Genomic DNA, 112,072 nt, shown 5'->3' on the forward strand with positions numbered 1-112,072 from the left:
TCCCGAACTCAGCAGTGAAACGATGCATCGCCGATGGTAGTGTGGGGTTTCCCCATGTGAGAGTAGGTCATCGTCAAGATTAAATTCCGAAACCCCTATCTGCGTATGCAGGTAGGGGTTTTGTTTTTGTCGTAGAAAAAGCACGATCAATCAAGCACAAATTGGCGCAGTTATTTTTGTCCCGGGACACTAGAATAGGTCCAACTTTTTCAGAGTCAGAGCGCTTATGCCGGATTCGGTTGACGCCAAAGAGCTGTCAGAAATACCACTGGAAAATCTGGTTGCCTGCCATGAGTGCGACTTGCTCATGCGTAAACCCGAACTCGCCCATGGCGAAAAAGCCATGTGCCCGCGCTGTGGCTACGAGCTTTATGCCAATCGGTACAACGTCGTACAGCGCAGTCTCGCCCTTGTCATAGCCGCCTTGTTGTTGTTTATTCCGGCGAACTTTTTACCCATCATGCAGCTCAATCTACTCGGGCAGTCTTCGCAAGACACTGTCTGGAGCGGCGTTGTCGCCCTTTTTGACACGGGTATGCAAAGCGTTTCAGTGATTGTATTCCTGTGCAGCATGGGGATCCCGCTGCTCAAGCTGCTGTGCCAACTGACCGTATTGTTGAGTATCCGTTTTGATGTCGGACGCAGCTACGGCTTGCTGCTCTATCGCATTTATCACCATATACGCGAATGGGGGATGCTCGAGGTTTACTTCATGGGCGTACTGGTGGCGATCGTAAAACTGGCAGATATGGCAGCCATCACCGTAGGCCTCGGCTTGGTGTGCTTCATTGGTTTGTTGCTGATTCAAGTCTGGCTGGAGGTCGTAATGTCTCCACACCAGATCTGGCAGGCGTTATCAGGAGAGGATGCCCATGCGGGCGATTGATGCGGGCATTCTGATTTGCAAGGAATGTCATGAATTGAACAGGCAGGAAGCTGATACCGATGAGCAAGCCTGTACGCGCTGCGGGGCGCTGGTACACGCCCGCAGCCCGAATAGCCTGGTGCGCACCTGGGCATTGCTGATTACCGCCGCCATTCTTTACATACCGGCCAATTTGCTGCCGATCATGACCGTGAACTCCTTGGGCAAAGGTGCGCCGAGCACGATCATGGCAGGTGTGATCGAACTGATGCACTACGGAATGTTCCCCATTGCGGCCGTGGTGTTTATCGCCAGTATCGTGGTGCCCACGTTCAAACTGGTGGGTATCGCTCTGCTGCTGTTTTCCGTGCAGCGCCGTCAGCCCCTTTCGGCTCGCCAGCGCATCTGGATGTACCGTTTCATTGAATTCATCGGCCGCTGGTCGATGCTCGATATCTTTGTGATTGCCATCCTCGTGGCTGTCGTGAATTTTGGGCGGCTTGCCAGCATCGAAGCCAATCTTGGCGCCATCGCTTTCGCCACGGTGGTGATTCTGACGATGCTTGCCGCGGTAACTTTTGATCCCCGACTGATTTGGGATAACACGGAGTCGGACGACGACCATGACTGATTTGCCTGTAGCGAAAACCCGACCGGCTTCGAACTGGTCTGCCATTTGGGTGTTGCCCCTGATCGCCTTGATCATCGGCGGCTGGCTCGGCTGGCGTGCCTATAACGAGACCGGTATCGAGATTCAGGTGCGTTTTGAGAGCGGCGAAGGCATTCAGGCCAACAAGACCGAAGTTGTCTATAAAGGCATGTCGGTCGGTAAGGTCAAAAGTCTCAAGCTTGATGACGAAGGCAGTTCCAAAGGCGTGATCGCCAGCATCGAAATGAACAAGGACGTAGAGCCATACCTGCGAACCAGCACGCGTTTCTGGCTGGTCAAGCCGAGCGTGACGCTGGCAGGGATTACCGGTCTCGAGACGCTGGTTTCAGGTAACTATGTCGCCATCAGCCCGGGGGAAGGCGAGCCGGTCCGCAAGTTCAAGGCCCTGGCCCAGGAACCGCCGCTCTCCGATGCCCAGCCCGGTCTGCACTTGACTATCAAGGCCGACCGCCTGGGCTCGCTGAACCGTGGCAGTCCGGTGTTTTACAAACAGATCAAAGTGGGCCAGATCAAAAGCTATGTATTGTCCGAGGACCAGAACACTGTCGAGCTCAAGGTCTTCATTGAGCCGACTTACGCCAAACTGGTGCGCAAACACACACGTTTCTGGAATGCCAGCGGCATCAGCATCGACGCCAATCTGTCGGGTGTGAAGGTCCGCAGTGAGTCCCTGGCCAGCATCGTCGCCGGTGGTATTGCGTTCGCCACACCCGAAAACCGCAAGGACAGTCCGCCTACCGATCCGAGCCTGCCGTTCAGACTCTATGAAGACTTTGACGCCGCCGCCGCCGGTATCCGGGTGAAGGTCAAGCTCAGTGATTTCGACGGCTTGCAGGCCGGTCGCACACCGGTGATGTACAAGGGTATTCAGGTGGGCAGCCTGAAAACGCTGAAGGTCGATGCGGATCTGTCTGGCGCAACCGCCGAGTTGACGATGGACCCATTGGCCGAGGATTACCTGGTCGAAGGTACCCAGTTCTGGGTGGTCAAGCCGTCGATTTCCCTGGCGGGGATTACCGGTCTCGAGGCGTTGGTCAAAGGTAACTACATCGCTGTGCGGCCTGGCGACAAGGGTTCGGCGCCACAGCGGGAGTTTGTAGCCCGGGCCAAGGCACCGCCGCTGGATCTGCGTGCACCGGGCCTGCACCTTGTTTTGTTCACGGAAAACCTCGGTTCGCTGGAAGTCGGCAGCCCGGTTCTCTACAAGCAGGTCAAAGTCGGCTCCGTACAGAGCTATCAGTTCTCCCGCAAAAAGAAACAACTGATCATTGGCGTACACATCGAGAAGGAATATGAAGGCCTGGTCAACGCCTCGACGCGCTTCTGGAACGCCAGTGGCATCACCCTCACGGGCGGACTGACCGGCGGGGTCCAGGTTAAAAGCGAGTCATTGCAGAGCTTGATGGCCGGCGGCATCGCCTTCGAGACCCCGCAGGACAACGCCCCGTTGCAGAAGCGTATTCCACGTTTCCGTCTGTTCGCGAACCATGAAGACGCTACGCAGAAGGGCGAAGTCATCACGCTCAAGCTCGATCGCGCTGATGGCCTGCGTACCGGCACTCCGATTCGTTTCAAGGGGCTGGATGTCGGGAAGGTGGAGGATGTCGATCTCAGCGAGGACCTGCAATCGGTGCTGTTGACCGCGCGGATTACCGAAGTGCCAGAGCGCATTGCCCGGGTCGGCAGTCAGTTCTGGGTGGTCAAGCCTGAACTGGGCCTGATCAAGACGTCCAACCTCGAAACCCTGGTGACCGGGCAATACATCGAGGTACAACCGGCGCCGAAGAACCTGGGACCGCAGAAGAACTTTGTCGTTTTGGCCGCCGCGCCCGAAACTGCCAAGCAGGAAGCGGGATTGAGTGTGGTGCTGAGCGCGGCACGTCGTGGTTCGCTGAAGGCCGGGGTGCCGGTGACGTATCGCGAAATCACCGTGGGCAAGGTGACCAGTTATGAACTGGGCCAGACCGCTGATCGCGTGCTGATCCATATCCTGATCGAGCCGAAGTACGCGCCATTGGTACGCAGCGGTACACGATTCTGGAACACCAGCGGTTTCGACTTCGATGTCGGCCTGTTCAAAGGTGCAACGGTGCGTACTGAATCACTGGAGACGATGATTCAGGGCGGTGTCGCCTTTGCCACGCCGGATGGCGAGCGCATGGGTAGCCCGGCGCGACCGGAGCAGACGTTCGCGCTGTTCGACAAGTTCGAAGAGGAGTGGCTGGGCTGGGCGCCGAAGATTTCACTCGGTAAGTAGTTTTCTGGCGTCTGTGATGACGCCTTCGCGGGCAAGCCCGCTCCCACAGGGGGACTGGGTTGTTCCTGAAGATATGCGATCAAATGTAGGAGCGGGCTTGCCCGTGAAGAGGCCCTGAAGTTCACTGCAAAGCTAAATCACACACCTATGAAAAAAGGCCGCGATCCATTGGACCGCGGCCTTTTTATTGCCTTCGATTCAAGCCTCAGACCGCATCCAGCTCCGGTTCATCCGCTTGTTCGTTGATCGTCGCCCTTACCTGATCGTGACGACGGATGTACTTCCAGTCCGCCTCATCGATGTAGATGCCAGCCGGACCGCTGCCACCTTCCAGGTCGATGGCGACACTGGCGCAGACCTGCGGCTTCACGCTCGCCAGGATCGGTACGAAGCCCAGTTGCAGGCTGGTTTCCAGCAATGCGGCCTGGTTCTTCTCATCGATGTCCGCCGCCTCGTCGAGGTAGTACGGCAGGCGCACGCGACCTGCCTGGTCACGGTCCATCAAGTGCAGCAACAAGTACATGTTGGTCAGCGCCTTGATGGTCATGGTGGTGCCGTTGGACGCCGCGCCGTCGATGTCGGTGTGGATCACCGGTTGGCCGTTGACCTTGGTGATCTCGAACGCCAGTTCGAACAAGTCCTTGAGGCCGAGCTGGTTGTGGTTGGCCGCCACCAGCCGCGCCAGGTATTCCTTGGCCTCTTCGTTCTTGTTGTCCTGCTCGGCACTTTGGCTCAGATCGAAGACCGACAGGGTTTCGCCTTCTTCGTATTGACCGGCGCTGTGAATGATCTGGTCGATGTGCTTGAGCGCTTCCTTGTTCGGTGCGAGCACGATGCGGAAGCTTTGCAGGTTGGAGACCTGGCGTTTGTTGATCTCGCGGTTGAACAGTGCCAGTTGGTGTTCGAGGCTGTCATAGTCGCTGCGGATGTTGCGCAGGGTCCGGGCGATGTCCGTCACGGCGGCACGGCGAGCCTTGCCCAGGGTCAGGGCTTCGTCGGTACGGTGCGCATAGGCGTTGATCAGCAGTTGCAGGCGACGCTCCATATCGTCTTCGCTGTCGAACTTGGCCACGCCCTTGAGGCGTACCTGGGCGTACAGCGCTTCGATCTGGCCGTCGGCCCGCAGCAGGCCTTGCCAGCTGTCCTGATAGTCGTTGAGCAATGGCAGCAGGTTGTCCATGGAATCGTCGATCGGGTCCATGAACGGTGTGCCGAACGGCAGGTCCGCCGGCAACAACTGGCGCCGGCGCAGGGCGTCGTCGAGGGTGCGTTGCTTGGCTTCCATGTCGCCGATCTGGCGGCCGACCAGTTGCAGCTTGGCCGACAGTTGCTGGACGCGCTCGGTAAAGGCATCGCTGGAACGCTTCAATTCGTCCTGTGCGGCTTCCATCTGTGCCATCTGTTCCAGCTTGTCGCCTTCCTCGGCGCTCAGGGTTTGCGCGCGACGGAAATCTTCCAGGGCTTTCTGCGCATCCAGCACTTGCTGGTACAGCACTTCGGTCTGGGTCTTGCTCGCGGCGCGGTCGGCCGCCACGGCCTGCTGGGTCTTCAGTTGCTTGAGTTCTTTGTCCAGGCGCTCCTTCTGGTCGCGCAGGGCTGCGCGGTCAGCCAAGGCCTGCAGCGCCGGTGGTTCGATGTGCGAGATGTCGATGGACAGGCCCGGCACTTCGAAGCGTTCGCCTTTGAAACCGTCGAGGATCAGCTCCACGGATTTGACCCACTCGCCGTCGTCGTCGAGGGTGATGCCGTGTTCACCCAGCGGCAGGCTGAACAGTGCGCTGTTGAACAGACGCATCAGGCGTTCGACGTCTTGCTGCGAGAATTCTTCACGCAGACGGGCGTAGCTGTTGTTGTCGGCGTGATCGAGCTGTTGCTTGACCGACTTCAGGCGTTTTTCCAGGTCGCGCAGGCGCTCGTCCAGGTCTTCGGCGCTGAACTGGCGGGACTGTGCCAGCGCACCGGCCAGTTCATCGTGAGCGTCCTTGGCGGCCAGCAGCTGCTGCTCCAGCACCTTGACGTCATCGACCAGGGCAAAGCGATGCTTGAGCACCGACAATTCGCCGAGCCAGCGCTGGATGCCGGTGATTTCCCGTTCCAGACGCATCAGTTCCTGGGTGCCACCGCGCTGGTCGTTTTGCAGGGCATCCTGCTCGTTGCGGTAGTGCTCGGCCTGAATGGTCAGCTCTTCCTTGCGCGCACTGGCGTAGTCCGACCAGGTGCCCAGCAGCGAATCGAGCAGGGGCGAGATCCGGTGCAGCTTGCCACGCAGGATGTCGCGTTGCTTCACGCCGTTGGCCAGGGCTTCGACCAGCGGGCCGGCGGCGACCAGCGAGTTGTAGTCCTGCTCCATGCGTCGTACATCGCGGAACGCTTCTTCGCACGCGGCGATGTAGTCGACGCTGCCGGAACGCAGGCTGTGTTCGAAGGCATCGAGGAACAGCTGCTTGAGCTTGGCCGCGGTGATTTCGCGCATGTGCAGCAGGTTGATGAACAGGGCGCGGAAGGTCTTCAGGCTTTGCTCACTGGTGGAGCGTAGCGGGATCAACGTCAGGTCCAGAGGGATCGAAGTGTGACCGCCAACCAGTAGGCGGCGCAGTTCGTCCGGCTTGAGTTCGTAGGCTTTCAGGCCTTCGCGCTCAAGGTTGGTGAACAGTTCTTTCTGACGCAGGCAGGTGTCGTTTTTCTGGTAGTGGGCCAGGTCCAGTTTGCCGGCATAGGCAAAGAACTGGTGACCGAAGCCGCCGCCCGGGCCGCGGCCGACCACACCGATCACGTGGGGGCCGTGGGGCAGGTTCACCTCCACCAGGATGTAGCTGGTGTCCGAGGCGAAGTAGAAGCGCCGGGACTGCTCCAGGCTGTACTTGCCGAAGCTCATGTCCGACATGCGCGCCAGGATCGGGAACTGCAGGGCGTTGATCGAGGCGGATTTACCCAGGTTGTTGGCGCCGTATACCGATAGCGGCTCTTCCAGCGGGAACAGGCCGAGGCTGTAGCCGGCGGTGTTCAAAAGGGCAAAGCGGCGGATGCCGTAACGTTCCTTGCTCATGCGTCGAGCTCCTGTTCTTCGGCGATGGCGCGGGCCAGTGCGTCTTCTTCGCTTTCGTCTTCAAAACCCGCGAGGTCGAGCGGGTCATCGGTCTGCAACAACTTTTCGTCGCTGTCTTCGTCGATCAGGACCGGCACCGGCAACGGCAGGACACTGTGCAGGCTGGCGGCCAGGTCGCGGTCCTGCTGTACCGACAGGCACACATCGAGGAAACGGTGCATCGGCGGCAGGAAACGGTAGACGCCGTTCTCTTCGCTGGCGAAACCGAGCTGAGTCATGCGGCGCATGATCTTTTCTTCGAGCTCGTCCTGGGTCTGCACTTCGGCCTGGATGAACAGGTCGCGGTACTTTTCCAGCAGCGACGGCAATTCATCGCGACCGAGGCTGCCGCCGTCGAGCACGGCGATCGGGTCGCGGCCCTGATCGGCCAGGTGTTCGACGAGGATAAAGGTGAACAGCGCCAGACGCTGGGCGGTCTTGTTCACCGCCGCCGCCGCGAGGTCCGGCACGAAGTAGTAGAAGCCACGGGTGTCGCAGACCAGTTCAAAGCCCAGGGCCTTGAACAGCGTGCGGTACTGGTCCTGGAAGTTCGACAACTGTGCGTACAGCTCCGGATCGCGGCGGCTGACGTGATAACCCTTGAACAGCTCGCGAAAGATCGGCGCCAGCTGGGACAGTTCGGATAGATCAAGATGCATAGGGAGTGCTCGCAGAATCCTCGGCGGCGGTGTCGCTGACCGAGAGCAGGGCGAAGGAGCGCAGGCTGACCTGGTGCTCGTGAGTATGGTATTCGCGACGTTCCAGACGCTCGCGCTTGAAGCGTTTTTCCCGCGACAGGCGCGAGAACCAGTACAGCAATTCGTCGGTGGCGCCGTCCGGTTCCTGCTCCAGCAGCCAGGTCATCAGGTCCGGCATCGGCAGGGCGTCTTCGCAGCGCTCGAGCATTTCCCGAACGGTGCGTGGCGCCCGTGGCGCTTCGCCTTTCTGGGTCTTGTGAGCCTTGGGGAAGCGCGCCGGTTTCGGTTCGAAGCGGGCCAGGGCATAAACGTAGGCTTCGACCTGGCTGGCACTGCCGAGGAAGGTGCTCTGTGGGCGAGTGAACATCGGCATCGCCGCTTGTGGCACGGCGTCGATGCCTTTGCGGCGGATCATCGACAGGGCCAATGCGGCGCCACGGGTCACGGCGTTGTGCCGGCGCGCTTCTTCGCGCAGCGGCAGCAGCAGCTCGCGGGCGTGACGCAGGGTCAGCTGGGCGCTGGTCTGCATTTCGAGGATGCGCGCGTGGGTGCGCAGCAACATGTCGTCGTCGACCAGATGGCCGAGGCGCTGCTGTTCGCTGAGCATCTTCAGCAGGACGGTTTCGACCTTGCGCACGCCTTGTTCGAAGGCGCCGTCGGCGTTCACCAGATCAATCATTGGCTCGACGTATTCGTCCCAGGTCGCCAGCACTTCAGCATAACGCTGGCGCAACGGAATCTGCCGGTCGCTGGTTTTCGCCCGTTCGGCGACGGCCACCAGTGCCTGTTCGTCGTTATCGAGTTTTTTCAGCACGTCACGCACGCGCATGTCGAGCAGGCGCAATTGGCGGGCGAGGTCGTTGCCGTCGCGGATATCGAATGCGTCCTGGATATAACCGGCCAGACGCTCGAGGTGGCGCAGGTAGGCTTCGATCTCCAGGCACAGCCCCAGACGGTGTTCACGGCGCAGATAGGCGAGGAAGTCGTGAATCTGCGCATTGAGCTCGAAACGGTTCGGGCTTTTGGCCACGGGAACCAGGATGTCGAGGCGAATCCACACATCCAGCAGGCTGGTGATGTCCTGCGGCGTACTGTCGAGTTGCTGGGCGGCCAGTTGCGTGCGCAGTTCGTTCAGGCTCAGTGTGCCTTGGTCGAAGTGCTCGCACAGTGGCTCCAGAAGTGCCCAGTGTTCAGCGAGGGCGCGCAAGACGCGCTTGGGTTCGATCATCGGAATGGCCGGCTGGTTGGCGATTAAAAGCCGCGATTGTACTGCATCGGGGGCAATGCGATTCACTCTCGGGACGGACTGTCGCCTTCTTTTCGGTAAGGTGCATCGATCAACTGCGGGCGATCTTCAGCGAACGGCGGTAGAATCAGCGCACTTTAGTTATCCACAAGTGGCCGACCTTTGCTTATCGAGTCCCGTCGTCGCGCTTATCTGGCCGCCATGCAGGTGGTCAACTGGCTGCCGCGCACCGAATTGCCCTTTGCCGCGCCGTCGCGGCCCGAGCTGCTGGAGATTCCCGAGCCGGTTGTGGTCGCGCCTGTCGTGCCCGCTGTTGTGGCCGATACGCCCGTGGCGCCTGTGGCCAAGCCGGCCGAGCGGGTGAAGATCGAGGTGCCACGGCCATCGCTGGCCAGCACCCGCACCGGCGCGAAACCGGTGGAAGAGGCCGAAGAGACGCCAGCCGTGGTCAAGGCACCCATCGTGCCGCCCCCGCGTTTCGCCCTGCAATTATTGCGGGCCGGGCGTTGCCTGCTGCTGGTGGAGTTACCCACAGGTGAATCCTTCCAGACTCGCGATCCTGCCTACCTGCTGCTCAAGGACATGCTGCGCGCCGCCGGTCTGCCGGACAGCCCGCAGATCGTCGGTGAGCCGGTGCGTTGGCCGCTGTTGGTGCGTGGCACGATGGATCAGGGCCCGGAAGCGGCCCGCGACTTCGTGCAAGGTTTTCTCTCGGTGCGCATGGAAGAAACGCCCTGCGCCTGCTTGTGGCTGATCGGCTTGCCTGCGGTGCGATTTGCTGGCGAAGCGGATGCCGAGGCGTTCAATCGCGAATTGCAGATCGAAGGCCTGGGCTCGGCCTGGGCGGTGCCGGGCCTGGAATTATTAATGGAAGAGCCACAGCGTAAGGCTGATGTCTGGCAAGCCATGCGTCGGCTGATGGCGCGCTGGAAAGAATCGAATGAGTGACGCTGTATCGTTTCGCCCGATGACCGAGGCGGACCTGGAAGCTGTACTGAAAATCGAATATGCGGCCTATAGCCATCCCTGGACCCGCGGGATTTTCCTCGATGGCCTGGGCAAGTATCAGATCTGGCTGATGTTCGAAGGTCAGCAACAGGTCGGCCACGGTGTGGTGCAGATCATCCTCGACGAGGCGCACCTGCTCAACATTACGGTCAAGCCGGAAAACCAGGGGCGTGGCCTGGGGCTGACATTGCTTGAGCATTTGATGTCGATCGCCTACAAGGCAGACGCCCGGGAGTGTTTCCTGGAAGTGCGCGACAGCAATACCGCGGCGTTCAAGCTGTATGAGCGATATGGTTTCAACGAGATCGGCCGGCGTCGGGATTACTACCCGGCGGTGGGCGGGCGCGAAGATGCGGTGGTCATGGCCTGCACTTTGGTGGATTGAGCCTCAAAAGCTTCGCGAGCAAGCCCGCTCCCACATTTGGAATGCATTCCCGCTGTGGGAGCGGGCTTGCTCGCGAAGGCGGCTGAACAGGCACTAAAAGATTATCGCTTGCCGTCCATCGGATCGCGCTGAGCCAGTTCAGCCTCATCCAGGCCATTGCCACCGCCGATCTCGTCCTCGTCGACGATGCTCAGGTCCCAATCCGCACGGCTATCATTGCCCGCCTCGTGGGCATCCCGGGCGCCGTCCTCGCGGATCAGGGTTTCCGGGCTCAGATCGTCATCGGTAGGTTGATGGTCACCGGTCGAGGCAGCAGCGGTCAGGCCCGCTTCACGTCCGCGCTGGCGCGACAGCAGTCGCTCGCGCTCCTTTTCCGGCAGTTCGTCACCGATTCTGGTGCTGGGTTCTTCAGCGTCGAAATCCAGCTCACGCACCGAGCCCATGCGGTCTTCGTTGTCATCGACGGGTTCCGGTTGCACCGCATCGTACGGACGTCGTGAATCATTCATGGCAATTCCTCATACTGTAGTCCCTACTACGGTTGACCCCCGTGGCTACCGAGAATTCCACCGGCATGGAGCCCCGTGTTCCGGATCAGGAGAGCATCTGCATTTTCGCGCGTGACCCCGACGGACGGTTGTCAGTCAAAGCTGCGCATCATTCTTGAGGCTTCAAAGCATGAACGAATTACAAGATCTGATTGATAACAACGAGCGTTGGGCCGCTGCGATCAAGGAGGAAGATCCTGACTTCTTCGCCAAGCTGGCTCGCCAACAGACCCCAGAGTTCCTGTGGATCGGTTGTTCCGACGCCCGGGTGCCGGCCAACGAGATCGTCGGCATGCTGCCGGGCGATCTGTTCGTACACCGTAATGTGGCCAACGTCGTGCTGCACACCGACCTCAACTGCCTGTCGGTGATTCAGTACGCGGTCGATGTGCTCAAGGTCAAACACATCCTTGTCACCGGCCATTATGGCTGCGGCGGTGTGCGCGCTTCGATGCAGGATCGCCAGTTCGGCCTGATCGACGGCTGGCTGCGTTCGATTCGCGATCTCTACTACGAGAAGCGCGAAGAGCTGGCCAAACTGGCCACCGAAGAGGAACAGGTCGACCGCCTCTGCGAACTCAACGTGATTCAGCAAGTGGCCAACGTCGCCCATACCAGCATTGTGCAAAATGCCTGGCACCGCGGGCAGAGCCTGTCGGTCCACGGTTGCATCTACGGCATCAAGGACGGTCGCTGGAAAAGCCTGAACACCACCATCAGCGGCTTCGAGCAACTGCCGCCGCAGTACCGCCTGCGTCCGGTCGACCCTCAGTAATACCCGTCAATAATGACGTTGCCGACGCCAGCGTTGCAGAAACGCCTGGCCGTCGGCGTTTGGCGACTCGTCGTAGCCGGTAATCCAGCCACGGCACTCGTATGAGCCGCACTGGCAGGCAAATTGGCGTTGCAGTTTGTCTTCGGTGGCGGCGAAGTCCATGGTCAGCCAGTCCCCCTTGCTGATGTCCTTCAGCGCCCATAACCACAACTCGCTCAAGTCCAGAAAGACATTGGGGTCGCAGGAGTGTCGCAACAGTCCGCAGAAGCGCGGGTCGTAGACGTGTATGCCCGGGGCGAGCTGGCGGGTATGCCGGCAGCGGTAGGGCAGCAAATGCCCCGACGCCCGGCAGATACGGGTGATTCGCGGGAATTCGCGCCGTGCGGCAATACCCGTGGCTTCGCCCTTGGCGTTTTCAATGATTTCGAAGTCGGCCAGGGAAGGAAATCCCAGGCGAACGGGCAGCTCCGAAAAGGGGTAAACACCTTGCGGCGGTTGTGGGCGCTTTCGTTGAGGGGCGTGAGCTTTCATAACAATCCCTGTCTGCTGGGTGCTGCGACTTCCTTGCACCGACGGTCCTGTCAGCACAGCAGCACATGGGTTCAGCCCAAGCCTCTCGCAGATACCACGGGCGGTCTACTGTCATAAGTGACAGATTTTTTCGCCGTTCATCGGGTTACAGCGGCGGAGCAGGTTTCGCCGTGGCGGGTGCCGGGGCCTTGAGCTGCTTGAGCTGGGACACGATCGAAGCTGTCGCGCATTTGCCCACAGCCTGTTGGGGCGACAGGTTGCGGATCGAGGTGTAGAACAGCTCGCAGGTTTTTTCTTTCTGGGCCACTTGCCAGGTTTGCCTGCAGGTATTGAGCTCAACGTCCGGATTGCTGTCCGGTTGGCGGCCCATGGCGGCCTGCCAGCACGCAGCACTCAAATCCTGACCCATGACTTTCAGGCCTGCCGCATCGGCCTTGGCCTGGGCGTCACTGCCGGTGTAGCTTGCCGGATCGGCGGCATACCAAATGTAGCTCGGATGGTTGGAGCCCAGCACGGGGACTTTCACGCCGTTGTCCGGGGTGATCTGGACCAGGCCCAACACGTTCACCGTCTGCCCGTATTGCTCTTTGATCCAGTTACGCACCGGTGCGCCGAAGGCGACCATCGGCAGGGCTGCGCCGCTGGCGTTCAGGCTGACTTCCTTGACCATGGTGGTCTGGTAATCCTTGAAGTAGCCGTAGACGCCTTCGAGGTCTTTGCCCGCGTTGGACGGCGCGGCAATCGGGGCGATGTCGATGATTGTCTGGTAGCCCGGCGTCTGCCCGGCCGGGATGCCGTTGGCAGTCAGCAGCGTGGCCCAGCGATCCGTAGTGGCGGACCTCAGGTAATCCTGGGCCTGGGTCAGCGAATAGTCTGGCGGGAAGTGCAGCAGTTCGACGCTTTTGCGGTTTTCCAGGGCCATGCCCAACGGCAGGAACAGGTACCAGCTATACGCCCACTTGCCATCGGCATTCAGTTTGCTGGCGCCGTTGTAGGCCAGGTCACCGGCGTCGAGCAGCGCGGCCAGAGGCTTTTCATAGCCGTTGGGTACGCCGCTGATTTCGGCATAAAGCTGATTGTTATCGGTCTTGATCAGAACCTTCGCCCCGGTGTAGCCATCACGCTGCACGCTTTGGGTCAGGTAATGCTCGACGGTCTGTTCAAGTGTCCAGTTGCGAAAGCAGATCACGTTGCAGTTGTTGGGATAGGCGAAGAGACGGGTAACGCGTTCGGTACTGCCCAGTTTCAGGGCGACATCGGCGTGGGCAGCGGCGCTCAGGGTGAGGGCCGCGAGAGTCAGTCCTGCAAGTTTTAGCATGCTCAGATCCTTTTCAGCGTGGTTTCCCGTTGGCGTGGGTGCTACATACTGAAACCGCAGGCGGCGGTTGGTCTAGAGGGGGGAGGTAAAAAGCTGTCAGGCAACGTGCACTCTCAATGTGGGAGAAACCACAGTGGGAGCGGGTTTGCTCGCGATGGCGTCGGCACATTCAGTATCAATATGTCAGTGACATTGTCATCGCGAGCAAGCTCGCTCCCACAGGGTTCTATGTCATCACCACCATTTGGGTCACGGCATCACCGGCGGCGTATACGTCAGCGTCGTGCCCAGTGCCCACAGCAAAAACAGCACCAGTGGCGTGTGCACCAGCAACTGCACGAACGAGAAACCGATCAGGTCCCGCGCCTTCAACCCCAGTACGCCCAGCAACGGCAGCATGTAGAACGGATTGATCAGGTTCGGCAAGGCTTCGGCAGCGTTGTAGATCTGTACGGCCCAGCCCAGGTGATAGTTCAGGTCATTGGCCACCTGCATCACGTACGGCGCTTCGATGATCCACTTGCCGCCGCCGGACGGAATGAAGAAGCCGAGGATCGCCGAGTACACACCCATCAGCAGGGCATAGGTGTCGTGGGAGGCAATACTGACGAAAAAGGTCGAGATGTGGTGCGCCAGGGTCTGCGCATCGGCACCCTTGACCGTGGTCATCAGTGCGGCGATCGAGCCGTACAGCGGGAACTGGATCAACACACCGGTGGTGGTCGGTACCGCACGGGACACGGCATCCAGAAAGCTGCGCGGACGCCAGTGCAGCAGCGCACCCAGCATGATGAACAGGAAGTTGTAGGTGTTCAGCCCGGAAATCGCGCTGATGGCCGGTTTGGTCGAGAACTCATGGAACAGCCATCCGGCTGCCAGCAGCACCAGCAGAATCGTCAGCAGCGGGCTGTGTTCCAGCCATTCGCCGGGGCGGGTGCGTGGTTGCAGCGGTGGCAGGTTGAAGCTTGGGTCGATCCCGCAGGCGTTGGCGTCTCGCGCGGAGTTCGGGCCGGGGGCGGTGGCGTAGGCAACGATCAGTGAAACGATGATCAGAGCCAGCAACATCACACCGGACTGCCAAAGAAAGATCGTCTGGGTGAAAGGGATCACCCCGGTGATCGACAGGATCGACGGCGGCAGGCTGGCCGGGTTGGCCTGCAATTGCGCAGCGGACGATGACAGGCCCAGGGCCCAAACCGCGCCGAGGCCCAGGTAGACAGCGGCACCAGCGGCGCGGTAGTCCATCTTCAGATCGGTTCTGCGGGCCAGAGCGCGCACCAGCAAACCGCCGAACACCAGCGACAGACCCCAGTTCAGCAGCGACGCAACCATGGAAATCAGCGCCACCCAGGCCACGGCGGAGCGGCCGTTTTTCGGGATTTTCGCCAGGCGGTCGATCAGCTTCACCGCCGGTGGCGAACTGGCGACCACGTAACCACCGATTACCACGAACGCCATCTGCATGGTGAACGGGATCAGGCTCCAGAAGCCGTCACCGAACGCCACCGCGGCATCGGTGGGCTTGGCACCCATCGCCATGGTGGCCAGGGCCACGATAATCACCGCCAGGGCAGCAAACACCCAGGAGTCGGGAAACCAGCGTTCGGCAAAACTTGAACAGCGCAGGGCAAAGCGGGCGGAGCGGCTATCTTCGATATCAGCGGCCACGGGGGGTACCTCGGATTTATTATGTTTGTAGTGGTCTTCGGGGCAGTAACCGCCCGTCTGGACAGGCGCCAACATTAATTCAAGCCGAGGACTTTTGTGGGGCTGTTTCGTGGCTATGGGACTTTGGTCTAACGGGTTGTCCGCCGGTGCATTTGCGTAGACCATGGGCGCCTTGGTTTTTGCCTGTGCCAGAGTTCTTTTCATGACTAACACCGATTCGCGCCCGACGCCGTTCAGCCGCTCGGACTACAAGACCCTGGGGCTCGCCGCTCTCGGCGGGGCGCTGGAAATCTACGACTTCATCATCTTCGTGTTTTTCGCCCTGACCCTCAGCCAGTTGTTCTTCCCGCCGGAAATGCCCGAGTGGCTTCGATTGCTGCAAAGCTTCGGGATCTTCGTCACCGGTTACCTGGCGCGACCGCTGGGGGGCATCCTGATGGCGCACTTCGCCGACCGACTGGGGCGAAAGAAAGTCTTCAGCCTGAGCATCCTGATGATGGCGTTGCCCTGCCTGCTGATCGGGATCATGCCGACCTACGCGCAAATTGGCTATTTCGCACCCTTGCTGCTGTTGGCCCTGCGCATCCTCCAAGGCGCGGCGGTGGGCGGTGAGGTACCCAGTGCCTGGGTATTCGTCGCCGAGCACGCGCCCATCGCCCATCGCGGCTATGCCCTGGGTTTCCTTCAAGCGGGGCTGACCTTCGGTTACCTGATCGGTGCTTTGACCGCAACCTTCCTGGCGCAGGCGTTCACTGCGGCGGAAATCCTCGATTACGCCTGGCGTTATCCCTTCCTGTTGGGCGGCGTGTTTGGGGTGATTGGCGTGTGGCTGCGTCGCTGGCTCAGCGAAACTCCAGTGTTCACGGCCATGCAGGCGCAGCGCGAGGCAGCCGGCGAATTGCCGCTGCGTACGGTCTTGCGCGAGCATCGCCTGGCCATTTTGCCGGCGATGATTCTCACCTGTGTGCTGACCTCGGCCGTGGTGGTGTTCGTGGTCATCACCCCGACCATGATGCAGAAAACCTTTGGCATGACCGCCAGCCATACCTTCGCCTTGAGCGCACTGGGCATCGTGTTCCTGAACATCGGCTGCGTGCTCGCCGGGCTGCTGGTCGATCGCATCGGCGCCTGGCGCACGGTGATGCTCTATAGCCTGCTGCTGCCGCTGGGCATCGGCGTGCTGTATGCCTGCCTGATCATGGGCGGCGACTGGATCGGCCTGGCCTACGCGGTGGCCGGGCTGTCCTGCGGGGTAGTTGGCGCGGTGCCATCGGTGATGGTCAGCCTGTTCCCGGCGCGGATTCGCGTTTCGGGGATCTCGTTCACCTACAACATTGCCTATGCCGCATGGGCGAGTGTCACACCGCTGTTGTTGATCGGTCTGATGCCATGGAGTCCATGGATCTGCGTGATGTTCAGTGCGGTGATGGGGGTGGTGGGCATGGGCAGTGCGGCGTACTTCGGTGCGCGGATGCCGAGAATCGCAGGCTGTCCTGTGGCTGGCGCGCATTGATCGGGCATGTCGTATCTATTTTTTGTAGGACAAGCCTGAAGCACGCTTAAGAAAATGTTTCCAAGGCCGATGGTTAGGCTGCATATCGCTTTCTACCCCTGTCCATCGGTGCTTTCCCATGTTCAATAAACGCTTGAAGCAGGAGCTGTCGGCTCTTCGTGAAGAACTCTCCAGCCTCCAGCAAGTGAAGGAAAGTCTGGAAAGCGAAATGCTGGTGCTGACCCTCGACAGCAACGGGCGGGTTCAGTCGGTCAACCAGAACTTCCTTGGCGAAATGCATTACAAGAGCGGCGACCTGATTGGCCGACACATCGACGATCTGGTCCCGGATCACGTGAAATCCGATGAATTCCAGCTGCGCTTCAAGAACGCGTTGACCCGTGGCGAGCACTTCGCCGGCGCAGTGCGTCTGTTGCGCGGTACCGGCCAGGAAGCGTGGTTACGTTCGATCCTGCAACCGGTGCGCTCGGCGGACGGTCGGATCAGGTATTTTTCGATCTTCTCCAGCGACCTGACCCGCACCATCGAGGCCTCCCGCGAACACGAGAACCTGATCGGCGCGCTGGTGCGCTCCACGGCGGTGATCGAATTCGACCTCAACGGCAACGTGCTGACCGCCAACGACCGCTTCCTCAGCGGTATGGGTTACAGCCTGGCGCAGATCAAGGGCAAGCATCACCGCACCTTCTGCCTGCCGGAAGAATACAACAGTGACGCATACCATAACTTCTGGCGTCGCCTGAACGCGGGCGAGTACGTGGCCGACCGTTTCAAACGTGTCGACAGCCATGGTCGTACGGTCTGGCTTGAGGCGTCCTACAACCCGGTGGCCGATGCCAACAATAATCTCTACAAGGTGGTGAAGTTCGCCACGGTGATTACCGATCAGGTCAATCAGGAACAAGCCGTCGCGGAGGCGGCCAACATCGCCTACAGCACCTCGCAGCAAACCGACCAAAGCGCCCAGCGCGGCAACGCCGTGGTGACCCAGGCCGTGGACGTGATGCGCGACCTGGCCAGGCATATGCAAACCGCCGGCGATGGCATCGAAGCGCTGAACGAGCAGTCGCTGGTGATCGGTACCATTGTCAAAACCATCAGCGGCATTGCCGAGCAGACTAACTTGCTGGCGCTCAACGCGGCCATCGAAGCGGCCCGTGCGGGCGAGCAGGGGCGGGGGTTCGCCGTGGTGGCTGATGAGGTCCGGCAACTGGCTTCGCGCACCAGCCAGGCCACCGACGAAATCGTCCTCGTGGTGCGGCAGAACCAGGACATGGCGCGCAACGCCGTAGCGCTGATGACCGACGGCAAGCTTCAGGCCGAGCAGGGCCTGGCACTGGCGGCGGAAGCGGGTACGGTGATTGTCGAGATCCAGGACGGCGCGCAGAAAGTGGTCAACGCGGTGGGGCAGTTTGCCAATCAACTCACCAACTGACCTGAGATCAGCTCTTGGTGGGAGTGGGCTTACTCCGGGCGGCGTTCCGACGAAAGCGGTGTGTCATTCAACCCAGCGGTGACTGAATTGACGCCTTCGCGAGCAAGCCCGCTCCCACAGGGTTACGTGGGCGCTACAATCGGCTCTTTATCCAGGAGCAGACTTCCATGAGCGTTCCCCACCGCCGTCCGGTTCCCTTGTCCAAGGCCTATCGTCTGCTCAATCATGGCCCGACCGTGCTGGTCAGCGCAGCCCACGGTGGCCAGCGCAATATCATGGCGGCAGCCTGGGCCATGCCGCTGGATTTCGAACCACCGAAAATTGCCGTGGTGCTGGACAAGTCCACCTGGACTCGCCAGTTGCTGGAAGTCTCGGGCACATTTGTGCTGAACGTTCCGTGCGCTGCACAGGCCGACATTGTGCAGACCGTCGGTTCGACCTCCGGCCTGGAGTTGACCCAGGGCCAGGGGCGCGACAAGTTTGAGACCTACGATTTACAGACGTTCACCGGTCAGTCGGTTGATGCGCCGATGCTCGAAGGCTGCGTGGCCTGGCTGGAATGTCGCCTGTTGCCGGAGCCGAACAACCGTCAGCAGTACGATCTGTTCCTGGCTGAAGTGATTGCCGCCCAGGCTGACGAGCGCGTGTTCAGCGAAGGCCGCTGGCACTTCGAAGGGCAAGACGCCTTGCGCACCTTGCACCACGTGGCGGGCGGGCACTTCTTGACCATTGGTGACCCGGTGGACGGCAAGACCTTGCAGCCGTAAGGTTTCGACTATTCAAGTTGTAAGCACATTCACCAAGAGGCCAGGCGATGAGAAAACTGCGTGTAGGGATAGTCTTTGGCGGGCGCTCGGCAGAGCACGAAGTGTCGCTGCAGTCGGCGAAGAATATTGTCGACGCCCTCGATCGCTCTCGCTTCGAACCAGTGCTGATCGGCATCGACAAACAAGGTCACTGGCACCTCAACGACCCTTCCAACTTTTTGCTGAATCAGGAAAACCCGGCGTTGATCGCCCTCAATCAATCCAACCGCGAACTGGCCGTGGTGCCGGGTAAGGCCAGTCAGCAACTGGTGGAAACTTCCAGCCAGGAAATGCTCGGCCACGTCGATGTGATCTTCCCGATTGTCCACGGCACCCTCGGTGAGGATGGTTGCCTGCAAGGCTTGCTACGCATGGCCGATTTGCCGTTTGTCGGCTCCGATGTGCTGGGCTCGGCCGTGTGCATGGACAAGGACATCAGCAAGCGCCTGCTGCGCGATGCCGGCCTGGCCGTGACACCGTTCGTGACATTGACCCGCGCCACGGCGGCCCGCACCGGGTTTGCCGAAGTGCGGGGCAAGTTGGGTTTGCCGCTGTTCGTCAAACCGGCGAATCAGGGCTCTTCCGTGGGCGTGAGCAAGGTCACCGACGAGGCTGAGTACAGCGCAGCGGTGGAGCTGGCCTTGAGTTTCGATACCAAGGTGTTGATCGAATCCGCCGTCAGCGGCCGCGAGATTGAATGCGCAGTGCTCGGCAATGAAGACGCCATCGCCAGTGGCTGCGGCGAGATCGTGGTGCGCAGCGGGTTCTATTCCTACGACAGCAAGTACATCGACGACACGGCTGCTGAAGTGGTGGTGCCGGCCAATATCAGCGTCGAGGCCAGCGAGCGCATTCGCGCCCTGGCCGTCGAAGCGTTCCAGATACTGGGCTGCTCCGGCCTGGCTCGCGTCGACGTGTTCCTGACCGACAGCGGCGAAGTGCTGATCAACGAAATCAACTCGCTGCCCGGCTTCACCCGTATCAGCATGTACCCGAAACTGTGGCAGGCCACCGGCATGACCTACAGCGAGCTGGTGACGCGACTGATCGAGCTGGCGCTGGAAAAGCACCAGGTTCGGCAGGGGTTGAAGATCAGTCGATAAGGGGAGTTCTGCATCGTCCGTATTATCGGTAGGTATGCTTGCAAGAGCCGACCCTGATCAAGCGTGTTTGACCGGTTTGATCAGGCTCTGGGCGGGTATCCCGAACAGCTCGTGCAGTTTCCAGATCATTGGAAGCGTCAACGCTCGCTTGCCATTGAGTACTTCATAAACACGATTTGTGCGGCCGATGGCGGGTGCAAGATCGGCGGCGGACAATCCGGACTGCTCCATTCTGAACTTGATCGCATCGATAGGATTGGGTAAGTCGACCGGGAAGTGCTTCGACTCATACGATTCGATCAGCGTAATCATGATGTCAAAGTAATCTCCCTCGGGAGTGCCAATCTCTGGTTCATTCTCAAACAGAGCCGACACGCTCTTGAGGGCGGCGCGGTAATCCTCTTCTGTGTGAATCGGGCGAATGTTCATGGGTTACTCCATTTCGACGTTATCAGCGTCGACCGTGTCGTACTGCTTGTGAGTGCCGACAAATTTTATGTACACGGCGCCAAAGCGATAAGCTACGGCGACTATCAGCCTGAAGTCGTTACCCTTGATGTTGAACACGACTCTGCGGCTTTTGAGAATACTGGCTGTAGCGAAGTGCAGTTTTATGTCGGCAGGCGTTTTCCAGGCTGCATTTCTTACCTCGTCAATCCAGGCCAACAAGGGTTGTTCTGCGCTCGGGTATCTCTCCCAAAATTGCTTCAGCTGATTGATGGCGATGATTCTCATGGCATGATCCTAGTCCCAACGTGGGACTGATGCAAGTCTGTGGAGGCGCAGAAACTCTAACCAGGACGCAATTGTTTGCGGGTAGGAAAAAGCAGCGGGAGAGAGGCGAGCTGGACTCTTTACCAATAAAAAGGGCCTACCCACCGGTAAGCCCTTTCTCATCCCCGCGTACGACTCAATCCCCCAGCGCTTGCCCTTCACGCCGCGGATCGGCTCCGCCTGTCAGCGACGCTTTGCCTTGGGCGTCCTTGACCCGAACAATCGCCTGGGTCCCGCTGGTCATGTCGATCTCGCTCACGCTGTGCCCTTTGTCTTTCAGCGCCTGAATCAGCGTCGGGCTGAACTGCCCCTGTTCCAGTTCGGTCGGGCCGTTGCGGCTGCCGAAGTTGGGCAGGTTGATGGCGGCTTGGGCATCGAGGTTCCAGTCGAGCAGGCCGATGGTGGATTTGGCCACGTATTCGATGATTTGCGAGCCGCCGGGGGAACCGACGGTGGCGAGGAATTCGCCGCTCTGGCGGTCGAAGATCAGGGTCGGGGCCATGGACGAGCGCGGGCGTTTGCCGGGCTCGACGCGGTTGGCGACTTTCTGTCCGTTCTCCTCGGGGATGAACGAGAAGTCGGTCATCTCGTTGTTGAGCATAAAACCCTGAACCATGATGTGCGAGCCGAACGCCGACTCGATGGTGGTGGTCATCGACACGGCGCCGCCCGCGTCATCGACGGCCACCACTTGCGAGGTGGAAATCCGCAGCGGCGAACGGTCCGGCGCATAGGCCACGCGGATACCCGGCGGAGTGCCGTGTTTGGCCGTGCCCATGCTGCGTTCACCAATCAGGGCGGCGCGGCTGGCGAGGTAGGCCGGGTCGACCAGGCCCTTGACCGGCACGGGGACGAAGTCTGTATCGGCTAAGTATTGAGCGCGGTCGGCGTAGGCCAGGCGTTCGGCCTCAGAGATCAGGTGCACGGCTTGCGGGTCGGGTTCGATGCCGGCCGGGGCCGTGGTCTTGACCGGTTGCAGCGGTGCCAGCGCCAGGCGTTTATCGCGGGTCTCCAGGGCTTGCAGCGTGCCGAGGATCTGCGCCACGGCGATCCCGCCCGACGACGGCGGCGGCATGCCGCAGACCTGCCAGCGCTTGTAGTCGGTGCACAGCGGCGCGCGCTCCTTGGCCTGGTAGTTGGCGAGGTCGGTCAGGGACAGGCTACCGGGGTTGGCGTGCCCCTGCACCTTGGCCGCGATTTCCTCGGCAATCGGGCCTTTGTACAGGGCATCCGGGCCTTCATGGGCAATGCGCTTGAACACGGCGGCCAGTGCCGGGTTCTTCAAGTTTGTGCCGACGGCTTTTGGGCTGCCATCGGCATTGCGAAAGTAAGCCATCATTTCCGGCGAGCGAGGCATGGACGAATCCGCGGCGATCAACCGGTGCAGGCGTGGCGAAATGGCGAAGCCTTGCTCGGCGAGCTGGATGGCCGGTTCAAACAGCTGCGCCCAGGGCAGGCGTCCGTGTTTTTGATGGGCCAGTTCCAGGGCGCGCAGCACGCCGGGTGTGCCCACCGAACGACCGCCAATCTGCGCCTGGGTGAACCCCATCGGTTGTCCGTTGGCTTGCAGGAAAAGCTTTTCGGTGGCGCCGGCCGGGGCGGTTTCACGTCCGTCGTAGGTGCGCACGGCCTTGCCATCCCAGAGGACGATCAATGCGCCGCCGCCGATGCCCGAAGACTGTGGCTCGACTAGCGTCAACACGGCTTGCATCGCAATCACCGCGTCGATGGCCGAGCCGCCCCGGCGCAGCATCTCCCGCCCGGCTTCGGCCGCCAGCGGATTGGCCGCCGCTGCCATGTATTTGTCGGCATGTTGAGTTTTCAGGTCGGTGCGGAACCCGGAAGCGCTTTCCGGAGCGAGCGGCAGCGTCGGCACCGAAGCGTTGTGGCACGCGGCCAGGGTCAAGGCACTGGCGAGCAGAACCAGGGTTGGCAGGCGATAGCGGCGCAATGGAAAGGTTGAGAACACGTGGGGTACTCCGTCCGTTGGATCTACGATCAGTGGACTTTATCGACCGACCGGGAGGGACGCAAACCGGGTCCCATGGCGCTGAAGTTTTTGTCCTTCATCAATAGCGGGATTTTCTGTAGGGTCGTTGCCAACAGGCAGGCCGGAAAATCAACAAGAGGCAGACATGCAAACCGAGTTCCCCACCCAGTCCAGCTATAGCACCCAGCGTGAACAGTTCCTGGCCGCCGCGACCACTGCAGGCGCAACGCTGACGGAGTATCCACACCCGCTCAAGGGGCCGTTTGGTGAGTCCCTTAGCACGGATGTGGCGGTATTGGGTGATCCGGGCGCCAAGCGCCTGTTGATCGCGCTGAGCGGCACCCACGGAGTCGAAGGCTTCTACGGCTCGGGCTGTCAGATCAAATGGTTGCAGGAGTTGGGCAAGCGCTCCCTGCCAGCGGATGTCGCCGTGGTCATGATCCATGCCATCAACCCTTGGGGCATGGCGTGGTTGCGCCGGGTCAACGAAGACAACATCGACCTGAACCGCAATCACCTGGATTTCCAGCGACCGCTGCCGGACAACCAGGCCTATGACGCTCTGCATGAAATCTATGCCTGCCCACAGTTGCAAGGTCCGGAGCGTGATCGTGCCGATGCCTTGCTCGACGAACAGATTCGCCTGCACGGCTGGCCGGCAGTCATGTCGATTGTCGAGGGCGGTCAGCATGCTCACCCCGACGGTCTGTTTTTCGGCGGGCTGGCGCCGAGCTGGTCGAACCGCACGTTGCACAAGATCGTGCAAATGCACGTAGCCCATGCCGAGGTCGCCATGTGTTTCGACTTGCACACGGGCGCTGGCGAATACGGTCATCCGATGTTGTTGACCATCACCGAGTCCGCCTATCCGGCGCTGGCGGATGCGCAGGCGATTTATGGCCCGTGGCTCTACAGCCTGCAGACCGGTGCCGATACCCTGAGCGAAACCGGCGTGGCGGCAACGGCCACCGGCTATACCTCGCAGGCATTGATCGATGCGCTGCCGCAGGTACGGCTGATGCCGTTTGTCATTGAGTGTGGGACTTACCCGGGGCCGGACGTTCACCGGCATCTGCGCGATGATCACTGGCTGCATCTGCACGGCAATCCGAGTGACGCAGCAGGACGCGAGATCAAGCTGAATCTGCTGGAGCAGTTCTATCCGGCCGACAGTGACTGGCAGGCGATGGTCTGGTTGCGCACGTGGCAGATCTGGGAACGGGCGTTGTCGGCATTGCCGACCATTGGCGTCTGATCGATGCGCGCATGCGGTTGAGGATTTCCTGCAACCGCAGCGTATTTTTTTCAAGGCATAAAAAAACGGCTTACCTTGCGGTAAGCCGTTTTTAGTACTTGGTGGCTACACAGGGACTTGAACCCCGGACCCCAGCATTATGAATGCTATGCTCTAACCAACTGAGCTATGTAGCCAAGTGGCGCGCATTATTCACCGGTAACGGGGATGCGTCAAGCATAAATCTAAAATATTTCTCTGCGCTTTCAACCGTTTATCAAAATCTATCCTCTGAGCAGCGGTGAAGGGCAGCGCTGGAACCAGCGGCTGGCCTGTTCGTAGGCGTGGGCCAGTTGCAGGACAGCGAAGTCGGCCTGGTGTCTGCCGATGATTTGCAGGCCCATGGGCAGGCCGCTGGCGTTGAAGCCAACCTGTACGTTGGCTACCGGGCAACCGGACAAGGTGCCGGGAATCACCACCTCCATCCAGCGGTGATAGGTGTCCATGGTCACGCCTTCGATGGTGGTGGGCCACGGTTGGGTTTTATCGAAGGGGAACACCTGGGCGCTGGGCAGCAGCAGGTAGTCGTATTTTTCGAACAACCTGGAGATCGCCCGATACCAGTCGCTGCGCGTCACTGAAGCGGCAAACACGTCGGTGGCCGAGAGTTTCAGGCCGTTTTCCACTTCCCAGCAGGCTTCCGGTTTCAACAGCGCACGTTTTTGCGGGTCGGCATAGGTCGCGCCCAACGAGCCGGCGACCATCCAGTGGCGCAATGTCCGCCAACTGCTCCACAGTTTCTCTGGCGCGAATTCGCACTGAACGGGTTCGATGTGGCAACCCAGGCTTTCGAAATCGGCAAAGGCCTTTTCGCACAGCGAGAGGATGCCTTTTTCCATCGGCAGGTAGCCGTTGAAGTCGCCGAGCCAGCCCAGACGCGTGCCTTTGAAGTCCCGATCCAGCGGTGCCACAAAGGCGCTGCCAGACTCGGCAATCGACAGCGGCGCCCGCGCATCGGCCCCGGCCTGTACCGATAGCAGCAACGCCGCATCGCGCACGCTGCGAGCCATGGGGCCTTCGTAGCCGAGTTGGTCGATAAACAGATCGGCACTGTCATCGAAGGGCACGCGGCCCTGGGACGGACGGAACCCGAAGATATTGTTGAAGGCGGCCGGGTTGCGCAGCGAGCCCATCATGTCGCTGCCGTCGGCCACCGGCACCAGGTGCATCGCCAGCGCCGCCGCCGCACCGCCGCTGCTGCCGCCAGCGGTCTTGCTCGGGTCGTAGGCGCAACCGGTCGCGCCGAACAGCGGGTTATAGCTTTGCGAACCGAGGCCGAATTCCGGGGTGTTGCTCTTGCCGATGATGATCGCGCCCGCCGCTTTGATTCGCTCGACCATGATGCCGTCGCGCTCGGGGATGAAGTCCTTGTACAGCGGCGAACCCAGCGTGGTGCGGATGCCACGGGTCAGGGACAAGTCCTTGATGGCGTGGGGCAGGCCGTGCATCCAGCCACAGTATTGACCTTTCGCCAGTTCGGCGTCGCGGATATCGGCCTGGGCCAGCAGGTCTTGCGGCGCTTGCAGGCTCACCAGTGCATTGACCTGCGGGTTGAAGCGTTCGATATGGGCAAGATAAGTCTGCATCACTTCCCGGCAGGAAACCTGACGCAGGCGGATGCGTTCGGCGAGCTCGTGGGCCTGCAACAGGACCAGTTCGCTGATGTTATTAGAGTTCATTGCAAGCGGCCTTTCAGACGGCTGGAAAAACGCCCCGCCATCGCGTCGGGGCGGTAGAGATCAACGCATCAGGTTGGTCCAGAGACGGTCGGCCAGGCGGATCGCGCCTTCGCCGCAGGTCTTGCTGAACACCACCTGGGTGCCTTCGGGAATGTGCAGTTCCGGGGCGTCTTTGAGGCCCGCGTCGAGGAACGGCTCCACACCCTTGATCGGGCTCTGGTGCTTGAGGAAGTTCTGGGTCATCGCCGCGTTTTCAGGCTGGCTGAGGAACGCGATGAAGGCTTTGGCGTTTGCCGGGTTCTTGCTGCCGGTCGGGATGACCATGTTGTCGACCCAGGCCAGCACACCTTCTTTCGGGTACAGGTATTTCAGGCTCGGTTTCATCTCCCGGGCGCGCATCGACGAGCCGCCCCAGAAGGTCGACATGTCGATTTCACCGGAGGCGAGGTTTTCGCGGATCGAACCGGCCTTGGAACTGTAGGTTTTGACGAAGGGTTTCTGCGCCTTGAGCAGGGTCAGAATCTGCTGCATCTGCTTCGGGTCTTCGCTGCACAGTGGAATGTTCAGATACAGGCTGGCCATGTCCACCACGTCGCTGACCGAGTCGAACATGTTGATTCGTCCTTGCAGCTCGGCCGGTGGCTCGTAAAGCACCTTGAGGCTGTCGGTGGGGCCCTTGTAGCGCTCGGTGTTGAGCACCACGCTGGTGGTGCCCCAGATGAACGGCACGGAATAGGCACCTTCCGGGTCCCAGGTGGGTTTTTTCAGGTTGTCGACGACGCTGGCGTAGTAGGGCTGGTTGACCGGGTCGAAGCGCTCCAGCAGTTTTTCCTTGATCAGGATCGGCACGAACTGGTGCGAGGGGATCGCCACGTCATAACCGGCACCGCCCTGTTTCAATTTGGCCAGCAGGGTTTCGTTGGAATCGTAGGAGTCGACTGTGACTTCGATGCCGGTCTGCTTCTGGAACTTGGCGAGAATCTCCGGCGAAAAGTAGCCGCTCCAGCTCACCACGTTGAGTTTTTCCGCGGCCTGAACGCTGCCGACCATGGTCAGCGGTAAAGTCAGGAACAACGAAGTGCCGATGCTTTTAATCCACTTGCTCATGCTATTTCCCCACAGTACGTAGAAGGTTCAGGTTTTCTTTTTACCCAGCAGATAAGAGAGCGTGACGAACAGCACCGAGACGCCCAGGATCAGGGTCGAGACAGCGTTGACGTCCGGTGTCACACCCATGCGCAACAGGCCGAAGATGAAGATCGGCAAGGTGGTGGTGCCGGCCTGGGAGACCATCATCGAGATCACGAAGTTATCCAGCGACACGATGAAGGCCAGCATCAGCCCGGAGAAAATCCCCGGCATCAGCAGCGGCAGGGTGACCTTGCGGAAGGTCCGCCACGGGCCGGCATAGAGGTCGGCCGAGGCTTGTTCCAGGGACAGGTCCATGTCGTTCAGGCGTGCCCGTATCGGCAGAAAGGCAAACGGAATACAGAACACCGTGTGCGCGATAATCAGATTGCCGTAGCCCAGGGACAGACCGATGGTGGAGAACAGCGCGAGGGTGGCGACGCCGACCACGATTTCCGGCAGCACCAGGGGCAACATGATTGCGCCCATGGACAGTTGCAGACCCTTGAACTTCGCACCCCGTGAAGTGCCGAGGGCGGCGAGGGTGGCGATGGCCGTGGCGACCATGCTGGCGCAGACCGCGATCAACAGGCTGTTGCCAGCCGCCTGGCGCAGGGCCTGGTTGGCGAAGGCCGCGCGATACCAGTCGAAGCTGAAACCGGTCCACACCGTGGCCGACTGGTTGGCGTTGAACGAAAACACCACCAGCACCACGATCGGCGCATAGAGGTACAGGTAGAACAGGAAACTGAATCCGCCGAAGCCGGGGAAGTCCTGCACCCCCAGCGTGTTGCGTTTGAACAGGCCGATCATCACGCACCTCCTTTGGCGATGCGCTGGCGTTCGGCACGCAAGGCATAAACCGTCAGTACCAACATCACCGCCGCCATCAGCACCAGCGACAGAGCCGCACCGAAAGGCCAGTTACGCGCATCGCTGAACTGGCGGAAGATCAGGTTGCCGAGCATCATTCGCGTGCCGCCACCGAGCAGTTCCGGAGCGATCATCGCGCCCAGGCAAGGCACGAAAGTGAGGATGGCGCCGGCGAGAATTCCCGGTTTGGCAATCGGCAACACCACCTTGCGCAAGGTTCGAACGCGTCCGGCGTAGAGGTCTTGAGCGGCTTCGAGCAGGCGGATGTCCATTTTTTCCAGGGTGGCGTAGATCGGCAGCACGACGAAGGGCGCATAGGTATAAACCAGCCCCAGCAGCACCGCGCCGTCGGTGTAGAGCAGTTGCAGCGGCTGGTCGATGACCCCGAGGCCCATCAGGCTGTTGTTGATCACCCCGGTGTTGCGCAGCAGCAGAATCCAGGCGTAGGTGCGGATCAACAGGTTGGCCCAGAACGGCACGGTGATCAGGAAGATCAGCAAGCCACGGCGATGGGCCGGTTGCATGGCCAGCCATACCGCCACCGGAAAACCGATCAACAGGGTGATGAGCGTGGTCAGCCCGGCGATGCCGATGGAGCGCAGGGCAATGATCAGGTAGGAGTCGGTGAAGGCCAGGCTGTCGTCCAGTTGCCGCTCGAACAGCAGGGAGGTGTAGGCGTCACTGCTGAATACTTTGTTCACCCCGCCATAGGGGTTGGCCTCCATCAGCGAGTAACCGATGACGATCAGGATCGGCACGATCAGAAACAGGCCGATGGCGATCAGCGCGGGACTGACACCGAGAAAGCTCTGGAAGGCCCGCCGACGTTCCAGTGTGTTGGCAATCGGTAAAGCGTGCATGGCAATTCCTCGTGCTCAATCGTGCAGGACGCTGGCGCTGCCCTGGTCGAACAACAGACCGGCCTGACTGCCGACGGCGAAGCGTTTGCTCTGGTCGACGCAGTTGGGGGTGCGCACGGTGAGGCGTGAACCGTCGGTCAGGCTGACCTGGTATTGCAGGTCGGTGCCGAGGTAGATCTGCGCTTCGATCCGGCACGGCAGAGCGTTCTCAGTGGTGGCTGGCACCAGATGCAAACGCTCGGGGCGCACGGACAATGCGACGTTGGCACCGACTCGCACATCGCTGCATGGCTGTGCAGGCAATGGATGACCGGCCGGACCGGCGAACCAGGCGAGGCCGTCTGCAACGCGGGTGACCGTACCTTCGATGAAGTTGGTTTCACCGATGAAGTCCGCCACGAAGCGATTGCGCGGGCGTTCGTAGATGTCTTCCGGACGACCGACCTGCTGCACCTCGCCTTCGGACAACACGGCGATGCGGTCGGACATGGTCAGGGCTTCTTCCTGGTCGTGGGTGACGAAGATGAAGGTGATGCCGGTGCGCGCCTGAATGGTTTTCAACTCTTCGCGCATGGCCTGGCGCAGCTTGAGGTCCAACGCCGAAAGCGGTTCGTCGAGCAGCAAGACCTTGGGATGCGGCGCCAATGCACGAGCGAGGGCGACACGCTGTTGCTGACCGCCAGACAGTTGCGCCGGCTTGCGGTTGGCAAAGCGCTCCATCTGCACCAGGGCGAGCATCTCGCGCACCCGTTCGGCCATTTGCGTTTTGTTCAGGACTTTGCCCATCGGGTGGGACTCAAGGCCGAAGGCCAGGTTCTCGGCGATGGTCATGTGCGGGAACAGTGCGTAATGCTGGAACACCGTGTTGACCGGGCGCTGGAAGGGCGGGCGGTCGGCGATGTTTTCGCCGTAGAGCAGAATTTCGCCTTCGGTAGGGAATTCGAACCCGGCGATCATCCGCAGGAGCGTGGTTTTGCCGCAGCCCGAAGGGCCGAGAAGGGTGAAGAACTCGTTGTCGCGAATGTCCAGGTCGATGCTTTTGAGCGCCACCGGGCCAGTCTTTGGATCACCGTAGACTTTGCGCACTGAGCGGATGGACACCGCCAGCGTTTGCAGCGAATGCAGGGCATTCATGCGTTACCTCCGATTCCCCCATCGCCTGCGCACGTGCTGAAAACAGCTGTGTCGTCGGGCCATGGATATTATTTTTCTGGGCAGGATCGAGATTGCGTTCGGGTGTTGTAACCAGCTGTTTTGTTGTTCTGCTGTGGATCGATTATCAGCGAGGGGTTGCGGGGGCGAAACTTCAATTTTAACATAGGGGCTGTTAAAAAATTTAACAGCAGAAGGCGCCCGGAAACCATGCCTGACCACCGTTTGCCGCCGCTCAACGCGGTGCGTGCCTTTGATGCCGCGGCCCGGTTGGGCAGCTATGTCGAAGCCTCCAAGGCCCTGCACGTGACCCAGCCGGCCATCGGCCGCCATGTGAAGTTGCTGGAAGACTGGCTGGGCATCCAACTGTTCGAGCGCACCTCACGCGGGGTCAACCTGACGACGGCGGGGGAGAAGTACCACCGCAAGATCACCGCCGCCTTGCAGCTGATCATCGAAGCGGGAAAAGAGGCGCAGCCAAAACACGCCGAACGCTGGCTGCGCATCATGGTGGTGCCGGGGTTTGCCAAGCGCTGGCTGATGCCGCGCATCGAGGCCATGCGTCATCTGCGTCCGGGCTTGAAGTTCGCCATCGAACCCAACTCCACCTTCACCGAAGTGGATGGCAAAAGCGCTGACCTGGGCATTGTCTACGGGTTGGACGGCCAATATGCGCACTCGCGCACCAGCCTGATTTGTCCTCGGGTGTTTCCGATCTGTTCCCCCGACTATCTGGCCAGCGTCGAGCCCATCGACAGCCCCGCGGACCTGGTGAAACACAACCTGATCCATGTGGATGACGGCGAGTGGTGGAACCTGTGGTTCGCCGCCAACGACCTCGACATGCACCTCAATTCGGACATGCTCTACGTCAACAATGACCACGCATTGTCGGTGGCCGAGAGCGGGCAGGGTATTGCGCTGGCCAACGAAGTGCTGGTGCGCGACGAACTCCATAGCGGCAAGCTGGTGCGGGTGGTGGATGCGCAAGTGAAGCTGGAAAGCTATCGGGTGCTGACGCCGTCCGCCGAGCTCTCGGCGGACGCGGCGTGGTTTATCGACTGGCTCAAGAGCGAACTGGAGCAGGACTTCCCGGAGGCGGTGATCCGCGCCTGAGAAGTCCTGGCCGATTCAACTCAAGCGGAAGCGCCCAGTGTTGTCGCTTAAGGCTTTGCTGCCGTGGCTCAGGGTGTCCGCGGCCTGGTTCACCGCGCGGGCCCCTTCGAGCAAGCGCACCGCCGCTTGATCTACCTGCTGGATATTGCCGCTGACCTCGTCGGCGGTACTGGCCTGTTCCTCCACCGCCGTGGCGATTTGCGCCAGGGTATCGGTGACGCTCTGCACCGCACTGGCGATTTCCCCGAGCCGTTCACCGAGGCCGGTGACCGCTTGCGCATCGCTCTCTGCCTGACTGCACGCGGCTTGCATCAGGCTGACGGCCTCATTCACGGTGTTGCGCAGGCTGTCGACCGTACCGGCGATCTGTGCGGTCGACGACTGGGTGCGTTGGGACAGGCTGCGCACTTCATCGGCCACCACCGCGAAGCCACGCCCTTGCTCGCCCGCCCGAGCCGCCTCGATGGCGGCGTTGAGTGCCAGCAGGTTGGTCTGCTCGGCGACACCGCGAATGGTGTCGACCACCAGTTGAATCTGCTGTCCTTGTTCACTGACCCGGCCCAGCGCCGCAGCGGTCTCGTTCAGACGTTGATTGAGCTGCTGGATACTCGCGGTGGTGCGCTGGCTGTCACGGCTGCTGTCGGCGGCAATGCGCCGGGTGTGCTGGGCGCTGCCGGACGCTTGTTCGCAACTGTGGGCCACCCCTTGTGAGGTGGCGGCCAGTTGCGTCGCGGCAGCGGCAATTTGACTGATCTGCAGCTGCTGGGCTTCGACTTCGCCCAGGGCGTCGCTGGAATGATGGTTGAGGGCTTGTACCGCGTTGCTCAGTTGCAGGGTTTCGTGATCCACCCCTTGCAGGCTGGTGCGCAGTTGCACCACGGCGACGTTCAGCGCGGTGCTGATGACCGCCAGTTCGTCCCGGCCTTGAACCGGCACTTGCAGGCTCAGATTGCCATCGCGCAGGGCCTCGGCCAGTACCGTGATGCCGCTGGCGCTGCGGCGGATCGAGGCTTGCAAACAGATGAACAGATACAGCGCGGCCAACAGCAGGCAGCCCAACACGGCGGCCACAACAACGAACTGGCGGATCGCCGAGTCGTGGTAGTAATCCAGTCGTTGATCCAGCGACACCAGCGACTGCTGACGCAACGAGGCGAGGTCGGCGAGCAGGGCGTCGAGACTGCGTTCGAAGTCCTCCGGCTTGAGGTTGATGCTGCCACCGAACACGCCGTCATCCAGCACCTTCAGGCCCGCATCGAGGCGCTTGAGGCTGTCGTGGTATTGCCCGGCCCAGGTTTGCAGGGCACTGGGCAAGCGCGCTTCGAGCAGGCCAGCGGTTTTCACCAGCTGCTCTCGCGCATCGCCGATGCGGCTGCGCAGGTCGCGCAGTTGCAGGCGGCTTTGCAGGGTGAACTGTCCGGACACCACCGAGGCCTGGCCCACAGCAGCCAGACGACCGACCCGTTCGATCAGGTCCGGCGCATGCTGGGTGGAGATCTGCGTCAGCAAGTAGGTTTCCAGCCACGGTGCCAGCGTCAGGCGATTATCCATGGCGATCTGCTCGCGCAAGGCTTGCAGGGCGCTCAAGGCGTTGGTAAAGCGATCGTAGCCATCGGGCCACCAGCCGACATTGCTCAGGCTTTTTGAGTCGAGGCCATCGAGGGCGGTTTGCAGGGCCTGATAACGCGACAGGGTTTCGCCCTCGGCGCTTTCTTTTTGCAGGGCATTGCCCAATTTGGTAGTGGCCTGGCTGACGGCGGGCTGAACCCCATCGAAGGCGGCCATCGCGGCGAGGGTGGCCGGCGTTGGCTGGCGATTGGTTTCCGTGGCGCGCCACCTGGCGGCGCGATCACGCTGGGCGGCGAGCAGGTCATCCAGCGCATCGAGGGCAAGCAGTTGCCGCACCCCGGCGCGTTCGCCGGAGATCAGGCTGAGTTTGTCGCGATAGTCCTGGCCGATCATCCACAGGCTGCCGGCCAGCGGCAGGATAAACAGCAGAAACAACAGCTGGAATTTACGTGCGAAGCCAAAACGCCCCAGCAGCCCGATCCCCGGTGATAAAAAAGCCTGCATGCCCCATGACTCCTCTGGACACCACGCACTATTGGCGTGCGACGGAGGTTGTCGCCCCCCCGACTCGTGCCCTCTAAAAAGGCCTCGAAAGTTCACCCTTGTCCGCTCTGTAGGCCGACTCTGTAGCGAAACTTCCCATTGTCGGTCTCCTTTGTAAGGAAGCCGCGTTCAAGCAGACAAGGAAGGCAAGATTCAGACCATGGCTTTGCGCCATCAAGGTTGTGGTGATGAAAAACGAGGTCGTTAGCAGGCTAAGGGGATGGCGTTGCCGCACCGAAAAATGGCACATTGGCGCACCTGCACGTTCGTACCTCCTGTTGTCTGGAAATTCCCATGGCTATCAGCAACGCCCAGACCGGCTCAGTGCCGGCGTCCGCTACGCCCCAAAGCAGTCCCCTGGTGATGCGCATCATCGGCGCGGTAGCGCTGGCGCATTTGATCAACGACCTGATCCAGTCGGTGCTGCCGTCGATCTATCCGATGCTCAAGGCCAACTATGGGCTGACCTTCACCCAGGTCGGCCTGATCACCCTGACGTTTCAGCTGACGGCCTCGTTGCTGCAGCCGTGGGTCGGCTACTACACCGATCGCCATCCCAAACCGTGGTTGTTGCCGGCGGGTACGGTCTGCACCTTGATCGGGATTCTGATGATGTCGGTGGTCGGCAGCTTCCCGCTAATCCTGTTGGCGGCGGGGCTGATCGGCATCGGTTCATCGACCTTCCACCCGGAAGCGTCCCGCGTGGCGCGCCTGGCTTCGGGCGGACGCTTCGGGCTGGCGCAATCGACCTTCCAGGTCGGCGGTAACGCGGGCTCGGCGTTCGGCCCGTTGCTGGCGGCGGCGATCATCATTCCCTACGGTCAAGGGCAGGTGGCCTGGTTCGGCCTGTTCGCGGTGTTTGCGCTGTTCGTGCTTTACCGGATCAGCCGCTGGTACGCCAACCATTTGAACCTGTTCAAGCTCAAGCAGGGCCAGGCGGCGACTCACGGCTTGTCCAAGGGCCGAGTGACCAGTGCGCTGGTGGTGCTCGGGTTGCTGGTGTTCTCCAAGTATTTCTACATGTCGAGCCTCACCAGCTACTTCACCTTTTATCTGATCGAGAAGTTCGACCTGTCGGTGGCCAGCTCGCAGCTGCATCTGTTCCTGTTTCTCGGCGCGGTCGCGGCGGGAACGTTCTTTGGCGGGCCGATCGGTGACAGGATCGGGCGCAAGGCGGTGATCTGGTTCTCGATCCTCGGCGTTGCGCCGTTCACCTTGCTGCTGCCCCATGTCGACCTGTTCTGGACCAGCATCCTCAGCGTCGTCATCGGCTTCATCCTCGCCTCGGCGTTCTCGGCCATCGTGGTGTACGCCCAGGAACTGGTGCCGGGCAATGTCGGGATGATCGCCGGGATATTCTTCGGCCTGATGTTCGGCTTCGGCGGGATTGGCGCGGCGTTGCTGGGCCATCTGGCGGATATTCACGGCATCGAATACGTGTACTACCTGTGTTCGTTCCTGCCGCTGTTCGGGGTGTTGGCAATCTTCCTGCCGCGTACGAAGAAGTCCTGATCCAGCACAAATCCCCCCCTGTGGGAGCGGGCTTGCTCGCGAAGAGGGAGTGTCAGTCGGTATAACTCTAACTGACACACCGCCTTCGCGAGCAAGCCCGCTCCCACAATGGTTCGGTGGTGTTGCCGGCAATATTCCAGGCACAAAAAAGCCGCGTATCAAACGCGGCTTTTTCTTGGGCGTATGGCTTACACGTTGAAGCGGAAGTGCATCACGTCGCCGTCTTTAACGATGTAATCCTTGCCTTCCAGGCGCCATTTACCGGCTTCCTTGGTACCGGCTTCGCCCTTGTACTGGATGAAGTCGTTGTAGGCGATCACTTCGGCGCGGATGAAGCCTTTTTCGAAGTCGGTGTGGATCACGCCAGCGGCTTGTGGTGCGGTGGCACCGACGCGGACGGTCCAGGCGCGGACTTCTTCGACACCGGCGGTGAAGTAGGTCTGCAGGTGCAGCATTTCGTAGCCGGCGCGGATCACGCGGTTCAGGCCAGGCTCTTCGAGGCCCAGGGCTTCGAGGAACATGTCTTTTTCTTCGCCGTCATCGAGCTCGGCGATTTCCGCTTCGATTTTGTTGCACACCGGAACAACCACGGCGCCTTCTTCTTCGGCGATGGCGCGTACAACGTCCAGGTGCGGGTTGTTCTCGAAACCGTCTTCAGCGACGTTGGCGATGTACATGACCGGCTTGGTGGTCAGCAGGTGGAAGCCCTTGATCACCGCTTTCTCGTCGGTGCCCATGTTCTTCATCAGGCTGCGCGCCGGCTTGCCTTCGGTGAAGTGAGCGATCAGTTGCTCCAGCAGGCCTTTCTGGACCACTGCGTCCTTGTCACCGCCCTTGGCGTTGCGCGCGACTTTCTGCAGTTGCTTCTCGCAGCTGTCGAGGTCGGCGAAGATCAGTTCCAGGTCGATGATTTCGATGTCGCGTTTCGGGTCGACGCTGTTGGAGACGTGAATCACGTTCTCGTCTTCGAAGCAGCGGACCACGTGGGCGATGGCATCGGTTTCACGGATGTTGGCCAGGAACTTGTTGCCCAGGCCTTCACCTTTCGACGCGCCGGCAACCAGGCCCGCGATGTCGACGAATTCCATGGTGGTCGGCAGGATGCGCTTTGGATTGACGATGGCTGCCAGGGCATCCAGACGCGGATCCGGCATCGGCACGATACCGCTGTTAGGCTCGATGGTGCAGAAGGGGAAGTTCTCGGCCGCGATCCCGGATTTGGTCAGGGCGTTGAACAGGGTGGACTTGCCGACGTTAGGCAGGCCGACGATGCCGCAATTGAATCCCATGGTGTTTCCCCTCGGATAAGAGTCAGGCCTTCTGGCTGTGCAGGTTTTTCATCGCGCGGTTCCATTCCCCGGCGAGGATATCCGGCAGCACGCCGAGGGCAAAGTCGATGCTGGCATCGAGTTTTTCCTGTTCGGCGCGTGGCGCACGACCCAGGACGAAATTTGAAACCATACTGGCGACGCCCGGATGACCGATGCCAAGCCGCAGGCGGTGGAAAGTGTTCTGATTGCCCAGTTGCGCAATGATGTCGCGCAGCCCGTTGTGACCGCCATGGCCGCCGCCCACTTTGAGTTTGGCGACGCCTGGAGGCAGGTCGAGTTCGTCGTGTGCCACGAGGATTTCTTCAGGCTTGATGCGGAAGAAACCTGCAAGGGCCGCCACGGCCTGGCCGCTGCGGTTCATGTACGTGGTGGGAATCAGCAGACGAACATCCTGACCCTGATGCGAATAGCGCCCGGTCAGGCCGAAATACTTGCGGTCCGCCACAAGGTTCACGCCTTGTGCGTTCGCGATGCGCTCAACAAAAAGGGCCCCTGCGTTATGCCGGGTCTGTTCGTATTCAGCGCCTGGATTTCCCAGGCCAACGATCAGTTTGATGGCAGTCACGATAGGGGCCCTTCCTTGGAGTGGTGGATAACATCGCCGCAATCAGGGATAGCGGCGAAAGTGGACGAAAATTGCTCATTTACCATGATGTAAACTCCGCGTTCTCGCCCGCTTTCTCGCTATGCTCTAGTCCGCGATGTTTCCGGTCACTCCGGCGTACAGAGTAAAATTACTCTGCAGCGCCTTCTGCAGCTTCTGGAGCAACACGTGGAGCGTGGACGTTGGCAACAGCCTTGTCATCACCGTGTGCCAGGGCCACGAACTCAACGCCTTTAGGAGCCTTGAGGTCCGACAGGTGAATGATCGAACCGATTTCAGCGTTAGCCAGGTCGACTTCGATGAACTCAGGCAGATCTTTCGGCAGGCAGGAAACTTCGATCTCGGCAACAACGTGCGAGATTTCGCCGCCTTTCTTGGTCGGTGCTTCTTCGTTGATGAAGTGCACTGGAACGATAGCGGTCAGTTTCTGGCCGGCTACTACGCGTACGAAGTCAGCGTGCATCACGTGGCCTTTGGCCGGGTGACGCTGCAGGGCTTTGATCACGACGTTCTGCTTGGTGCCACCAACGTTCAGCTCGATGATGTGGCTGTAAGCCGCTTCGTTTTCGAGCAGTTTGGCAACTTCTTTGGCCAGCATGCTGATGGATTCAGGGGCTTTGTCGCCACCGTAAACTACAGCTGGAACCAGGCTTGCGAGACGACGCAGGCGGCGGCTCGCACCTTTCCCCAGGTCGGAACGCACTTCAGCATTCAGAGTAAAATCGTTCATGTTGTATCTCCAAAATAACCACACTCGCCCCAGCGTTTGCGACCAGCGCTAAAGGCGATATGGGCAAAAAAGCCCCGCCCCGACAGGAATGCCGGGGCGGGGCGCTTTTCGTCAACGAGACATTTCGAGAAGGGCAGGGCCCTTAGCGGAACATCGCGCTGATCGATTCTTCATTGCTGATGCGGCGGACCGCCTCGGCAACTACCGGTGCGATATCCAGTTGGCGGATACGCGCACAGGCTTGTGCTGCAGCGGACAGAGGAATGGTGTTAGTCACCACCAACTCGTCCAGCACGGAATTTTCGATGTTTTCGATCGCCCGACCCGACAGCACAGGGTGCGTGCAGTAGGCGAAAACCTTGGCAGCGCCATGCTCTTTCAAGGCCTTGGCCGCGTGGCACAGGGTGCCGGCGGTATCGACCATGTCATCGACCAGAATACAGGTACGCCCTTCGACATCACCGATGATATGCATCACTTCAGAGTGATTGGCTTTCTCACGGCGTTTGTCGATGATCCCGAGATCCACGCCCAGGGATTTGGCAACGGCACGTGCACGCACGACGCCGCCAATGTCCGGGGACACGATCATCAGGTTTTCGAAGCGCTGATCTTCGATGTCATCCACCAGAACCGGGGAGCCGTAGATGTTATCTACCGGAATATCGAAGAAACCCTGGATTTGGTCAGCATGCAGATCAACCGTGAGAACACGGTCGATGCCGACTACGGTAAGCATGTCAGCCACGACTTTCGCGCTGATAGCCACACGTGCGGAACGCGGACGGCGATCCTGACGGGCATAACCAAAGTAAGGAATAACAGCAGTGATACGAGTAGCCGAGGAGCGGCGGAAGGCATCAGCCATCACTACCAGTTCCATCAGGTTATCGTTGGTCGGAGCGCAAGTCGGCTGAATAATGAAGACGTCTTTACCGCGAACGTTTTCATTGATCTCGGCTGTAATTTCGCCGTCGGAGAATTTACCGACAGAGATGTCACCGAGAGGGATATGCAGCTGACGTACGACACGCCGAGCCAGATCGGGGTTAGCGTTCCCCGTAAAGACCATCATCTTGGACACGCGCAGTACCTGAAGGCTGAGGGTAACCTGGATGAGTATAGGAAAATGGCAGGGGCGGCTGGATTCGAACCAACGCATGGCAGGATCAAAACCTGCTGCCTTACCGCTTGGCGACGCCCCTGTATCTGTTGCAACGATTACCCAGTAATCGGTTCCTTTAGAGCAGACTTTGCAGCTTGCGATGCAACATCGAAACGTTGCTTCCTTTTGCTACAAATCCTGTAAGGGTCTCTGTCAGAAGGGCCGAGACTTTATCAGCTTCAGCTTTGCTTGGGAAGCCCCCAAACACACAACTTCCAGTTCCGGTGAGTTTTGCTTCGGTAAATTTACCTAACAAATTCAAAGCGTTACGTACCTCTGGATAACGCCTTGTTACCACCGGCAAGCAGTCATTTCGACTGTTTCCCTTGGGAACGGGGCGCACTTTAATGGGAGGAGTGTTACGTGTCAACAACGGATCTGAAAAAATTTCTGCCGTACTAACAGAGACTTGCGGCACCAGCACCAGATACCACGGTTCTTCCGGGTCCACAGGGGTCAGTTTCTCCCCCACGCCCTCGGCGAAAGCCGCGTGGCCACGTACGAAAACCGGGACGTCGGCGCCCAGCGTCAACCCCAGCCCGGCCAGGCGATCTTCATCCCAGCCCAATTGCCACAGATGATTCAAGCCCAGCAATGTTGTTGCGGCATTCGAGCTGCCGCCACCGATGCCGCCGCCCATGGGCAGGATCTTGTCGATCCAGATATCGACGCCCAGCGAGCAAGCGGATTGCTCCTGCAGTTTTCTGGCGGCCTTGACGATCAGGTTGCTGTCGTGGGGAACACCTTCGAACTCAGTGTGCAGATGAATGACACCGTCATCGCGCAGGGCGTAGGTGATTTCGTCGCCGTAATCGAGAAACTGAAACATCGTCTGCAGTTCGTGGTAGCCGTCTTCGCGGCGACCCAGGATGTGCAGCATCAAATTGAGTTTGGCTGGCGAGGGCAGCGTCAGGCGATTGGCCGGCATGTCACGACCCCAGTTTGCGCGGTTGCCAGATCTTGATCACCAGCGTGACATCAAGGTCGGTGCCGCTGAGCTTGATGCGCTCGGGTAGCCAGAAACCGTTTTGCTGGGTGTAGGCGGTGTAGTCGACCTTCCAGCCATCCTGTTCAAGGCTCGCCAGGCGGCTGTCGCCGTCCAGGGTCAGGCGACTTTTGCTGTCGGGAGCCGGGAGCCCGCGCACCCACCAGGCCAGGTTGGACACCGGCAGCTTCCAGCCTAGCTGTTCTTCGAGCAGCACTTCCGGATTCGGCGCGTCGTAACGTCCCTGGTTGGCGACTTCCAGCGACACCTTGCCCGGGCGTCCGGTCAGGCGAGCCGCGCCGCGGCCCAGTGGTCCCGACAGGCGAATGTCGTAGTAATCCTGGCGCTGCAACCAGAACAGCGTGCCGCTGCCCGAGTCTTTCGGGGCACGGATGCCGATCTTGCCGTCGATCTGCCAGCCATCGAGGCCGGTCAGTTGCTGTTTGTGCTCGCGCCATTGGGCGGCGTTGCCATGGCCCTCGACCGACTCACGGGGACCCAGGCCGGCACAACCGGCGAGCAGGGCGATAAAGCTGAAAGCGATGAAATGGCGCAAAAACATAATTTTAAAGAGTCTCTGATCCGGTCAGGCGTTTGATGGTGCCGCGCAGGGTCGGGCTGTCAGGCTGTTCCTTGAGGAACTTGCCCCAGACTTGTTTCGCTTCACGCTGTTTGCCGTTGGCCCACAGGACTTCACCCAGGTGAGCGGCGACTTCCTGATCGGGGAAACGATCCAGGGCCTGGCGCAGCAGGCGCTCGGCTTCGTCGAGATTGCCCAGGCGGTAATTCACCCAGCCAAGGCTGTCGAGTACCGCCGGGTCTTCCGGACTGATCTGGTGCGCCTGTTCGATCAGGGCCTTGGCTTCGGCGTAACGCGTGGTGCGGTCGGACAGGGTGTAGCCCAGGGCATTCAACGCCATGGCATTGTCCGGGTCGCGCTTGATGATCGTACGCAGGTCTTTTTCCATCTGCGCCAGGTCATTGCGTTTTTCCGCCTGCATGGCGCGGGTGTAGAGCAGGTTCAGGTCGTCCGGGTATTTCTGCAAGGCCTGTTGCAGAGCATTCCAGGCCTTGTCGCCCTGATTGTTGGCGGACAGGGTTTCGACTTCGATCAGGTACAACTGGATGGCGTAATCCGGCTGCTCATCGCGTTCTGCCGCCAGCTTGCGTTGCGCTTCGGCGGTCTTGCCGTTGTTGATCAGGATGTCGGCCTGACGCAATTGCGCTGGCAGGAAGTCGTTGCCCGGGCCAACCTTGGCGTATTCGATCAGCGCGCCTTGCGGGTCGTTTTGTTCTTCGGCGATGCGGCCGAGGTTCAGGTGCGCCGAGTCGACATGGCTTTCCCGGGCGATCAGGTCTTCAAGATGACCCTTGGCCTCATTCCAGTCCTTGGCTTCCAGGCACACCAGCGCCAGGGAGTAACGCAGTTCGTCATCTTCCGGGTATTGCTGGACCAGGCTCGAGAACTCGGCCTTGGCGTCGTCCATGCGGTCCTGTTCAACCAGCATCCTCGCGTAAGTCAGGCGCAGGCGCTTGTCGTCCGGGTATTTCTTGATGCTTTTCTGCAGCAGCGGCAGGGCTTCGTCACCGCGATTCAAGGTTTGCAGCAGGCGTGCGCGCAGCAGGATCGGCGCAATTTCGCCGTCCTCCGGCGGATTGTCTTCCAGCAGCTTCAGCGCGCCCTTGGCGTCGCCATCCTGTTGCATCAGCAAGGCCTTGCCGAAAATCAGCTGGCCGTTGTCCGGATGACGCTGCAACAAACGATCGAAGCTTTTCATCAAGCCGTTGCGGGTGTCCTGGTCGGTGTCGGCCGCGGACAGCGCAAGGAAGTCGAAATGGGTGTCGCCTTTGCCTTGCAGGACTTTCTCCATATAGACCATGGAGTCGTCATAACGCCCGGCGCGTGCCAGTTGCACGGCGGCGGCGCGTTGCGCTTCGAGGTCGTCGGGGGCGTTCCTGGCCCAGATCAGCGCAGTATCCAGGGCTGCCTGGTCGGCGCCCAGATATTCGGCGATACGAAATGCCCGCTCGGAGATGCCCGGATCCTGAGTGTTGATGGCCTGGGTCACATAGTTGTCCAGGGCAATGTCAAAACGATTGCGCTGGCCGGCCAGTTCGGCGCTCAACAGGCTGAAGATGGTTTCCTCGCTGAATGGGCTGTAGACCTTGGGCTTTTCAGGGGCCGGGGTGCTGTCTTCAACCGGCGGCGCACCGTCCGACGAAACGGGTGCCAAGGCCTGGCAGCCGCTGAGGAAGACAAGAGCGAGGAGCAACGCGGAGGATCTATTCATATAGGAAGAGGACGACTAACCTGCGGTCGGATCATCATGACACAAGCTTTCGAGCAAACATAACCGGCCCGGCAATTTACCTGCCAGCCCGATCCGCATCGCCCTGATGCTTATGTAAACGAGAACTGCTCGCAACCCGCGATGGCGCCTGATGGGGCGATAGATATCGAGTAGTTGTTCTGATTCCGTCGAAGTAGGACAATTGTCGGCTTCACGTCACAATCAGCGACTTTGAATGGCCTTCCTTGCACTCGGTATTAACCACAAGACTGCTTCAGTAGACGTCCGCGAGCGCGTGGCTTTTACCCCTGAGCAGCTGGTTGAGGCCTTGCAGCAGCTCTGCCGACTCACCGACAGCCGCGAAGCTGCGATCCTCTCCACCTGCAATCGCAGTGAACTCTATATAGAACAGGATCACCTGTCGGCAGACGTCGTGCTGCGCTGGCTGGCCGAATATCATCATTTGAGCTACGACGAGCTGCGCGAAAGCGCCTATGTGCATGAAGATGATGCGGCAGTTCGTCACATGATGCGGGTCGCTTCCGGGCTCGACTCGCTGGTGTTGGGCGAACCGCAGATTCTCGGCCAGATGAAGTCGGCCTATGCCGTGGCCCGCGAAGCCGGGACCATCGGGCCGCTGCTCGGGAGGTTGTTCCAGGCCACGTTCAATGCGGCCAAGCAGGTGCGCACCGACACGGCCATCGGCGAGAACCCGGTGTCGGTAGCGTTTGCCGCGGTAAGCCTGGCCAAGCAGATTTTCAGCGACCTGCAACGCAGCCAGGCCTTGTTGATCGGCGCCGGCGAGACCATCACCCTGGTCGCCCGCCATCTGCATGACCTGGGTGTAAAGCGCATTGTGGTCGCCAACCGTACCCTGGAGCGCGCAAGCATTCTGGCCGAACAGTTCGGTGCCCATGCGGTGTTGTTGTCGGATATTCCGGCAGAACTGGTGCGCAGCGATATCGTCATCAGTTCCACCGCCAGTCAGTTGCCGATTCTGGGCAAGGGTGCGGTGGAAAGCGCCTTGAAACTGCGCAAGCACAAACCGATCTTCATGGTGGATATCGCTGTTCCTCGCGACATCGAGCCAGAAGTCGGCGAACTGGACGACGTTTACCTCTATAGCGTCGACGACCTCCACGAAGTGGTTGCAGAGAACCTCAAGAGCCGCCAGGGCGCAGCCCAGGCCGCCGAAGAGATGGTCTCGATCGGTGCCGAAGACTTCATGATCCGCCTGCGCGAATTGGCGGCGGTGGACGTGCTCAAGGCCTATCGTCAACAGAGCGAACGCCTGCGCGATGAAGAATTGCAAAAGGCCCAGCGCATGCTGGCCAACGGCACCAGTGCCGAAGAGGTGCTGGTGCAACTGGCCCGCGGGCTGACCAACAAACTGTTGCACGCACCGAGCGTGCAGTTGAAAAAGCTCTCTGCCGAAGGTCGCCTGGATGCGCTGGCGATGGCCCAGGAACTCTTTGCCCTCGGTGAGGGCTCATCGGATAGCTTTTCGGATAAAAAACCGCAATGAAAGCGTCACTGCTCAATAAGCTGGATATCCTCCAGGACCGTTTCGAGGAATTGACCGCCCTGTTGGGCGATGGCGAGGTCATTTCCGATCAGAACAAGTTCCGCACCTATTCCAAGGAGTACGCGGAAGTTGAACCGATCGTGGGCGCCTATAAAGAACTGCTGAAAGTGCAGGACGACCTCGAAGGCGCCCAGGCACTGCTCAAGGACAGCGACCCGGACATGCGGGAAATGGCCGTGGAAGAAGTCCGCGAGGCCAAGGAACGCCTGGTCACGCTCGAAGCCGACCTGCAGCGCATGCTGCTACCCAAGGACCCGAACGACGGCCGCAACGTGTTCCTCGAGATCCGTGCCGGTACTGGTGGTGACGAAGCGGCGATTTTCTCCGGCGACCTGTTCCGCATGTATTCGCGTTACGCCGAGCGTCGTGGCTGGCGGGTGGAGATCCTTTCGGAGAACGAGGGTGAACACGGCGGCTATAAAGAGGTGATTGCCCGGGTCGAGGGCGACAACGTCTACGGCAAGCTGAAGTTCGAATCCGGCGCGCACCGCGTGCAGCGGGTTCCGGCGACCGAATCCCAAGGCCGCATTCACACGTCGGCCTGCACCGTGGCGGTATTGCCCGAACCGGACGAACAGGAAGCCATCGAGATCAACCCGGCCGATCTGCGCATCGATACCTATCGCTCCTCCGGCGCCGGTGGCCAGCACGTCAACAAGACCGACTCGGCGATCCGTATCACGCACTTGCCATCCGGTATTGTGGTCGAGTGCCAGGAAGAACGTTCACAGCACAAGAACCGCGCCCGGGCGATGTCCTGGTTGTCGGCCAAGCTGAACGATCAGCAGACCTCCGCCGCGGCCAACGCCATCGCCAGCGAGCGCAAGTTGCTGGTCGGTTCCGGCGACCGCTCAGAGCGTATCCGCACCTATAATTTTGCCCAGGGCCGAGTCACCGATCATCGGGTCAACCTGACCTTGTATTCCCTCGACGAGATCCTCGCCGGCGGCGTCGAGGCGGTGATCGAGCCGTTGCTGGCCGAGTACCAGGCCGATCAACTGGCAGCGATAGGTGAGTAAATGACGATCATTGCCAGTTTGTTGCGCGCCGCCGATTTACCCGACTCGCCGACGGCGCGTCTGGATGCCGAACTGCTGCTGGCGGCGGCCTTGGGCAAGTCCCGCAGTTTCCTGCATACCTGGCCGGAGCGCATCGTGCCGAGCGAAGCGGCGCTGACGTTCGCCGAGTATTTGCAGCGTCGCCGCAGCGGCGAGCCGGTGGCCTATATCCTCGGCCAGCAGGGTTTCTGGAAGCTGGACCTGGAAGTGGCACCGCACACGCTGATCCCGCGCCCCGACACCGAACTGCTGGTGGAAGCCGCGCTGGAACTGTTGCCGGCCACACCGGCCAAGGTACTCGACCTTGGCACGGGCAGCGGCGCAATTGCCCTGGCCCTGGCCAGCGAGCGTCCGGCCTGGAGCGTCACTGCCGTGGATCGTGTTCTGGAAGCCGTGGCCCTGGCCGAACGCAATCGCCAGCGCCTGCACCTGGACAACGCCACCGTGCTGAGCAGCCATTGGTTCAGCGCCCTGGAAGGTCAGCGTTTTCAACTGATCATCAGCAATCCGCCCTACATCGCAGCGGCCGATCCGCATCTGGTCGAGGGCGACGTGCGCTTTGAACCGGCCAGCGCCCTGGTGGCGGGTGTCGACGGGCTCGACGATCTGCGCTTGATCGTTGCCCAGGCACCGGACCATCTGGACGCCGGCGGTTGGCTGATGCTCGAACACGGCTATGATCAGGCCGAGGCGGTTCGCGATTTGCTGCTGACCCGGGGTTTTGAAGAAGTCCACAGCCGCACCGATCTGGGCGGTCATCAACGCATCAGTCTGGGGCGCCTGCCGTGCTGAATGATCAGGAATTGCTGCGCTACAGCCGGCAGATTCTTCTGCAACACATCGATATCGACGGCCAGTTGCGGCTCAAGGAAAGCCGCGTATTGATCGTCGGTCTTGGTGGCCTTGGCGCGCCAGTGGCGCTGTATCTGGCGGCCGCCGGCGTTGGTGAGTTGCACCTGGCGGACTTCGATACGGTCGACCTGACCAACCTGCAACGCCAGATCATTCACGACACCGACAGCGTCGGCATGACCAAGGTCGATTCGGCAATCAAGCGCCTGACGGCGATCAACCCCGAGATTCAACTGATCGCCCATCGTGCGGCGCTGGACGAAGACTCCCTGGCCGCCGTAGTGGCCAGAGTGGATCTGGTCCTCGATTGTTCTGACAATTTTTCCACCCGTGAAGCGGTCAACGCCGCTTGCGTGGCGGCCGGCAAACCGCTGGTCAGCGGCGCGGCGATTCGCCTCGAAGGGCAGCTGTCGGTGTTCGATCCGCGTCGACCGGAGAGTCCGTGCTACCACTGTTTATACGGGCACGGCAGCGAAGCCGAATTGACCTGTAGCGAGGCCGGCGTGGTCGGTCCGCTGGTGGGGCTGGTCGGCAGTCTGCAAGCGCTTGAAGCGTTGAAGTTGCTGGCCGGATTCGGCGAGCCGCTGGTGGGGCGCCTGTTGTTGATCGATGCCTTGGGCGCGCGCTTCCGTGAACTGCGGGTCAAGCGCGATCCGGGCTGCAGCGTCTGTGGGCCGAAACATGCGTGAAGCGCCGATCGGCGTGTTCGACTCCGGTGTCGGTGGGCTCTCGGTACTGGCCGAGATCCAGCGTTTGCTGCCCAATGAGTCTCTGTTGTACGTCGCCGACTGCGGAAATGTTCCCTACGGCGAAAAATCCCCGGCATTTATCCAGCAACGTTGCAGCGTGATGGCCGACTTCTTTCGGCAGCAGGGCGCCAAGGCTTTGGTGCTGGCGTGCAACACGGCGACGGTTGCCGGGGTCGCCGACCTGCGTCGCGACTATCCGGAATGGCCCATCGTTGGCATGGAGCCGGCAGTCAAGCCGGCCGCCGCCGCAACCCGTTCCGGCGTGGTGGGGGTGCTGGCCACCACAGGCACTTTGCAGAGCGCCAAGTTCGCCGCGTTGCTCGACCGCTTCGCCACGGATGTGAAAGTGATCACCCAGCCCTGTCCAGGGCTTGTGGAGCTGATTGAAAACGGCGACCTGCGCAGCCCCGAGTTGCGCCAGCTGTTGGCCGGGTATGTCGAGCCACTGCTGGCTGCCGGCGCGGACACTCTGATTCTCGGCTGCACCCATTACCCCTTTCTCAAGCCGATGCTGCGGCAGATGATCCCCGAGGACATCAGCCTGATCGACACCGGCGCCGCCGTCGCGCGACAACTTCAGCGTCTGCTGGCCGAAGGCGAGCTGCTCGCCCAGGGACCTTCCCGTGAGGCACAGTTCTGGACCAGCGCCGATCCGCTTCATTTCAGAAATATCTTGCCGATACTGTGGAATACCTCTGGTGTTGTGCGAAGCTTCAACAGGTAGATGGCTGTCCGGGGGGATACGAAGAGTCGGGGTAAACTTCTGATAAATCGCTGACTTCTATAGTTTTGCAGGGCTTGGTAACAAAAAAACCATACGAAATCGTTCGGAAAAGGAAGTTTCAAGTGAAGCGACTATTCTGCTTGGCCGCGATTGCGACCGCACTTTTGGGGCACACTTTTACCGCGCAGGCGGCAGGTGTGGAATTTGCCGTGGGGCAAACCGGCGAGTCGACCATGACCTATCGATTGGGGGTGCAATTCGATTGGGACCAGAGCTGGTGGCAGAGCGACGTTGGTCGTCTGACCGGTTACTGGGACGGCGCCTATACCTATTGGGAGGGTGACGAGAAATCCAGTAACCACAGCCTGTCGTTCTCACCCGTGCTTGTTTATGAATTTGCCGGCCAGAACGTCAAACCCTACATTGAGTTTGGGATTGGCGTGGCGGCGTTTGCCAGCACCGAAGTCGAAAGCAACGATCTGGGCAGCGCCTTCCAGTTCGAAGACCGCTTTGGTTTCGGTTTGCGCTTTGCCGGCGGACATGAAGTCGGGGTTCGTGCGACGCACTATTCCAACGCCGGGATCACCACTCCGAACGATGGTGTAGAAAGTTACGCATTGCATTACACGATGCCGTTGTAAGACAGCAACGCTGTGCTAAATGTGGGAGCGGGCTTGCTCGCGAAAGCAGTGGATCAGTCGACACTGTAATCGACTGACCTGACGCTTTCGCGAGCAAGCCCGCTCCCACATTGGTATTGGGACAACTTCAAACTAGCGATACGCCGTCGAAATCCCCTGGCGTTCTTCGATGCACTCCGGAGCGCCCATCTCGAACTCCCGGCAGATCAGCGGGCGTTTTTCGTAGATCGTGCACATCATCGTGTTGCGATCCAGCGCGGCACACCAACCGTCATCCAGGCGCAACATCACTTCCCCGCCCCAGTCATCGGTATCGATGAACCGTTCAGGCACGCCCGTATCTGTGATCAGCATGACTTCGAGCTGGCAGCAGCAGGCTGCGCAGGTCGAGCAGGTGACCGCGGGTTCCGCGATTTGCGTATGGGGGATGGTTTTCATGGCGCGCAGTGTAAGGCAGTCACCGGGTACTGTGTGAAAGGTCTGACGGACGCTCAAATATCGGAGCGTCCGAGACACCGCCGCCATTGATGACGACTTTCAGGGTTGATCCTTGATCGGCGGCTGGCTGCGCACCATGCGTTTGCCGATCTCCAGTTTTACTTGGTCCGGCCGTTTGGAGAGTGGCCAGAGGGCGGTCATGAACGCTGCGGGGAAAGCGATTTCCAACGGGCGGTCCTTGAGTTTTTCGAAGATGTGCCGCGCGGCTTTCTCCACCGGCCAGCTCAAGGCCATGGGCGAGTCGTTTTTTGCCGTCAGCGGCGCCTCGACAAACCCGGGGCTGATTACCGTGAGTTCTATGCCTTCCGGGGCCAGGTCGATGCGCAGGGATTCGAACAGATAACGTAGCCCGGCCTTCGAAGTGCCGTAGGCTTCTGCCTTGGGCAGCGGCAGGTAGGTCACCGTACTGGCCATGGCCACCATATGCGGTGCGGTGCCGGCACGCAGCAATGGCAGGGCGGCGTCGATGCAATAGCTGCTGGCCAACAGGTTAGTGCGCACCACATGCTCGACAATCGACGCATCGAACTGTTTGGCATCCACGTACTCGCAGGTGCCGGCGTTCAGTATCACGGTGTCCAGCGAGCCCCAGTCCTCGGCAATCTGCTCGCTGATCTCGCGTACGGTCTGGCTGTTGGTCAGGTCTCCGGGGACCACCAGCACTTGCCCCGGATAACGTAGCGACAAGTCATTCAGGGGGGGCACGGTGCGCGAACTGACGGCCAGGTGCGCACCGGTTTTCAGGATTTCTTCGGCCAGGGCGGCACCGATGCCGCTGCTTGCACCGGTCAGCCAGTATCGTCGTGCGAGTGTGCGACTCATCCCAATCTCCTTTTCAACCAGGCAATTGCCCGGCCCAATACGGGTAAATGTTCATAAAGCAGAGCCCCGGCATCGAAGTAATCCCGGTGGCGGTAATTCATGACCCAACGGCGGCGTATTGCCGCGAGGGCAGGTTTTTGAATGCCGTCAACGCACGCGTACGGGAAGTACCCAGGTCGACGATCGGGGAGGGGTAATCCACAACACCGAAAAGGCCGTCGAGATTGGCGGGGTTGTGCACGTCTTTTTTATTCAGAGCGGCCAGTTCCGGCAGCCATTGCTTGATGAACACGCCTTCGGGGTCGAATTTTTCCGACTGGCTCAACGGGTTGAAAATCCGGAAATAAGGCGCCGAGTCGGTGCCGGTGGAAGAACTCCACTGCCAGCCACCATTGTTCGCCGCCAGGTCGCCATCGATCAGGTGACGCATGAAAAAGCGTTCGCCTTCGCGCCAGTCGATCAGCAGGTTTTTGGTCAGGAACATCGCCACCACCATGCGCAGGCGGTTGTGCATCCAACCGGTTGCCAGCAGTTGGCGCATGGCGGCGTCGATGATCGGCAAGCCGGTGCGTGCCTGTTGCCAGGCGGCCAGTTCTTCGGGGGCGTTGCGCCAGGCCAGCGCTTCGGTTTCCGGACGAAACGCGCGGTGCCGGGAAACCCGTGGGTAGCCCACCAGGATGTGTTTGTAGAACTCGCGCCATAGCAGTTCGTTGATCCAGGTGACGGCGCCGGTCTTGCCGCTTTCGAATTCACCTTGATTGCTGTTCAAGGCCGCGTGCAGGCATTGGCGCGCAGAAATCACCCCGGCGGCGAGATAGGCCGAAAGCTGACTGGTGCCGGGCTTCGCCGGGAAATCCCGTTCGCTTTGATAGTGCTCGATCTGCACATCGCTAAAGCTGTCGAGGCGACGCCGGGCTTCGGCTTCGCCCGCCGGCCACAGGTTGCGCAGGTTATCAGCGGGTGTTGCAAAGCCGGCGACACTCAAGGGGATCGCATCGCTGGCGATGTTCAGCGGCGCTTGTTTGTGCGGCGCGCGTACCAGGCTGGGCAGCGAGTGGTGCAGTCGTTCGTAGCAGACTTTGCGGAACTGGCTGAAGACCTGAAAGAAAGTGCCGGTGCGGGTCAGCACGCTCCCGGGCTTGAACAGCAATTGATCGAGGTAGCGGCGAACTTCGATCCCTTCAGCCTGTAGCGTCCGGGCGACTGCTGCATCGCGACGGGACTCGTGGATGCCGTATTCCTCGTTGAGGTGCAACGCATCGACCTGCCACTGTCGGCACAGGTTCAGCAATACGCTGGGTGCGTCATCCCAGCGAGGGGCCTGGCGGATCAGCAGGGGAATGTTCAGTTGACCCAGTTCGCGGCTCAACTCGCGCAGGTTACGCAGCCAGAAGTCCACTTTGCAGGGCGCATCGTCGTGTTCCAGCCATTGCTCCGGACTCAGCAGGTACACCGCCACGCACGGGCCGCGAGCCGCGGCGGCCGAGAGGGCGGTGTTGTCATGTAGGCGCAAGTCGCTGCGCAGCCAGATCAATTGCATTTTGGTATCCACGCGATCCATTTAAATCAGCCCGCGCTGAACGAGTGCCTGATGTGCCGACAACGGATCTTCGGCCAGGTATAGATCAGCGATCACGGCAGTACTTGCGGACAACTCGGTGTGGTGGATGCATACCGTTGGTCCGGCAATCATTTTTGGGCAACTGACGCCTTTGAAAAGTTTCGGCAGCTGCGCCGGATTCAGGGCTTTGCTTGAGTACAGCAGAACCCCTCGGGGTTGCAGAAGTTCGACCGCCAATGCCAATTCTCCGACAGGCAGCGGCCAGTCGAAGACCTCCACCGGGCAATCCGCGCTGCTGATCAGCCAGGCCGTGAGCCACAGGTGCGGTTCCACGGGCAGGTCCGAGTGGTTGACCAGCAGCAGCGGCGCGGTGCGCAATTGACGATTGTTATGGTAGATGCGCGCACCGAACTTGCTGCGCAGCCAGGCACAAAAAAAGCCCCGCTCCATCTGCGCCCCGAACTGGCCTTGCCAGCGTTGCTCCAGCGCGGCCAGCAAGGGCATCAGTAATTGCTCGCACAGGGTTCGCGGCGGATACAGCGCCATCGCCTGATTGACGCTGTCATCCAGGGCGCGTTCCTGCAATCGACTGACTGCCTGCAGCAACGTTTGCAGCAAGGCGTGCCAATCGTTGTCGACGGACTCGCTGAAGGCTTGCGGCGTGTCGAGCAATGGTTTGACCTGGCTGACGGCAACGCCACGGTTGAGCCAGGTGAGGATGGTCTGGATGCGTTGTACGTGGTCGGCCGAGAACAACCGATGGCCCTTGGGCGTGCGTAGCGGCACGATCAGACCGTAGCGCCGCTCCCAGGCACGCAAGGTCACGGCATTGACCCCGGTTTGCCGCGCCACTTCACGGATCGGCAGCCAGCCTTCGTCCAGCGCCTTTTTAAAGTCATCGCCGAGGTCTTCGCGGGCGCTGGTGTCGAGTGCTTTTTTCATCAAATGGCGTTTCGCAGGCTGAGGTTTTCCGGGTGCGGTTGCAGGTAAACCTGCTGTGCGATGTACGGATCGGGGTGTTGGCGAAAGTGATGCTTGAGCAGTGTCAGCGGCACCACCAGCGGCACGATGCCCAGACGGTACTGGCTGATCACGTGCTGCACTTCCCGCTTGTCTTCGCCGCTGATGGCCTGTTTCAGGTAGCCGCTGAGGTGTTGCAGGACGTTGGTGTGAGTGCGACGTGTGGCGCATTTTTTCAGCGCCGCCATCAGTTCGCTGAAATATCGGGGGCCCAGTTCCTGCGGATCGGTTTTGCCCATGTTGCCCAGCAGGTTGCCCAGGGTTTTGTATTGCACCGGGTTGTGGGCCATCAGCAGGTATTTGTAGCGCGAATGAAAGTCCGTGAGACTGCGCCGGCTCATGCCCACTTGGCGTAGCTGCTGCCAGGCGTTGTAGGCGAACACCCGGGTGAGGAAGTTTTCCCGCAGCACCGGATCGTTGAGCCGGCCGTCTTCCTCCACCGGCAAGTCCGGGTGCCGCAGGCAGAAAGCCCGGGCGTAGATCCCGCGCCCGCCACTGTCCGCCCGTGCGCCGTTGGCGTGGTAGACCTTGACCCGCTCCAGGCCGCAGGACGGAGAATTTTGCATGAAGATGTAGCCGCAAATTTCCCCCAGCTGCACTGCCATTTCCTGGCCGTAGGTGGCCAGCGGTTGTGTCACGTTAAGGTTGTGATCGAGGGTGCCCAGGGCTTCGGGTTGATCTGCACTGCCCACCAGCCGAATCGGTTGGCGGGGTACGCCCAGGCCGATGGCCACTTCCGGGCAGACCGGGATGAAGTCGAAGTAGTCAGTGAGGGTGCGGCTGCACAACCGCGATTCCTTGTGTCCGCCGTTGTAGCGTACGTCGAGCCCCATCAGGCAGGCGCTAATGGCGATTTTCGGTTTGGCGGGGGAGTGGAACATCGGAGCACCTCGAATCTAAACCTGTACAAACATTCGGGTCTGTACAAGATAACTTCATCATAGATTCGAAGTTGTACAAGTCAAATTATTTGTATAGGTTTTTGACGGGCTGCTGTCAGGGCGACAGCAGCGATTTGCTCGGGTTGATGCTCTTTACTGCAGGTGCTCATGCAAGCGGCGGGCGGCCTCCTGACCGCTGAGCCAGGCCCCTTCGACGCGTCCGGACAGGCACCAGTCGCCACAGGCGTACAGCCCCAGGTCGGCATCGGCCAGGGTGCCCCATTCGTGACTGCTGGCGGGGCGGGCGTAGAGCCAGCGGTGGGCGAGGCTGAAGCTCGGCGCGGGCATTGAATCGTGCAGCAGTTCGGCAAATGCGCCGTGCAACTGTTCGATCACCGCTTCCTTGGACAGGTCGATGTGCTGGCGACTCCAGGCGCTGGTGGCATGCAAGACCCAGGTGTCGAGGGTGTTGTCGCGTCCGGGTTTACTGCGGTTTCGGGCCAGCCAGTCGAGGGGGCTGTCCTGTACGAAGCAGCCTTCCATGGGCGTTTCCAGCGGCGTTTCGAAGGCCAGGGCGATGGCCCAGGTCGGGTCCATTTTCACCCCGGCGGCGGCCCCGGCGAGTTTCGGCGCAGATGCCAGCAGAGCCGTGGCCTGTGGGGCCGGCGTGGCGATGACCACATGGCTGAACGGTCCGTGGGTGAAGCCTTCGGCGTCCTGCAGGTGCCAGTGTTCTTCACCGCGATAGACCTCGGTGATCCGGCAGGCGAAATGCACTTCGAGGTCACCGAGCAGGGCGCGGGTGATGGCGCTCATGCGAGGCGTGCCGACCCAGCGGGTCTGCTCGTCCGGCGACAGGTTGAGTTGGCCGCCATGGTAGGTGTACAGCTGCGGCGTCCACTCGGCGACCCAGCCCTTGGCTTGCCAGCGCTGGACTTCGTTGACAAAACGCCGGTCGCGGGCAGTGAAATACTGCGCGCCCATGTCCAGAGCACCCGCATCGCTGCGCTTGCTCGACATGCGCCCGCCGCTGCCGCGACTTTTATCGAACAGTTGGACCACGTGCCCGAGGTCCGTCAGGGCCTGGGCGGCGGAGAGTCCGGCAATGCCGGTGCCGATGATTGCGATAGGTACAGTCATAGGGGCCTCGTTTACCTTTCTGTACAGACTACGCCGGGGTTCAAACCTGTACAATATTGTTTTTTGGTATAACTTTTAGCGTTCTCGATCTGACAGCTTGGCCTATTGTTAAACATAGAGCCTGCTCGATACCAAAGATCCCTGCTTATAAAAATAGACTAATGGACAAGGTAAAACGCCACGCGAGGAAGAAGTCATGCACATATTGCTGACCGGCGGTACTGGTTTGATAGGACGTCAGCTTTGCCGGCACTGGTCGGGTCAGGGATATCGCCTGACGGTCTGGAGTCGCCAACCTGAAAATGTCGCGAAAATATGTGGTGCCCAAGTGCGTGGAGTTGCACGGCTGGAGGATCTGGGGCAAGAACCTGTCGATGCGATTATCAATCTTGCCGGGGCACCGATTGCCGACCGACTCTGGACGCACAAACGCAAAGCCCTGTTGTGGAGTAGCCGCATCACGCTGACCGAAACCCTTCTGGCCTGGCTTGAAAGCCGCGCACAGAAACCGCAGGTGCTGATCTCCGGTTCTGCAATCGGTTGGTATGGCGATGGTGGCGAACGTGAGTTGACCGAAGAGTCGCCACCGGTCATCGATGATTTTGCCAGTCAGTTATGTGTCGCCTGGGAAGAGACCGCACAGCGAGCTGAGGTGCTGGGCATTCGCGTCATCTTTATTCGAACCGGGTTGGTGCTGTCGGCAGAGGGCGGCTTTTTGTCGCGGCTGTTACTGCCGTTCAAACTGGGCCTGGGAGGGCCGATCGGCAACGGCCGGCAGTGGATGCCGTGGATTCATATCGACGATCAAATCGCCCTGATTGATTTTCTTCTGCATCGCAACGAGGCCAGCGGTCCCTATAATGCGTGCGCGCCCGAACCCGTGCGTAATCGCGAGTTTGCCAAAACACTGGGTAGCGTGCTGCATCGCCCGGCGTTCATGCCGATGCCGACCCTTGCCTTGAAAGTAGGCCTGGGCGAATTGTCTTCGTTGTTGCTGGGCGGCCAGCGCGCGACTCCAGTGCGTTTGTTACAGGCTGGTTTCACTTTTAAGTTCACGGATTTGCGCGCGGCTTTGGACGATCTGTCCAGTCGCCTTTGAAATAGGACGTTGCATGACCGATCACGCGTTGCTTCTGGTCAACCTGGGTTCACCTGCCTCCACCTCGGTGGCGGATGTGCGCAGCTACCTCAATCAATTTCTGATGGACCCGTACGTGATCGACCTGCCATGGCCGGTTCGACGGCTGCTGGTGTCGCTGATCCTGATCAAGCGTCCCGAGCAGTCGGCCCATGCTTATGCCTCGATCTGGTGGGACGAGGGCTCGCCGCTGGTGGTGCTCAGCCGTCGCCTGCAACAAGCGATGACCAGTCAGTGGCAACACGGCCCGGTCGAATTGGCGATGCGTTACGGCGAGCCGTCGATCGAATCGACGCTGGTGCGCCTGGTCGCGGCGGGGCACAAGCGAATCACCCTGGCGCCGCTTTATCCACAGTTCGCCGACAGCACCACGACTACGGTCATAGAAGAGGCCCGGCGCGTGGTACGCGAGAAAAACCTCGACGTGCAGTTGTCGGTACTCCAGCCGTTCTACGACCAACCGGAATACCTCGATGCGCTGGTGGCCACGACCCGGCCGCATTTGCAGCAGGATTTCGATCACTTGCTGATGAGCTTTCATGGCTTGCCGGAACGGCATCTGAAGAAGCTCAACCCCGGTCACAGCTTCGAGGGTGGCGGTGATTGCTGCGCCGGTGCGCCGCCGGAGGTGGTCGCCACCTGTTATCGAGGCCAATGCCTGCGTACGGCGGCAGAGTTTGCCAAGCGCATGGGATTGCCGGAGGGCAAGTGGTCGGTGTCGTTTCAGTCGCGGCTGGGGCGCGCCAAATGGATCGAACCCTACACCGAAGCGCGCCTCGATGAGTTGGCCAAAAGCGGCGTGAAAAAGATTCTGGTGATGTGCCCGGCGTTCGTAGCCGATTGCATCGAGACCCTGGAAGAGATCGGTGATCGCGGCAAGGAGCAATTCCGCGCAGCAGGGGGAGAGGATCTGGTGCTGGTGCCGTGCCTCAACGATGACCCGCATTGGGCGCGGGCGTTGAGTGTGTTGTGCGAGCGCGCGCCTCTGGCGCTTTAAAAGCTTCGCGAGCAAGCCCGCTCCCACAGGGTCGGTGATTAACCTGTGGGAGCGGGCTTGCTCGCGAAGTGGGTCTTTCAGTCAGCGAAGAATCCAAGTCTGCTTAGATCAGCGGTTCATTCGCCTTCTTGTGCTTCCAGCTGTCATTGCCCGGCAGGATCAGGTTCAAGCCGATCGCCACCACCGCGCACAGCGCGATACCCTTGAGGCCGAAATCGTCCGGCCCGGTGCCGGTGCCGATCAGCACGCCGCCGATCCCGAACACCAGGGTCACCGAAACAATCACCAGATTGCGCGCCTCGCCCAGATCGATCTTGTGGCGGATCAGCGTATTCATCCCCACCGCCGCAATCGAACCGAACAACAGGCACAGAATCCCGCCCATCACCGGCACCGGAATGCTTTGCAGCAGTGCGCCGAATTTACCGATGAACGCCAGGCTGATGGCGAAGATCGCCGCCCAGGTCATGATTTTCGGGTTGTAGTTCTTGGTCAGCATGACTGCGCCGGTCACTTCGGCGTAGGTGGTGTTGGGCGGGCCGCCGAACAGACCGGCCGCCGTGGTGGCGATGCCGTCGCCGAGCAGGGTGCGGTGCAGGCCGGGCTTCTTCAGGTAATCGCGACCGGTCACGCTACCCACGGCAATCACGCCGCCGATGTGTTCGATGGCCGGGGCCAGGGCCACCGGAACGATGAACAGAATCGCCTGCCAGTTGAATTCCGGTGCGGTGAAGTGCGGGATGGCGAACCACGGTGCCGCCGCAATCTTCGCGGTGTCGACCACTCCGAAGTAGAACGCCATGCCAAAACCCACCAGCACGCCGGAGATGATCGGCACCAGGCGAAAGATGCCCTTGCCGAAAACCGCGACGATCAGTGTGGTCAGCAGTGCGGGCATCGAAATCATCATTGCCGTCTGGTAATGAATCAACTCACTGCCGTCGCCGGCCTTGCCCATGGCCATGTTGGCGGCAATCGGCGCCATGGCCAGGCCGATCGAAATGATCACCGGCCCGATCACCACCGGCGGCAGCAGGCGGTCGATGAAGCCGGTGCCTTTGATCTTCACCGCGAGGCCGAGGAAGGTGTAGACGAAACCTGCCGCCATCACGCCGCCCATGGTCGCGGCCAGGCCGAACTGGCCCTTGGCGAGAATGATCGGGGTGATGAAGGCAAAGCTCGATGCCAGGAACACCGGCACCTGACGCCCGGTGACGATCTGGAACAGGATCGTCCCCAGGCCGGCCGTGAACAGCGCCACGTTCGGGTCGAGACCGGTAATCAGCGGCATCAACACCAGGGCGCCAAAGGCCACGAACAGCATCTGTGCACCCGACAGCACCGTGCGCCAGAGCGGATCGTTGAACTCTTGCTGCATGCTCACGCGTCCTTCTGCTTGGTGCCGAAGATCTTGTCACCGGCATCGCCCAGCCCTGGGATGATGTAGCCGTGTTCGTTCAGTTTTTGATCAATGGAAGCGGTGTAGATGATCACGTCCGGGTGAGCTTTCTCTACGGCGGCGATGCCTTCCGGGGCGGCAACCAGCACCATGGCGCGGATGTCCCGGCAGCCGGCCTTTTTCAGCAGGTCGATGGTGGCAACCATGGAGCTGCCGGTGGCGAGCATCGGGTCGATGATCATCGCCAGGCGTTCGTCGATTTCCGGAACCAGTTTTTCCAGGTAGGTGTGGGCCTGCAGGGTTTCTTCGTTGCGGGCAACGCCCACGGCGCTGACCTTGGCGCCCGGGATCAGGCTGAGCACGCCCTCAAGCATGCCGATGCCGGCGCGCAGGATCGGTACGACGGTTATCTTCTTGCCGGCGATTTTCTCGACCGACACTGTGCCGCACCAGCCTTCGATATCGTAGGATTCCAGCGGCAGGTCTTTGGTGGCTTCATAGGTCAGCAGCGCGCCGACTTCCTGAGCGAGCTCACGGAAATTCTTGGTGCTGATGTCTGCGCGGCGCATAAGGCCAAGTTTATGACGGATCAGCGGGTGGCGGATCTCATGGATGGGCATGGGGAAAGGCTCCGGCGGCGGGCAAAAAAACCGGCCTAGATTAATCTATCCGAGGGTGTTGTCCTATAGACATACAGTACGTTAGTCCACAAACGCTTGATCTGGCCTCGCTTGATGCGTACCTTTGCCCGCTTTTCCTGATTCCGCCACCCCTTTGGAGAGCACCATGTCTGCTGATCTCGAGCATATCCGTCAAATCATGCGAGAGGCTGACTGCCTGTACACCGAAGCTGAAGTCGAGGCGGCCATCGCCCGCGTCGGTGCACAAATCAACGAACAAATGGCCGACAGCAATCCGGTGGTGTTCTGCGTGATGAACGGCGGGCTGATTTTCTCCGGCAAGCTGCTGACCTATCTGCAGTTCCCGCTGGAAGCGTCCTACCTGCACGCCACCCGCTATCGCAACGAAACCAGCGGCGGCGACCTGTTCTGGAAAGCCAAGCCGGAAGTATCCTTCATCGACCGTGATGTGCTGATCATCGACGACATCCTCGATGAGGGGCACACCCTGGGCGCGATCATCGACTTCTGCAAACACGCTGGCGCACGTAAAGTGCACACTGCCGTGCTGATCGACAAAGACCACGACCGCAAGGCCCGTCCGGACCTCAAGGCCGATTTCGTCGGTCTGCCGTGCATCGACCGCTACATCTTCGGTTACGGCATGGACTACAAAGGCTACTGGCGTAACGCCAACGGGATTTTCGCCGTTAAAGGAATGTAAGACATGGATACGCCTCGCTTTCTGGATCAGACCTTGTTCGCCGAGCTGGCCGGGAAAGCCGCGGCCAATCCTCGTGGGCGCCAGCACCACAATTTCCATCAGATGGAAGACGCCTGTCATCGCATGGCGGTGGGGCTGCAGCCGTCCACGTATATCCCGCCTCATCGGCATTTGGGCGACAACAAGGCCGAAACCCTGTTGGTCCTCAAGGGGCGGCTGGGTGTGTTGATCTTTGACGAGGCCGGTGCGGTGTTGAGCAAGACCGTGCTGCAGGCCGGTGGGGACTGTGTTGGCGTGGACCTGCCAACCGGTGTGTTCCACGGTTTGGTGGTGCTGGAGGCCGACAGCCTGATGTTCGAATGTAAGGCCGGTCCTTACCGCCCGGTCGGAGAGGGTGAGCTGGCGCATTGGGCGCCGCGCGAAGGCGAGCCGGGTGTTGCCGAGTATCAGGCCTGGATGCGCGCGCAGTTCGACTGATTGATTTTGCACCCTGTAGGAGCGAGCCGGCTCCGGGCGGCGTTCCGACGATGGACGCAGGAGCGCCGCGGGGTATCAGGCTCCCAGCGTTATCGTTGACGACCATCGCGAGCAAGCTCGCTCCTACACCCGCCCTCCGGAGCCTGTCATGAGCCCTTTGATCCGCAGTTGCGCCGCCCTGTTGCTGACCCTCAGCCTGCCACTGGCCGCCGCGCCGGCGCTCATGCACAGTCAATTCCTGCCGCCGGACGATCTCACGCTGCGTGATGCCGATCCCGAGCAGCAGCAACTGATGCAGGTCACCGATTATTCGGTGGTGGTCGGCGCTCAGCGTCAATCCAATCAACAGCCGATTCCGGTCACTTCGCCGCTGATGATTCGGCTCAAGGGCAAATCCCTGAACAAGGGCGCCACCATCAGTCAGGTGCTGGTCAACTTCGATGGTGAAAGCAAAAGCCTGAAGAAGCCGGTCTACGACGATAAGAGCAAAACCCTGACCCTCTATTACCCGCTCGCTCAATACCGGGTGGTGATCGACTTGTTGCGCAACGACACGGTGTATTGCCAGTTTCTCAGCTACGCCAATGGCCATGTCTGGGCTGATCTGCACACCGGCAGCACTCGTGCGCGTTGAGCCTTGAGCCCGCGCAGGGGTAAACTGCCCGCCCCGTGAAATGTCTGCGAGCTGGAGTCGGCAATGCGTAAAGATAAAAAACAAGTGATTGGTGACGAGATCGGTGATGAGCAGATCAAGTTGTTCCTCGATTTCGAACCGGTCGACGCGACTTCTCCGTCCCTGCACAAACTGGTCAAGGCCTACCGTGGCCTGCGCATCGACGATTTCGAGCGTTTCCTGACGTTCTTCGTCGAAGCGGGTTACGACGTGAATGGCAAGGATGAGCACGGCAATGACTTCGTCGCCCTGATCAAGGATCAGCGCAACGCGCCGGACTACATTGAACTGATTGAAAAAGCTCGCGGCTGAGTAAATTTCAGCCATAAAAAACGCCCCGCTCTCAGTGAGAACGGGGCGTTTTTTATAAGGCCGAATCAAGCGTAGCTTTCGGTCTCGCTGCTGGCTTCAACCAGTTCCAGGGCAACGTTGTTCTGCGTGTTGATCTTGCGATACAGCGCAGCGTCGGTTTCCAGGACCTTTTCCCGGGCCGGGAAAATTTCGGCCAGTTTGGTGGCCCATTCGCCCTTGGCTTTGCCCGGGAAGCATTTTTCGATCAGCTCAAGCATGATCGAAACGGTCACCGAGGCACCTGGCGAAGCGCCGAGCAGTGCCGCCAGGGAACCGTCCTTGGCCGCGACCAGTTCGGTACCGAATTGCAGGACGCCGCCTTTCTTCGGGTCTTTCTTGATGATCTGCACCCGTTGACCGGCCACTTCCAGGCGCCAGTCTTCAGCTTTCGCCTCAGGGTAGAAGCGACGCAGGGACTCCAGGCGCTGCTCCATCGACTGCATCACTTCGCTGACCAGGTACTTGGTCAGGTCCATGTTGTTTTTTGCCACGGACAGCATCGGCCCGATGTTGCCGGCGCGAACCGACATCGGCAGGTCCATGAAGGAGCCGTGCTTGAGGAACTTGGTGGTGAAGCCGGCGTACGGTCCGAACAGCAGGGATTTCTTGCCTTCAACGACGCGGGTGTCCAGGTGCGGCACGGACATTGGTGGCGAACCCACGGCAGCCTGGCTGTAGACCTTGGCCTGGTGGTGCTTGACCACTTCCGGGTTGTCGCAACGCAGCCATTGGCCGCTGATCGGGAAGCCGCCGAAGCCTTTGCTCTCTTCGATGCCCGAGGCCTGCAGCAGCGGCAATGCCGCACCGCCCGCGCCGAGGAAAACGAACTTGGCGTCGACTTCACGGGTGTTGCCGCTGTTGACGTCCTTGATGCTGACAGTCCAGCCGCCGTTGCTGCGCTTGAGGCCGGTCACGCGCTTGCAGTACTTGACCTGGGCATCGGGTGCGCTGGTCAGGTGCTTGAGCAACTGGTTGGTCAGGGCGCCGAAGTTGACGTCGGTGCCATTGATCACGCGGGTCGCGGCGAGGGTTTCGCCAGGATCGCGACCAGGCATCATCAGCGGCATCCACTCGGCCATTTTGGCCTTGTCTTCGGTGTACTCCATGTCGGCGAAGGCGTGGTGCTTGCTCAGCACCTTGAAGCGTTCCTTGAGGAAGGACACGCCGCTGTCGCCCTGCACGAAACTCAGGTGTGGCACCGGGCTGATAAACGATTTGCACGAGCCGAACGTGCCTTTTTTGGTCAGGTACGACCAGAATTGCTTCGACACCTCGAACTGGGTGTTGATGTGCACGGCTTTCTTGATGTCGACGGCGCCATCGGCGGCCTGCGGCGTGTAGTTGAGCTCACACAGCCCGGCGTGACCGGTACCGGCGTTGTTCCACGGGTTGGAACTCTCCGCGGCACCGGAATCCATCAGCTCGACGACTTCCAGCTTGATCGCGGGGTCGAGCTCTTTGAGCAGTACTGCAAGGGTGGCACTCATGATGCCGGCCCCAACCAGTACTACGTCGACTGCTTCGTTATGCGCCATTTAACGCGTCTCCAAAATCTGCAGCACCAAATTGTCGGCATGGCTGCCAGGAGTGACGGGGCGTGTCAGTGTTGCCCCAGGTACCCATGGCAGGATCGCCATGTCCGAATCTTCGCAATTTATCGCAACTTCGACGGACGCTACCTGCCAGGCCTAATGAGCCATATGAACTCATTTCAGCGCGCGGGAGGCAATTCGACTTATGGTCGATACATCCGTTTGTGCAACCAAATCCGTAGCGGACAGGCTTCAGGCTCCGGTGTTCGAGGAATACTCGGTCCTGTGTCGTTGGGCTGTTGTAGACGCTAATGGTGCATGTTCAGACGCAAAACTATTCATTTGCTCGCCACACTCTTGTGAAGTTGTGAAAACCCGTTTTTTTCACGCTCTTTTGAAGACGTGAACCTCAAAAAGGGCTGTCCCAGCCTGGCACCGTGCCCGGATGGATTGCCGCCATGGGATACAGGGCAGGCAAAACGGGCAAACAGCTCAGTGACCGAGCGTAATGACAGCTCTGCAGATTCGCGAAAAGTGGAGGTTTTGCTCAACAAAACAGCAAGCGCGCCAGCTTCACTCGATCTGTGTGGGCGGCTCTCTGTGGGCGGTGCGGGGGTGTCAATACAAGCGCATTGACTATGCTGCGAGGCCCGATCAGGAGACGTCCTTATAATCGGGGGGAGATTGTATCTAAGAAACGCAGGGAAATGGTCGTGTTTAATGACTTTTATTAGGTGTTTGGTCAGGTCGTCATCATTTGCTGTGCACGCGAGCGTGGCCGGTGCTGCTGCGAAACGACGCGGGCACCGGCAGGCAGCGGCTGATTCAGCCAGTTCAGGCGGATCTCTTCGATTTCAACCCAGCCATCGCCCATGGGCTGGAGGCTGCACTGTTTGAAGGCTTGGCAGCGGCCGTTGCGGTCGAGCAGGGCGAAGCAGCGATGCAGTGGACGTGGCGCGAACAGAGAGATCAGATGGCGCATGGCGATATACCGTTTGGGTGTCTGCCGAGAAGATTGCCTGCAGGCCATTACGTGCAAGTGTATGGGGGGTGACATCTGCATGACAGGAACCGCGTTGCCAAGGGCTTGTCAGAGATTTCATCAAACACTGTGAGGTGCTGGTTACCCGCAGTGGCGCACCGCTATACTGCCGGCTTGTTTGTGCCTGATTCTGGAGAGAAGAGCATGTTGCAACGCCTGTTGTTCGGTTTGATCACTGTGACCAGTTTGACCCTGGTTGGCTGCGCCCACAGCCCGCAACAACTGAGCCCGGAACCCAAGCTGACCGCCCAGTTGGCCCCGGTCGGCCATGGCCAGCCCGTCGTGGTGCGTGTAGTGGACGGTCGCCCGTCGCCGACGCTGGGCACCCGTGGTGGTCTGTACCCGGAGACCAGCGCGATCACCGTGCAGGGCGCGCAGATCCTGCCGAAGCTGCAGGCCCAGGCTGAAGCCGCCGTGCGTCTGTTGGGCTTTACCCCGACGAACAACGCCATGAATGCCCCGCAACTGACCGTGACCCTGGCGGAGTTGAAGTACCAGTCACCCAAGGAAGGCATGTACGTGACCGAAGCCACCATCGGCGCGACCTTCCGCTCAGATGTACAGAATGCCAACCGTCGCTACAGCGGCCGTTATGGCTCGTCCCTGGACCAGCGCTTCGGTATGGCGCCGAACCAGGAAACCAACACCAAGCTGGTCAGCGATGTGTTGAGCGATGCGTTGACCCGCCTGTTCAAGGACCCGACCGTGGGTCAGATTCTCGGCGAGTAAGCTTCGCTGGATGCGAAAAAGCCCGGTGCCAGCGATGGTCCCGGGCTTTTTCATGACTGCTGACTTTTTGCGGATGCACACCGACCCATTGTGGGAGCGGGCTTGCTCGCGAAGGCGTAGTGTCAGGCAGCATTGATATTGACTGACACACCGCTTTCGCGAGCAAGCCCGCTCCCACAGGGGGAATGGTGGTGTCAGGCGGCTTGCGAGTAAAAATCCAGCACGCTGACGCCCGTCAGCAAATCCGCCTCCGGCAAATCCGCATGCTGGTGGCCGCCGAGTGCGCAATACACCAGCCAGTGGCGGTCCTGAACGTTGAAGGCGAGGCTGCCGACGAGGGCTTGTTGTTCTTCGCTGGGGGTGATGAGGTAAAGACGATCCTGGTTTTCGGCGTGGAGCATGACGTGATCCGTGTCGGTTTCGAGGCGCGCATGTTCGCCGATACAGATGACGAAGCCGTGACTCAGGACAGCTATTGATCAAAAGCTTCGTTACTTGTCGGAAACAGAGGGCAGGCGCGCAGGCTTTCGGTAGAATCCGCGCCGCGGTCGCCGGTCCGGCACCTGCCACCTGTTTTACTTGAGGTTTGTGATGTCGCTGCACTTGATGACGCTGTTTACCGCCCATCCCGCCAAATTGATCAATCTGCTGGCCTTGTTCTTTGCCTTCCCCGGCGGCTGGTTGCTGCACGCCACCCGTCGTCGCGAACTGCGCGCGATGGCCAGTTTGCAGGCGCAGCGCCAGAGCAGCCCCAGCGTAGAGCCCACGCTGGACTGGGCGACCTTGCGCAAGAACCGGTTTTTCTACATCTTCGGCTTTGCCTGCATGGGGATGGCGCTGCTGGTGTCGTGGATCAGTACGCAGGTCTGAGGCTGAAGTAAATCCTGTGGCGAGGGGGCTTGCCCCCGTTCGGCGGCGAAGCCGTCGTCACCTCGACAGGGACGCTGTGTCAGAGGGAAAACCTTCTTGGGTTTTAGGGCCGCTTCGCAGCCCAACGGGGGCAAGCCCCCTCGCCACAAAAAGCGCCGTCAGGCCGATACCGCTTACAGCGGCAACTCTGCCTTCACCCGGTACTGATTGCGCACCGGCGTCGCATATTGCAGCACCAGGAATGGACGATGCTCTTCAGGGCAGGCGTCCAGGCGGCGTTGCCATTCTTCCTGGGCCTTGGCCAGTTCCTCGGCCGGGAACACTTCGGCGGCTTTCGGCACCTGCAACTGCGGATCGGTGTCCTTCCACTGCGCGTAAGCCAGGTAGTGCACGGGGAACAAGCGGTATCCGCTGAGGATTTGCCGGTCCATCTCGACCGCCAATTGCTTGGTGTCTTCGTACAGTTCGGTGATCGGCGCGGCAAAGTTCACATGCACCCGGCCCTTGTAGCCGGTGATGCCCTTGGCGATGCTCACGTCATCCTCACCTGGCACCTTGGTGTAGCTGCCGGTGGTGGCGCGGATGTAAAGCTCGCGGGCCTTGGCCTGATCGCACGGGTCGTACTCGTAGCTGATCGACACCGGGGTCAGGTTCAGCGACTGAATGACTTCGCCGAACGGCTCGTCCTTGCGGCTCATGTGGAACATCTTGAGGATTGCCGATTCGGTACGGTCGTCACCGTCCTTGGCGCGGCCTTCGGCCTGGGCGATCCAGATCGAGGCGCAATCGTTGCGGATCGAATGATTGATGTACGCCGACAACAGCTGATAAGCCGCCATTTTTTCCCGACGTCCGCTGATCGAGCGGTGCACGATGAAGCTCTTGTTCAGGCGCATCAGGTCGCTGACGAAAGGCTTTTGCAGCAGGTTATCGCCAATGGCGATGCGTGGCGTCGGCAGGCCGGCGTGGTACACGGCATAGTTGACGAAGGCCGGGTCCATCACGATGTCGCGGTGGTTGGCGATGAACAGATAGGCGCTGCCGGACTTGAATTGCTCCACCCCGGTATAGGTGACACCGTCGGTGGCACGCTCAATGGTGTGGTCGACGTAAACCTCGACTTTGTCCTGCAGCGTGGCCACTGAGGTAATGCCGGCAAACTCACGGCGCAGCCGATGGGCTATAAGAGGTTTGAGTGCCCAGCCTAAAGCGCCGGCGAAACGCGGGAAGCGGAAGTGGGTGAGGATATCTAGAAACGCCTTGTCGCCGAGCAGCCGGTCCAGCACCGCTGGGACTTCGCTGTCGTCGTAAGGTCGGATGGCATCGAATTCGCCCATCATGCTCTCTTGTTAGAAACGGCTAGGGTAAGTAAAGGTTTTGATCGAAAACCGGCGGGGTACGGTCTGAAAAAGTAGCCAGACAAAAATAGCCCTGCAAATAGACCGGCGATTATACGCACAAGTCACTTGGGAGACCGCGATGCTGGAAACTGCGCAATATGAATGTCCGTATTGTGGTGAGGAGGTAGAGACTACCGTGGACCTGTCCGGTGGTGATCAGACCTATATTGAAGACTGCCAGGTGTGCTGTCGGCCGATAACCTTCGTGTTGCAGGTTCATGAAGAGGAATGGCATCTCGAAGTGTTCAGCGAAAACGAGTGAGGAGCGTGTATGCAGCGCATCTACGACCCGGAAAACCTGATGGAAGGCGAGTTGCTGCAAGGCATGCTCGCCAGCGAGGGCATCGAGGCGCATCTGGTGGGGCGCGATCTGGTGGGAGCCACCGGTGAGTTGCCGATTTTCGGTTTGCTGGGTTTGGCAGTGGATAACGACCAGGCCGAATACGCCCGCGAGCTGATCACCGCGTACAATGCCGCGCTGCCGCTGTCTGGCGATGAACCGGACAGCTTCCCCGGCACGCTGGTCTGTTAGGCTGGCGTTCGTTTGATCAAGAGTCGTGCTGCCCCATGTGTGGACGTTATGCCCTGTTTCGCTGGAACCCCGCCTTCGCGGCGCTGCCCGGTTTTCCCGCCGACCAGCAGGCGCAGTGGAACATCTCCCCCAATGATTCGGTGTTGATGCTACGGGCCGAGCCAGACGGCCAGCGCACGCTGGCCCGCGCCCGCTGGGGCCTGACGCCACCCTGGCTGACCGATCTGTCCCGCACCCCGGCCCACGCCCGCGCCGAAACCGTTGCCGAACAGCCGATGTTTCGCCAGGCTTTGCGCGAGCGCCGCTGCCTGTTGCCGGCCAATGGTTTCTACGAATGGCGCGGCACGACGCGCAAGCGCCCGTATTGGCTGACACCAGGGGAGGGCTCGTCATTATTTTTTGCGGCGATCTGGGAGGCGTATCCGGTACAGGAGCAGGTGTGGCTGAGTACCGCCGTGATTACCCAGCCGGCAGCGAGCCAGCGGCGGCCGTTGATTCTTGATGAGGCGGGGCAGGCCGCGTGGCTGGATCCCGAGACGCCGCTGCATGTTTTGCAAGCATTGCTGGCCAGTGAGCCTGCCGCATTGCGCGAGCGGGTCCTGGCCAATATGGTGAATGATCCGAAGCTCAATGGGCCGGAGTGCCTTACTCCGGGTTGAGCTATTGGGTGGCTGAACCGGCCCCATCGCGAGCAAGCTCGCTCCCACAGGGAATTTGTGACGCCACAGATCCAATGTGGGAGCGAGCTTGCTCGCGATGGGGGCTTCGGATCAGACCCGGAACTGATTGATCAACCGCCGCTGCTGCTCAGCCAGTTTGGTCAAGTCCGCACTGGCCGCACTCGACTCATCCGCCCCACCGGCCACTTCATTGGCCACCTGGCCGATGTTGATCACGTTGCGGTTAATGTCGTCCGCCACGGCACTTTGCTCCTCGGCCGCGCTGGCAATCTGGGTGTTCATGTCGTTGATCACCGACACTGCCTGGGTAATGGTTTCCAGTGCTTCGGCGGCCTTCGATGCGTGCAGTACGCTTTCGTCCGTGCGGTTCTGGCTGTCCTCCATGACTCGCACCACATCCCGGGTGCCTTGCTGCAGTTGCTGGATCATGGTCTGGATTTCTTCGGTGGCCTTTTGCGTCTTCTGCGCCAGGTTACGCACCTCGTCGGCCACCACGGCAAAACCTCGGCCCTGTTCACCGGCACGGGCGGCTTCGATGGCTGCGTTCAGGGCCAGCAGGTTGGTCTGCTCGGCGATCCCGCGAATGGCGGTGAGGATGGCGTTGATGTTTTCGCTGTCCTTGGCCAGGGTTTGCACCACGCCGACGGCCCGGCCGATCTCCACGGCGAGGGCACCAATGGAGTTCGAGGTGTCGCGCACGATCTGCATGCCCTGGCTGGCGGCCTGATCGGCATGGCTGGCGGCCTGTGCGGCCTGGGTCGCATTGCGCGCGACGTCCTGGGCGGTGGCGGTCATTTCCTGTACGGCGGTGGCCACTTGATCGATCTCGGCCATTTGCTTGTGCACACCGGTGTTGGTGCGGATGGCGATGTCGGCGGTGTGTTCCGACGAATCGCTGACACTCTGCACCGAAGTCACCACTTGGGTGATCATCGCCTGCAACTTGGCCAGGAAAGTGTTGAAGCCTTTGGCGATCGAGCCCAGTTCATCGGCGCGATCGCTGGTCAGGCGTCGGGTCAGGTCGCCTTCGCCCTGGGCGATATCGTCGAGCATGGCCACCATCTGCTTGAGCGGGCGGGCGATGCCGTGGCCCACCAGCCAGATCACCAGCAAGCCGATACCGGCAATCACCAGGCCAACCATCGCCATGCCGAAGGTGTCGGATTTGCGCTGCGCGTCCAGGTCGGCCTGGAGCTTTTGCAGGTCGGCCATGACCGCATTCAGCGGCAACTGCAGCATCAGGGTCCAGCGGGCGTCGGTCTGGCCGATGCCGAACGGCAGGTACAACTCGATCCGGCCCTGGGCCTTGTCGACGGTATAGGTGACTTCGCCGCGCTTGAGATTGGCCATGTTGGCGATCTGTTTGCTGTCGAGGATGTCGCTGACCTTCTCGCCGAATTTGCTCGAATCCTTGGTGTAGGCAACGATCCGGCCATTGCCGCCGATCAGGGCCATTTCCCCGGCGCCGCTGTAAAGCTTCTGGTTGGCGCCCAGGAGCATTTCCTGGATGAAGTTCACCGACAGGTCGGCGCCGACGATGCCCTGGAAGGCACCGTTGAGCATGATCGGTTCAATAAAGGAGGCGAGCATGACGATTTTGTCGCCCACCTTATAGGGCGCCGGGTCGATCACGCAGGATTTTTTGGTTTCTTTCGAGCACAGGTAGTACTCGCTGGCGCGCACACCGGTGGACAGGGTTTTCTGGTCGTCGACGTCCACCAGTTTGTCCAGGCCCAGGGTGCCGTCGTCGTTGCGGAACCACCAGGGCAGGAAGCGCCCGTTGCTGGCGTCGATGCCGACCACCTGGGTGCCGACGTAGGCCGCATCGTTGTGATCCAGTGCGTCTTTTTCCCAGCCGATGTAGGTGCCGAGGATTTTCGGGTTCTTGACCACGTTTTCCTTGATCAGGCCGATCAGTTGCTCGCGGCTCAGGCTCAGTGAAGGCTGGCCATCGGCACCCGGTGTGCCGATCAGGGCGTTGACCCGCACCAGTCCGCCGGCAATCAGCAGCGGTGCTTCGAGTTCGCGCTGGATCTGGCTGACCTGGGTTTGCGCCAGGGACGTCAGGCGTTGTTCGATGACTTGCTCGAATTGGGCCTGGGTCCGCTCCTGGACCATGTCTTGCGTCCGGGCGCCGGAGAACAGTGCGTACACAACCAGCGCTGCCACGACACTAAGGACAATGGCGCCGGCAAGGGCCGCCACGGAAAACTGGATCGACTTGAATTTCATGGGGGCTCCGCACGCGAAAGGACATCTGCCCAGGTGTATCGGCAGGGTGACGGGCGGGCATGAGCGCGGGCAGTTGAAAGGACCGTTTTGGCGTGCCGGATGTCGTAATTGAATCAATGAGCGGCGTGATGGGCTGCGGGTTGTCGTCGTATGTGAATTTTTTCTACGGCGATGAGAGCTTTGTCCGAATTGTGCGTCTTACGTCCATTGTATCTGGCGTCGATACATTTCCACGCCTAGGATACGCGGCATGTTTTCAGGGAGTTTTTTGATGAACAAGATTTTGGTTGTCAGTGCACTGGGCGCGGCGCTGCTGCTCGCCGGCTGCCAGTCGGTCAATACCACCAAAGGCGGCGCTGTAGGCATTGAGCGCAAGCAGTACATGTTCAGCATGTTGTCCTCGCAACAGGTCGACCAGATGTACGCCCAGTCCTATCAGAAAACAGTGGGCGAAGCGTCCAGCAAGGGTGTGCTGGACAAGACCAGCAATGAAGCCCGGCGGGTTCAGGCGATTGCCGACCGGCTGATTGCCCAGGCGCCGAACTTCCGTCCGGACGCGGCCCAGTGGAAGTGGGAAGTCAACCTGATCAAGAGCGATGAGCTCAACGCCAACTGCGGCCCTGGCGGCAAGATCATTTTCTACACCGGGTTGATCGACAAACTGCAACTGACCGACGATGAAATCGCCGCGATCATGGGCCATGAAATCGCCCACGCCCTGCGTGAGCACGGTCGTGAAGCGATGTCCAAGGCTTACGGCATCGAAATGGCGAAGCAGGGCGCGGGTACCTTGCTCGGGTTGGGGCAGGACAGCCTGGCCCTGGCCGATACCGTGGCCAACTACGGCATGACCTTGCCCAACAGCCGTGCCAATGAAAACGAAGCGGACCTGATCGGCCTGGAACTGGCCGCCCGCGCCGGTTACAACCCGAATGCCGCGATCACCCTGTGGAACAAGATGAGCAAGGTCTCGGAAGGTTCACCACCGGAGTTCCTGAGCACTCACCCGGCGTCGTCGAGTCGTATTGCGGCGTTGCAGGCGGCGATTCCGAAGGTCATGCCGCTTTACGAGCAAGCCAAGAAGTCCTGATAGTCATGTGGTGAGGCTGCTGGCCTCTTCGCGAGCAAGCCCGCTCCCACAATAAATCTCCATTGACTGCAAACTTTGTGTGCACTGGAGACCCAATGTGGGAGCGGGCTTGCTCCGGGCGGCGTTCCGACGAAGAACGATAACGCGGTCTAACGACCTGTCGCGTCAAACCCACCCGCTGCTCTGCATCGCCTTGTACACCGCGACAATCGCCAGGATGAAGAACGCCGATGCCGCCAGTCGACGGATCAGGGTCAACGGCAATTTGTCCGCGGCAAAGTTACCGGCCAATACCACGGGCACGTTGGCAATCAGCATGCCGAGGGTGGTGCCGATGATCACCAGCCACAATTCTGGATATTGCGCAGCCAGCATCACGGTCGCGATCTGCGTCTTGTCGCCGATTTCCGCCAGGAAGAACGCGATCAGCGTGGTCAGGAACGGCCCGAACTTGCGGGCGGTGCTGGCTTCGTCGTCATCCATCTTGTCCGGGACCAGGGTCCACAGCGCCGTGGCGGCGAAGCTCGCGGCGAGGATCCAGTGCAACATCGTATCCGAGAAGAAACTGCCGACCCAGGCGCCCACTGCACCGGCGGCCGCATGGTTGGCCAGGGTCGCGGCGACGATACCCGCGATGATCGGCCAGGGCTTGCGGAAACGGGCAGCGAGAATGAGCGCGAGCAGTTGCGTCTTGTCGCCGATTTCGGCCAAGGCAACGATTGCGGTAGGTACGAGTAGTGAATCCAGCATCAGGGTTTTCCTAAGGGGCGGGTCGACACGGCTATGACACGTACAGCCTCCCCGCCCCGGGTAAGGTGTTCGTGTCATAGGTCTTGTCAAACCCTGCGATCCATCTGATGTGGATGCTTGGGTCGCATGCGCCATGGTCTGAGGACCAAGTATGTTGACGCATGCCGGACGAGCGTGGCGCTCGTGGGAGACTACTCCCCTAGGACGGAGCGGATTCTGCCTTTGCAAAACCCATTCGGCAAGCCTTCTTTTTCAAAGAAGTTCTATCCGCGCTTGGCTCGGTAGATCCGGAAGCCCTGTCCTTCGGCCTTGATCGCGCACACACCAAGATGCTCTTCGATCAACGGTTGATACTTCAGGAAGCTGTTCGCTACCAAGCGAAGTTCGCCACCGTTTTTCAGATGTTTGGCCGCTTTTCGCAGCAAATTCTCCGTTGCGAAATAGTCGGTGTGCACGCCGACATGGAACGGCGGATTGCTCAGGATCGCACTCAAACCCATTGGGGCGGCATCAATGCCGTCACCGGTTATCACCTCGGCTTCCAGACCATTGGCCGCCAGGGTCAGGCGACTGCTGGCAGCGGCAAAGGCATCCACATCCAGCAACGTGACCTGGTTATGCGGGTAACGACGTTTCACTGCCGCGCCCAAGACCCCTGCACCGCAGCCGAAATCGAGCAAATGACCGCTGGGCAGTTTGTCCAGATGTTCCAGCAGCAGCGCGCTGCCGCGATCCAGGCGACCATGGCTGAACACCCCCGGCAGGCTGATGACCTTCAACGGGCCTTCGGCCAGCGGCAATTCATAGGTCTGCGCCAGGCTTTCCAGCGGTTTGGCTTCAGGTGCGTTGGCCACGGTGACCAGCCAGAGCTGGCAGTGGCGCGCGCTGTCGAGTTTGCGTGGCTTGCCGAACGGGTTGAGTTGTTTGGCGGCGCCTTCGATGCCGCTTTTTTTCTCGCCGACCAGGTACAGCTCGCGGCCAGCCAGCCGCGACGCGAGGGCGTTGAGAATGTAGTCGGTCAGGTCCTTGGCCTTGGGCAGAAACACCACCGCTGTATCGAACTCGCGCTCGGGAGCATTCACACCAAAATGGCTGCGCTCGGCGAAGCGGGCGTCCAGCGCGGCCTGATCGCCGGCGTGCCAGCACCAGCCATGAGCTTCGGGCAGACGGCCCAGCAAGTCGTCGGCGGGCAAGCCGGCCAACAACACCGAGCCCTGGAATAACTCGGCCTGACGAAGCAGTACTTCACTGCGCGGATCCATAACTGCTCCTGTGAAAAAAAGTGCCGCAGTTTATCAACTGACGACCCGCAGCGCCTTACCGCTGAAGTATCCCAGTGCGTTTTCGGTCACTTGGCCAACGATTCGCTGGCGCGCTTCACGGCTGCCCCAGGCGTTGTGCGGGGTGACGATCAGGCGCGGGATGTCATGGGCCAGCAGCGGATTGCCGTTGACGGGAGGCTCGACGCTCAGCACGTCAGTGGCGGCGCCGCCCAGATGCCCGTTGCGCAAGGCGTTGGCCAGCGCCTGTTCGTCGATCAGGCCTCCGCGGGCGGTGTTGACCACGAACGCGCCGGGTTTCATCGCGGCCAGTTCGCGGGCGCCGATGAAGTGACGGGTGTGTTCGTTGAGCGGGCAGTGCAGGGTCAGGGCATCGACTTGCGGTAGCAGTTCATCCAGTGGCAGGCGGTCCGGCCGGGCAGGGCGCCCTGGAATTTGCCCCAGCACAACGCGCATACCGAAGGCTTCAGCCAGCCGTGCGACCGCGCCGCCCAATTCGCCATGGCCCAAAAGACCAAGGGTTTTGCCTTCGAGTTCGACAATCGGGTAATCCAGCAAACAGAATTGTTTGGCTTGCTGCCAGCGGCCTTCGCCGACGGCTTTTTGATAATCGGCCAGGCGCGTGGCCAGGTTGAGCAGCAGCATGATCGTGTGCTGCGCCACCGACGGTGTGCCGTAGCCCTGGCAGTTGCACACGGTAATCCCGTGGGCGCGGGCGGCGGCGAGGTCGACATTGTTGGTGCCGGTGGCGGTGATCAGGATCAGCTTGAGATCAGGGCTGGCGGCCATGGCGGCGGCATCGATCAGGATCTTGTTGCTGATGGCGACGGTGGCACCCTTGAGGTGTTCGATGACTTGATCGGGCAAGGTCTGGGCGAACAGTTGCAAATCGCCGAAACAACTGCGCAGCGGGTCGAGGTCAAGGTCGCCGAGGTCCAGGGACGGGTGGTCGAGGAAAACGGCGCGGCGGGTGTTCGTCATCAACTGTACCTTTTGTGCAATGAACTGAAGGCGTAATCTGCCGAGCCTACCAGATGAAATAACTAGTTACGCTTGGCCTGAAGGAGCCCCCATGTACTGGACAGAGTTCTTGACCGTTGCCCTGATTCACCTGCTGGCCGTGGCCAGCCCTGGCCCGGACTTTGCCGTGGTGGTGCGCGAGAGTGTTACCCACGGTCGTCGCGCGGGTACCTGGACCGCGCTGGGCGTGGGCACGGCGATTTTCCTGCACGTGGGTTACTCGCTGTTGGGTATCGGCCTGATCGTGTCCCAGTCGATCGTGCTGTTCAATGCTTTGAAATGGGCCGCCGCCGCTTACCTGCTGTACATCGGTTACAAGGCGCTGCGCGCGCAACCGGCCAAATCTGTGGCGGACGACCTGCACAAGGAGGCCGGCGAGCGCACCGCCCGTGGTGCCTTCACCTCGGGTTTTGTCACCAACGGTCTCAATCCGAAAGCCACGCTGTTCTTCCTTTCGCTGTTCACCGTGGTGATCAACCCGCACACGCCGCTGGCCGTGCAGGCCGGGTACGGGGTTTACCTGGCGGTGGCGACAGCGATCTGGTTTTGCCTGGTGGCGATGTTGTTCAGCCAGCAGCGCGTACGCGCCGGTTTCGCCCGCATGGGCCATTGGTTCGACCGGACCATGGGCGCGGTGCTGATCGCGATTGGCGTGAAGCTCGCTTTTACCGAGATGCATTGATCAGATATCTATCCTTGTAGGAGCAGCCGGTCGACGCTCCTGCAGATGATCAAACCTCGCAAATGATGGCGTAACGCTATCATTCGTGGGGTTCTGCAAATCATTCCTTTGGCTGATTTGGCTGACGTTCAAGGGCACTACAGTGCGTACTTTCAGTCACGACCGTGCAGTCAGATTAAAGGGATTATTATGTTGCAGACTCGCGTTATCCCCCCGGCCGAAGGCGCTTACCAGTACCCGCTGTTGATCAAACGGCTGCTGATGTCCGGTGCCCGTTATGAGAAAACCCGCGAGATCATCTACCGCGACAAGTTGCGCTATAGCTACCCGACCCTGATCGAACGGGTAGCCCGCCTGGCCAACGTGCTGACAGCGGCCGGAGTCAAGCCCGGGGATGCCGTGGGTGTGATGGACTGGGACAGCCATCGTTACCTGGAATGCATGTTCGCCATCCCGATGATCGGTGCGGTGATCCACACCATCAACGTGCGCCTGTCGCCGGAACAGATCCTCTACACAATGAACCACGCCGAGGACCGCTTTGTGCTGGTCAACAGCGAGTTCGTCGGTCTCTACAAGGCCATCGAGGGGCAACTGACCACGGTCGACAAAACCCTGCTGTTGACTGACCTGCCGGAAAAAACCGCGGACCTGCCGAATCTCGTCGGCGAATACGAACAACTGCTGGCCGCGGCGAGCCCGCAATACGACTTCGAGGACTTCGACGAAAACTCGGTCGCGACCACGTTCTATACCACCGGCACCACCGGCAACCCCAAGGGCGTGTACTTCACCCATCGGCAACTGGTGCTGCACACCATGGGCGTGTCGACCATCATGGGCGCGATCGATAGCGTGCGCCTGCTGGGCACCAACGACGTGTACATGCCGATCACCCCGATGTTCCACGTGCACGCCTGGGGCTTGCCGTATGTGGCGACCATGCTCGGGCTCAAGCAGGTGTATCCCGGCCGCTATGACCCGGAGTACCTGGTGGAGTTGTGGCGCAAGGAAAAGGTCACGTTCTCCCATTGCGTACCGACCATTTTGCAGATGGTCCTCAATGCCAAGGCCGCGCAGACCGTCGACTTCGGCGGCTGGAAAATCGTCATCGGCGGCAGCGCCCTGAACCGCACGTTGTACGAGGCGGCCAAGGCCAAAGGCATTCAGCTGACCGCCGCCTACGGCATGTCGGAAACCGGGCCACTGGTTTCGTGCGCACACCTCAACGATGAATTGATGGCGGGTACCGAAGACGAACGCACCACTTACCGGATCAAGGCCGGCGTACCAGGGCCGCTGGTGGAGGCGGCGATCGTCGACACCGAGGGCAACTTCCTGCCCGCCGATGGCGAGACCCAGGGCGAACTGGTGTTACGCGCGCCGTGGCTGACCGAGGGGTATTTCAATGAGCCGCAGAAGGGCGCCGAGCTCTGGGCCGGAGGCTGGCTGCACACCGGTGACGTGGCGACCCTGGACAGCATGGGCGTGATCGACATTCGTGACCGGATCAAGGACGTGATCAAGACCGGTGGCGAGTGGATCTCCTCCCTGGACCTGGAAGACCTGATCAGTCGTCATGCGGCGGTACGTGAAGTAGCAGTGGTGGGGATCCCCGATCCGCAGTGGGGCGAGCGGCCGTTTGCCCTGCTGGTGCTCCGTGAGGGGCATGCAATCGGGGCGCGGGAACTCAAGGAACACCTCAAGCCGTTTGTGGAGCTGGGACACTTGAGCAAGTGGGCGATTCCGAGCCAGATCGCTCTTGTTACTGAAATTCCCAAGACCAGTGTCGGCAAGCTCGACAAGAAGCGCATTCGCGTCGACATCAGCGAGTGGCAAGCCACCAACAGCACCTTCCTCTCGACGCTTTAAGCGTCACCTGGCGTGCTCGAAAGGGCACGCCAGCCCCCACCAAGCAAGCGCTTGGCTTGTCAAAACGAAATTTTCAGCCATCCTTGCCGTGCCGACGGGTGTCGGACTGGCGAAAGGACTGTTCCAGAGTGGCTGGCAGCTGCAAATCACACTTTAGAGGGATCAAGCGCTACTACCTGCTGGCTATAGTCCACTCAAGGATTTTTAAGAACGGGGCAACCGCACGAACCGGGGCGATGCAACTTTGGAATGACTTTGGGATGCCATGGCTCCCGGTTATCCACAGCGTTTTTAGAAGTGCTCTTGCCATAAAAATAAAATGCACATGGAGTAGCGTCGATGACATCAGCAAACCAGTTCTGGCGCCGGGCGAAACTGCCCCTGGCTGTCAGTCTTGCCTCTACGCTCGCCGGGCCAGCATTCGGCGTCAGTTTCAACGTCGGTGAAATCGAAGGTCAGTTCGACTCATCCCTGTCGATCGGTGCCAGTTGGTCTACCGAAAGTGCCAACAAGAACCTCATCGGTGTCAACAACGGCGGCAAGGGTCTGTCCCAGACTTCTGATGACGGTCACCTGAACTTCAAGAGCGGGGAAACTTTCTCGAAGATCTTCAAGGGCATCCATGACCTTGAACTGAAATACGGCGATACCGGTGTTTTCGTCCGTGGCAAATACTGGTACGACTTTGAACTGAAGGACGAAAGCCGTCCGTTCAAGGACATCAGCGACGACAACCGCAAGGAAGGCGCCAAGTCTGCCGGCGGCCAGATCCTCGACGCCTTCGTCTACCACAACTACTCCATTGCCGATCAGCCAGGCTCCGTGCGTCTGGGCAAGCAGGTCGTGAGCTGGGGTGAAAGTACCTTCATCGGTGGTGGCATCAACTCGATCAACCCGATCGACGTGTCCGCGTTCCGCCGTCCGGGGGCCGAGATCAAGGAAGGCCTGATCCCGGTCAACATGTTCTATGTGTCCCAGAGCCTGACCGAAAACCTCTCGGCCGAAGCGTTCTACCAAATTGAATGGGACCAGACCGTTGTCGACAACTGCGGCACGTTCTTCTCCCAGCCAGACATCGTTGCCGACGGCTGCGACGACAACCTGCGCGTACTGGCCAAGCGCTCGCAAATTCCGGCCATTGCCCTGGGGCCTTTGGCCGCCAACGGCGTCGACGTCAACAATGAGGGTGTTCTGGTGCGTCGTGGCCCCGATCGCGATGCCCGCGACAGCGGCCAGTGGGGCGCGTCCCTCAAGTACATGTTCGATCCGCTGGACACCGAGTTCGGCGCCTACTTCATGAATTACCACAGCCGTGCGCCGATCTTCAGCGCTACCGGTGCGCCGCAGTCGGTCTACAACACTGCAGCGGCCCTCCAGGGCGGCCCGTTCGCCGCACTGGCGCCATTGCTGGTGGCGGGTAATTCGCAGTACTTCATCGAATACCCGGAAGACATCCGCCTCTACGGCCTGAGCTTCTCCACCACCCTGCCTACCGGTACGGCGTGGAGCGGTGAGATCAGCTACCGTCCGAACGCTCCGGTGCAGCTCAACTCCACCGACATCCTGTTCTCCGGTGTTCGTCCTATAGGCAATAACAACCCGAACAACCCGTTGACCAATGCATCGCTGCTTACCGGCGTGCCGGGTCAGGACCTGCACGGGTATCGTCGCAAGGAAGTCACCCAGTTCCAGACCACTCTGACGCACTTCTTCGATCAGGTCATGGGCGCCAGCCGTCTGACCCTGGTGGGCGAAGTGGGCGTGACCCACGTTGGCGGCCTGGAAAGCACTTCCGACGTTCGTTATGGCCGCGATCCGGTCTACGGTCCGGGTGAATTGCCAGCCTCTGGCGCGCTCAATACCTGCGTGACACTCAACAACAGCACCATCAGCGGTGCCGGCCCGGGTACGCCGACCAACAACCGCAGCCGCAACTGCACCGACGAAGGCTTCACCACCGCGACTTCATGGGGCTACCGCGGTCGTGCCATCTGGGAATACAACGACGTGTTTGCCGGTGTGAACCTCAAGCCAAACGTAGCCTGGTCTCATGACGTGGAAGGCTACTCCCCTGGGCCTGGCGGCAACTTCGAGGAAGGCCGCAAGGCGGTGAGCCTGGGTGTCGACGCCGAGTACCAGAACACCTACACCGCGAGCCTGGCCTACACCAACTTCTTCGACGGCAGGTACACCACCGTGGATGACCGCGACTTCGTTGCGCTCAGCCTCGGCGTGAACTTCTAAGCACTGAATTTTCAGGACGAACGAACATATGAAAATAACAAAGAGTCTGTTCCACGCCGGTGTTCTGGGGCTTTCACTGCTGGCGACCAGCGTCATCGCAGCGGTTCCCCAGGCCGAAGCCGACAAACTGGGCAAGAGCCTGACCCCGATGGGCGCTGAAATGGCGGGTAACGCCGACGGTTCGATTCCGGCCTGGAAACCGTTGCCGAAGAACGCCGGAGCGGTCGACAGCAAGGGCTTCCTGTCCGATCCGTACCCGGGTGAAAAACCGCTGTTCACCATCACGGCGCAGAACGTCGACCAGTACAAGGAAAAGCTTGCCCCGGGCCAGTACGCGATGTTCAAGCGCTACCCGGAAACCTTCAAGATGCCGGTCTATCCGTCCCACCGCGGTGCCACCGTGCCAGATGAGGTGTTCGCCTCCATCAAGAAGAACGCCACCAACACCAAACTGGTGTCCGGCGGCAACGGCCTGGAGAACTTTGAAACCGCCATTCCGTTCCCGATCCCGAAAAGCGGCGTTGAAGTCATCTGGAACCACATCACCCGCTATCGCGGGGGCAGCGTGACCCGCCTAGTAACCCAGGCCACGCCACAGCCGAACGGCTCGTTCAGCCTGGTGTACTTCCAGGACCAGTTCGTGTTCCGCGACAAGATGAAGGACTACGATCCGGCGAACCCGGGCAACATCCTGTTCTACTTCAAGCAGAAAGTGACCGCGCCGGCGCGTCTGGCCGGTGGTGTACTGCTGGTTCACGAAACCCTCGACCAGGTCAAGGAGCCGCGCTCGGCATGGGTCTACAACGCCGGCCAGCGTCGTGTGCGCCGTGCGCCGCAAGTGTCCTATGACGGCCCGGGTACCGCAGCCGATGGCCTGCGTACCTCCGACAACCTGGACATGTACAACGGTGCACCGGATCGTTACGACTGGAAGCTCGAAGGCAAGAAAGAGATGTACATCGCTTCCGATGCCTACAAGCTCGACGATCCGAAACTCAAGTACACCGACATCATCAAGGCCGGTCACATCAACCAGGACCTGGCTCGTTACGAGTTGCGTCGTGTGTGGCATGTAGTTGCCACCCTGAAGGAAGGTCAGCGTCACATCTACGCCAAGCGTGACTTCTACATTGACGAAGACACCTGGCAGGCAGCGGTCATCGACCATTACGACGGTCGCGGTCAACTGTGGCGCGTCGCCGAGGCCCATGCCGAGAACTACTACGACAAGCAAGTGCCGTGGTATGCCCTTGAAACCCTGTACGACCTGCAATCGGGTCGTTACCTGGCGCTGGGCATGAAGAACGAAGAGAAGTCGGCTTATGACTTCGGCTTCACTGCCACCACCAGCGACTTCACCCCGGCCGCCTTGCGTCAGGATGGTGTTCGCTAAAGTGAACTGAGTAGAGGCCGCACCCTCTGAAAACGCCCCGACTGGTTCGGGGCGTTTTTTTTTGCTTGTAGACTTTTTGTAGCCATTTGTAGCAATTACCTTCATTCCCTATCCGTTTACGGCTAGTCTGCGGACATCTGCAACGCCGCCACCCGCAATTCAAACAAGAGCCGGCTATGACTGATTTGTCTACATCCCCAGGTTCTGCAAACGTTGCTGTCGCGACACTCGACGGGCGCTTCTTCCGCCCGCCGTTGCCCGACGGCCATGTGCTGCGTCCACGTTTGTGCGAGCGCCTGAGTGCCGGGCTCGGTGGCAGGTTATTGCTGGTCAGCGCACCGGCAGGGTTCGGCAAGAGTTCGTTGGCGGTGGAGTTTTGTCAGGGGTTGCCGGCGCACTGGCAAAGTCTCTGGCTGGGGTTGAGCCCGCGAGACAGTGACCCGGGACGTTTTCTCGAACGCCTGCTGGAAGGCCTCCAGGACTACTTCCCGCACCTGGGCAGGCAATCGCTCGGGCTGTTGAAAATGCGCCAGCGCCATCAGCCTTTCGCATTCGAAGAATGGCTGGATGGCCTGCTCGACGAATTGGCCGAGCACTTGTCCACCGCGACGCCATTGCTGCTGGTGCTGGATGATTACCATCTGGCCCAGGGGCCGGTACTGGACCGTTGCCTGCAATTTTTCCTCAATCATCTCCCTGATGGCTTGCTGGTGATGGTCACCAGTCGCCAACGTCCCGACTGGCATCTGGCGCGGCTGCGGCTGTCGCGACAACTGCTTGAATTGCATGAACAGGATCTGCGCCTGACCCACGACGAGGCCTTGAGCCTGCTCGACCGGCATAGCAGTTCCTTGCGCGGTGAAGCGCTGGAAAACCTGATCCAGCGCAGCGAAGGTTGGGTCGCGGGGTTGCGTTTCTGGCTGCTGGCCGCCTCGGAGGCGGGTACCGACGGCGCGCTGCCGCAATCCTTGCACGGCGGGGAAGGGCTGATCCGCGATTACCTGCTCGAAGAGGTCATCGATTGCCTGCCCGCCGAGGTCCAGTCGTTCCTCTACGACACGGCGCCCCAGGAACGTTTTTGCAGCGAACTGTGCGACGCCGTTCGCGACGCCCATGACAGCGGGGAAATCCTGCGCTTCCTGCTCGCCCACCAGGTGTTCCTGGTGCCGCTGGACGAGCATGGCCACTGGTATCGTTACCACCACCTGTTTTCCGATCTGTTGCGCACGCGCCCGACTTCCCAGTCGATGGTGCCGGCCGCCAGCCTGCACCTGCGTGCCTGCCGGTGGTTCAATGCCCAGGGACTGCTCGATGAGGCCGTAGAGCAGGCCTTGCGCGCCGGTCACCTGGACGTCGCGGCGAACCTGGTGCAGAACCTCTCCGAGGAGCAACTGCTGGCCGAGCAGAATGTCGGCATGTTGCTGCGCTGGAAAATGGACTTGCCTGACAGCTTGCTGATCAGCACGCCGCGGCTGATCGTGCTCTATAGCTGGGCGTTGGGGATGGCTTGCCAACTGGATGCCGCCGAAGAGCTGGCCAGCCATTTGAGCCGTTTCCTGCCTGCTCCGTCGGCCACCGCACAGAAGTCGATGCTCGCTCAATGGCTGGCGTTGAGCGGCATCATTGCCCGTGGACGCGGCAACCGCGAACTGACGCTGCGGTACTGCCGCGAAGCGTTGGAGAGTCTTCCGTCCAAGCGTTACGGCCAGCGCCTGATGTGCCTTTCGACCCTGTCCAACCTCGCCATTGCCGACGGTGATTTGTGGCGGGCACGGGGATTGAACCGCGAATCGCTGGAGTTGGCGCAACGGGTCGGCAACCCCTTGTTCGAAGCACTGGCGCACTACGATCGCGCCCGGGTGTTGCAAGCACGCGGGGAAATCTGTCGGGCGCTGGAAGAGGTCCGTCAGGGAATGCAGCGCCTGCAGAGCTTGCCTGCGCAACGGCTTTATGCGGTTCGCGCCCGGCTGACCTTGTACGAGGGCTTTTTGCTGGCCCTGCGCATGCAGCCGCAATTGGCGCGGGTGCGATTGCAGGCCGGTTTGAGCGAGGCGCGCGCCTGCCGTGACATCAGCGTGCTGATCGGCCACTGCGTGATTGCCAGGCTGGAAGGCAGCAGTGGCGAGTTCGCCAAGGCCTTTGCCGAGCTTGCCGAAGCCGAACGGCTCATGCACATCTGGGATGTGCCACCGATCTACTACCTGGCCATGATCACCCTGGTCAAATGTGAACTCTGGTTGGCCCAGGGGCGCACCGATCTGGCCGAAGCCTGGCTGGCGCGCCTGGGACAGACCTATAACGGCGAAAACGCGGCGGCACCACCGGAGTTCCACCCGCAATTGCCGCTGCATATCGAATTGCAGCAAGCCTTGCTCGACGTCATCCAGGGCCAACCGATGCTGGCCGAAGGGCGTTTGAATGCACTGCTCGAACATGGCCAGCAAAGCGGTCGGCAGATGCTCAGCGCCATGGCGCTGACCCAGAAAGTGGCGTTGTTGCTGGGTAGCGGACGGGAACCGGAAGCACGCAAGGCACTGGCCCAGGCGCTGGACGCCGCCGGCGGAGGGGTGCTGCAACCCTTCGAGGGCTTGTTGGCCGAGCACCCGGACTGGCTGCGTGGGCAGCTTCAAAGCTGTCCGCCAACCCCCGTTTCCCTGAGCCTCAGTGAAAAACTGCCGGCATTGGCTGCCCGTCCCGGGCTGGAGTCCTGCGCAGCCGCGGAGCAACTCAGCACCCGGGAAATGGCGGTCCTGCGATTGATCGCCCAGGGCTGTTCGAACCAGGAAATCAGCGATCAGCTGTTTATTTCCCTGCACACGGTCAAGACCCACGCCAGCCATATCAATAGCAAGCTCGGGGTCGAGCGACGTACGCAGGCGGTGGCGCGAGCCAAGGAATTGGGGGTACTGGGTTAAGGATTTTTCACGTTACACATCGCGGCCATTGGCTGGATACTCAATTGTGAGAAAATCACTCATCCCCCGTTTATCGAGCAGGCCCCGCCGATGTCCCAGCAACCCACCCTCATTCGCGAAACCTTCCCCGTCGGCCCGTTGCAGTGCAACTGCACGATCATCGGCGATCCGGTAACGAAAAAGGCCATCGTCGTCGATCCAGGTGGCAATCATGAGCTGATTCTGGCGCGTCTCGACGCCCTGGGGCTGAAAGTGGTCAGCATCATTCACACCCACGCCCACCTCGATCATTTCCTGGCTTCCGGTCAACTCAAGGAGAAAACCGGCGCGACGCTGCATCTGCACAAGGAAGACCAGTTTCTCTGGGACAACCTGGAAATGCAGTGCCAGATGTTCGGCGTTCCTTATACCCCGGTGCCGTCCCCGGATCGCTGGCTGGCCGATGATGAAGAACTGGCCTGCGGCTGCGGTGTGGCGCTGCACACGCCAGGTCATACGCCGGGCTCCATGAGCTTCTGGTTTTCCGAGGCCAAGCTGCTGATTGCCGGTGATACGCTGTTTCGTCGCGGCGTCGGACGCACGGATTTGTGGGGCGGCGACCAGGCGACCATCGTGCGCTCGATCAAGCAGCGGCTGTACACCCTCGACGAAGACGCAACCGTGGTGACCGGGCATGGTCCGGACACCCGCCTGGGCGATGAAATGCGCGAAAACCCGTTTGTTCGGGGCTGATTTGTAACATTCGGAATTTTTACCCGTTAACATGATCCAACGCCCGCAAAGGCTGATGCCTTGGTCCGTTGCACCACAGAATGCAAAAAAAGTAGGAGCTTTACATGTTCACCATGCGTCGTTTGATGATTGTCGCTACTGCCGTGGCCGTACTGTCCGGCTGTGCCTCGCCCAACCCTTATGACGGCCAGCCGCAGGGTCAGGCGGATGGCAGCTCCCAAGGCATGAGCAAGACCGCGAAATACGGTGGCCTCGGCGCTCTGGCCGGTGCGCTGGCCGGTGCTGCGATCAACCACGATAACCGTGGCAAGGGCGCACTGATCGGTGCTGCGGTGGTCGGTGCTTCCGCCGCCGGTTACGGCTACTACGCCGATCAGCAAGAGAAAAAGCTGCGCGCCAGCATGGCCAACACCGGTGTTGAAGTGCAGCGCCAGGGCGACCAGATTAAGCTGATCATGCCGGGCAACATCACGTTCGCTACCGATTCGGCGAACATTGCCCCAAGTTTCTATCAGCCGCTGAACAACCTGGCGGGCTCGCTCAAAGAGTTCAACCAGAACCAGATCGAGATCGTCGGCTATACCGACAGCACCGGCAGCCGCCAGCACAACATGGACCTGTCCCAGCGTCGCGCCCAGAGCGTGGCAACCTACCTGACCTCGCAAGGTGTCAGCGGTGCCAATCTGAGCGCTCGTGGCGCCGGTCCGGATAGCCCGGTCGCCAGCAACGGCGACGCCAATGGCCGGGCGCAGAACCGCCGTGTAGAGGTCAACCTCAAGGCGATTCCGGGCCAGCAGTATGGTGGTCAGCAGCAAGGTCAGGTTCAGCAGTACCCTTGATCGTCTGATTGAACCCCAGGCGTAGAAAAGCCCGCTCGATCTTCTACGGATCGGGCGGGCTTTTTTTTGTCGTCAGTTCCGGCCCCTTCGCGGGCAAGCCCGCTCCCACAGGTCATGTGTTGGATGCAGATTTTGTGTACGACATCGACCATTGTGGGAGCGGGCTTGCCCGCGAAGAGGCCAGGCCAGGCAGCAGGAATCTGGAACGGACAGAAACAAAAAAGCCCCCGGACCAGTGAAAGTCCGGGGGCTTTTTGTATGGCGCGAAAGCTGATTACTTCTTCAGGCCATAATGCTCATCGAGCATGCCCGGCGAGTTCGGGGCTTTCGGTGCGTAGTCGCGAGGCGGCTCCTGATCGCGCGGTGGCGTCAGGCGTTCACGGGGTGCCTGCGCCGCGTCGGCGTGCAGGGAAGCCAGCAGGCGTTGGCGAGTCTGTTCGTCCAGGGCCAGGCGGTTGGCGCCCTCGGCGAGATGGTCCTGCACTTCCTGATAGCTCTGAGTCAGTTTCTTGACCAGTGTCGCGGTGCTGTTGAAGTGGGTCACCACCTCGTTCTGATAACTGTCGAAACGTTCCTGAATATCGTCCAGCTGACGCTGCGTGCGGCTGGGCGCGGCGTTCGGTGCAACGCGAGCGATCAGGAACCCAATGGCGACACCCACAACCAGGGCAAGAGTCGGTAACAACCAAACTAAGAGCGAGTGTTCCACGAGTCCTTCCTCTATAAACGGCTTTGCTTTACGTTAACGGCTCGAACCTGCGCTGTATACCGCGATTCACTCGCAATAGACAGCCACAGACAATTTGCTAGACGAGTCGACCTGATCCGAGGTCACGGAGTTCCTTCCTTGCTTATGCGTGAAACCCCTGTAGTGATTGATGGCCCGGTGGGTCAACTGGAAGCACTGTACCTGGACAACGAGCAGGCGCGTGGCCTGGCGCTGATCTGCCATCCGAACCCGGTGCAGGGCGGCACCATGCTCAACAAAGTGGTCTCGACCCTGCAGCGCACCGCGCGTGATGCCGGTTTGATTACTTTGCGTTTCAACTACCGCGGGGTGGGTGCCAGTGAAGGTACACATGATATGGGCACCGGCGAAGTCGATGATGCCCAGGCTGTGGCCGAATGGTTTCGCGCCAGACACCCGCAATTGCCACTGACCCTGTTCGGTTTCTCCTTCGGTGGATTTGTTGCAGCAAGTCTTGGCGGACGTCTGGAAGCGAAGGGCGAACCGCTCAAACATCTGTTCATGGTCGCACCGGCGGTCATGCGCCTGAGCGCTCAGGACTCACTGCCACAGCAGGGCGAGCTGACCCTGATCCAGCCGGAAACCGACGAAGTGATCGATCCGCAGCTGGTTTACCAATGGTCCGACACGCTTGAACGTCCCCATGAGCTGCTGAAAGTGGCAGAATGCGGACACTTTTTTCATGGCAAGCTGACCGATCTCAAGGATCTGATCCTGCCGCGTCTCTCGAATTGATTGCAGTCTGACAAGCGATTACCCATGACGACTCGTACCCGTATCCTCACCGGCATCACCACCACCGGCACGCCGCACCTGGGCAACTACGCCGGTGCCATCCGCCCGGCGATCCTGGCCAGCCGTGACAGCAATGCCGACTCGTTCTACTTTTTGGCGGACTACCACGCCCTGATCAAGTGCGATGACCCGCTGCGCATCCAGCGCTCGCGTCTGGAAATCGCTGCGACCTGGCTGGCCGGTGGCCTGAATGTCGACCGCGTGACCTTCTACCGTCAGTCCGACATCCCGGAAATCCCCGAGCTGACCTGGCTGCTGACCTGCGTCGCCGCCAAGGGCCTGCTCAACCGCGCCCACGCCTACAAGGCTTCGGTGGACAAGAACGTCGAGAACGGCGAGGACCCGGATGCAGGCATCACCATGGGCCTTTACAGCTACCCGGTGCTGATGGCCGCGGACATCCTGATGTTCAATGCGCACAAGGTGCCGGTCGGTCGTGACCAGATCCAGCACGTGGAAATGGCGCGGGACATCGGCCAGCGCTTCAACCATCTTTTTGGCCAGGGCAAAGAGTTCTTCACCATGCCCGAGGCGTTGATCGAAGAGAGCGTCGCCACGTTGCCAGGCCTGGATGGTCGCAAGATGTCGAAGAGCTACGACAACACCATCCCGCTGTTCAGCAGTGCCAAAGAGATGAAGGACGCGATTTCGCGGATCGTCACCGACTCCCGCGCACCGGGCGAAGCCAAGGATCCGGACAACTCGCACCTGTTCACCCTGTTCCAGGCGTTTGCCACCCCGGCGCAAGCCGACGAGTTCCGCAGCGAATTGTTGCAGGGCCTGGGTTGGGGCGAGGCGAAGAATCGTCTGTTCCAGTTGCTCGACAACGAACTGGGCGAATCCCGCGAGCGTTACAACCAGTTGATCGAGCGCCCGGCGGATCTGGAGGACATCCTGCAACACGGCGCGAAAAAGGCCCGTGCGGTAGCGACACCCTTCCTCAACGAACTGCGTGAAGCGGTGGGCCTGCGCTCCTTCGTTGCCCAGACTCAAGTGGCGGCGACCACCAAGAAGAAAGCCGTGAAGGCTGCGCGTTTTGTCAGCTTCCGTGAAGACGACGGCAGTTTCCGCTTCCGTCTGCTGGCGGCAGATGGCGAACAACTGCTGCTGTCGCGCAACTTCGCCGACGGTAAAACCGCCGGGCAGGTGACCAAGCAACTGCAAGCGGGCCAGGCATTGGACGTGCGCAGTGAAGACCTGGGCTTCAGCGTCTGGCTGGAAGGCGAGTGCGTTGCCGACAGCCCGGCGTTTGCCGACAGCGCCGCCCGTGACGCTGCCATCGAAGCCTTGCGCATTGCCCTGACGCCGGTTCAGGAATAAACAACGGTTCGGCCCGACCAAGGGCCGATTGCCATTCCTCGGGGTCGTCGCTACAGTGTCGGCCCGTTTTTGTTGCCTTGCTAACGAATTATGACGCCCCTAGAACGATATCAAGCTGATCTGAAACGCCCGGAATTCTTCCATGACGCCGCGCAGGAAACTGCCGTGCGTCATTTGCAGCGCCTGTACGACGACCTGGTCGCGGCCGAGCAAAACAAGCCGGGCCTGCTGGGCAAGTTGTTTGGCAAGAAGGATCAGACCCCGGTCAAGGGCCTGTATTTCTGGGGCGGCGTAGGTCGCGGCAAGACTTACCTGGTGGACACCTTCTTCGAAGCGCTGCCCTTCAAGGAAAAGTCCCGCACCCACTTCCACCGCTTCATGAAGCGCGTGCACGAAGAGATGAAAACCCTGGGCGGCGAGAAAAACCCGCTGACCATCATCGCCAAGCGCTTCGCCACCGAAGCCCGGGTCATCTGCTTCGATGAATTCTTCGTTTCCGACATCACCGACGCCATGATCCTTGGCACCCTGATGGAAGAACTGTTCAAGAACGGCGTAACCCTGGTCGCGACTTCGAACATCGTGCCGGATGGCCTGTACAAGGACGGCCTGCAACGCGCGCGCTTCCTGCCGGCCATTGCGCTGATCAAGCAGAATACCGAGATCGTCAACGTCGACAGCGGCGTCGACTATCGTCTGCGTCACCTCGAACAGGCCGAGCTGTTCCACTATCCACTCGACGAAGCCGCCAACGAAAGCCTGCGCAAGAGCTTCCGTGCACTGACACCGGAATGCACGGCAGCGGTCGAAAATGACGTGCTGATGATCGAAAACCGCGAAATCCGTGCCCTGCGCACCTGCGATGACGTGGCCTGGTTCGACTTCCGCGAACTGTGCGACGGCCCGCGCAGCCAGAACGACTACATCGAACTGGGCAAGATCTTCCACGCCGTGTTGCTCAGCGATGTCGAACAGATGAGCGTCACCACCGACGACATCGCCCGACGCTTCATCAACATGGTCGACGAGTTCTACGACCGTAACGTGAAGCTGATCATTTCTGCTGAAGTCGAGCTAAAGGATCTCTACACTGGCGGGCGCTTGAATTTCGAATTCCAGCGTACCCTCAGCCGACTGCTGGAAATGCAATCCCACGAATTCCTGTCCAGGGCGCACAAGCCGTAAGACAGTTCGGTGCACAAAAAAAGCCTGCAAATGCAGGCCTTTTTTTGTGCGCCGAAGAACCTCTTTTGGGCTCACCAAAGTCCGTGTGGGAGCGAGCTTGCTCGCGATGACGGCGGCACATTCAGTATTGATATGACTGATGCGCCGCTATCGCGAGCAAGCTCGCTCCCACAGGGGGGGCATTTGTATGCCTGTGATTACGCCGCTTGCTGAAACTGCTGCCGATACTGATTCGGTGACAACTCCGTGTGCTGGCGGAACAGCCGCGCAAAGAAGCTCGCATCGTCATAACCAACCTCGTAGCTGATGGTCTTGATGCTCTTGCGGCTGCCGGACAGCAAGCCCTTGGCGGTTTCGATGCGCAGGCGTTGCAGGTAATGCAGTGGCTTGTCGCCGGTGGCGGTCTGGAAGCGGCGCATGAAGTTGCGGATGCTCATGCCGTGTTCGCGGGCAACGTCCTCGAAACGGAACTTGTCGGCGAAGTGTTCTTCGAGCCAGTGCTGGATCTGCAGGATGATCACGTCCTGGTGCAGCTTCTGCCCGCCGAATCCAATCCGTCCCGGTGAATAGCTGCGCTGCACTTCATAGAGGATGTCTCGGGCTACGGCCTGGGACACGTTGGCGCCGCAGAAGCGCTCGATCAGGTAGATGTACAGGTCGCATGCCGAGGTGGTGCCGCCGGCGCAGTACAGGTTGTCGGCATCGGTCAGGTGTTTGTCCTGATTGAGCTGGACCTTGGGGAAGCGTTCGGCGAAGGCATTGAAGAAGCGCCAGTAAGTGGTCGCTTCCTTGCCATTGAGCAGCCCGGCTTCGGCCAGCCAGAAAACACCAGTGGCCTCGCCGCACAGTACGGCACCGCGCGCATGTTGCTGGCGCAGCCAGGGCAGGATTTGCGGGTAACGTTTGCTGAGGTTGTCGAAATCGTCCCAGAACGCGGGAAGAACGATGATGTCGGCGTTTTCCAGTCCGCCGTCCACCGGAATCATCACATCGCTGAAGGTGTTGACCGGCTTGCCATCGGGGCTGACCAGGCGGGTTTCGAACGCCGGTGTCAGGCCCTGGCCCAGCTGTTTGCCGTAGCGCAGGCTGGCGAGATGGAAGAAATCCTTGGCTTGCATGAGGGTGGAAGCGAAAACCCGGTCGATGGCCAGGATGCTGACGCGCCGCAGGGGCGTGGAGGCTTGGTTAGACATAATTCAACTTTATTTTTATAGGGGGAAGTGGTCACCAGACGGCTGGATCGTCTTATTTTTTGTCGGATGTGTCCAGTGTCCTGTATCGGAAGCGAGGCATAGTCTCTGAAGGTCAACTTCTTCTAAAAACAAAGATAAAGGTGCCGCATGATCCCCAGAACCCTGTTCAGTTCCGAGCACGAGCTTTTCCGCGACAGCGTGCGGACGTTCCTCGAAAAAGAGGCGGTGCCGTTCCATGGGCAATGGGAAAAACAAGGCTATATCGACCGCAAACTGTGGAACAAGGCAGGGGAGGCGGGGATGCTTTGCTCGCACTTGCCGGAAGAGTACGGCGGCCTGGGGGCGGACTTTCTCTACAGTGCGGTGGTGATCGAAGAAGTGGGGCGACTTGGCCTGACCGGCATCGGTTTTTCCTTGCACTCGGACATCGTGGCGCCCTACATCCTGCATTACGGCAGTGAGACGCTGAAGCACAAATACCTGCCGAAACTGGTGTCCGGCGAGATGGTTACCGCGATCGCCATGACTGAACCGGGCGCCGGTTCCGATCTGCAAGGGGTGAAAACCACGGCCGTGCTCGATGGCGATGAGTACGTGATCAACGGCTCCAAGACCTTTATCACCAACGGCTACCTGGCCGATCTGGTGATCGTCGTCGCCAAGACCGATCCGAAGGCTGGCGCGAAGGGCACGAGTCTGTTTCTGGTGGAAGCCAATACGCCGGGCTTCGACAAGGGCAAGCGCCTGGAGAAGGTCGGAATGAAGGCCCAGGACACCTCGGAGCTGTTCTTCCAGGACGTGCGTGTACCCAAGGAAAACCTGCTGGGCCAGGCCGGGATGGGCTTTGCCTACCTGATGCAGGAGTTGCCCCAGGAGCGCCTCACGGTGGCCATTGGCGGGTTGGCTTCAGCCGAAGCTGCGCTGCAATGGACGCTGGACTACACCCGTGAGCGCAAGGCATTCGGCAAGTCGATCGCCGACTTCCAGAATACCCGGTTCAAGCTGGCGGAGATGGCCACGGAAATCCAGATCGGCCGGGTCTTCGTCGACCGTTGCCTGGAGCTGCACCTGCAAGGCAAGCTCGATGTGCCGACGGCGGCGATGGCCAAGTACTGGGGCACCGACCTGCAGTGCAAGGTGCTCGACGAGTGTGTGCAGTTGCACGGTGGCTACGGGTTCATGTGGGAGTACCCGATCGCGCGGGCATGGGCGGATGCACGGGTGCAGCGGATCTATGCCGGGACGAACGAGATCATGAAGGAGATTATTGCGCGGTCGCTTTGATTTGCGCTGACCGGGCGGACGCCATCGCGGGCAAGCCCGCTCCCACAGGTATCACCGAACCTGTGGGAGCGGGCTTGCCCGCGATTGGTTTTAAAGATCAATCAAGGCGCAGGATTCGGATGATCCTTGTGAATCGCCTCGATCCCTTCCAGTACTTCCTCCGACAGCTTCAAGTCGAAACTGGCGATGTTGCTCTCCAGTTGCTCCATCGTCGTCGCGCCAATGATATTACTGGTCACGAACGGCTGCTGCGTCACGAACGCCAGGGCCATTTGCGCCGGGTCCAGGCCGTGCTCGCGAGCCAGGGCCACGTAACGGCTGCATGCCGCTTCCGACTGCGGGTTGAAATAGCGGCTGAAGCGACTGTAGAGGCTCAGGCGACCTTTTGGCGGGCGGGCGCCGCCTTCGTACTTGCCTGACAGGAAGCCGAACGCCAGCGGCGAATAGGCGAGCAGGCCGCATTGCTCGCGGATGGCGATTTCCGCCAGGCCGACTTCGAAGCTGCGGTTGAGCAGGTTGTACGGGTTCTGGATCGACACGGCGCGCGGCCAGCCACGGGCTTCGGCCAGGGCCAGGAAGCGCATGGTGCCCCATGGCGTCTCGTTGGACAGGCCGATGTGGCGGATCTTGCCGGCGCGGACCTGCTCGTCCAGTGCTTCAAGGGTGTCCTCCAGAGGCGTCAGGTTGGCTTCGATCTTGTGCTTGTAGCCCAGTTGCCCGAAGAAGTTGGTGCTGCGCTCCGGCCAGTGCAGTTGGTACAGGTCGATGTAGTCGGTCTGCAGGCGCTGGAGGCTGGCATCCACCGCTTCGGTGATGTGCTGGCGGTTGTGGCGCAGGTTTTTGTCGCGGATGTAGTCGATGGTGTTGCCGGGGCCGGCGATCTTGCTGGCCAGGATCCAGTCGGCACGATCGCCGCGGCTTTTGAAATAATTGCCGATGTAGCGTTCGGTGGAGGCGTAGGTTTCGGCCTTGGGTGGCACCGGGTACATCTCGGCGGTGTCGATGAAGTTGATCCCGGCGCTCTTGGCTCGCTCAATCTGGGCGAAGGCGTCTGCCTCGCTGTTTTGCTCGCCCCAGGTCATGGTTCCGAGGCAGAGGGCACTCACGTTCAGATTGGTTCGGCCTAGCTGGCGATAGTCCATCGGGTGCTCCTTGGGCAAAACAATCATAAAAGCAGGTTGAATTATTTTTCGCAATCTGCATAATTGCGCACCTCTTTCTGCAGTGGAAGTGATGCGCCGCCGCCGAAGAATCTTGCCGTTGAACGGACGCGCCGACCCGAGCCCCCGAAAGCGTCTGTATCCGGCTGCCTTTGACTTGTCAAAGTACGCACTATTCAGTAAGATCCGCCGTCTAATTTACAGGGCGGCCCCTGAGGCTATAAAGAATGAAAACTTTTACTGCTAAACCGGAAACAGTAAAGCGCGACTGGTTTGTCGTCGACGCTGCTGGTCAGACCCTGGGTCGTCTGGCCACCGAAATCGCGAGCCGTCTGCGTGGCAAGCACAAGCCTGAGTACACTCCTCACGTTGACACCGGCGACTACATCGTCGTAATCAATGCTGAGCAGATTCGTGTTACCGGTGCTAAAACCACTGACAAAATGTACTACTCCCACTCCGGTTTCCCGGGCGGCATCAAGTCGATCAACTTTGAAAAGCTGATCGCCAAGGCCCCTGAGCGCGTGATCGAGACCGCGGTTAAAGGCATGCTGCCTAAGAACCCACTGGGTCGCGACATGTACCGTAAGCTGAAAGTCTATGCGGGCGCTGCACACCCACATACTGCTCAGCAGCCCCAAGAACTGAAGTTTTAACGGAATAGTACATTATGTCGGCGACTCAAAATTACGGCACTGGCCGTCGCAAGACCGCAACCGCACGCGTTTTCCTGCGTCCGGGTACTGGTAACATCTCCATCAACAACCGTTCGCTGGATAACTTCTTCGGCCGCGAAACTGCCCGCATGGTAGTTCGTCAGCCGCTGGAGCTGACTGAGACTGTCGAGAAGTTCGACATCTACGTCACCGTGATCGGCGGTGGTGTGAGTGGTCAGGCTGGCGCAATCCGCCACGGCATCACTCGTGCTCTGATGGACTACGACGAGACTCTGCGCAGCGCCCTGCGTAAAGCCGGCTTCGTAACCCGCGATGCTCGTGAAGTTGAACGTAAGAAAGTCGGTCTGCGTAAAGCGCGTAAGCGTCCGCAGTACTCGAAGCGTTAATTCGCTTTCACGTTCAAAAAAGAACGCCCAGTTTCCTCACGGAGCTGGGCGTTTTTTTATGTCTGCGATTTATCAAAGAATTGCGCTGTGACAACTTGCCACATCCGCAGACACCCTATACTACAAGGCTTGGGGGTGATGGGTTCCGGTAATTACCTTGTCAGAATTGGGGCTTTTCATTACCATTCGGCAAAATTTTTATAAGTACATAGTTTTACTTAGTAGATGCCTGATTTAACAGGCCACAAAGCTGATGGGAGAGGACTGAATGAGCAATGACGGCGTGAATGCAGGCCGGCGTCGCTTCTTGGTAGCAGCCACATCCGTGGTGGGTGCTGCAGGAGCGGTGGGGGCTGCGGTCCCGTTCGTGGGGTCATGGTTTCCCAGTGCCAAGGCGAAAGCCGCAGGTGCACCGGTGAAAGTGAATGTCAGCAAAATCGAGCCAGGCCAGCAGATGATTGCTGAGTGGCGCGGCCAGCCGGTGTTCATCGTCCGCCGTACACAGGAAATCCTGGGGAATCTTAAGAAGATCGAGGGCCAGCTCGCTGACCCGGCCTCCAAGAACTCGACACAACCGACTTACGTTGATCCGGAAACCCGTTCGATCAAGCCCGAGGTCCTGCTGCTGATTGGTATCTGCACGCACCTGGGTTGCTCGCCGACCTTCCGTCCCGAAGTGGCACCTGCGGATCTGGGTAAGGACTGGGTAGGCGGCTATTTCTGCCCTTGCCACGGTTCCCACTACGATCTGGCTGGTCGCGTCTACAAGTCGCAGCCTGCGCCTTTGAACCTGCCAGTTCCCCCGCATTCCTATGAGACCGATGAAATTATTATCATTGGCGTCGATACGGAGAAAGCGTGATGAGCAAGTTCATGGATTGGGTTGATGCGCGCTTTCCCGCCACCAAGATGTGGGAAGACCATCTCAGCAAGTATTACGCTCCGAAGAACTTCAACTTCTTCTACTTCTTTGGCTCCCTGGCGCTGCTCGTTCTGGTCAACCAGATCGTTACCGGTGTCTGGCTGACCATGAGCTACACCCCGTCGGCGGAAGAGGCATTCGCCTCCGTCGAATACATCATGCGCGACGTCGAGTACGGCTCGATCCTGCGTCTGCTGCACTCCACCGGCGCTTCGGCGTTCTTCATCGTGGTCTATCTGCACATGTTCCGTGGCCTGCTCTACGGTTCGTACCAGAAGCCGCGTGAACTGGTGTGGGTCTTCGGCATGCTGATCTACCTGGCGCTGATGGCCGAAGCCTTCATGGGCTACCTGCTGCCGTGGGGCCAGATGTCCTACTGGGGTGCACAGGTGATCATCTCGCTGTTCGGTGCGATCCCGGTCATCGGCAACGACCTGACCCAGTGGATTCGTGGTGACTACCTGATTTCCGGTATTACCCTGAACCGCTTCTTCGCCTTGCACGTGGTTGCCCTGCCGATCGTTATCCTGGGTCTGGTGGTGCTGCACATCCTGGCGTTGCACGAAGTCGGTTCGAACAACCCGGACGGCGTGGACATCAAGAAGCACAAGGACGAAAACGGCATACCGCTGGACGGCATTGCCTTCCACCCGTACTACACCGTGAAAGATATCGTCGGCGTGGTGGTGTTCCTGTTCATCTTCTGCTCGATCGTGTTCTTCTTCCCGGAAATGGGTGGCTACTTCCTCGAAAAGCCGAACTTTGAAGTGGCGAACGCCTTCAAGACCCCAGAGCACATTGCTCCGGTCTGGTACTTCACTCCGTTCTACGCCATCTTGCGTGCGGTTCCGGACAAGCTCCTGGGCGTTATCGCCATGGGCGCGGCCATCGCCGTGCTGTTCGTCCTGCCGTGGCTCGACCGCAGTCCGGTCAAGTCGATGCGCTACAAAGGCTGGCTGAGCAAGATCTGGCTCTGGGTGTTCTGCATTTCGTTCGTGATCCTGGGCGTGTTGGGTGTTCTGGCTCCGACTCCAGGCCGTACGCTGTTGTCGCAGGTGTGTACCTTCCTGTACTTCGCCTACTTCATTCTGATGCCGTTCTACACCAGGCTCGAGAAGACCAAACCGGTTCCGGAAAGGGTGACTGGCTGATGAAAAAACTATTTGCTGTATTGATGCTTGCTGCACTGCCAGTGTTTGCTTTCGCAGCTGAACACGGTGGCCCCGAGCTGGAAAAAGTCGACATCGACGTTTCCGATAAAGCGGCCATGCAGGACGGCGCGCGTACCTTCGCCAACTACTGCATGGGTTGCCACAGTGCCAAGTTCCAGCGCTATGAGCGTGTTGCCGACGACCTGGGCATTCCCCATGAGTTGATGCTCGAGAAGCTGGTGTTCACTGGCGCCAAGATCGGCGATCACATGAGCATCGGCATGCAGCCAGCGGACGCCAAGGCCTGGTTTGGCGCAGCGCCGCCGGACCTGACCCTGGTTGCCCGTGTTCGCGGCACCGACTGGCTCTACGGTTACCTGAAGTCGTTCTACGAAGATCCTTCGCGCCCATGGGGTGTGAACAACAAGGTCTTCCCGAACGTGGGCATGCCTAACGTCCTGGTCGGCTTGCAGGGTCGCCAGGTGGTGGGTTGCAAACAGGTTCAGATCGTCGAAGACGGCAAGAAGCAATATGATCCTCTGACCGGTACGGCGCTGACTCATGAAGCGTGCGATCAGTTGACCATCGTGCCGAAAAGCGGTGCCCTGACTGCAGAGCAGTTCGATGAGAAGGTCAAGAATCTGGTAACCTTCCTGGCTTACTCGGCTAACCCGGTTAAGCTGCAACATCAGCGCATCGGTACGTACGTATTGTTGTACCTGGCGTTCTTCTTCGTCTTCGCTTACCTGCTCAAGCGCGAATACTGGAAAGACGTGCACTGATAAAGCTTCAAGCTATTGCTGTTAATCGCGCGCGCCCAAGGGCGCCTCTGAAGATGTAGCGAAACTGGTGATCCAGTCGTTACGGGAGGCGCCCTCTGGGCGCGCTCGTTTTTCCGCTTTCGATAATTTCTACAAGCGAGGAGGATCGCCATGGGCGTGACCAATCGGTTGGCCTGTTACTCCGACCCCGCCGACCACTATTCCCACCGAGTGCGCATCGTACTGGCAGAGAAGGGTGTCAGCGCCGAGATCATTTACGTGGAGGCTGGTCGCCAGCCACCTAAACTGATTGAGGTGAACCCTTACGGCAGCTTGCCCACGCTGGTCGATCGCGACCTGGCGTTGTGGGAGTCGACTGTGGTGATGGAATATCTGGATGAGCGTTACCCGCACCCGCCGCTACTGCCGGTTTATCCCGTGGCGCGTGCCAACAGTCGCCTGCTGATGCACCGCATTCAGCGAGACTGGTGTGGTCTGGTGGACCTGATTCTGGATTCGCGGACCAAGGAAGCGGCTCGCGCCGTGGCTCGAAAAGAGTTGCGCGAAAGCCTGACGGGTGTGTCGCCACTGTTTGCCGACAAACCGTTTTTCCTCAGTGAGGAACAAAGTCTGGTGGATTGCTGCCTATTGCCAATACTCTGGCGATTGCCGATTCTGGGTATAGAACTGCCGCGGCCGGCGAAGCCGCTGCTTGATTATATGGAGCGCCAGTTTGCGCGTGAGGCTTTCCAGGCGAGTCTGTCTGGTGTCGAACGCGACATGCGCTAAGGCTTAAGGAGCCGTTATGAACTCCAGTCGACCTTATCTGGTCCGCGCGCTCTATGAGTGGATTGTGGACAACGATTGCACCCCGCACATGCTGGTCAATTCCGAGTACCCGTCGGTGCAGGTGCCTCAGGGGTTTGCCAGTGACGGACAGATCGTCCTGAACGTATCGCCACAAGCCGTGCGTCACTTGCACATGGATAACGAGGCGGTCAGTTTCGAGGGGCGCTTTGGTGGCGTACCGCACACCTTGTACGTGCCAATTGCTTCGATCCTGGGTATCTACGCCCGGGAGAATGGTCAGGGCATGGTGTTCGATCTGGAATCGCCCATGGGCGAGGACGACGAGATCGAGCCGGATGACGATCTTCCACCACCCGACAGTGAGCCGCCGCGTCCAAGCGGTCGCCCGAGTTTGAAGGTGGTGAAATAAAAAAAAGGGTGATCCGCAAGGATCACCCTTTTTTATTCCACCGCCTTCAAACGATGTAGGAGCGAGCCTGCTCGCGATGGGCGTGAACGATGACGCGTGCAGTCTGAATGAACGCATTCGCCAAACGTTTTTCGCGAGCAAGCTCGCTCCTGCAGGGTCAGTCGATGTACTCGAACAATTTCACGATCTTCTGCACACCGGAAACCCCTTGCACCAGGTTGGTCGCCTGTGCCGCTTCCTGCTTGGTCAGCAGGCCCAGCAAGTAGACGATGCCGTTTTCAGTGACTACCTTGATGCGCGAGCCAGGGATGTTCGCATCGGCGAGCATCTGGGTCTTGATCTTGGTGGTCAGCCAGGTGTCGTTCTGGCGTGCCAGCAACGAGGAGGGTGGCAGGACTTGCAGTTCGTTGTGCACCTTTTTCACGCGCTGGACAGCGGCGGCAGCCTGTTCGGCCTTGGCCTTGAGGTCTGCGCGTGGCGTTTGCCCGGCGAGCAGTACGACACCGTTGAAGCTGGTGACGACGATATGTGAATCCTTATCCAGGGCTGGGTCGGCCTTGGCGACGTTCACGCCAACCTTGGTGTCGATCAGGGAATCGTCGATCTTGCTGCCCAGTGTGCGAGTGCCGCGGTCATCTTCAATCGGTGCTTCACGGCTGGCAGTCACCACCGAGGTGCAGCCGCTGATGCTGAGGCACAGGGTCAAGGCCAGTAGGCCAAGGCGATTAGGGGTCATTCTTCACTCCCGAACAATTGGCTGTCGATCAAGTCGCAAAGGCAATGGATCGCCAGCAGGTGGACTTCTTGAATACGAGCGGTGACGTTGGCCGGTACGCGAATCTCGACGTCCTCGGGCAACAGTAGCGACGCCATGCCGCCGCCATCGCGTCCCGTCAATGCTACGACAATCATTTCGCGATCATGTGCGGCCTGAATCGCTTGAATTATGTTGGCCGAGTTGCCGCTGGTGGAGATAGCCAGCAACACATCGCCCGGTTGGCCGAGCGCACGGATCTGCTTGGAGAAGATTTCGTTGTAGCTGTAGTCGTTGGCAATCGAGGTGATCGTCGAGCTGTCGGTCGTAAGGGCGATGGCCGGCAGGCTTGGGCGTTCGCGCTCAAAGCGATTGAGCAGCTCGGAGGAGAAGTGCTGGGCATCGCCGGCAGAGCCGCCATTGCCGCAGGAAAGCATTTTGCCTTCGTTGAGCAGGGCGTTGACCATGACCTGGCTGGCTTGCTCGATGTGCGGTGCAAGTACTTCCATCGCCTGTTGCTTGGTGTCGATACTGGCCTGAAAAAGCTGGCGAATTCGGGATTGCATGTCCATCTGTGTGACCTTAAGTAGCGCGGCTGTTCGGCACGTGAATGTGCAGCCCGCAAAGCAAAGAGCAAAATGTTGGGTGATAGTGTCCGGTTCGCAATGCCGGCGATCAGCCGTCGAAGGCATTCTGTAGCCAGTTCAACTGATCGAGGTGGCTGTCGATGGCAATCACGTCGAAGCGGCAAGGGGAATTGGCCCAGCGCGGCTCGCGCTGAAGATAATATTGCGCGGCGAAAATCAGTTTTTGCCGTTTGCGCTCATCGATGCTATCGAGCGCGCCACCCCATTGAGTGTTTTTTCTGTAGCGGACTTCAACGAATACTACTGTATCGCCATCTAGCATGACCAGATCAAGCTCGCCGCGTTTACACAACCAGTTCTGCGCCAGCAGGCGCAGACCTTGTTGTTGAAGATGCTCGAGCGCATGGCGCTCGGCATCCTTGCCGCTTTGCTGGCGTGACCTGTCAGGCATCAGTGAGCGGTGTCCGGCAGGCGCTGAATCTGGCCATTGGCGAACTCGGCCCATGGTAACTGGCGCACGACCCGCTGGCTCTGGGACATGCCAAGGCTGCCCGATTCGCCGTCGATGCGGCTGTCCGGCAGTGACTTGAGCTGGCCCAGGCGTGGCGCCAGACGATAGGCGTCCACACCCATGGCATACAGGCGCCCCAGGCTGCCGGCGGCTTGTGGCCACTGGGCAGTGACCTGGCGGCGCAGTGGATCATTGGCGTCCAGCAACCATGGCGTCTCGCAGAAGCGAATGCCATTCATGTCGTTGTACTGGTTGACGTCACCGTTGGCGCTGAACACGTGGGAGGTGGCATAGACCGGAACATCGCCTGCGTACTGGAAGTTCAGGGTCGGTTTGATCTGCTGGGCCTGTTGCGGTGTAGAGGCGAGGAAAATGAACTCGATGTCCTGGCGGCGCGATGGCTGGGCAGCCACTTGCGAGCCAACGGTGCTTTGCAGGCTCTTGGCGCGACCTTCGCTCTGGCGCAGCTGGAACATGTCGGCAATTTGCTGGGCCAACTGGACCGGTTGGTCGACGCGTTCGGTGGCGACGATGGTGCCGCCATTGGCTTGCCAATCCTGGCTGAACGCCTTGAGTACGCGGTCGCCCCACTCACCTTTCGGCACCATGATGGCTGCGCGATGCAGGCCGTCGGCGCGAGCGCGGCGCGACACTTCGCGGGCTTCGTCTTCAGCGGCAAGGCCGAACTGGAACAGCTGCGCCGGGCCTTGATCGCCTTCGCTGTAATTCAATGCCAGGGTGGTGATCGGCAACTGCGGGCGAGTGCTCAGCTGTTTGACCAGCGGCTTCTCCAGCGGGCCGACAACCAGTTGCACGCCATCGGCCTGGGCCTTGCGGTAGAACTCGTCCATGGAAGTCAGGCGCGAGCTGTCATAAAACTCGATGGCGGGTGGTTTCTGCCCGGCCTGTTGGGCCTGGTAGTGAGCGGCCATGAAACCGTCGCGCAGCGCTTTGCCAACCGCCGCCAGTTGGCCGTCCTGAGGCAGCAGCAGGGCGATCTTGTTCAGGGGCTGGCTGGCCAGTTCCTTGAGTTGGGTCAGTGGCAGCGGCAATTGAATGGCTGCCGGGTGCTTCGGATTCTGCGCGCGCCAGTTGTCGATGGCGGCCTGTTGCTGCTCCAGGGTACCGGCGGATTTCACGGCCAGTGCCAGGGCCATCCAGCCGCCGAGATCGTCGGTGGCACTTGGCTGCAACTGATTGGTCGGCAGCGAAGCGATCAGGGTCCAGATGGCTTCGTGGTTTTTGCTCGCGGCTTCGCCTTCGAGCATCGGGGCGATGAAAATGCGCTGGCGAGCGGCGGCAAGGGTCTGGCCATCGGCTTCAAGTGCGCGGGCGTGGATGGTGCCGGTGCGGACCTGTTGTTCCTCGGGCAGTTCGCTCAAGTATTGCAGGCTCGGATGGCTCAAGGCGGCCAGCGCGGCCTTGGGCTGATTGCGCGTCATGGCCAGTTCCGCCGCCAGGGTGTTGGCGAAAACCTGTGGGCCCGGCTTGAGCTGTTCGACAGGAACCTGTTGCAGGATTTGCGCGGATTGGCCGGCATTGCCCTGGCGATAAGCCAGGTCGGCGGCGCTCAGGCGCAGCAGGGCGGCATCTTCCGGTGATTTGCTTTGGGAGGCCTTCTCAAGCAGTTGCTCGATACTGGCGTCCGGTGTCCGTGGAAGCTCGCCAAGGCTGGAGGAGGGCGAGCTGGCGCAAGCCGTCAGCAAGGCAGCGAGGCAGAGGGCAGATAACAGCCGCAGGCAAGCGATCATGTAAGCGTTCCTGATACTCGATCAAATTAGCGTGGAATTGTACCCAAGCACTGGCCGGGGTGCGATGTTACTGGCGTGAATCAATCAATTTAGCTGGTGTAAATGTTGCGCCAGCGCACAAACGGTCACCGATACCTCGTTTGCTTGCGGGTATCGTGAGTCTCGCTACGCGCTACAATGGCGACTTTTACCGATCATGAGGTGTGCGCTTTGACTGCTCCAGGTGCTTTGAATTCCGCTGCTGGCTCGCTTTATGTGGTGGCGACGCCCATCGGCAACCTGGATGACATCAGTGCGCGGGCGCTGAAGATTCTGCGTGAAGTGGCCCTCATCGCCGCGGAAGACACCCGTCATTCCCAGCGCTTGATGCAGCACTTCGGCATTGCGACGCCATTGGCGGCCTGCCATGAACACAACGAGCGGGATGAAGGTAGTCGCTTTATCACTCGTCTGCTTGCCGGTGACAACGTTGCGTTGATCTCGGATGCCGGGACGCCGCTGATTTCCGATCCGGGTTATCACCTGGTGCGGCAGGCCCGGGCAGCGGGCATTAATGTAGTGCCGGTTCCGGGTGCCTGCGCGTTGATTGCAGCGCTGTCGGCAGCAGGGCTGCCTTCCGACCGCTTCATATTCGAAGGTTTTCTGCCTGCAAAGGCTGTGGGGCGACGTGCGCGTCTCGAGCAGGTAAAGGAAGAGCCTCGCACATTGATCTTCTATGAGGCCCCGCATCGCATCCTCGAATGTCTGCAAGACATGGAACTGGTGTTCGGTCCAGAGCGCCCGGCGCTGCTTGCCCGCGAGCTGACCAAGACGTTCGAGACCCTCAAGGGGCTGCCTCTGGCTGAGCTGCGCGAGTTCGTCGAGTCGGATAGCAACCAGCAGCGCGGTGAGTGCGTGGTACTGGTGGCGGGCTGGTCCGCGCCCGAAGAGGAAGGTGCCGTCAGCAGCGAAGCGATGCGTATCCTCAACCTGTTGCTTGAAGAAATGCCGCTCAAGCGTGCGGCGGCATTGGCGGCGCAAATCACCGGCGAGCGAAAGAATGTGCTGTACCAAATCGCGCTGGATCAGCAGAAGGGCGAGTAAAACCCGACGCGCAGGCGTGCCCAATGGCGCTTGGTGCTTGTTCTTCGGGCGCTCTGCCGGTAACCTTCGCGGCGGAGAGTCGATCGGACAGTCGCTGCCCCCTATGAAAATTAGGGGGGGGAGGAAAGTCCGGGCTCCATAGGGCGAAGTGCCAGGTAATGCCTGGGAGGCGTGAGCCTACGGAAAGTGCCACAGAAAATAACCGCCTAAGCGCTTCGGCGCCGGTAAGGGTGAAAAGGTGCGGTAAGAGCGCACCGCACGTCTGGCAACAGTTCGTGGCTAGGTAAACCCCACTTGGAGCAAGACCAAATAGGGTCCCAAGGCGTGGCCCGCGCTGGGACCGGGTAGGTTGCTAAAGATGTCCAGTGATGGCCATCGTAGACGAATGACTGTTCAAGACAGAACCCGGCTTACAGATCGACTCTCCACCTTTTTCTTTCCTCTGCTTGAATCATTGAGCAGGGGGTTGGGTGATAGCAATTTCCCTCCTTACACATTCATCCGCAGAACCTCTTTTGTAATACCAAAAAAATCTTACTCTTAATAAATTACTTTAACTTTCGAACGCAGCCTTCTGTGCTGATTCAAGTTATCGATCAGTTTCATCTGCCGGATTCTCGTTGTCCCTCCGTTAATGATCCTAAATCTCAGTTCTGTAAGGGTTTTCCTTTACTCCGCGCCTTGACGGTGTGGTGGGCGCATTCCTATAGTGTGCGCAAGTGGCGGAAAGTGGCATGAAGTGGGTTTTTTGAACTCAAAACGCTAGAATTTGGAGAAACGCAGACGTGTTTCGCGGAGCCAACGCTATCAGTCTCGATGCAAAGGGCCGTCTCGCAATGCCGAGCCGGTACCGTGACGAGCTCGATTCGCGCAGTTCCGGGCAATTGATCGTGACAATTGATGCCGTTGATCCTTGTTTGTGTGTTTACCCCCTCGATGAGTGGGAAATTATTGAAACCAAACTGCGCGCACTGCCTTCGCTTCGCGAAGAGAACCGCCGCCTGCAACGTTTACTGATTGGTAATGCCGTCGACCTCGAGCTCGATGGCAGTGGTCGTTTTCTGGTTCCGCCGCGTCTTCGTGAATATGCCAAGTTGGATAAGCGCGCGATGTTGGTAGGCCAACTGAACAAGTTCCAATTGTGGGACGAGGATGCCTGGAACGCGGTTTCTGCCGCTGACCTGGCTGCCATTCAACAACCGGGCGCGATGCCTGATGAACTGCGTGATTTGATCCTGTGACTATTGATAGCGGCTTTAACCACATCACCGTACTGCTTGACGAAGCCGTCGAGGCTCTCGCCGTACGTCCTGATGGCTGCTATCTGGACGGCACGTTCGGACGCGGCGGACACAGCCGGTTGATCCTCAGTCAGCTCGGTCCCGATGGTCGGTTGCTCGGATTCGATAAAGATCCACAAGCGATTGCCACCGGGCAGACGCTAGCGGCCGAAGACGGCCGCTTTGTCGTTGTGCAGCGCAGCTTTGCCGAGCTCGGTTCGGAAGTCGCCGAACGCGGTCTGGCCGGCAAGGTCAGCGGCGTGTTGCTGGATCTTGGCGTGTCCTCGCCACAGCTCGACGACCCTGAACGCGGCTTCAGCTTCCTCAACGACGGTCCGCTGGATATGCGCATGGATCCGTCCCGTGGCATCAGCGCCGCCGAATTCGTCAATACCGCGCCCGTGGAAGAAATCGCCCGGGTGTTCAAGGAATACGGCGAAGAGCGTTTCTCCGGCCGCATGGCCCGTGCTGTGGCCGAACGTCGCGACATCAAGCCATTCGAGCGCACCGGTGACCTGGCAGAAGTCCTGAAAGTCGCCAACCCAGCTTGGGAAAAGGGCAAGAACCCCGCAACCCGCGCGTTCCAGGGGTTGCGTATCCACGTCAACAACGAACTGGGTGATCTGGAAACCGGCCTCGAAGCCGCGCTGGAGTGCCTGGAAGTGGGCGGTCGCCTGGTGGTGATCAGCTTCCATTCGCTGGAAGACCGTATCGTCAAACTGTTCATGCGCAAGCTGGTGAAAGGCGAAGCCGACAACCTGCCGCGCAACCTGCCGGTTCGGCATGTCGCCTTCGAACCGAAAATCAAAGTCCATGGCAAAGCGCAGACGGCCTCCGACGCCGAACTCAAAGCCAACCCACGTTCCCGTAGCGCTGTCATGCGTGTGGCGGAGAAGCTGCGGTGAGCAAGCTTTTCGCCAAGCCATTGCCCGGCGGAAGCTTCTTCATGCTGCTGCTGTTTGTCGGCGTGCTCGTGTCGGCCATCGGCGTGTCTTACAGCGCGCACTGGAACCGTCAGCTATTGAATTCGCTGTACAACGAACTGAGCGTGCGCGACAAGGCGCAGGCGGAGTGGGGCCGGTTGATTCTGGAACAGAGCACCTGGACCGCCCACAGCCGTATCGAAGTGCTGGCCACCGAACAATTGAAAATGCACATCCCCGGTGCCGCTGACGTGAAGATGGTGGCGCCATGATGAAACTCGAAGGTGCACTCTTTCCTTGGCGGTTCCGCGTGGTGCTGGGTTTGCTCGGCATCATGGTGGCCGCGATTGCCTGGCGCATCATCGATTTGCAAGTGGTCGACCGTGCCTTCCTTAAAGGTCAGGGCGATGCCCGCAGTGTTCGTCATATTCCGATTCCGGCTCACCGTGGTCTGATCACCGACCGTAACGGCGAGCCTTTGGCCGTGAGTACTCCGGTCACCACCCTCTGGGCCAATGCCAAGGAAATGCAAACGGCCAAAGAAAAGTGGCCGGCACTGGCGGCTGCCCTGGGGCAGGACCCGAAAGCCCTGGCCGAGCGCCTTGAAGCGCAGGCCAACAAGGAATTCATTTATCTGGTGCGCGGGCTGACGCCTGAGCAGGGCCAGGCGGTGCTCGATCTCAAAGTGCCTGGCGTCTATGGCATCGAAGAGTTCCGCCGTTTCTATCCGGCCGGTGAAGTGACCGCGCATATGGTCGGCTTTACCGACATCGATGACCATGGCAAGGAAGGTATCGAGCTGGCCTATGACGAATGGCTGGCCGGGGTGCCGGGTAAACGACAAGTCATCAAGGACCGGCGCGGCCGGTTGATCAAGGATGTCCAGGTCACCAAAAACGCCAAGGCCGGCAAGCCCTTGGCGTTGTCCATTGACCTGCGCCTGCAATACCTGGCCAACCGCGAACTGCGTAACGCGATCATCGAGAACGGCGCCAAGGCCGGCAGCCTGGTGATCATGGACGTGAAGACCGGCGAGATTCTCGCGATGGTCAACCAGCCGACCTACAACCCGAACAACCGCCGCAACCTGCAGCCGGCGATGATGCGTAACCGCGCGATGATCGACGTGTTTGAGCCAGGCTCGACCATGAAAGCGATCTCGATGAGCGCCGCCATCGAAACCGGCCGCTGGAAACCGAGCGATACCGTCGAGGTGTATCCGGGCTCCCTGCAGATTGGCAAGTACACCATCAAGGACGTATCCAAGACCGAAGGCCCGGTGCTCGACCTGACCGGCATCCTGATCAATTCCAGTAACGTCGGCATGAGCAAGGTCGCGTTCGATATCGGCGGCGAAACCATTTTCCGTCTGGCGCAGAAAGTCGGCCTCGGCCAGGACACTGGCCTGGGCTTCCCGGGCGAGCGCGTCGGCAATCTGCCGAACTACCGCGAATGGCGCAAGGCAGAAACCGCCACGCTGTCCTACGGCTACGGTGTTTCCGTGACCGCGATCCAGTTGGTCCACGCCTTCTCGGCCCTGGCCAACAACGGTCGCCTTGCACCGTTGACCCTGATCAAGACCGACAAGGCGCCGCAAACCACCCAGGTGCTGCCGGAGGCCGTCGCAAAAACCATGCAAGGCATGCTGCAACAAGTGATCGAAGCCCCGCGCGGTGTGTTCCGTGCGCAGGTGCCGGCGTATCACGTGGGCGGCAAGTCGGGTACTGCGCGTAAAACCTCGGTCGGCACCAAGGGTTACGCCGTGAACTCCTACCGTTCGCTGTTCGCCGGTTTCGGCCCGATGAGCGACCCGCGTTACGCCATCGTGGTGGTCATCGACGAGCCGACCAAGGCCGGTTACTTCGGCGGCCTGGTTTCCGCGCCGGTGTTCAGCCGTGTGATGTCGGGCACCCTGCGCCTGATGAACATTACCCCGGACAACCTGCCACCTACTCAACAAGCGAACGCAACACCGGTCGTTCCGCTGAAAGCCAATGGAGGGCGCGGCTGATGTCCCTGAGCCTGAACAAGATTTTCCCTCACGCCGGCCACGATCTGCTGATTCGCGAACTCGCCCTGGACAGCCGCAATGTGCGTGCGGGTGATCTGTTCCTCGCTGTGCCGGGCGGTAAATTCGATGGGCGCGCGCATATGGTTGACGCCCTGCAGCGTGGTGCTGCCGCGGTGGCCTATGAAGTAGAAGGCGCCACGGTCCTGCCGATCACTGAAGTGCCGTTGATTCCGGTCAAAGGTCTGGCGGCTCAGCTGTCGGACATCGCCGGGCGTTTTTATGGCGAGCCAAGCCATCACCTGAACCTGGTGGGCGTGACCGGTACCAATGGCAAGACCAGCGTGACTCAATTGGTTGCCCAGGCGCTGGACCTGCTCGGCCAGCACTGCGGCCTGGTCGGCACGCTCGGTTCGGGTTTCTATGGGGCGCTGGAAAGCGGCCTGCACACCACGCCGAACCCGATTGCCGTGCAGGCGACCCTGGCGGACCTGAAAAAGGCCGGGGCCAAGGCCGTGGCGATGGAAGTTTCTTCCCATGGCCTGGATCAGGGGCGCGTGACTGCCCTGGCGTTCGATGTGGCAGTGATGACAAACCTGTCCCGCGATCACCTGGATTATCACGGCACCATGCAGGCCTACGGCGAAGCCAAGGCCAGGCTGTTTGACTGGAATGACTTGAAATGCCGCGTGGTCAACCTCGACGACGAGTTCGGCCGGCAACTGGCCGCCGACAAGCGCGAGTCGCGGTTGATCACCTACAGCCTGGAAGACTCCGGCGCCTACCTGTATTGCCGTCAGGCGCAATTCGACGACGAAGGCGTGCGAGCCACTCTGGTCACGCCACAGGGCGAGCACCACTTGCGCAGCACCTTGCTCGGTCGCTTCAACCTGAGCAATGTCCTGGCGGCGGTCGGTGCGTTGCTCGGTCTGGATTACGCCCTGGACGAAATTCTCAAGGTGCTGCCGAAGCTTGAAGGCCCTGCCGGGCGCATGCAGCGCTTGGGCGGTGGTTCGCAGCCGCTGGTGGTGGTCGATTACGCCCACACCCCGGATGCCCTGGAAAAAGTACTGCTGGCTCTGCGTCCACACGCCAAGGGTCGGCTGCTGTGCCTGTTCGGCTGTGGCGGCGACCGCGATCGCGGCAAGCGTCCGTTGATGGCCGAAGTGGTTGAGCGCCTGGCCGATGGCGTGCTGGTGACCGATGACAATCCGCGCACTGAAGACCCTGCAGTGATTTTCGATGACATCCGCGCCGGTTTCACGGCTGTGGATAAAGTGGAGTTCGTTGCCGGTCGTGGTCAGGCGATTGCCCGGTTGATCGCCAGTGCCTCGGCGGATGACGTGATTGTCCTGGCCGGGAAAGGTCACGAGGACTATCAGGAAATCAACGGCGAACGCCATGCCTTTTCCGATCTGGTCGAGGCCGATCATGCCTTGACCGCGTGGGAGGTGGCCCATGCTTAAGGCCTTGAAACTGAGTGAACTGACCGGTGCGCTGAGTGCTCGCCTGGTGTCCGCCGATGCCAGCTTCGACGGCGTCAGCATCGACAGCCGTGCAATCAAGCCGGGCCAGCTGTTTATTGCCCTGACCGGTCCGCGTTTTGACGGTCATGACTATCTGAATGAAGTCGCCGCCAAGGGCGCCGTGGCTGCGCTGGTCGAGCGTGAAGTCGCTGGCAGCACGCTGCCGCAGTTACTGGTCAGCGACACTCGCCAGGCCCTCGGCCAGTTGGGCGCGCTCAATCGCGCCGCCTACACCCATCCGGTCGCGGCCGTCACCGGTTCCAGCGGCAAGACCACGGTCAAGGAGATGCTTGCGAGCATCCTGCGCACCCGTGGTCCGGTGCTGGCGACCCGTGGCAACCTGAATAACGACCTCGGCGTGCCGCTGACCTTGCTCGAACTGGCACCGGAACACACCGCTGCCGTGATCGAACTGGGCGCCTCGCGCCTGGGTGAAATTGCCTACACCGTCGGTCTGACCCGGCCGCACGTGGCCATTCTCAACAATGCCGGGACCGCCCACGTCGGCGAGTTCGGCGGCCCGGACAAAATCGTCGAAGCCAAGGGCGAGATCATCGAAGGGCTGGATGCCGATGGCGTCGCCGTTCTCAATCTTGACGACAAGGCATTCGGTATCTGGAAGGCACGCGCCGGTGACCGCAAAGTGCTGACGTTTGCGTTGAGCAACGCCAGCGCCGATTTCTACGCCAGTGACCTGACTACCGATGCCCGTGGCTGCCCGGCGTTCAACCTGCACAGCCCTGAAGGCGTGGAGCGCGTTCAATTGAACCTGCTCGGCACCCATAACGTCGCCAATGCCATGGCCGCCGCCGCAGCCGCCCATGCCCTGGGTGTGTCGCTGTTCGGTATCGCCACCGGGCTTGGCGCGATGCAACCGGTCAAGGGGCGCACCGTCGCGCAACTGGCCACCAACGGCATGCGCGTGATCGATGACACTTACAACGCCAACCCCACCTCCATGTGCGCTGCCGTTGATATACTGGCCGGCTTTTCCGGTCGCACCGTCCTGGTGCTCGGGGATATCGGCGAGTTGGGCGAATGGGCGGAGCAGGGGCACCGCGACGTGGGCGAGTACGCCCGTGGCAAGGTTTCTGCGCTGTACGCCGTCGGGCCAATGATGGCTCACGCCGTGAACGCATTCGGTCCACAGGCTTTTCACTTCAGCACGCAGGCTGAACTGATCAAGGCCCTGGGTGCCGAGCAAGACACAAACACCACCATTTTGATCAAGGGGTCGCGCAGCGCTGCGATGGAAAACATCGTCGCCGCCTTGTGCGGGTCCAGTCTGGAGAAACATTAATGCTGCTGCTGCTAGCGGAGTATCTGCAACAGTTCTACAAAGGCTTCGCGGTCTTCCAGTACCTGACCCTGCGCGGGATTCTCGGTGTACTGACCGCGCTGGTCCTGTCGCTGTGCTATGGCCCATGGATGATCCGCACGTTGCAGAGCCGTCAGATCGGTCAATCCGTTCGCAACGACGGCCCGCAGTCGCACCTGTCCAAGTCGGGTACACCGACCATGGGCGGCGCGCTGATTCTGTCGTCCATCGGTGTCAGCACCCTGCTGTGGGCTGACCTGAGCAACCGTTACGTCTGGGTCGTACTGCTGGTGACCTTGCTGTTCGGCGCCATCGGCTGGGTCGACGACTACCGCAAGGTCATCGAGAAGAACTCCCGTGGCTTGCCGAGCCGCTGGAAATATTTCTGGCAATCGGTATTCGGTCTGGGCGCGGCGATCTTCCTTTATATGACTGCCGCCACGCCGGTGGAAACCACGCTGATCCTGCCGATGCTCAAGGACTACAGCATTCCGCTGGGCGCCGGCTTCATCGTGTTGACCTATTTCGTGATTGTCGGCTCGAGCAACGCGGTCAACCTGACCGACGGCCTCGACGGCCTGGCGATCATGCCGACCGTGATGGTTGGTGGTGGCCTGGGCATTTTCTGCTACCTGTCGGGTAACGTGAAATTCGCCGAATACCTGCTGATTCCTTACGTACCGGGCGCAGGCGAGTTGATTGTGTTCTGTGGCGCGTTGATCGGAGCCGGCCTGGGCTTCCTGTGGTTCAACACCTATCCGGCACAAGTCTTCATGGGTGACGTCGGCGCACTGGCGCTGGGCGCGGCCCTGGGCACCATTGCGGTGATCGTCCGTCAGGAAATCGTCCTGTTCATCATGGGCGGCGTGTTCGTGATGGAAACCCTGTCAGTCGTCATTCAGGTCGCCTCTTTTAAACTGACCGGTCGCCGCGTATTCCGCATGGCGCCCATTCACCACCACTTTGAACTCAAGGGCTGGCCCGAGCCGCGCGTGATCGTCCGTTTCTGGATCATCACCGTGATTCTCGTGCTGATCGGCCTTGCCACCCTGAAGCTGAGGTAGAAACAAGTGTCTCTGATCGCTTCTGACCACTTCCGCATCGTTGTCGGCCTCGGCAAGAGCGGCATGTCCCTGGTTCGCTTCCTGGCGAACCGGGGCGTGGCGTTTGCCGTGGCCGATACGCGGGAAAATCCACCGGAACTGGCCGCGCTCAAGCGTGACTATCCGCACGTGGAAGTGCGTTGTGGCGAGTTGGATGTCGAGTTCCTGTGCCGTGCCGACGAGCTCTACGTGAGCCCCGGCCTGGCGCTGGCGACCCCGGCCCTGCAGGCCGCCGCCGCCCGTGGCGTGAAATTGTCCGGTGACATCGAGCTGTTCGCGCGTAACGCGAAGGCGCCGATCGTGGCCATCAGCGGCTCCAACGCGAAAAGCACCGTCACCACGCTGGTCGGCGAAATGGCGGCTGCGGCTGGCAAGCGAGTTGCCGTCGGCGGCAACCTCGGCACCCCGGCGCTGGACCTGCTCAGCGACGATATCGAGTTGTACGTGATGGAGCTGTCGAGTTTCCAGCTGGAAACCACCGACCAACTCAACGCCGAAGTGGCGACCGTGCTCAACATCAGCGAAGACCACATGGACCGTTACAGCGGTCTGCCGGCCTATCACCTGGCCAAGCACCGGATCTTCCGTGGCGCCAGGCAGTTCGTGGTCAATCGCCAGGACGCCCTGAGCCGTCCGCTGATGGGCGAGGGCCAGCCATGCTGGACCTTCGGCCTGAGCAAACCCGATTTCAAGGCTTTCGGTATTCGTGAAGAAGACGGCGAGAAATACCTGGGCTTCGAATTCCAGAACCTGATGCCAGTGCGCGAATTGAAGATTCGCGGCGCCCACAACCAGTCCAACGCCCTGGCAGCCCTGGCCCTGGGCCATGCTGTCGGCCTGCCGCTCGATGCCATGCTGTCGAGCCTGCGCACCTTCGCCGGTCTCGAGCATCGCTGCCAATGGGTCCGCGACCTCGATGGCGTGGGTTACTACAACGATTCCAAGGCCACCAACGTCGGTGCCGCACTGGCGGCCATCGAAGGCCTCGGCGCGGACATCGACGGCAAGATCGTGCTGATCGCCGGTGGCGACGGCAAGGGTGCCGAGTTCAAGGACCTGCGCGATCCGGTGGCGGCCAACTGCCGCGCCGTGGTCCTGATGGGGCGTGACTCCGACAAGATCGGTGAAGCCATCGGCGATGCCGTACCGCTGATCCGCGCCGGCTCCCTGGTCGAAGCCGTCGAGCAATGCCGCGCTGCAGCCCAACCGGGCGACGTGGTGCTGCTGTCGCCTGCCTGCGCCAGTTTCGACATGTTCAAGAACTACGAAGACCGTGGTCACCAGTTCGTCCAAGCCGTGGAGGATCTGGCATGAGCCTCAAAGGCATCATCAAGCCGTATCCATCGCCGCTCATCACCGGGCGCGGTATCGACCTCGACTTCCCGATGCTCGCCGGCTGCCTGACGCTGCTCGGCCTGGGGCTGATCATGATCGCCTCGGCATCGACCGAAGTGGCGGCCGTGCAGTCGGGCAGCGCCCTGTATTACATGATTCGCCACCTTATTTACGTGGTGCTGGGCCTGGGTGCCTGCATCGTCACCATGATGATCCCGATTGCCACCTGGCAACGCCTGGGCTGGCTGATGCTGCTGGGGGCGTTCGGCTTGCTGGTGATGGTGATCATTCCGGGGATCGGCCGTGAAGTGAACGGTTCGATGCGCTGGATCGGATTCAGTTTCTTCAACGTCCAGCCTTCCGAGATCGCCAAGGTGTTCGTGGTGATCTACCTCGCCGGTTATCTGGTGCGTCGCCAGAAAGAAGTGCGTGAAAGCTGGATGGGCTTCTTCAAACCGTTCATCGTGCTGCTGCCGATGGCGGGCCTGCTGCTGATGGAGCCTGACTTCGGTGCCACCGTCGTGATGATGGGGGCGGCGGCGGCGATGCTGTTCCTTGGTGGCGTCGGGTTGTTCCGCTTTTCCCTGATGGTGGTCCTGGCCGTCGGCGCAGTGGTGCTGTTGATTCAAATGCAGCCGTATCGAATGGCGCGTCTGACCAACTTTGCCGACCCGTGGGCCGACCAGTTCGGCGCTGGCTATCAGTTGTCCCAGGCATTGATCGCCTTCGGTCGCGGCGAATGGCTGGGCGTGGGTCTGGGCAACAGCGTGCAGAAACAGTTCTACCTGCCGGAAGCCCACACTGACTTCGTGTTCTCGGTCCTGGCCGAAGAGCTGGGTGCGGTGGGTTCGTTGTGCACCGTGGCACTGTTTGTCTTCGTGTGTATTCGTGGCATGTACATCGGTTTGTGGGCTGAAAAGGCCAAGCAGTTTTTCGCAGCCTATGTGGCATACGGACTGTCGTTCCTGTGGATCGGCCAGTTCCTGATCAACATCGGCGTGAACGTGGGCCTGCTGCCGACCAAGGGGTTGACCCTGCCGTTCCTCAGTTATGGCGGTAGTTCGTTGGTGATTTGCTGCGCCTGTCTCGGCTTGTTGCTGCGCATCGAGTGGGAAAGTCGAACTCACCTGGGCAGCGAAGAGATGGAGTTCCATGAGAGCGACTTCGCCGAGGAGCCGAACCATGGGCGCTAACGTCATGATCATGGCTGGCGGTACCGGTGGCCACGTGTTCCCGGCGCTGGCCTGTGCCCGCGAATTCCAGGCGCGCGGCTACACCGTGCACTGGCTCGGCACCCCGCGTGGGATCGAGAACGATCTGGTGCCGGCGGCCGGTATCGAACTGCATCGGATCAATGCCAGCGGTTTGCGCGGCAAGGGCAAATTGTCCCTGCTAAAGGCACCGTTCATGTTGTTCAAGTCGGTCTGGCAGGCGCGGGCGATCATTCGCCGTCTGCAGCCGGTCTGCGTCGTTGGCTTTGGTGGGTTTGTGACCGGTCCTGGCGGTGTCGCGGCCAAACTGGCCGGTGTGCCGGTGATCGTTCACGAACAGAACGCCGTGGCCGGTACCGCCAATCGGTTGCTGGTGCCGTTGGCCGCCCGAGTCTGTGAAGCGTTCCCCGACACCTTTACCCTGTCGGACAGCCGCCGGACCACCGGTAATCCGGTGCGCACCGAGCTGTTCCTCGAGACATCGCGACCTGCCCTGGCCGGTCGCAAGGCGCGTTTGCTGATCCTGGGCGGAAGTCTGGGCGCAGAACCGTTGAACAAGTTGCTGCCTGAAGCCCTGTCGCAAGTCGCTGCCGATTTGCGTCCGGAAGTGTTCCATCAGGCCGGCAAAAA

Annotated in this window: 105 protein-coding genes, 2 tRNA genes, 1 other RNA gene, 4 pseudogenes and 1 riboswitch (1 of these 113 cut by a window edge); of the genes and pseudogenes, 62 read left to right on the top strand and 50 right to left on the bottom strand. The window is 60.3% G+C overall.

Annotated features, from left to right (window positions below; translation table 11 throughout):
* Positions 1-226: 226 nt before the first annotated feature.
* The 3 genes from KGB29_RS25915 to KGB29_RS25925 are packed head-to-tail and all read left to right on the top strand — an operon-like array spanning position 227 to position 3,792.
* Complete coding sequence (locus tag KGB29_RS25915) at positions 227-886, top strand: paraquat-inducible protein A (protein ID WP_057713288.1); 660 nt, start codon at positions 227-229, stop codon at positions 884-886.
* Complete coding sequence (locus tag KGB29_RS25920) at positions 873-1,496, top strand: paraquat-inducible protein A (protein ID WP_150815036.1); 624 nt, start codon at positions 873-875, stop codon at positions 1,494-1,496. The genes KGB29_RS25915 and KGB29_RS25920 overlap by 14 nt, the downstream gene beginning before the upstream one ends.
* Positions 1,489-3,792, top strand: a complete 2,304-nt coding sequence (locus tag KGB29_RS25925) for an intermembrane transport protein PqiB (protein WP_150815035.1) — start codon at positions 1,489-1,491, stop codon at positions 3,790-3,792. The genes KGB29_RS25920 and KGB29_RS25925 overlap by 8 nt, the downstream gene beginning before the upstream one ends.
* Positions 3,793-3,997: 205 nt before the next feature.
* Here KGB29_RS25925 and mksF read toward each other — a convergent pair whose 3' ends face one another.
* From mksF to mksB, 3 genes are read right to left on the bottom strand one after another with little or no spacing between them, the layout of a single operon-like run.
* On the bottom strand, positions 3,998-6,838 hold the full coding sequence (mksF, locus tag KGB29_RS25930; protein ID WP_057713290.1) for an Mks condensin complex protein MksF: 2,841 nt from the start codon (positions 6,836-6,838) through the stop codon (positions 3,998-4,000).
* The gene (mksE, locus tag KGB29_RS25935) at positions 6,835-7,536 is read right to left on the bottom strand and encodes an Mks condensin complex protein MksE (RefSeq protein ID WP_090457698.1); all 702 of its coding nucleotides are present in this window, start codon (positions 7,534-7,536) and stop codon (positions 6,835-6,837) included. The genes mksF and mksE overlap by 4 nt, the downstream gene beginning before the upstream one ends.
* Positions 7,526-8,803, bottom strand: coding sequence for an Mks condensin complex protein MksB (gene mksB / locus KGB29_RS25940; RefSeq protein ID WP_174245530.1), 1,278 nt, complete (start codon positions 8,801-8,803; stop codon positions 7,526-7,528). Before mksB ends, mksE begins: the two co-directional genes overlap by 11 nt.
* Before the next feature lie 219 nt (positions 8,804-9,022).
* On the opposite strand from mksB, the gene KGB29_RS25945 reads away from it, so the two are divergent.
* Together KGB29_RS25945 and rimI are read left to right on the top strand one after the other, a co-directional pair.
* On the top strand, positions 9,023-9,769 hold the full coding sequence (locus tag KGB29_RS25945; RefSeq protein ID WP_057713293.1) for a hypothetical protein: 747 nt from the start codon (positions 9,023-9,025) through the stop codon (positions 9,767-9,769).
* On the top strand, positions 9,762-10,214 hold the full coding sequence (gene rimI, locus KGB29_RS25950) for a ribosomal protein S18-alanine N-acetyltransferase (RefSeq protein ID WP_007981794.1): 453 nt from the start codon (positions 9,762-9,764) through the stop codon (positions 10,212-10,214). The genes KGB29_RS25945 and rimI overlap by 8 nt, the downstream gene beginning before the upstream one ends.
* A gap of 101 nt (positions 10,215-10,315) precedes the next feature.
* Here the strand turns inward: rimI and KGB29_RS25955 are convergent, their stop codons facing one another.
* Entirely contained in the window at positions 10,316-10,723 is a 408-nt protein-coding gene (locus KGB29_RS25955) for a serine kinase/phosphatase (protein WP_150815034.1), read from the bottom strand.
* A 169-nt stretch (positions 10,724-10,892) separates the two neighbouring features.
* Between KGB29_RS25955 and can the strand changes: the two genes are divergently transcribed.
* The gene (gene can, locus KGB29_RS25960; protein ID WP_057713295.1) at positions 10,893-11,537 is read left to right on the top strand and encodes a carbonate dehydratase; all 645 of its coding nucleotides are present in this window, start codon (positions 10,893-10,895) and stop codon (positions 11,535-11,537) included.
* Positions 11,538-11,543: 6 nt separating this feature from the next.
* Here the strand turns inward: can and KGB29_RS25965 are convergent, their stop codons facing one another.
* The 3 genes from KGB29_RS25965 to KGB29_RS25975 form a co-directional block, all read right to left on the bottom strand.
* On the bottom strand, positions 11,544-12,068 hold the full coding sequence (locus tag KGB29_RS25965; RefSeq protein ID WP_057713296.1) for a hypothetical protein: 525 nt from the start codon (positions 12,066-12,068) through the stop codon (positions 11,544-11,546).
* A gap of 145 nt (positions 12,069-12,213) precedes the next feature.
* Positions 12,214-13,386 carry a hypothetical protein gene (locus KGB29_RS25970; protein ID WP_057713297.1) on the bottom strand — a complete coding sequence of 391 codons (1,173 nt, stop codon included), beginning with the start codon at positions 13,384-13,386 and terminating at the stop codon, positions 12,214-12,216.
* A 249-nt stretch (positions 13,387-13,635) separates the two neighbouring features.
* On the bottom strand, positions 13,636-15,054 hold the full coding sequence (locus KGB29_RS25975; RefSeq protein WP_057713298.1) for a short-chain fatty acid transporter: 1,419 nt from the start codon (positions 15,052-15,054) through the stop codon (positions 13,636-13,638).
* Positions 15,055-15,256: 202 nt separating this feature from the next.
* On the opposite strand from KGB29_RS25975, the gene KGB29_RS25980 reads away from it, so the two are divergent.
* The 5 genes and pseudogenes from KGB29_RS25980 to ddlA all read left to right on the top strand — a co-directional run bounded on the left by KGB29_RS25980 (position 15,257) and on the right by ddlA (position 19,911).
* Positions 15,257-16,567, top strand: coding sequence for an MFS transporter (locus KGB29_RS25980; protein ID WP_371319449.1), 1,311 nt, complete (start codon positions 15,257-15,259; stop codon positions 16,565-16,567).
* 208 nt (positions 16,568-16,775) lie between these two features.
* Positions 16,776-17,414, top strand: a pseudogene (locus KGB29_RS29040) (PAS domain-containing protein); the annotation flags it as partial.
* Positions 17,415-17,564: 150 nt separating this feature from the next.
* Positions 17,565-18,002, top strand: a pseudogene (locus KGB29_RS29045) (methyl-accepting chemotaxis protein); the annotation flags it as partial.
* A 167-nt stretch (positions 18,003-18,169) separates the two neighbouring features.
* Positions 18,170-18,769 (top strand): flavin reductase family protein, encoded by a 600-nt coding sequence (locus KGB29_RS25995; protein WP_150815031.1) that lies wholly within the window; start codon positions 18,170-18,172, stop codon positions 18,767-18,769.
* 47 nt (positions 18,770-18,816) lie between these two features.
* On the top strand, positions 18,817-19,911 hold the full coding sequence (ddlA, locus tag KGB29_RS26000) for a D-alanine--D-alanine ligase (protein ID WP_150815030.1): 1,095 nt from the start codon (positions 18,817-18,819) through the stop codon (positions 19,909-19,911).
* A gap of 57 nt (positions 19,912-19,968) precedes the next feature.
* Here ddlA and KGB29_RS26005 read toward each other — a convergent pair whose 3' ends face one another.
* From KGB29_RS26005 to ggt, 3 genes are all read right to left on the bottom strand, one after another.
* Complete coding sequence (locus KGB29_RS26005) at positions 19,969-20,340, bottom strand: type II toxin-antitoxin system HigA family antitoxin (RefSeq protein ID WP_057398063.1); 372 nt, start codon at positions 20,338-20,340, stop codon at positions 19,969-19,971.
* Positions 20,341-20,343: 3 nt separating this feature from the next.
* Positions 20,344-20,646 (bottom strand): type II toxin-antitoxin system HigB family toxin, encoded by a 303-nt coding sequence (locus KGB29_RS26010; RefSeq protein ID WP_090457679.1) that lies wholly within the window; start codon positions 20,644-20,646, stop codon positions 20,344-20,346.
* A 175-nt stretch (positions 20,647-20,821) separates the two neighbouring features.
* Positions 20,822-22,654, bottom strand: a complete 1,833-nt coding sequence (ggt, locus tag KGB29_RS26015; protein WP_150815029.1) for a gamma-glutamyltransferase — start codon at positions 22,652-22,654, stop codon at positions 20,822-20,824.
* Positions 22,655-22,820: 166 nt separating this feature from the next.
* On the opposite strand from ggt, the gene KGB29_RS26020 reads away from it, so the two are divergent.
* Positions 22,821-23,930, top strand: a complete 1,110-nt coding sequence (locus KGB29_RS26020; protein ID WP_150815028.1) for a DUF2817 domain-containing protein — start codon at positions 22,821-22,823, stop codon at positions 23,928-23,930.
* Between the two features lie 99 nt (positions 23,931-24,029).
* Here KGB29_RS26020 and KGB29_RS26025 read toward each other — a convergent pair.
* The 6 genes from KGB29_RS26025 to KGB29_RS26050 form a co-directional block, all read right to left on the bottom strand.
* Positions 24,030-24,106: transfer RNA gene (locus tag KGB29_RS26025), tRNA-Met, on the bottom strand.
* Between the two features lie 87 nt (positions 24,107-24,193).
* Positions 24,194-25,648 carry an amidase gene (locus KGB29_RS26030; RefSeq protein ID WP_218543233.1) on the bottom strand — a complete coding sequence of 485 codons (1,455 nt, stop codon included), beginning with the start codon at positions 25,646-25,648 and terminating at the stop codon, positions 24,194-24,196.
* A gap of 60 nt (positions 25,649-25,708) precedes the next feature.
* The gene (locus tag KGB29_RS26035; RefSeq protein WP_150814898.1) at positions 25,709-26,755 is read right to left on the bottom strand and encodes an extracellular solute-binding protein; all 1,047 of its coding nucleotides are present in this window, start codon (positions 26,753-26,755) and stop codon (positions 25,709-25,711) included.
* Positions 26,756-26,782: 27 nt separating this feature from the next.
* Positions 26,783-27,589, bottom strand: coding sequence for an ABC transporter permease (locus KGB29_RS26040; RefSeq protein ID WP_057713307.1), 807 nt, complete (start codon positions 27,587-27,589; stop codon positions 26,783-26,785).
* On the bottom strand, positions 27,589-28,509 hold the full coding sequence (locus tag KGB29_RS26045; RefSeq protein WP_150814899.1) for an ABC transporter permease: 921 nt from the start codon (positions 28,507-28,509) through the stop codon (positions 27,589-27,591). The genes KGB29_RS26040 and KGB29_RS26045 overlap by 1 nt, the downstream gene beginning before the upstream one ends.
* 15 nt (positions 28,510-28,524) lie before the next feature.
* Positions 28,525-29,643 carry an ABC transporter ATP-binding protein gene (locus tag KGB29_RS26050; RefSeq protein ID WP_150814900.1) on the bottom strand — a complete coding sequence of 373 codons (1,119 nt, stop codon included), beginning with the start codon at positions 29,641-29,643 and terminating at the stop codon, positions 28,525-28,527.
* Positions 29,644-29,871: 228 nt separating this feature from the next.
* Here KGB29_RS26050 and KGB29_RS26055 point away from each other — a divergent pair, with 228 nt between their 5' ends.
* A complete protein-coding gene (locus tag KGB29_RS26055; protein WP_057713310.1) occupies positions 29,872-30,777 on the top strand; it encodes a LysR substrate-binding domain-containing protein in 906 nt (301 codons plus the stop codon).
* A 15-nt stretch (positions 30,778-30,792) separates the two neighbouring features.
* On the opposite strand, the gene KGB29_RS26060 is transcribed toward KGB29_RS26055, so the two are convergent.
* A complete protein-coding gene (locus tag KGB29_RS26060; protein ID WP_150814901.1) occupies positions 30,793-32,850 on the bottom strand; it encodes a methyl-accepting chemotaxis protein in 2,058 nt (685 codons plus the stop codon).
* A 333-nt stretch (positions 32,851-33,183) separates the two neighbouring features.
* Here KGB29_RS26060 and KGB29_RS26065 point away from each other — a divergent pair, with 333 nt between their 5' ends.
* A complete protein-coding gene (locus KGB29_RS26065; protein ID WP_150814902.1) occupies positions 33,184-34,401 on the top strand; it encodes an MFS transporter in 1,218 nt (405 codons plus the stop codon).
* A 188-nt stretch (positions 34,402-34,589) separates the two neighbouring features.
* Here KGB29_RS26065 and ychF read toward each other — a convergent pair whose 3' ends face one another.
* The 8 genes from ychF to KGB29_RS26105 all read right to left on the bottom strand — a co-directional run bounded on the left by ychF (position 34,590) and on the right by KGB29_RS26105 (position 41,507).
* Positions 34,590-35,690: a redox-regulated ATPase YchF gene (ychF, locus tag KGB29_RS26070; RefSeq protein ID WP_057713313.1), complete on the bottom strand. Its 1,101-nt coding sequence runs from the start codon at positions 35,688-35,690 to the stop codon at positions 34,590-34,592.
* A gap of 22 nt (positions 35,691-35,712) precedes the next feature.
* Positions 35,713-36,297: an aminoacyl-tRNA hydrolase gene (gene pth, locus KGB29_RS26075; protein ID WP_007973893.1), complete on the bottom strand. Its 585-nt coding sequence runs from the start codon at positions 36,295-36,297 to the stop codon at positions 35,713-35,715.
* Positions 36,298-36,466: 169 nt separating this feature from the next.
* Positions 36,467-37,066, bottom strand: coding sequence for a 50S ribosomal protein L25/general stress protein Ctc (locus KGB29_RS26080; protein WP_007973891.1), 600 nt, complete (start codon positions 37,064-37,066; stop codon positions 36,467-36,469).
* Positions 37,067-37,208: 142 nt separating this feature from the next.
* The gene (locus KGB29_RS26085; RefSeq protein WP_003171603.1) at positions 37,209-38,150 is read right to left on the bottom strand and encodes a ribose-phosphate pyrophosphokinase; all 942 of its coding nucleotides are present in this window, start codon (positions 38,148-38,150) and stop codon (positions 37,209-37,211) included.
* A gap of 46 nt (positions 38,151-38,196) precedes the next feature.
* Positions 38,197-38,271 (bottom strand) — tRNA-Gln (locus KGB29_RS26090).
* A 36-nt stretch (positions 38,272-38,307) separates the two neighbouring features.
* Positions 38,308-39,159, bottom strand: a complete 852-nt coding sequence (gene ispE / locus KGB29_RS26095) for a 4-(cytidine 5'-diphospho)-2-C-methyl-D-erythritol kinase (RefSeq protein WP_057713314.1) — start codon at positions 39,157-39,159, stop codon at positions 38,308-38,310.
* Position 39,160: 1 nt separating this feature from the next.
* On the bottom strand, positions 39,161-39,778 hold the full coding sequence (lolB, locus tag KGB29_RS26100) for a lipoprotein insertase outer membrane protein LolB (protein ID WP_150814903.1): 618 nt from the start codon (positions 39,776-39,778) through the stop codon (positions 39,161-39,163).
* Between the two features lie 4 nt (positions 39,779-39,782).
* On the bottom strand, positions 39,783-41,507 hold the full coding sequence (locus KGB29_RS26105; RefSeq protein ID WP_150814904.1) for a tetratricopeptide repeat protein: 1,725 nt from the start codon (positions 41,505-41,507) through the stop codon (positions 39,783-39,785).
* A 235-nt stretch (positions 41,508-41,742) separates the two neighbouring features.
* On the opposite strand from KGB29_RS26105, the gene hemA reads away from it, so the two are divergent.
* The 6 genes from hemA (at position 41,743) to KGB29_RS26135 (ending at position 47,116) form a co-directional block, all read left to right on the top strand.
* Positions 41,743-43,032 (top strand): glutamyl-tRNA reductase, encoded by a 1,290-nt coding sequence (gene hemA, locus KGB29_RS26110; RefSeq protein ID WP_057713317.1) that lies wholly within the window; start codon positions 41,743-41,745, stop codon positions 43,030-43,032.
* Positions 43,029-44,111 carry a peptide chain release factor 1 gene (gene prfA, locus KGB29_RS26115; protein ID WP_007981853.1) on the top strand — a complete coding sequence of 361 codons (1,083 nt, stop codon included), beginning with the start codon at positions 43,029-43,031 and terminating at the stop codon, positions 44,109-44,111. Before hemA ends, prfA begins: the two co-directional genes overlap by 4 nt.
* A complete protein-coding gene (gene prmC, locus KGB29_RS26120) occupies positions 44,112-44,942 on the top strand; it encodes a peptide chain release factor N(5)-glutamine methyltransferase (RefSeq protein ID WP_090457656.1) in 831 nt (276 codons plus the stop codon).
* Positions 44,936-45,691, top strand: coding sequence for a molybdopterin-synthase adenylyltransferase MoeB (locus tag KGB29_RS26125; RefSeq protein ID WP_150814905.1), 756 nt, complete (start codon positions 44,936-44,938; stop codon positions 45,689-45,691). The genes prmC and KGB29_RS26125 overlap by 7 nt, the downstream gene beginning before the upstream one ends.
* Positions 45,684-46,475, top strand: coding sequence for a glutamate racemase (gene murI / locus KGB29_RS26130; protein WP_150814906.1), 792 nt, complete (start codon positions 45,684-45,686; stop codon positions 46,473-46,475). Before KGB29_RS26125 ends, murI begins: the two co-directional genes overlap by 8 nt.
* 122 nt (positions 46,476-46,597) lie before the next feature.
* Positions 46,598-47,116, top strand: coding sequence for an acyloxyacyl hydrolase (locus tag KGB29_RS26135; RefSeq protein WP_150814907.1), 519 nt, complete (start codon positions 46,598-46,600; stop codon positions 47,114-47,116).
* A gap of 132 nt (positions 47,117-47,248) precedes the next feature.
* Here the strand turns inward: KGB29_RS26135 and KGB29_RS26140 are convergent, their stop codons facing one another.
* From KGB29_RS26140 to KGB29_RS26170, 7 genes and pseudogenes are all read right to left on the bottom strand, one after another.
* Positions 47,249-47,554 (bottom strand): YkgJ family cysteine cluster protein, encoded by a 306-nt coding sequence (locus tag KGB29_RS26140; RefSeq protein ID WP_056726267.1) that lies wholly within the window; start codon positions 47,552-47,554, stop codon positions 47,249-47,251.
* 99 nt (positions 47,555-47,653) lie between these two features.
* The gene (locus KGB29_RS26145) at positions 47,654-48,436 is read right to left on the bottom strand and encodes an SDR family NAD(P)-dependent oxidoreductase (protein ID WP_150814908.1); all 783 of its coding nucleotides are present in this window, start codon (positions 48,434-48,436) and stop codon (positions 47,654-47,656) included.
* A pseudogene (locus KGB29_RS26150) lies at positions 48,433-48,531 on the bottom strand (nuclear transport factor 2 family protein); the annotation flags it as partial. The pseudogene KGB29_RS26150 and the gene KGB29_RS26145, both read right to left, overlap by 4 nt.
* A 2-nt stretch (positions 48,532-48,533) precedes the next feature.
* On the bottom strand, positions 48,534-49,976 hold the full coding sequence (gene phrB, locus KGB29_RS26155; RefSeq protein WP_150814910.1) for a deoxyribodipyrimidine photo-lyase: 1,443 nt from the start codon (positions 49,974-49,976) through the stop codon (positions 48,534-48,536).
* A gap of 21 nt (positions 49,977-49,997) precedes the next feature.
* Positions 49,998-50,939 carry a MerR family transcriptional regulator gene (locus KGB29_RS26160; RefSeq protein WP_057713323.1) on the bottom strand — a complete coding sequence of 314 codons (942 nt, stop codon included), beginning with the start codon at positions 50,937-50,939 and terminating at the stop codon, positions 49,998-50,000.
* A complete protein-coding gene (locus KGB29_RS26165) occupies positions 50,939-51,898 on the bottom strand; it encodes a YbgA family protein (RefSeq protein ID WP_150814911.1) in 960 nt (319 codons plus the stop codon). The genes KGB29_RS26160 and KGB29_RS26165 overlap by 1 nt, the downstream gene beginning before the upstream one ends.
* A gap of 153 nt (positions 51,899-52,051) precedes the next feature.
* Positions 52,052-53,038 carry an NAD(P)/FAD-dependent oxidoreductase gene (locus tag KGB29_RS26170; RefSeq protein WP_057713325.1) on the bottom strand — a complete coding sequence of 329 codons (987 nt, stop codon included), beginning with the start codon at positions 53,036-53,038 and terminating at the stop codon, positions 52,052-52,054.
* 196 nt (positions 53,039-53,234) lie between these two features.
* On the opposite strand from KGB29_RS26170, the gene KGB29_RS26175 reads away from it, so the two are divergent.
* Positions 53,235-54,137, top strand: a complete 903-nt coding sequence (locus KGB29_RS26175) for a TIGR01777 family oxidoreductase (RefSeq protein ID WP_150814912.1) — start codon at positions 53,235-53,237, stop codon at positions 54,135-54,137.
* 13 nt (positions 54,138-54,150) lie between these two features.
* A complete protein-coding gene (gene hemH, locus KGB29_RS26180; protein ID WP_150814913.1) occupies positions 54,151-55,173 on the top strand; it encodes a ferrochelatase in 1,023 nt (340 codons plus the stop codon).
* Between the two features lie 103 nt (positions 55,174-55,276).
* Here the strand turns inward: hemH and KGB29_RS26185 are convergent, their stop codons facing one another.
* Entirely contained in the window at positions 55,277-56,551 is a 1,275-nt protein-coding gene (locus tag KGB29_RS26185) for a uracil-xanthine permease family protein (RefSeq protein WP_057713328.1), read from the bottom strand.
* A gap of 2 nt (positions 56,552-56,553) precedes the next feature.
* Positions 56,554-57,192: a uracil phosphoribosyltransferase gene (upp, locus tag KGB29_RS26190; protein WP_053159679.1), complete on the bottom strand. Its 639-nt coding sequence runs from the start codon at positions 57,190-57,192 to the stop codon at positions 56,554-56,556.
* 166 nt (positions 57,193-57,358) lie between these two features.
* Here upp and KGB29_RS26195 point away from each other — a divergent pair, with 166 nt between their 5' ends.
* From KGB29_RS26195 to KGB29_RS26210, 4 genes are all read left to right on the top strand, one after another.
* A complete protein-coding gene (locus tag KGB29_RS26195; protein ID WP_007981338.1) occupies positions 57,359-57,916 on the top strand; it encodes a hypoxanthine-guanine phosphoribosyltransferase in 558 nt (185 codons plus the stop codon).
* 3 nt (positions 57,917-57,919) lie between these two features.
* A complete protein-coding gene (locus KGB29_RS26200; protein ID WP_057713329.1) occupies positions 57,920-58,393 on the top strand; it encodes a WbuC family cupin fold metalloprotein in 474 nt (157 codons plus the stop codon).
* A 148-nt stretch (positions 58,394-58,541) separates the two neighbouring features.
* Positions 58,542-59,027, top strand: coding sequence for a hypothetical protein (locus tag KGB29_RS26205; RefSeq protein WP_150814914.1), 486 nt, complete (start codon positions 58,542-58,544; stop codon positions 59,025-59,027).
* 63 nt (positions 59,028-59,090) lie between these two features.
* Entirely contained in the window at positions 59,091-59,378 is a 288-nt protein-coding gene (locus KGB29_RS26210) for a PA4642 family protein (protein ID WP_015096805.1), read from the top strand.
* A 65-nt stretch (positions 59,379-59,443) separates the two neighbouring features.
* Here KGB29_RS26210 and mqo read toward each other — a convergent pair whose 3' ends face one another.
* Together mqo and KGB29_RS26220 are read right to left on the bottom strand one after the other, a co-directional pair.
* Positions 59,444-60,952, bottom strand: a complete 1,509-nt coding sequence (gene mqo / locus KGB29_RS26215; protein ID WP_057713331.1) for a malate dehydrogenase (quinone) — start codon at positions 60,950-60,952, stop codon at positions 59,444-59,446.
* 739 nt (positions 60,953-61,691) lie between these two features.
* Positions 61,692-61,931 carry a hypothetical protein gene (locus KGB29_RS26220; RefSeq protein WP_057713332.1) on the bottom strand — a complete coding sequence of 80 codons (240 nt, stop codon included), beginning with the start codon at positions 61,929-61,931 and terminating at the stop codon, positions 61,692-61,694.
* Positions 61,932-62,135: 204 nt separating this feature from the next.
* Here KGB29_RS26220 and KGB29_RS26225 point away from each other — a divergent pair, with 204 nt between their 5' ends.
* Positions 62,136-62,720, top strand: coding sequence for a YajG family lipoprotein (locus KGB29_RS26225; protein WP_007973847.1), 585 nt, complete (start codon positions 62,136-62,138; stop codon positions 62,718-62,720).
* A gap of 194 nt (positions 62,721-62,914) precedes the next feature.
* Here the strand turns inward: KGB29_RS26225 and KGB29_RS26230 are convergent, their stop codons facing one another.
* Entirely contained in the window at positions 62,915-63,121 is a 207-nt protein-coding gene (locus tag KGB29_RS26230) for a hypothetical protein (protein WP_033052291.1), read from the bottom strand.
* A 190-nt stretch (positions 63,122-63,311) separates the two neighbouring features.
* Between KGB29_RS26230 and KGB29_RS26235 the strand changes: the two genes are divergently transcribed.
* Entirely contained in the window at positions 63,312-63,590 is a 279-nt protein-coding gene (locus KGB29_RS26235; protein WP_057713334.1) for a hypothetical protein, read from the top strand.
* A 173-nt stretch (positions 63,591-63,763) separates the two neighbouring features.
* Here the strand turns inward: KGB29_RS26235 and KGB29_RS26240 are convergent, their stop codons facing one another.
* Positions 63,764-64,930: a 1-acyl-sn-glycerol-3-phosphate acyltransferase gene (locus KGB29_RS26240; protein ID WP_150815209.1), complete on the bottom strand. Its 1,167-nt coding sequence runs from the start codon at positions 64,928-64,930 to the stop codon at positions 63,764-63,766.
* A 139-nt stretch (positions 64,931-65,069) separates the two neighbouring features.
* On the opposite strand from KGB29_RS26240, the gene KGB29_RS26245 reads away from it, so the two are divergent.
* From KGB29_RS26245 to KGB29_RS26255, 3 genes are read left to right on the top strand one after another with little or no spacing between them, the layout of a single operon-like run.
* The gene (locus KGB29_RS26245) at positions 65,070-65,252 is read left to right on the top strand and encodes a CPXCG motif-containing cysteine-rich protein (protein ID WP_108214886.1); all 183 of its coding nucleotides are present in this window, start codon (positions 65,070-65,072) and stop codon (positions 65,250-65,252) included.
* Between the two features lie 9 nt (positions 65,253-65,261).
* Positions 65,262-65,522: a putative signal transducing protein gene (locus tag KGB29_RS26250; RefSeq protein ID WP_057713336.1), complete on the top strand. Its 261-nt coding sequence runs from the start codon at positions 65,262-65,264 to the stop codon at positions 65,520-65,522.
* 35 nt (positions 65,523-65,557) lie between these two features.
* Positions 65,558-66,181 (top strand): SOS response-associated peptidase, encoded by a 624-nt coding sequence (locus KGB29_RS26255; protein WP_150756218.1) that lies wholly within the window; start codon positions 65,558-65,560, stop codon positions 66,179-66,181.
* A 111-nt stretch (positions 66,182-66,292) separates the two neighbouring features.
* Here the strand turns inward: KGB29_RS26255 and KGB29_RS29050 are convergent, their stop codons facing one another.
* Together KGB29_RS29050 and KGB29_RS29055 are read right to left on the bottom strand one after the other, a co-directional pair.
* Entirely contained in the window at positions 66,293-67,135 is an 843-nt protein-coding gene (locus KGB29_RS29050) for a methyl-accepting chemotaxis protein (RefSeq protein ID WP_371318439.1), read from the bottom strand.
* A 12-nt stretch (positions 67,136-67,147) separates the two neighbouring features.
* Positions 67,148-68,434 (bottom strand): annotated as a pseudogene (locus tag KGB29_RS29055) (HAMP domain-containing protein); the annotation flags it as partial.
* 271 nt (positions 68,435-68,705) lie between these two features.
* Here KGB29_RS29055 and KGB29_RS26265 point away from each other — a divergent pair.
* A complete protein-coding gene (locus KGB29_RS26265; protein ID WP_150815207.1) occupies positions 68,706-69,524 on the top strand; it encodes a M48 family metallopeptidase in 819 nt (272 codons plus the stop codon).
* A 165-nt stretch (positions 69,525-69,689) separates the two neighbouring features.
* On the opposite strand, the gene KGB29_RS26270 is transcribed toward KGB29_RS26265, so the two are convergent.
* The 3 genes from KGB29_RS26270 to KGB29_RS26280 all read right to left on the bottom strand — a co-directional run bounded on the left by KGB29_RS26270 (position 69,690) and on the right by KGB29_RS26280 (position 72,535).
* Positions 69,690-70,274 (bottom strand): TMEM165/GDT1 family protein, encoded by a 585-nt coding sequence (locus tag KGB29_RS26270; protein ID WP_008016665.1) that lies wholly within the window; start codon positions 70,272-70,274, stop codon positions 69,690-69,692.
* Between the two features lie 89 nt (positions 70,275-70,363).
* Positions 70,364-70,486: riboswitch (yybP-ykoY riboswitch) on the bottom strand.
* Positions 70,487-70,537: 51 nt separating this feature from the next.
* Positions 70,538-71,536: a class I SAM-dependent methyltransferase gene (locus KGB29_RS26275; RefSeq protein WP_008045980.1), complete on the bottom strand. Its 999-nt coding sequence runs from the start codon at positions 71,534-71,536 to the stop codon at positions 70,538-70,540.
* 33 nt (positions 71,537-71,569) lie between these two features.
* Positions 71,570-72,535 carry a 2-hydroxyacid dehydrogenase gene (locus tag KGB29_RS26280; protein WP_057713340.1) on the bottom strand — a complete coding sequence of 322 codons (966 nt, stop codon included), beginning with the start codon at positions 72,533-72,535 and terminating at the stop codon, positions 71,570-71,572.
* A gap of 91 nt (positions 72,536-72,626) precedes the next feature.
* On the opposite strand from KGB29_RS26280, the gene KGB29_RS26285 reads away from it, so the two are divergent.
* From KGB29_RS26285 to KGB29_RS26315, 7 genes are all read left to right on the top strand, one after another.
* Entirely contained in the window at positions 72,627-73,256 is a 630-nt protein-coding gene (locus KGB29_RS26285; protein ID WP_150815205.1) for a LysE family translocator, read from the top strand.
* A gap of 189 nt (positions 73,257-73,445) precedes the next feature.
* Positions 73,446-75,128, top strand: coding sequence for a fatty acid--CoA ligase (locus tag KGB29_RS26290; protein ID WP_150815204.1), 1,683 nt, complete (start codon positions 73,446-73,448; stop codon positions 75,126-75,128).
* Positions 75,129-75,467: 339 nt separating this feature from the next.
* On the top strand, positions 75,468-77,372 hold the full coding sequence (locus KGB29_RS26295; RefSeq protein WP_057713343.1) for a DUF1302 domain-containing protein: 1,905 nt from the start codon (positions 75,468-75,470) through the stop codon (positions 77,370-77,372).
* 28 nt (positions 77,373-77,400) lie between these two features.
* Entirely contained in the window at positions 77,401-78,765 is a 1,365-nt protein-coding gene (locus KGB29_RS26300; RefSeq protein WP_150815203.1) for a DUF1329 domain-containing protein, read from the top strand.
* A gap of 176 nt (positions 78,766-78,941) precedes the next feature.
* On the top strand, positions 78,942-81,680 hold the full coding sequence (locus KGB29_RS26305) for a LuxR C-terminal-related transcriptional regulator (RefSeq protein WP_090457630.1): 2,739 nt from the start codon (positions 78,942-78,944) through the stop codon (positions 81,678-81,680).
* A 90-nt stretch (positions 81,681-81,770) separates the two neighbouring features.
* A complete protein-coding gene (locus KGB29_RS26310; protein ID WP_057713346.1) occupies positions 81,771-82,412 on the top strand; it encodes an MBL fold metallo-hydrolase in 642 nt (213 codons plus the stop codon).
* A 104-nt stretch (positions 82,413-82,516) separates the two neighbouring features.
* Positions 82,517-83,251 carry an OmpA family protein gene (locus tag KGB29_RS26315; RefSeq protein WP_057713347.1) on the top strand — a complete coding sequence of 245 codons (735 nt, stop codon included), beginning with the start codon at positions 82,517-82,519 and terminating at the stop codon, positions 83,249-83,251.
* Positions 83,252-83,525: 274 nt separating this feature from the next.
* Here the strand turns inward: KGB29_RS26315 and KGB29_RS26320 are convergent, their stop codons facing one another.
* A complete protein-coding gene (locus KGB29_RS26320; RefSeq protein WP_008045970.1) occupies positions 83,526-83,960 on the bottom strand; it encodes a YhcB family protein in 435 nt (144 codons plus the stop codon).
* Between the two features lie 144 nt (positions 83,961-84,104).
* Here KGB29_RS26320 and KGB29_RS26325 point away from each other — a divergent pair, with 144 nt between their 5' ends.
* From KGB29_RS26325 to zapE, 3 genes are all read left to right on the top strand, one after another.
* Complete coding sequence (locus KGB29_RS26325) at positions 84,105-84,734, top strand: alpha/beta hydrolase (protein WP_057713348.1); 630 nt, start codon at positions 84,105-84,107, stop codon at positions 84,732-84,734.
* A gap of 24 nt (positions 84,735-84,758) precedes the next feature.
* Positions 84,759-86,114: a tryptophan--tRNA ligase gene (locus tag KGB29_RS26330; RefSeq protein WP_150814949.1), complete on the top strand. Its 1,356-nt coding sequence runs from the start codon at positions 84,759-84,761 to the stop codon at positions 86,112-86,114.
* Between the two features lie 90 nt (positions 86,115-86,204).
* On the top strand, positions 86,205-87,299 hold the full coding sequence (zapE, locus tag KGB29_RS26335; protein WP_103396227.1) for a cell division protein ZapE: 1,095 nt from the start codon (positions 86,205-86,207) through the stop codon (positions 87,297-87,299).
* 197 nt (positions 87,300-87,496) lie between these two features.
* Here zapE and KGB29_RS26340 read toward each other — a convergent pair whose 3' ends face one another.
* Positions 87,497-88,417, bottom strand: coding sequence for a GlxA family transcriptional regulator (locus tag KGB29_RS26340; RefSeq protein ID WP_174245557.1), 921 nt, complete (start codon positions 88,415-88,417; stop codon positions 87,497-87,499).
* Between the two features lie 222 nt (positions 88,418-88,639).
* Between KGB29_RS26340 and KGB29_RS26345 the strand changes: the two genes are divergently transcribed.
* Positions 88,640-89,776 carry an acyl-CoA dehydrogenase family protein gene (locus tag KGB29_RS26345; protein ID WP_150814948.1) on the top strand — a complete coding sequence of 379 codons (1,137 nt, stop codon included), beginning with the start codon at positions 88,640-88,642 and terminating at the stop codon, positions 89,774-89,776.
* Between the two features lie 101 nt (positions 89,777-89,877).
* Here KGB29_RS26345 and KGB29_RS26350 read toward each other — a convergent pair whose 3' ends face one another.
* Positions 89,878-90,918 (bottom strand): NADP(H)-dependent aldo-keto reductase, encoded by a 1,041-nt coding sequence (locus KGB29_RS26350; protein ID WP_150814947.1) that lies wholly within the window; start codon positions 90,916-90,918, stop codon positions 89,878-89,880.
* Positions 90,919-91,163: 245 nt separating this feature from the next.
* On the opposite strand from KGB29_RS26350, the gene rplM reads away from it, so the two are divergent.
* From rplM to KGB29_RS26385, 7 genes are all read left to right on the top strand, one after another.
* A complete protein-coding gene (gene rplM / locus KGB29_RS26355) occupies positions 91,164-91,592 on the top strand; it encodes a 50S ribosomal protein L13 (RefSeq protein WP_007917032.1) in 429 nt (142 codons plus the stop codon).
* Between the two features lie 14 nt (positions 91,593-91,606).
* Positions 91,607-91,999, top strand: a complete 393-nt coding sequence (rpsI, locus tag KGB29_RS26360; RefSeq protein WP_003228056.1) for a 30S ribosomal protein S9 — start codon at positions 91,607-91,609, stop codon at positions 91,997-91,999.
* Between the two features lie 268 nt (positions 92,000-92,267).
* Positions 92,268-92,861, top strand: a complete 594-nt coding sequence (gene petA / locus KGB29_RS26365; protein WP_057713353.1) for a ubiquinol-cytochrome c reductase iron-sulfur subunit — start codon at positions 92,268-92,270, stop codon at positions 92,859-92,861.
* Complete coding sequence (locus tag KGB29_RS26370; protein ID WP_034149536.1) at positions 92,861-94,072, top strand: cytochrome b; 1,212 nt, start codon at positions 92,861-92,863, stop codon at positions 94,070-94,072. Before petA ends, KGB29_RS26370 begins: the two co-directional genes overlap by 1 nt.
* Positions 94,072-94,854 (top strand): cytochrome c1, encoded by a 783-nt coding sequence (locus KGB29_RS26375; protein ID WP_057713354.1) that lies wholly within the window; start codon positions 94,072-94,074, stop codon positions 94,852-94,854. Before KGB29_RS26370 ends, KGB29_RS26375 begins: the two co-directional genes overlap by 1 nt.
* A gap of 150 nt (positions 94,855-95,004) precedes the next feature.
* On the top strand, positions 95,005-95,622 hold the full coding sequence (locus KGB29_RS26380) for a glutathione S-transferase N-terminal domain-containing protein (protein ID WP_007989864.1): 618 nt from the start codon (positions 95,005-95,007) through the stop codon (positions 95,620-95,622).
* 16 nt (positions 95,623-95,638) lie between these two features.
* Positions 95,639-96,052, top strand: coding sequence for a ClpXP protease specificity-enhancing factor (locus KGB29_RS26385; protein WP_007998247.1), 414 nt, complete (start codon positions 95,639-95,641; stop codon positions 96,050-96,052).
* Between the two features lie 157 nt (positions 96,053-96,209).
* Here KGB29_RS26385 and KGB29_RS26390 read toward each other — a convergent pair whose 3' ends face one another.
* The 4 genes from KGB29_RS26390 to KGB29_RS26405 form a co-directional block, all read right to left on the bottom strand.
* The gene (locus tag KGB29_RS26390; RefSeq protein WP_057713355.1) at positions 96,210-96,788 is read right to left on the bottom strand and encodes a BON domain-containing protein; all 579 of its coding nucleotides are present in this window, start codon (positions 96,786-96,788) and stop codon (positions 96,210-96,212) included.
* Positions 96,785-97,378 (bottom strand): phosphoheptose isomerase, encoded by a 594-nt coding sequence (locus KGB29_RS26395; RefSeq protein ID WP_007972584.1) that lies wholly within the window; start codon positions 97,376-97,378, stop codon positions 96,785-96,787. Before KGB29_RS26395 ends, KGB29_RS26390 begins: the two co-directional genes overlap by 4 nt.
* A 103-nt stretch (positions 97,379-97,481) precedes the next feature.
* The gene (locus tag KGB29_RS26400; RefSeq protein WP_090457618.1) at positions 97,482-97,844 is read right to left on the bottom strand and encodes a YraN family protein; all 363 of its coding nucleotides are present in this window, start codon (positions 97,842-97,844) and stop codon (positions 97,482-97,484) included.
* On the bottom strand, positions 97,844-99,655 hold the full coding sequence (locus KGB29_RS26405; protein WP_150814946.1) for a penicillin-binding protein activator: 1,812 nt from the start codon (positions 99,653-99,655) through the stop codon (positions 97,844-97,846). Before KGB29_RS26405 ends, KGB29_RS26400 begins: the two co-directional genes overlap by 1 nt.
* Positions 99,656-99,832: 177 nt before the next feature.
* Between KGB29_RS26405 and rsmI the strand changes: the two genes are divergently transcribed.
* From rsmI to murG, 12 genes are all read left to right on the top strand, one after another.
* The gene (gene rsmI / locus KGB29_RS26410; protein WP_167362876.1) at positions 99,833-100,738 is read left to right on the top strand and encodes a 16S rRNA (cytidine(1402)-2'-O)-methyltransferase; all 906 of its coding nucleotides are present in this window, start codon (positions 99,833-99,835) and stop codon (positions 100,736-100,738) included.
* 75 nt (positions 100,739-100,813) lie between these two features.
* Positions 100,814-101,167, top strand: an RNA gene (gene rnpB, locus KGB29_RS26415) — RNase P RNA component class A.
* A gap of 356 nt (positions 101,168-101,523) precedes the next feature.
* Positions 101,524-101,979 carry a division/cell wall cluster transcriptional repressor MraZ gene (gene mraZ, locus KGB29_RS26420; RefSeq protein ID WP_007917012.1) on the top strand — a complete coding sequence of 152 codons (456 nt, stop codon included), beginning with the start codon at positions 101,524-101,526 and terminating at the stop codon, positions 101,977-101,979.
* Positions 101,976-102,923: a 16S rRNA (cytosine(1402)-N(4))-methyltransferase RsmH gene (gene rsmH / locus KGB29_RS26425; RefSeq protein WP_007972589.1), complete on the top strand. Its 948-nt coding sequence runs from the start codon at positions 101,976-101,978 to the stop codon at positions 102,921-102,923. The genes mraZ and rsmH overlap by 4 nt, the downstream gene beginning before the upstream one ends.
* Positions 102,920-103,213, top strand: a complete 294-nt coding sequence (gene ftsL, locus KGB29_RS26430) for a cell division protein FtsL (protein WP_007998257.1) — start codon at positions 102,920-102,922, stop codon at positions 103,211-103,213. Before rsmH ends, ftsL begins: the two co-directional genes overlap by 4 nt.
* A complete protein-coding gene (locus tag KGB29_RS26435; protein WP_173677933.1) occupies positions 103,213-104,952 on the top strand; it encodes a peptidoglycan D,D-transpeptidase FtsI family protein in 1,740 nt (579 codons plus the stop codon). The genes ftsL and KGB29_RS26435 overlap by 1 nt, the downstream gene beginning before the upstream one ends.
* On the top strand, positions 104,952-106,415 hold the full coding sequence (locus tag KGB29_RS26440; protein ID WP_102670992.1) for a UDP-N-acetylmuramoyl-L-alanyl-D-glutamate--2,6-diaminopimelate ligase: 1,464 nt from the start codon (positions 104,952-104,954) through the stop codon (positions 106,413-106,415). The genes KGB29_RS26435 and KGB29_RS26440 overlap by 1 nt, the downstream gene beginning before the upstream one ends.
* Positions 106,408-107,775, top strand: a complete 1,368-nt coding sequence (locus tag KGB29_RS26445) for a UDP-N-acetylmuramoyl-tripeptide--D-alanyl-D-alanine ligase (RefSeq protein ID WP_150814945.1) — start codon at positions 106,408-106,410, stop codon at positions 107,773-107,775. Before KGB29_RS26440 ends, KGB29_RS26445 begins: the two co-directional genes overlap by 8 nt.
* Positions 107,775-108,857: a phospho-N-acetylmuramoyl-pentapeptide-transferase gene (gene mraY, locus KGB29_RS26450; protein ID WP_150814944.1), complete on the top strand. Its 1,083-nt coding sequence runs from the start codon at positions 107,775-107,777 to the stop codon at positions 108,855-108,857. The genes KGB29_RS26445 and mraY overlap by 1 nt, the downstream gene beginning before the upstream one ends.
* 6 nt (positions 108,858-108,863) lie before the next feature.
* Positions 108,864-110,210, top strand: a complete 1,347-nt coding sequence (gene murD, locus KGB29_RS26455) for a UDP-N-acetylmuramoyl-L-alanine--D-glutamate ligase (RefSeq protein WP_150814943.1) — start codon at positions 108,864-108,866, stop codon at positions 110,208-110,210.
* A complete protein-coding gene (ftsW, locus tag KGB29_RS26460) occupies positions 110,207-111,424 on the top strand; it encodes a putative lipid II flippase FtsW (protein WP_056726220.1) in 1,218 nt (405 codons plus the stop codon). The genes murD and ftsW overlap by 4 nt, the downstream gene beginning before the upstream one ends.
* Positions 111,414-112,072, top strand: the 5' portion of a protein-coding gene (gene murG, locus KGB29_RS26465; protein ID WP_046041926.1) for an undecaprenyldiphospho-muramoylpentapeptide beta-N-acetylglucosaminyltransferase. Its footprint extends 412 nt past the window's final position; the window shows 659 of its 1,071 coding nt (coding positions 1-659); the start codon lies at positions 111,414-111,416; its stop codon lies beyond the right edge, outside the window. The genes ftsW and murG overlap by 11 nt, the downstream gene beginning before the upstream one ends.

It is taken from the genome of Pseudomonas sp. BF-B-30, assembly GCF_019956305.1.
In the GTDB taxonomy this organism is placed as follows: Bacteria; Pseudomonadota; Gammaproteobacteria; order Pseudomonadales; family Pseudomonadaceae; genus Aquipseudomonas; species Aquipseudomonas jessenii.

Bases quoted from the DNA above. Each gene is read 5' to 3' on its own strand.
- KGB29_RS25980 (WP_371319449.1), top strand. From the start codon at position 15,257: ATGACTAACACCGATTCGCGCCCGACGCCGTTCAGCCGCTCGGACTAC.
- zapE (WP_103396227.1), top strand. From the start codon at position 86,205: ATGACGCCCCTAGAACGATATCAAGCTGATCTGAAACGCCCGGAATTC.
- KGB29_RS26330 (WP_150814949.1), top strand. From the start codon at position 84,759: ATGACGACTCGTACCCGTATCCTCACCGGCATCACCACCACCGGCACG.
- KGB29_RS26265 (WP_150815207.1), top strand. From the start codon at position 68,706: ATGAACAAGATTTTGGTTGTCAGTGCACTGGGCGCGGCGCTGCTGCTC.
- KGB29_RS26040 (WP_057713307.1), bottom strand. From the start codon at position 27,589: ATGATCGGCCTGTTCAAACGCAACACGCTGGGGGTGCAGGACTTCCCC.
- murI (WP_150814906.1), top strand. From the start codon at position 45,684: ATGCGTGAAGCGCCGATCGGCGTGTTCGACTCCGGTGTCGGTGGGCTC.
- ispE (WP_057713314.1), bottom strand. From the start codon at position 39,159: ATGCCGGCCAATCGCCTGACGCTGCCCTCGCCAGCCAAACTCAATTTG.
- rsmI (WP_167362876.1), top strand. From the start codon at position 99,833: ATGGCGACTTTTACCGATCATGAGGTGTGCGCTTTGACTGCTCCAGGT.
- rpsI (WP_003228056.1), top strand. From the start codon at position 91,607: ATGTCGGCGACTCAAAATTACGGCACTGGCCGTCGCAAGACCGCAACC.
- KGB29_RS26220 (WP_057713332.1), bottom strand. From the start codon at position 61,931: ATGCGCCATCTGATCTCTCTGTTCGCGCCACGTCCACTGCATCGCTGC.
- KGB29_RS26395 (WP_007972584.1), bottom strand. From the start codon at position 97,378: ATGGACATGCAATCCCGAATTCGCCAGCTTTTTCAGGCCAGTATCGAC.
- KGB29_RS26405 (WP_150814946.1), bottom strand. From the start codon at position 99,655: ATGATCGCTTGCCTGCGGCTGTTATCTGCCCTCTGCCTCGCTGCCTTG.
- KGB29_RS26385 (WP_007998247.1), top strand. From the start codon at position 95,639: ATGAACTCCAGTCGACCTTATCTGGTCCGCGCGCTCTATGAGTGGATT.
- KGB29_RS26065 (WP_150814902.1), top strand. From the start codon at position 33,184: ATGGCTATCAGCAACGCCCAGACCGGCTCAGTGCCGGCGTCCGCTACG.
- ftsW (WP_056726220.1), top strand. From the start codon at position 110,207: ATGAGCCTCAAAGGCATCATCAAGCCGTATCCATCGCCGCTCATCACC.
- KGB29_RS25995 (WP_150815031.1), top strand. From the start codon at position 18,170: ATGAGCGTTCCCCACCGCCGTCCGGTTCCCTTGTCCAAGGCCTATCGT.
- KGB29_RS25915 (WP_057713288.1), top strand. From the start codon at position 227: ATGCCGGATTCGGTTGACGCCAAAGAGCTGTCAGAAATACCACTGGAA.
- KGB29_RS26105 (WP_150814904.1), bottom strand. From the start codon at position 41,507: ATGAATAGATCCTCCGCGTTGCTCCTCGCTCTTGTCTTCCTCAGCGGC.
- KGB29_RS26165 (WP_150814911.1), bottom strand. From the start codon at position 51,898: ATGTTCCACTCCCCCGCCAAACCGAAAATCGCCATTAGCGCCTGCCTG.
- KGB29_RS26390 (WP_057713355.1), bottom strand. From the start codon at position 96,788: ATGACCCCTAATCGCCTTGGCCTACTGGCCTTGACCCTGTGCCTCAGC.
- KGB29_RS26240 (WP_150815209.1), bottom strand. From the start codon at position 64,930: ATGATGGGCGAATTCGATGCCATCCGACCTTACGACGACAGCGAAGTC.
- KGB29_RS26185 (WP_057713328.1), bottom strand. From the start codon at position 56,551: ATGCAGCAAGAGTTCAACGATCCGCTCTGGCGCACGGTGCTGTCGGGT.
- KGB29_RS25925 (WP_150815035.1), top strand. From the start codon at position 1,489: ATGACTGATTTGCCTGTAGCGAAAACCCGACCGGCTTCGAACTGGTCT.
- KGB29_RS26380 (WP_007989864.1), top strand. From the start codon at position 95,005: ATGGGCGTGACCAATCGGTTGGCCTGTTACTCCGACCCCGCCGACCAC.
- KGB29_RS25970 (WP_057713297.1), bottom strand. From the start codon at position 13,386: ATGCTAAAACTTGCAGGACTGACTCTCGCGGCCCTCACCCTGAGCGCC.
- KGB29_RS25920 (WP_150815036.1), top strand. From the start codon at position 873: ATGCGGGCGATTGATGCGGGCATTCTGATTTGCAAGGAATGTCATGAA.
- KGB29_RS26005 (WP_057398063.1), bottom strand. From the start codon at position 20,340: ATGAACATTCGCCCGATTCACACAGAAGAGGATTACCGCGCCGCCCTC.
- KGB29_RS26285 (WP_150815205.1), top strand. From the start codon at position 72,627: ATGTACTGGACAGAGTTCTTGACCGTTGCCCTGATTCACCTGCTGGCC.
- KGB29_RS26140 (WP_056726267.1), bottom strand. From the start codon at position 47,554: ATGAAAACCATCCCCCATACGCAAATCGCGGAACCCGCGGTCACCTGC.
- KGB29_RS26310 (WP_057713346.1), top strand. From the start codon at position 81,771: ATGTCCCAGCAACCCACCCTCATTCGCGAAACCTTCCCCGTCGGCCCG.
- KGB29_RS26020 (WP_150815028.1), top strand. From the start codon at position 22,821: ATGCAAACCGAGTTCCCCACCCAGTCCAGCTATAGCACCCAGCGTGAA.
- petA (WP_057713353.1), top strand. From the start codon at position 92,268: ATGAGCAATGACGGCGTGAATGCAGGCCGGCGTCGCTTCTTGGTAGCA.
- mksB (WP_174245530.1), bottom strand. From the start codon at position 8,803: ATGATCGAACCCAAGCGCGTCTTGCGCGCCCTCGCTGAACACTGGGCA.
- KGB29_RS26370 (WP_034149536.1), top strand. From the start codon at position 92,861: ATGAGCAAGTTCATGGATTGGGTTGATGCGCGCTTTCCCGCCACCAAG.
- KGB29_RS26030 (WP_218543233.1), bottom strand. From the start codon at position 25,648: ATGAACTCTAATAACATCAGCGAACTGGTCCTGTTGCAGGCCCACGAG.
- KGB29_RS26235 (WP_057713334.1), top strand. From the start codon at position 63,312: ATGTCGCTGCACTTGATGACGCTGTTTACCGCCCATCCCGCCAAATTG.
- KGB29_RS26255 (WP_150756218.1), top strand. From the start codon at position 65,558: ATGTGTGGACGTTATGCCCTGTTTCGCTGGAACCCCGCCTTCGCGGCG.
- KGB29_RS26055 (WP_057713310.1), top strand. From the start codon at position 29,872: ATGCCTGACCACCGTTTGCCGCCGCTCAACGCGGTGCGTGCCTTTGAT.
- ddlA (WP_150815030.1), top strand. From the start codon at position 18,817: ATGAGAAAACTGCGTGTAGGGATAGTCTTTGGCGGGCGCTCGGCAGAG.
- KGB29_RS26280 (WP_057713340.1), bottom strand. From the start codon at position 72,535: ATGACGAACACCCGCCGCGCCGTTTTCCTCGACCACCCGTCCCTGGAC.
- mksF (WP_057713290.1), bottom strand. From the start codon at position 6,838: ATGAGCAAGGAACGTTACGGCATCCGCCGCTTTGCCCTTTTGAACACC.
- KGB29_RS26350 (WP_150814947.1), bottom strand. From the start codon at position 90,918: ATGGACTATCGCCAGCTAGGCCGAACCAATCTGAACGTGAGTGCCCTC.
- ychF (WP_057713313.1), bottom strand. From the start codon at position 35,690: ATGGGATTCAATTGCGGCATCGTCGGCCTGCCTAACGTCGGCAAGTCC.
- KGB29_RS26050 (WP_150814900.1), bottom strand. From the start codon at position 29,643: ATGAATGCCCTGCATTCGCTGCAAACGCTGGCGGTGTCCATCCGCTCA.
- mksE (WP_090457698.1), bottom strand. From the start codon at position 7,536: ATGCATCTTGATCTATCCGAACTGTCCCAGCTGGCGCCGATCTTTCGC.
- hemH (WP_150814913.1), top strand. From the start codon at position 54,151: ATGACCGATCACGCGTTGCTTCTGGTCAACCTGGGTTCACCTGCCTCC.
- KGB29_RS26145 (WP_150814908.1), bottom strand. From the start codon at position 48,436: ATGAGTCGCACACTCGCACGACGATACTGGCTGACCGGTGCAAGCAGC.
- KGB29_RS26175 (WP_150814912.1), top strand. From the start codon at position 53,235: ATGCACATATTGCTGACCGGCGGTACTGGTTTGATAGGACGTCAGCTT.
- KGB29_RS26315 (WP_057713347.1), top strand. From the start codon at position 82,517: ATGTTCACCATGCGTCGTTTGATGATTGTCGCTACTGCCGTGGCCGTA.
- KGB29_RS26375 (WP_057713354.1), top strand. From the start codon at position 94,072: ATGAAAAAACTATTTGCTGTATTGATGCTTGCTGCACTGCCAGTGTTT.
- prfA (WP_007981853.1), top strand. From the start codon at position 43,029: ATGAAAGCGTCACTGCTCAATAAGCTGGATATCCTCCAGGACCGTTTC.
- KGB29_RS26080 (WP_007973891.1), bottom strand. From the start codon at position 37,066: ATGAACGATTTTACTCTGAATGCTGAAGTGCGTTCCGACCTGGGGAAA.
- rplM (WP_007917032.1), top strand. From the start codon at position 91,164: ATGAAAACTTTTACTGCTAAACCGGAAACAGTAAAGCGCGACTGGTTT.
- KGB29_RS26045 (WP_150814899.1), bottom strand. From the start codon at position 28,509: ATGCACGCTTTACCGATTGCCAACACACTGGAACGTCGGCGGGCCTTC.
- KGB29_RS26010 (WP_090457679.1), bottom strand. From the start codon at position 20,646: ATGAGAATCATCGCCATCAATCAGCTGAAGCAATTTTGGGAGAGATAC.
- KGB29_RS26230 (WP_033052291.1), bottom strand. From the start codon at position 63,121: ATGCTCCACGCCGAAAACCAGGATCGTCTTTACCTCATCACCCCCAGC.
- KGB29_RS26060 (WP_150814901.1), bottom strand. From the start codon at position 32,850: ATGCAGGCTTTTTTATCACCGGGGATCGGGCTGCTGGGGCGTTTTGGC.
- KGB29_RS26300 (WP_150815203.1), top strand. From the start codon at position 77,401: ATGAAAATAACAAAGAGTCTGTTCCACGCCGGTGTTCTGGGGCTTTCA.
- KGB29_RS29050 (WP_371318439.1), bottom strand. From the start codon at position 67,135: ATGATCACCCAAGTGGTGACTTCGGTGCAGAGTGTCAGCGATTCGTCG.
- KGB29_RS25955 (WP_150815034.1), bottom strand. From the start codon at position 10,723: ATGAATGATTCACGACGTCCGTACGATGCGGTGCAACCGGAACCCGTC.
- KGB29_RS25965 (WP_057713296.1), bottom strand. From the start codon at position 12,068: ATGAAAGCTCACGCCCCTCAACGAAAGCGCCCACAACCGCCGCAAGGT.
- KGB29_RS26245 (WP_108214886.1), top strand. From the start codon at position 65,070: ATGCTGGAAACTGCGCAATATGAATGTCCGTATTGTGGTGAGGAGGTA.
- KGB29_RS26290 (WP_150815204.1), top strand. From the start codon at position 73,446: ATGTTGCAGACTCGCGTTATCCCCCCGGCCGAAGGCGCTTACCAGTAC.
- KGB29_RS26195 (WP_007981338.1), top strand. From the start codon at position 57,359: ATGTCTGCTGATCTCGAGCATATCCGTCAAATCATGCGAGAGGCTGAC.
- rimI (WP_007981794.1), top strand. From the start codon at position 9,762: ATGAGTGACGCTGTATCGTTTCGCCCGATGACCGAGGCGGACCTGGAA.
- KGB29_RS26325 (WP_057713348.1), top strand. From the start codon at position 84,105: ATGCGTGAAACCCCTGTAGTGATTGATGGCCCGGTGGGTCAACTGGAA.
- KGB29_RS26275 (WP_008045980.1), bottom strand. From the start codon at position 71,536: ATGGATCCGCGCAGTGAAGTACTGCTTCGTCAGGCCGAGTTATTCCAG.
- KGB29_RS26305 (WP_090457630.1), top strand. From the start codon at position 78,942: ATGACTGATTTGTCTACATCCCCAGGTTCTGCAAACGTTGCTGTCGCG.
- hemA (WP_057713317.1), top strand. From the start codon at position 41,743: ATGGCCTTCCTTGCACTCGGTATTAACCACAAGACTGCTTCAGTAGAC.
- KGB29_RS26345 (WP_150814948.1), top strand. From the start codon at position 88,640: ATGATCCCCAGAACCCTGTTCAGTTCCGAGCACGAGCTTTTCCGCGAC.
- KGB29_RS25945 (WP_057713293.1), top strand. From the start codon at position 9,023: ATGCAGGTGGTCAACTGGCTGCCGCGCACCGAATTGCCCTTTGCCGCG.
- mqo (WP_057713331.1), bottom strand. From the start codon at position 60,952: ATGGCGCATAACGAAGCAGTCGACGTAGTACTGGTTGGGGCCGGCATC.
- KGB29_RS26295 (WP_057713343.1), top strand. From the start codon at position 75,468: ATGACATCAGCAAACCAGTTCTGGCGCCGGGCGAAACTGCCCCTGGCT.
- can (WP_057713295.1), top strand. From the start codon at position 10,893: ATGAACGAATTACAAGATCTGATTGATAACAACGAGCGTTGGGCCGCT.
- KGB29_RS26270 (WP_008016665.1), bottom strand. From the start codon at position 70,274: ATGCTGGATTCACTACTCGTACCTACCGCAATCGTTGCCTTGGCCGAA.
- prmC (WP_090457656.1), top strand. From the start codon at position 44,112: ATGACGATCATTGCCAGTTTGTTGCGCGCCGCCGATTTACCCGACTCG.
- KGB29_RS26035 (WP_150814898.1), bottom strand. From the start codon at position 26,755: ATGAGCAAGTGGATTAAAAGCATCGGCACTTCGTTGTTCCTGACTTTA.
- KGB29_RS26205 (WP_150814914.1), top strand. From the start codon at position 58,542: ATGAGCCCTTTGATCCGCAGTTGCGCCGCCCTGTTGCTGACCCTCAGC.
- KGB29_RS26160 (WP_057713323.1), bottom strand. From the start codon at position 50,939: ATGAAAAAAGCACTCGACACCAGCGCCCGCGAAGACCTCGGCGATGAC.
- KGB29_RS26250 (WP_057713336.1), top strand. From the start codon at position 65,262: ATGCAGCGCATCTACGACCCGGAAAACCTGATGGAAGGCGAGTTGCTG.
- phrB (WP_150814910.1), bottom strand. From the start codon at position 49,976: ATGCAATTGATCTGGCTGCGCAGCGACTTGCGCCTACATGACAACACC.
- KGB29_RS26445 (WP_150814945.1), top strand. From the start codon at position 106,408: ATGCTTAAGGCCTTGAAACTGAGTGAACTGACCGGTGCGCTGAGTGCT.
- mraY (WP_150814944.1), top strand. From the start codon at position 107,775: ATGCTGCTGCTGCTAGCGGAGTATCTGCAACAGTTCTACAAAGGCTTC.
- KGB29_RS26400 (WP_090457618.1), bottom strand. From the start codon at position 97,844: ATGCCTGACAGGTCACGCCAGCAAAGCGGCAAGGATGCCGAGCGCCAT.
- KGB29_RS26200 (WP_057713329.1), top strand. From the start codon at position 57,920: ATGGATACGCCTCGCTTTCTGGATCAGACCTTGTTCGCCGAGCTGGCC.
- upp (WP_053159679.1), bottom strand. From the start codon at position 57,192: ATGCCCATCCATGAGATCCGCCACCCGCTGATCCGTCATAAACTTGGC.
- KGB29_RS26170 (WP_057713325.1), bottom strand. From the start codon at position 53,038: ATGACTGTACCTATCGCAATCATCGGCACCGGCATTGCCGGACTCTCC.
- lolB (WP_150814903.1), bottom strand. From the start codon at position 39,778: ATGTTTTTGCGCCATTTCATCGCTTTCAGCTTTATCGCCCTGCTCGCC.
- KGB29_RS26225 (WP_007973847.1), top strand. From the start codon at position 62,136: ATGTTGCAACGCCTGTTGTTCGGTTTGATCACTGTGACCAGTTTGACC.
- KGB29_RS26210 (WP_015096805.1), top strand. From the start codon at position 59,091: ATGCGTAAAGATAAAAAACAAGTGATTGGTGACGAGATCGGTGATGAG.
- KGB29_RS26440 (WP_102670992.1), top strand. From the start codon at position 104,952: ATGTCCCTGAGCCTGAACAAGATTTTCCCTCACGCCGGCCACGATCTG.
- KGB29_RS26435 (WP_173677933.1), top strand. From the start codon at position 103,213: ATGAAACTCGAAGGTGCACTCTTTCCTTGGCGGTTCCGCGTGGTGCTG.
- KGB29_RS26340 (WP_174245557.1), bottom strand. From the start codon at position 88,417: ATGCAAGCCAAGGATTTCTTCCATCTCGCCAGCCTGCGCTACGGCAAA.